General features: G+C 41.1%; 96 protein-coding genes, 1 tRNA gene and 1 pseudogene (1 of these 98 running past the window's edge). 52 read left to right on the top strand and 46 right to left on the bottom strand.

What is annotated here, in order from left to right; genetic code table 11:
• The 3 genes from MKI79_RS06170 to ftn form a co-directional block, all read left to right on the top strand.
• Window positions 1-77 (top strand): EF-Tu C-terminal domain-related protein (locus MKI79_RS06170; RefSeq protein ID WP_445585612.1); only part of this gene is annotated, 77 nt, incomplete at its 5' end.
• Between the two features lie 523 nt (window positions 78-600).
• Window positions 601-1,482 carry a metal-dependent hydrolase gene (locus MKI79_RS06175; protein WP_241571177.1) on the top strand — a complete coding sequence of 294 codons (882 nt, stop codon included), beginning with the start codon at window positions 601-603 and terminating at the stop codon, window positions 1,480-1,482.
• Between the two features lie 352 nt (window positions 1,483-1,834).
• Entirely contained in the window at window positions 1,835-2,299 is a 465-nt protein-coding gene (ftn, locus tag MKI79_RS06180) for a heteropolymeric bacterioferritin subunit Ftn (RefSeq protein WP_241571178.1), read from the top strand.
• A 73-nt stretch (window positions 2,300-2,372) separates the two neighbouring features.
• Here ftn and MKI79_RS06185 read toward each other — a convergent pair whose 3' ends face one another.
• The 4 genes from MKI79_RS06185 to MKI79_RS06200 all read right to left on the bottom strand — a co-directional run bounded on the left by MKI79_RS06185 (window position 2,373) and on the right by MKI79_RS06200 (window position 5,611).
• Window positions 2,373-2,939, bottom strand: a complete 567-nt coding sequence (locus tag MKI79_RS06185; protein WP_241571179.1) for a peroxiredoxin — start codon at window positions 2,937-2,939, stop codon at window positions 2,373-2,375.
• Window positions 2,940-3,059: 120 nt separating this feature from the next.
• Window positions 3,060-4,112 (bottom strand): recombinase RecA, encoded by a 1,053-nt coding sequence (gene recA, locus MKI79_RS06190; RefSeq protein WP_241571180.1) that lies wholly within the window; start codon window positions 4,110-4,112, stop codon window positions 3,060-3,062.
• Window positions 4,113-4,382: 270 nt separating this feature from the next.
• A complete protein-coding gene (locus MKI79_RS06195; RefSeq protein WP_241571181.1) occupies window positions 4,383-4,853 on the bottom strand; it encodes an RNA-binding S4 domain-containing protein in 471 nt (156 codons plus the stop codon).
• 47 nt (window positions 4,854-4,900) lie between these two features.
• Window positions 4,901-5,611, bottom strand: a complete 711-nt coding sequence (locus tag MKI79_RS06200) for an HAD-IA family hydrolase (protein ID WP_241571182.1) — start codon at window positions 5,609-5,611, stop codon at window positions 4,901-4,903.
• Between the two features lie 20 nt (window positions 5,612-5,631).
• Here MKI79_RS06200 and MKI79_RS06205 point away from each other — a divergent pair, with 20 nt between their 5' ends.
• Window positions 5,632-6,546: a 3'(2'),5'-bisphosphate nucleotidase CysQ family protein gene (locus tag MKI79_RS06205; RefSeq protein ID WP_241571276.1), complete on the top strand. Its 915-nt coding sequence runs from the start codon at window positions 5,632-5,634 to the stop codon at window positions 6,544-6,546.
• Between the two features lie 12 nt (window positions 6,547-6,558).
• On the opposite strand, the gene MKI79_RS06210 is transcribed toward MKI79_RS06205, so the two are convergent.
• Entirely contained in the window at window positions 6,559-7,422 is an 864-nt protein-coding gene (locus tag MKI79_RS06210; RefSeq protein ID WP_241571183.1) for a hypothetical protein, read from the bottom strand.
• Between the two features lie 426 nt (window positions 7,423-7,848).
• Between MKI79_RS06210 and MKI79_RS06215 the strand changes: the two genes are divergently transcribed.
• Together MKI79_RS06215 and MKI79_RS06220 are read left to right on the top strand one after the other, a co-directional pair.
• On the top strand, window positions 7,849-10,080 hold the full coding sequence (locus MKI79_RS06215; RefSeq protein WP_241571184.1) for an NADP-dependent isocitrate dehydrogenase: 2,232 nt from the start codon (window positions 7,849-7,851) through the stop codon (window positions 10,078-10,080).
• Between the two features lie 192 nt (window positions 10,081-10,272).
• Window positions 10,273-11,004, top strand: a complete 732-nt coding sequence (locus tag MKI79_RS06220) for a phosphoglycerate mutase family protein (RefSeq protein ID WP_241571278.1) — start codon at window positions 10,273-10,275, stop codon at window positions 11,002-11,004.
• A 30-nt stretch (window positions 11,005-11,034) separates the two neighbouring features.
• Here the strand turns inward: MKI79_RS06220 and MKI79_RS06225 are convergent, their stop codons facing one another.
• From MKI79_RS06225 to hflX, 16 genes are all read right to left on the bottom strand, one after another.
• Window positions 11,035-11,424 (bottom strand): tautomerase family protein, encoded by a 390-nt coding sequence (locus tag MKI79_RS06225; protein ID WP_241571185.1) that lies wholly within the window; start codon window positions 11,422-11,424, stop codon window positions 11,035-11,037.
• A 206-nt stretch (window positions 11,425-11,630) separates the two neighbouring features.
• A complete protein-coding gene (gene rpsT, locus MKI79_RS06230) occupies window positions 11,631-11,900 on the bottom strand; it encodes a 30S ribosomal protein S20 (protein ID WP_241571186.1) in 270 nt (89 codons plus the stop codon).
• A 135-nt stretch (window positions 11,901-12,035) separates the two neighbouring features.
• The gene (gene gloB, locus MKI79_RS06235) at window positions 12,036-12,767 is read right to left on the bottom strand and encodes a hydroxyacylglutathione hydrolase (RefSeq protein ID WP_241571187.1); all 732 of its coding nucleotides are present in this window, start codon (window positions 12,765-12,767) and stop codon (window positions 12,036-12,038) included.
• A 52-nt stretch (window positions 12,768-12,819) separates the two neighbouring features.
• Window positions 12,820-13,512 (bottom strand): putative quorum-sensing-regulated virulence factor, encoded by a 693-nt coding sequence (locus tag MKI79_RS06240; RefSeq protein WP_241571188.1) that lies wholly within the window; start codon window positions 13,510-13,512, stop codon window positions 12,820-12,822.
• A 42-nt stretch (window positions 13,513-13,554) separates the two neighbouring features.
• Entirely contained in the window at window positions 13,555-14,172 is a 618-nt protein-coding gene (locus tag MKI79_RS06245; protein ID WP_407651580.1) for a rhomboid family intramembrane serine protease, read from the bottom strand.
• Between the two features lie 281 nt (window positions 14,173-14,453).
• Window positions 14,454-15,668, bottom strand: a complete 1,215-nt coding sequence (locus tag MKI79_RS06250) for a glycerophosphodiester phosphodiesterase (RefSeq protein ID WP_241571189.1) — start codon at window positions 15,666-15,668, stop codon at window positions 14,454-14,456.
• Between the two features lie 206 nt (window positions 15,669-15,874).
• Window positions 15,875-17,605 (bottom strand): proline--tRNA ligase, encoded by a 1,731-nt coding sequence (locus MKI79_RS06255; RefSeq protein WP_241571190.1) that lies wholly within the window; start codon window positions 17,603-17,605, stop codon window positions 15,875-15,877.
• Window positions 17,606-17,748: 143 nt separating this feature from the next.
• A complete protein-coding gene (locus MKI79_RS06260) occupies window positions 17,749-20,919 on the bottom strand; it encodes an efflux RND transporter permease subunit (RefSeq protein WP_241571191.1) in 3,171 nt (1,056 codons plus the stop codon).
• An 88-nt stretch (window positions 20,920-21,007) separates the two neighbouring features.
• On the bottom strand, window positions 21,008-22,171 hold the full coding sequence (locus MKI79_RS06265; protein WP_241571192.1) for an efflux RND transporter periplasmic adaptor subunit: 1,164 nt from the start codon (window positions 22,169-22,171) through the stop codon (window positions 21,008-21,010).
• 45 nt (window positions 22,172-22,216) lie between these two features.
• Window positions 22,217-22,846 (bottom strand): hypothetical protein, encoded by a 630-nt coding sequence (locus MKI79_RS06270; RefSeq protein WP_241571193.1) that lies wholly within the window; start codon window positions 22,844-22,846, stop codon window positions 22,217-22,219.
• Between the two features lie 149 nt (window positions 22,847-22,995).
• Window positions 22,996-23,448 carry a DUF2147 domain-containing protein gene (locus MKI79_RS06275; RefSeq protein WP_241571194.1) on the bottom strand — a complete coding sequence of 151 codons (453 nt, stop codon included), beginning with the start codon at window positions 23,446-23,448 and terminating at the stop codon, window positions 22,996-22,998.
• A 108-nt stretch (window positions 23,449-23,556) separates the two neighbouring features.
• Window positions 23,557-24,009, bottom strand: coding sequence for a DUF2147 domain-containing protein (locus MKI79_RS06280; RefSeq protein WP_241571282.1), 453 nt, complete (start codon window positions 24,007-24,009; stop codon window positions 23,557-23,559).
• 97 nt (window positions 24,010-24,106) lie between these two features.
• Window positions 24,107-24,565, bottom strand: a complete 459-nt coding sequence (locus MKI79_RS06285; protein WP_241571195.1) for a DUF2147 domain-containing protein — start codon at window positions 24,563-24,565, stop codon at window positions 24,107-24,109.
• A gap of 327 nt (window positions 24,566-24,892) precedes the next feature.
• Complete coding sequence (locus MKI79_RS06290; protein ID WP_241571196.1) at window positions 24,893-25,561, bottom strand: LrgB family protein; 669 nt, start codon at window positions 25,559-25,561, stop codon at window positions 24,893-24,895.
• A 76-nt stretch (window positions 25,562-25,637) separates the two neighbouring features.
• Entirely contained in the window at window positions 25,638-26,003 is a 366-nt protein-coding gene (locus tag MKI79_RS06295) for a hypothetical protein (RefSeq protein WP_241571197.1), read from the bottom strand.
• A gap of 127 nt (window positions 26,004-26,130) precedes the next feature.
• Window positions 26,131-27,459: a ribosome rescue GTPase HflX gene (gene hflX, locus MKI79_RS06300; protein ID WP_241571198.1), complete on the bottom strand. Its 1,329-nt coding sequence runs from the start codon at window positions 27,457-27,459 to the stop codon at window positions 26,131-26,133.
• A 236-nt stretch (window positions 27,460-27,695) separates the two neighbouring features.
• Between hflX and MKI79_RS06305 the strand changes: the two genes are divergently transcribed.
• On the top strand, window positions 27,696-28,574 hold the full coding sequence (locus tag MKI79_RS06305; RefSeq protein WP_241571199.1) for a lysophospholipid acyltransferase family protein: 879 nt from the start codon (window positions 27,696-27,698) through the stop codon (window positions 28,572-28,574).
• Between the two features lie 60 nt (window positions 28,575-28,634).
• Here the strand turns inward: MKI79_RS06305 and MKI79_RS06310 are convergent, their stop codons facing one another.
• Complete coding sequence (locus MKI79_RS06310; protein ID WP_241571200.1) at window positions 28,635-30,215, bottom strand: phospholipase D family protein; 1,581 nt, start codon at window positions 30,213-30,215, stop codon at window positions 28,635-28,637.
• Window positions 30,216-30,578: 363 nt separating this feature from the next.
• Here MKI79_RS06310 and MKI79_RS06315 point away from each other — a divergent pair, with 363 nt between their 5' ends.
• From MKI79_RS06315 to infC, 9 genes are all read left to right on the top strand, one after another.
• On the top strand, window positions 30,579-31,589 hold the full coding sequence (locus tag MKI79_RS06315; protein WP_241571201.1) for a metallophosphoesterase: 1,011 nt from the start codon (window positions 30,579-30,581) through the stop codon (window positions 31,587-31,589).
• Window positions 31,590-32,242: 653 nt separating this feature from the next.
• Complete coding sequence (locus tag MKI79_RS06320; protein ID WP_241571285.1) at window positions 32,243-35,083, top strand: 2-oxoglutarate dehydrogenase E1 component; 2,841 nt, start codon at window positions 32,243-32,245, stop codon at window positions 35,081-35,083.
• Window positions 35,083-36,285 carry a 2-oxoglutarate dehydrogenase complex dihydrolipoyllysine-residue succinyltransferase gene (odhB, locus tag MKI79_RS06325; protein WP_241571202.1) on the top strand — a complete coding sequence of 401 codons (1,203 nt, stop codon included), beginning with the start codon at window positions 35,083-35,085 and terminating at the stop codon, window positions 36,283-36,285. Before MKI79_RS06320 ends, odhB begins: the two co-directional genes overlap by 1 nt.
• A 143-nt stretch (window positions 36,286-36,428) precedes the next feature.
• A complete protein-coding gene (lpdA, locus tag MKI79_RS06330; RefSeq protein WP_241571203.1) occupies window positions 36,429-37,865 on the top strand; it encodes a dihydrolipoyl dehydrogenase in 1,437 nt (478 codons plus the stop codon).
• Window positions 37,866-38,011: 146 nt separating this feature from the next.
• A complete protein-coding gene (gene sucC / locus MKI79_RS06335) occupies window positions 38,012-39,178 on the top strand; it encodes an ADP-forming succinate--CoA ligase subunit beta (RefSeq protein ID WP_241571204.1) in 1,167 nt (388 codons plus the stop codon).
• Between the two features lie 13 nt (window positions 39,179-39,191).
• Window positions 39,192-40,082, top strand: a complete 891-nt coding sequence (gene sucD / locus MKI79_RS06340) for a succinate--CoA ligase subunit alpha (protein ID WP_241571205.1) — start codon at window positions 39,192-39,194, stop codon at window positions 40,080-40,082.
• Window positions 40,083-40,312: 230 nt separating this feature from the next.
• On the top strand, window positions 40,313-42,646 hold the full coding sequence (locus MKI79_RS06345) for a TonB-dependent receptor (RefSeq protein ID WP_241571206.1): 2,334 nt from the start codon (window positions 40,313-40,315) through the stop codon (window positions 42,644-42,646).
• A gap of 268 nt (window positions 42,647-42,914) precedes the next feature.
• Window positions 42,915-44,837: a threonine--tRNA ligase gene (thrS, locus tag MKI79_RS06350; RefSeq protein WP_241571207.1), complete on the top strand. Its 1,923-nt coding sequence runs from the start codon at window positions 42,915-42,917 to the stop codon at window positions 44,835-44,837.
• A 6-nt stretch (window positions 44,838-44,843) separates the two neighbouring features.
• A complete protein-coding gene (infC, locus tag MKI79_RS06355; RefSeq protein WP_092620052.1) occupies window positions 44,844-45,395 on the top strand; it encodes a translation initiation factor IF-3 in 552 nt (183 codons plus the stop codon).
• Window positions 45,396-45,464: 69 nt separating this feature from the next.
• Here infC and MKI79_RS06360 read toward each other — a convergent pair whose 3' ends face one another.
• The 8 genes and pseudogenes from MKI79_RS06360 to MKI79_RS06395 form a co-directional block, all read right to left on the bottom strand.
• Complete coding sequence (locus MKI79_RS06360) at window positions 45,465-46,013, bottom strand: hypothetical protein (RefSeq protein ID WP_241571208.1); 549 nt, start codon at window positions 46,011-46,013, stop codon at window positions 45,465-45,467.
• A gap of 199 nt (window positions 46,014-46,212) precedes the next feature.
• Window positions 46,213-46,533, bottom strand: a pseudogene (locus tag MKI79_RS06365) (sulfate ABC transporter substrate-binding protein); the annotation flags it as partial.
• A 10-nt stretch (window positions 46,534-46,543) separates the two neighbouring features.
• Window positions 46,544-47,464: a CysB family HTH-type transcriptional regulator gene (locus MKI79_RS06370; protein WP_241571209.1), complete on the bottom strand. Its 921-nt coding sequence runs from the start codon at window positions 47,462-47,464 to the stop codon at window positions 46,544-46,546.
• Between the two features lie 178 nt (window positions 47,465-47,642).
• The gene (locus tag MKI79_RS06375; RefSeq protein WP_241571210.1) at window positions 47,643-48,707 is read right to left on the bottom strand and encodes a sulfate/molybdate ABC transporter ATP-binding protein; all 1,065 of its coding nucleotides are present in this window, start codon (window positions 48,705-48,707) and stop codon (window positions 47,643-47,645) included.
• Window positions 48,708-48,799: 92 nt separating this feature from the next.
• Entirely contained in the window at window positions 48,800-49,663 is an 864-nt protein-coding gene (gene cysW / locus MKI79_RS06380) for a sulfate ABC transporter permease subunit CysW (protein ID WP_241571211.1), read from the bottom strand.
• On the bottom strand, window positions 49,660-50,493 hold the full coding sequence (gene cysT, locus MKI79_RS06385; RefSeq protein ID WP_241571212.1) for a sulfate ABC transporter permease subunit CysT: 834 nt from the start codon (window positions 50,491-50,493) through the stop codon (window positions 49,660-49,662). Before cysT ends, cysW begins: the two co-directional genes overlap by 4 nt.
• A gap of 79 nt (window positions 50,494-50,572) precedes the next feature.
• The gene (locus tag MKI79_RS06390; protein WP_241571213.1) at window positions 50,573-51,217 is read right to left on the bottom strand and encodes an RBBP9/YdeN family alpha/beta hydrolase; all 645 of its coding nucleotides are present in this window, start codon (window positions 51,215-51,217) and stop codon (window positions 50,573-50,575) included.
• 46 nt (window positions 51,218-51,263) lie between these two features.
• Window positions 51,264-52,271: a sulfate ABC transporter substrate-binding protein gene (locus MKI79_RS06395; protein ID WP_241571214.1), complete on the bottom strand. Its 1,008-nt coding sequence runs from the start codon at window positions 52,269-52,271 to the stop codon at window positions 51,264-51,266.
• A gap of 195 nt (window positions 52,272-52,466) precedes the next feature.
• Between MKI79_RS06395 and pabC the strand changes: the two genes are divergently transcribed.
• The 5 genes from pabC to MKI79_RS06420 all read left to right on the top strand — a co-directional run bounded on the left by pabC (window position 52,467) and on the right by MKI79_RS06420 (window position 56,990).
• Window positions 52,467-53,327, top strand: coding sequence for an aminodeoxychorismate lyase (gene pabC / locus MKI79_RS06400; protein ID WP_241571215.1), 861 nt, complete (start codon window positions 52,467-52,469; stop codon window positions 53,325-53,327).
• An 87-nt stretch (window positions 53,328-53,414) separates the two neighbouring features.
• A complete protein-coding gene (gene mltG, locus MKI79_RS06405; protein WP_241571216.1) occupies window positions 53,415-54,497 on the top strand; it encodes an endolytic transglycosylase MltG in 1,083 nt (360 codons plus the stop codon).
• Between the two features lie 134 nt (window positions 54,498-54,631).
• Entirely contained in the window at window positions 54,632-55,249 is a 618-nt protein-coding gene (gene tmk / locus MKI79_RS06410) for a dTMP kinase (RefSeq protein ID WP_241571217.1), read from the top strand.
• Window positions 55,250-55,765: 516 nt separating this feature from the next.
• The gene (locus MKI79_RS06415) at window positions 55,766-56,260 is read left to right on the top strand and encodes a hypothetical protein (RefSeq protein ID WP_241571218.1); all 495 of its coding nucleotides are present in this window, start codon (window positions 55,766-55,768) and stop codon (window positions 56,258-56,260) included.
• A 256-nt stretch (window positions 56,261-56,516) separates the two neighbouring features.
• Window positions 56,517-56,990, top strand: coding sequence for a Dps family protein (locus MKI79_RS06420; protein ID WP_241571219.1), 474 nt, complete (start codon window positions 56,517-56,519; stop codon window positions 56,988-56,990).
• A gap of 463 nt (window positions 56,991-57,453) precedes the next feature.
• Here the strand turns inward: MKI79_RS06420 and MKI79_RS06425 are convergent, their stop codons facing one another.
• From MKI79_RS06425 to MKI79_RS06435, 3 genes are all read right to left on the bottom strand, one after another.
• Window positions 57,454-58,326, bottom strand: coding sequence for a hypothetical protein (locus tag MKI79_RS06425; protein ID WP_241571220.1), 873 nt, complete (start codon window positions 58,324-58,326; stop codon window positions 57,454-57,456).
• 66 nt (window positions 58,327-58,392) lie between these two features.
• A complete protein-coding gene (locus MKI79_RS06430) occupies window positions 58,393-58,881 on the bottom strand; it encodes a winged helix-turn-helix transcriptional regulator (protein ID WP_241571221.1) in 489 nt (162 codons plus the stop codon).
• Between the two features lie 126 nt (window positions 58,882-59,007).
• The gene (locus MKI79_RS06435) at window positions 59,008-60,156 is read right to left on the bottom strand and encodes an iron-containing alcohol dehydrogenase (RefSeq protein WP_241571222.1); all 1,149 of its coding nucleotides are present in this window, start codon (window positions 60,154-60,156) and stop codon (window positions 59,008-59,010) included.
• 98 nt (window positions 60,157-60,254) lie between these two features.
• Here MKI79_RS06435 and MKI79_RS06440 point away from each other — a divergent pair, with 98 nt between their 5' ends.
• The 5 genes from MKI79_RS06440 to MKI79_RS06460 all read left to right on the top strand — a co-directional run bounded on the left by MKI79_RS06440 (window position 60,255) and on the right by MKI79_RS06460 (window position 65,065).
• On the top strand, window positions 60,255-60,794 hold the full coding sequence (locus MKI79_RS06440) for a low molecular weight protein-tyrosine-phosphatase (RefSeq protein ID WP_241571223.1): 540 nt from the start codon (window positions 60,255-60,257) through the stop codon (window positions 60,792-60,794).
• A gap of 54 nt (window positions 60,795-60,848) precedes the next feature.
• Entirely contained in the window at window positions 60,849-61,919 is a 1,071-nt protein-coding gene (gene murB / locus MKI79_RS06445) for a UDP-N-acetylmuramate dehydrogenase (protein ID WP_407651581.1), read from the top strand.
• Window positions 61,920-61,962: 43 nt separating this feature from the next.
• Entirely contained in the window at window positions 61,963-63,114 is a 1,152-nt protein-coding gene (locus MKI79_RS06450) for a YdcF family protein (protein WP_241571224.1), read from the top strand.
• 2 nt (window positions 63,115-63,116) lie between these two features.
• Entirely contained in the window at window positions 63,117-64,160 is a 1,044-nt protein-coding gene (locus tag MKI79_RS06455) for an alpha/beta hydrolase (RefSeq protein WP_241571225.1), read from the top strand.
• An 80-nt stretch (window positions 64,161-64,240) separates the two neighbouring features.
• Complete coding sequence (locus MKI79_RS06460) at window positions 64,241-65,065, top strand: Rossmann-like and DUF2520 domain-containing protein (protein ID WP_241571226.1); 825 nt, start codon at window positions 64,241-64,243, stop codon at window positions 65,063-65,065.
• Between the two features lie 216 nt (window positions 65,066-65,281).
• Here MKI79_RS06460 and gcvH read toward each other — a convergent pair whose 3' ends face one another.
• From gcvH to MKI79_RS06475, 3 genes are all read right to left on the bottom strand, one after another.
• Window positions 65,282-65,656: a glycine cleavage system protein GcvH gene (gene gcvH, locus MKI79_RS06465; protein WP_241571227.1), complete on the bottom strand. Its 375-nt coding sequence runs from the start codon at window positions 65,654-65,656 to the stop codon at window positions 65,282-65,284.
• Between the two features lie 157 nt (window positions 65,657-65,813).
• The gene (locus MKI79_RS06470) at window positions 65,814-66,827 is read right to left on the bottom strand and encodes an AraC family transcriptional regulator (RefSeq protein ID WP_407651583.1); all 1,014 of its coding nucleotides are present in this window, start codon (window positions 66,825-66,827) and stop codon (window positions 65,814-65,816) included.
• A 230-nt stretch (window positions 66,828-67,057) separates the two neighbouring features.
• Window positions 67,058-68,938, bottom strand: a complete 1,881-nt coding sequence (locus tag MKI79_RS06475) for an ABC transporter ATP-binding protein (protein ID WP_241571228.1) — start codon at window positions 68,936-68,938, stop codon at window positions 67,058-67,060.
• A gap of 602 nt (window positions 68,939-69,540) precedes the next feature.
• Between MKI79_RS06475 and MKI79_RS06480 the strand changes: the two genes are divergently transcribed.
• The 11 genes from MKI79_RS06480 to MKI79_RS06530 all read left to right on the top strand — a co-directional run bounded on the left by MKI79_RS06480 (window position 69,541) and on the right by MKI79_RS06530 (window position 81,881).
• Window positions 69,541-71,571 carry an NADPH-dependent 2,4-dienoyl-CoA reductase gene (locus MKI79_RS06480; protein ID WP_241571229.1) on the top strand — a complete coding sequence of 677 codons (2,031 nt, stop codon included), beginning with the start codon at window positions 69,541-69,543 and terminating at the stop codon, window positions 71,569-71,571.
• Window positions 71,572-71,706: 135 nt separating this feature from the next.
• Window positions 71,707-71,796: transfer RNA gene (locus tag MKI79_RS06485), tRNA-Ser, on the top strand.
• A 193-nt stretch (window positions 71,797-71,989) separates the two neighbouring features.
• Window positions 71,990-72,322 (top strand): SH2 domain-containing protein, encoded by a 333-nt coding sequence (locus tag MKI79_RS06490; protein WP_241571230.1) that lies wholly within the window; start codon window positions 71,990-71,992, stop codon window positions 72,320-72,322.
• 376 nt (window positions 72,323-72,698) lie between these two features.
• Complete coding sequence (locus tag MKI79_RS06495) at window positions 72,699-73,703, top strand: DUF1852 domain-containing protein (RefSeq protein ID WP_241571231.1); 1,005 nt, start codon at window positions 72,699-72,701, stop codon at window positions 73,701-73,703.
• Window positions 73,704-73,773: 70 nt separating this feature from the next.
• Window positions 73,774-74,802 carry a methionine synthase gene (locus MKI79_RS06500; protein ID WP_241571232.1) on the top strand — a complete coding sequence of 343 codons (1,029 nt, stop codon included), beginning with the start codon at window positions 73,774-73,776 and terminating at the stop codon, window positions 74,800-74,802.
• Between the two features lie 61 nt (window positions 74,803-74,863).
• Window positions 74,864-75,382: a flavin reductase gene (locus tag MKI79_RS06505; RefSeq protein WP_241571233.1), complete on the top strand. Its 519-nt coding sequence runs from the start codon at window positions 74,864-74,866 to the stop codon at window positions 75,380-75,382.
• A gap of 170 nt (window positions 75,383-75,552) precedes the next feature.
• The gene (locus MKI79_RS06510; protein WP_241571234.1) at window positions 75,553-76,707 is read left to right on the top strand and encodes a helix-turn-helix transcriptional regulator; all 1,155 of its coding nucleotides are present in this window, start codon (window positions 75,553-75,555) and stop codon (window positions 76,705-76,707) included.
• Between the two features lie 99 nt (window positions 76,708-76,806).
• The gene (locus MKI79_RS06515) at window positions 76,807-77,244 is read left to right on the top strand and encodes a hypothetical protein (protein ID WP_241571235.1); all 438 of its coding nucleotides are present in this window, start codon (window positions 76,807-76,809) and stop codon (window positions 77,242-77,244) included.
• A gap of 23 nt (window positions 77,245-77,267) precedes the next feature.
• Complete coding sequence (locus MKI79_RS06520; protein WP_241571236.1) at window positions 77,268-78,236, top strand: hypothetical protein; 969 nt, start codon at window positions 77,268-77,270, stop codon at window positions 78,234-78,236.
• A 107-nt stretch (window positions 78,237-78,343) separates the two neighbouring features.
• The gene (locus MKI79_RS06525; protein ID WP_241571237.1) at window positions 78,344-78,781 is read left to right on the top strand and encodes a hypothetical protein; all 438 of its coding nucleotides are present in this window, start codon (window positions 78,344-78,346) and stop codon (window positions 78,779-78,781) included.
• A gap of 202 nt (window positions 78,782-78,983) precedes the next feature.
• Window positions 78,984-81,881 carry a M16 family metallopeptidase gene (locus tag MKI79_RS06530; RefSeq protein ID WP_241571238.1) on the top strand — a complete coding sequence of 966 codons (2,898 nt, stop codon included), beginning with the start codon at window positions 78,984-78,986 and terminating at the stop codon, window positions 81,879-81,881.
• A 123-nt stretch (window positions 81,882-82,004) separates the two neighbouring features.
• Here MKI79_RS06530 and MKI79_RS06535 read toward each other — a convergent pair whose 3' ends face one another.
• Window positions 82,005-83,816, bottom strand: coding sequence for a DUF262 domain-containing protein (locus tag MKI79_RS06535; protein WP_241571239.1), 1,812 nt, complete (start codon window positions 83,814-83,816; stop codon window positions 82,005-82,007).
• 171 nt (window positions 83,817-83,987) lie between these two features.
• Window positions 83,988-84,383 (bottom strand): DUF3144 domain-containing protein, encoded by a 396-nt coding sequence (locus MKI79_RS06540; RefSeq protein ID WP_241571240.1) that lies wholly within the window; start codon window positions 84,381-84,383, stop codon window positions 83,988-83,990.
• A 162-nt stretch (window positions 84,384-84,545) separates the two neighbouring features.
• On the opposite strand from MKI79_RS06540, the gene MKI79_RS06545 reads away from it, so the two are divergent.
• The 6 genes from MKI79_RS06545 to arsB all read left to right on the top strand — a co-directional run bounded on the left by MKI79_RS06545 (window position 84,546) and on the right by arsB (window position 89,944).
• Window positions 84,546-84,974, top strand: coding sequence for a hypothetical protein (locus MKI79_RS06545; protein ID WP_241571241.1), 429 nt, complete (start codon window positions 84,546-84,548; stop codon window positions 84,972-84,974).
• 71 nt (window positions 84,975-85,045) lie between these two features.
• Entirely contained in the window at window positions 85,046-86,929 is a 1,884-nt protein-coding gene (locus tag MKI79_RS06550; RefSeq protein WP_407651584.1) for a copper resistance system multicopper oxidase, read from the top strand.
• Window positions 86,916-87,728 (top strand): copper resistance protein B, encoded by an 813-nt coding sequence (locus MKI79_RS06555; RefSeq protein ID WP_241571242.1) that lies wholly within the window; start codon window positions 86,916-86,918, stop codon window positions 87,726-87,728. Before MKI79_RS06550 ends, MKI79_RS06555 begins: the two co-directional genes overlap by 14 nt.
• Window positions 87,729-88,005: 277 nt before the next feature.
• The gene (locus MKI79_RS06560) at window positions 88,006-88,329 is read left to right on the top strand and encodes an ArsR/SmtB family transcription factor (protein ID WP_241571243.1); all 324 of its coding nucleotides are present in this window, start codon (window positions 88,006-88,008) and stop codon (window positions 88,327-88,329) included.
• A gap of 61 nt (window positions 88,330-88,390) precedes the next feature.
• A complete protein-coding gene (locus MKI79_RS06565) occupies window positions 88,391-88,864 on the top strand; it encodes an arsenate reductase ArsC (RefSeq protein ID WP_241571244.1) in 474 nt (157 codons plus the stop codon).
• 30 nt (window positions 88,865-88,894) lie between these two features.
• Window positions 88,895-89,944 (top strand): ACR3 family arsenite efflux transporter, encoded by a 1,050-nt coding sequence (arsB, locus tag MKI79_RS06570; RefSeq protein ID WP_241571245.1) that lies wholly within the window; start codon window positions 88,895-88,897, stop codon window positions 89,942-89,944.
• A gap of 168 nt (window positions 89,945-90,112) precedes the next feature.
• On the opposite strand, the gene ahpC is transcribed toward arsB, so the two are convergent.
• Window positions 90,113-90,676 (bottom strand): alkyl hydroperoxide reductase subunit C, encoded by a 564-nt coding sequence (ahpC, locus tag MKI79_RS06575; protein WP_241571246.1) that lies wholly within the window; start codon window positions 90,674-90,676, stop codon window positions 90,113-90,115.
• Between the two features lie 429 nt (window positions 90,677-91,105).
• On the opposite strand from ahpC, the gene MKI79_RS06580 reads away from it, so the two are divergent.
• The 3 genes from MKI79_RS06580 (at window position 91,106) to MKI79_RS06590 (ending at window position 97,708) form a co-directional block, all read left to right on the top strand.
• Window positions 91,106-92,266: a sterol desaturase family protein gene (locus tag MKI79_RS06580; protein WP_241571247.1), complete on the top strand. Its 1,161-nt coding sequence runs from the start codon at window positions 91,106-91,108 to the stop codon at window positions 92,264-92,266.
• A gap of 144 nt (window positions 92,267-92,410) precedes the next feature.
• On the top strand, window positions 92,411-96,520 hold the full coding sequence (locus MKI79_RS06585; protein WP_241571290.1) for a DUF3418 domain-containing protein: 4,110 nt from the start codon (window positions 92,411-92,413) through the stop codon (window positions 96,518-96,520).
• 81 nt (window positions 96,521-96,601) lie between these two features.
• Window positions 96,602-97,708, top strand: a complete 1,107-nt coding sequence (locus MKI79_RS06590) for a beta-ketoacyl-ACP synthase III (protein WP_241571248.1) — start codon at window positions 96,602-96,604, stop codon at window positions 97,706-97,708.
• Window positions 97,709-97,808: 100 nt separating this feature from the next.
• On the opposite strand, the gene MKI79_RS06595 is transcribed toward MKI79_RS06590, so the two are convergent.
• The 7 genes from MKI79_RS06595 to MKI79_RS06625 form a co-directional block, all read right to left on the bottom strand.
• Window positions 97,809-99,857 (bottom strand): lipase family alpha/beta hydrolase, encoded by a 2,049-nt coding sequence (locus MKI79_RS06595; protein ID WP_241571249.1) that lies wholly within the window; start codon window positions 99,855-99,857, stop codon window positions 97,809-97,811.
• A 127-nt stretch (window positions 99,858-99,984) separates the two neighbouring features.
• Window positions 99,985-100,905, bottom strand: coding sequence for an ABUW_2363 family tetratricopeptide repeat lipoprotein (locus MKI79_RS06600; RefSeq protein WP_241571291.1), 921 nt, complete (start codon window positions 100,903-100,905; stop codon window positions 99,985-99,987).
• Between the two features lie 174 nt (window positions 100,906-101,079).
• Window positions 101,080-101,889 carry a serine O-acetyltransferase gene (gene cysE, locus MKI79_RS06605; protein ID WP_241571250.1) on the bottom strand — a complete coding sequence of 270 codons (810 nt, stop codon included), beginning with the start codon at window positions 101,887-101,889 and terminating at the stop codon, window positions 101,080-101,082.
• The gene (locus MKI79_RS06610) at window positions 101,882-102,790 is read right to left on the bottom strand and encodes an RNA methyltransferase (RefSeq protein ID WP_241571251.1); all 909 of its coding nucleotides are present in this window, start codon (window positions 102,788-102,790) and stop codon (window positions 101,882-101,884) included. Before MKI79_RS06610 ends, cysE begins: the two co-directional genes overlap by 8 nt.
• A gap of 56 nt (window positions 102,791-102,846) precedes the next feature.
• Window positions 102,847-106,446: a DNA polymerase III subunit alpha gene (dnaE, locus tag MKI79_RS06615; protein ID WP_241571292.1), complete on the bottom strand. Its 3,600-nt coding sequence runs from the start codon at window positions 106,444-106,446 to the stop codon at window positions 102,847-102,849.
• Between the two features lie 163 nt (window positions 106,447-106,609).
• Window positions 106,610-107,971, bottom strand: coding sequence for a peptidylprolyl isomerase (locus tag MKI79_RS06620; protein ID WP_241571293.1), 1,362 nt, complete (start codon window positions 107,969-107,971; stop codon window positions 106,610-106,612).
• Between the two features lie 53 nt (window positions 107,972-108,024).
• Entirely contained in the window at window positions 108,025-110,544 is a 2,520-nt protein-coding gene (locus MKI79_RS06625; RefSeq protein ID WP_241571294.1) for an LPS-assembly protein LptD, read from the bottom strand.
• A gap of 149 nt (window positions 110,545-110,693) precedes the next feature.
• On the opposite strand from MKI79_RS06625, the gene MKI79_RS06630 reads away from it, so the two are divergent.
• The 6 genes from MKI79_RS06630 to MKI79_RS06655 form a co-directional block, all read left to right on the top strand.
• Window positions 110,694-111,734, top strand: a complete 1,041-nt coding sequence (locus MKI79_RS06630; protein ID WP_241571252.1) for an aminoglycoside phosphotransferase family protein — start codon at window positions 110,694-110,696, stop codon at window positions 111,732-111,734.
• Window positions 111,731-112,444 carry an N-acetylmuramate alpha-1-phosphate uridylyltransferase MurU gene (gene murU, locus MKI79_RS06635; RefSeq protein ID WP_241571253.1) on the top strand — a complete coding sequence of 238 codons (714 nt, stop codon included), beginning with the start codon at window positions 111,731-111,733 and terminating at the stop codon, window positions 112,442-112,444. The genes MKI79_RS06630 and murU overlap by 4 nt, the downstream gene beginning before the upstream one ends.
• A gap of 157 nt (window positions 112,445-112,601) precedes the next feature.
• The gene (gene rsmG / locus MKI79_RS06640) at window positions 112,602-113,234 is read left to right on the top strand and encodes a 16S rRNA (guanine(527)-N(7))-methyltransferase RsmG (protein ID WP_241571254.1); all 633 of its coding nucleotides are present in this window, start codon (window positions 112,602-112,604) and stop codon (window positions 113,232-113,234) included.
• Between the two features lie 158 nt (window positions 113,235-113,392).
• On the top strand, window positions 113,393-114,199 hold the full coding sequence (locus MKI79_RS06645) for a ParA family protein (protein WP_241571255.1): 807 nt from the start codon (window positions 113,393-113,395) through the stop codon (window positions 114,197-114,199).
• Window positions 114,196-115,089, top strand: coding sequence for a ParB/RepB/Spo0J family partition protein (locus tag MKI79_RS06650; protein ID WP_241571256.1), 894 nt, complete (start codon window positions 114,196-114,198; stop codon window positions 115,087-115,089). Before MKI79_RS06645 ends, MKI79_RS06650 begins: the two co-directional genes overlap by 4 nt.
• A 42-nt stretch (window positions 115,090-115,131) precedes the next feature.
• Window positions 115,132-115,343, top strand: the beginning of a protein-coding gene (locus MKI79_RS06655) for a MotA/TolQ/ExbB proton channel family protein (protein ID WP_241571257.1). Its footprint extends 469 nt past the window's final position; only the first 212 of its 681 coding nucleotides appear in the window; its start codon is at window positions 115,132-115,134; its stop codon lies beyond the right edge, outside the window.

The raw sequence follows: 115,343 nt of genomic DNA on the forward strand, positions 1-115,343 counted from the left end.
ATCCAGGTCTACGTTTTGCGATCCGTGAAGGCGGTCGTACAGTAGGTGCTGGTGTTGTTGCGAAAGTAACTGCATAAATCACTGCTGTGATCTAAAAAAAGCGCCCAATGGGCGCTTTTTTATTACAAAAACATGTGTTTTGGATAAGGCGATTTCAATAACGAAGTGCAACACATTTGAAAGTAGCTGAGAAAGTTAGAATGTATTAAATTCATTCTGATTATTTTCAACTCGCAAGTGGTCGTACACCACTTGAAACTTTACTTGATGGAAAACGGATTTGTGCTGAGAAAAATTTAGCTCAAATTTGACCTGACAGGCACAATAAAAAATGGGTAACTGTCAGATCAGGTTTGAGCTAGTACATATAAAGCGAATTTTTTCTCGTTATCTAATTGATTTAATATACTATTTCATGTCATTTTGGCAATTTTGATATTTATATCAAATTGTCCCCATCTGATATTATTCTGTCCTCTACAACACTCCTCAATAATTATTGAATTTCCTAAAATAAATTGAACAATCGGAAATACTGACATCACGATTAAAACACTTAAAGCAGTGTAGATCACAACAAGATGTCATGGAGATACCAAAATGAATGCAAAAGTACAAATCTCTAATCGCCCAGGTGCGTCATTCCCAGTTCGTCGTATGAACTTCAACTTTGACGACGTACCAGAATATTGGATGAGTGAATCTGCGGGTTTGACTCATTTTATGACAGCTTTATCTGCATTATTTCCTGCGGGCGAGCAATTGTTTATCGACAGTGTGCGAGTAGTGCGCTATCACCCTGCAATCAAAGACAATAAAAAATTGCAAAAAGAAATCAGTGCATTTATCGGTCAAGAGGCAATGCACACCCATGAACATGTTGGCTTTAACGCATCAGCGCAAAAATTTGGTCATGATGTGGCAACACTTGAGAAAAATACTGATAGCGTGATTCAGTTTGGTCGTAAGCTTTTTGCCAAAGCGATGAAACCATTTGGTTATACGCAAGAGATGATTGACCTCACTGCAACGACTGCACTTGAGCATTTCACTGCAACGATTGCGTCGGAGCTATTGACCAATCCACATATTCAAGAACTCATGAAAGATGACACTATGCGCTATATGTGGATGTGGCATGCAGTCGAGGAAAATGAGCATAAAGCGGTGGCTTATGATGTGTATCAAGGTATCTTCGGTACAGGGATTAAGTCATATGGCTTACGCTCAGTTGCCTTAGTAATTGCGATGAGCATGATTTTAGTCACTCAAGCACAGTTTACTTTGCGCCTACTTAAAGCAGATAAGAAACTGAATCTCAAAGAATTAACCATGATCTATAAATTTGCCTATAGCCCATCAAAAGGCATCATCACAGGTTTAGCAGGTGAGATGTTGGCATACTTCCGCCCACGCTTCCACCCGAATGATTTGGATACAGTTGCTTTACTTGATAAATGGAAATCAAAGCTAGGTCTTTAATAGTCTGACGTTTGCTATAGCTATAAAAATAACGATTTTAAGCATTGACGGTTTTTCATCACGTCGTGCCTGCAAACACAGGCACGATTTTTTTTATTTAAATTTACAAAAAAAAATAAATTGGGCGATGCTGATTTTTCAGCTCAGCTAATAATTATTGAGAACAGTTTATAAAAATTATGACCAAAAATTCAACAACTTGAAGAATTGCTCTACGTTTAATAATTTCAAGATGAAGTGTAAATGCGTTTGTTTATCATTATTAATTATTTAAAATCAAATACTTATGATGATATTGGGCTTGATTTAAATTTATAATCATTCATAATGGAGAAAAGTTTGGAGGTGAGTTATGCAAGGTAATCCTGAAGTCATTGACTATTTAAATATGCTGATTGGCGGTGAGCTTGCTGCTCGTGATCAATATTTGATCCATTCTCGTATGTATGAAGATTGGGGCTTGAGCAAAATCTTTGAGCGTATCAATCACGAGATGGAAGAAGAAGCGATTCACGCTGATGCGATTATTCGCCGTGTATTGTTCCTCGAAGGCACGCCTAATATGGATCGTCATGACATCAATGTTGGTGATGATGTGGTGAGCTGTCTGAAAGCTGATCTTGCACTCGAATATGAAGTACGTGAGAAATTGGCCAAAGGCGTAAAGCTTTGCGAAGAAAAAGGCGATTTCGTGACACGTGATATGCTTCGTCAGCAGATGTCTGATACTGAAGAAGATCATACTTATTGGTTAGAGAAGCAATTGAGATTGATTGAGAAAATTGGTTTGCAGAATTATATTCAATCGCAAATGTGATTTTTCATTGTAGAAATCATTCGATTTAAAAAAGCCAGCGTGATGCTGGCTTTTTTTATGCGTAGTTTTAGATTTATTTTTTCTTCTGAAATTTTAAAATGTCATCTAAGACTTGCTTTGCATGAGTTTGCGAGTTGACACTGCTGTAGTGATAAACAATCGTCCCTTGAGGATCAATCAAGAAACTTTCACGGTTTGCTACTTTGGTAATGCCAAAGTTTCGGACGATGCCAAACTGCTCAGCAAGTTGATGTTTATGATCGGCTAAGATCGGGAAGGGCAGTCCGAGTTTTTCAGAAAAAGCCTGATGAGATTTCACATCATCAAGACTGACACCCATGACTACAGCATTGGCTTTTAAAAATTGAGGATAGAGGTATTTAAATTGTTTGGCTTCTTCGGTACAGCCTGCGGTATTGTCCTTTGGATAAAAGTACAGCACAGTCCATTTACCACGAGTGTCTTTGCTTTGATGCCATTTGCCATTTTGATCTTGGAGTTTATAAGTCGGTGCAACTTGACCAACCCATTGCTTTTGTTCGTTCTGTGATGAATTGATGAGTGACGTTTTTGCAAAAGTAGTCGCACTAGACAGAGTGCAACTGAGTACGATCAGCGGAATATATTTTGAGATGTTCATTTTATTCTACAAATAGGATCAGTCGTTCTATGATAACTGGGTTTAAGTATCTAATGTAAAAAATCCATGCACGATGACATGGATTTTTATTTCAAATATCTATTTGAAACAGAGAAAGGCTTATTGCTCTAAATCAAAAGCAGCATCTTCTTCAGTTTCAGCTTGTTGTGCAGGTACAGCAGGCACTTTTGCCAACATACGCTCACGAATAATGCCTTCGATTTGCTCAGCGATTTGTGGGTTTTCTTCAAGATAGCGGATGGTATTGTTTTTACCTTGTCCGATCTTATCGCCTTGATAAGAGTACCATGCACCTGCTTTTTGCACGATGTCTTGCGCCACAGCAAGGTCGATCACTTCGCCAAGCATATTGGTGCCTTTACCATATAAAATTTGGAAAATCGCTTCTTTAAACGGAGGCGCCATTTTATTCTTCACGACTTTGACTTTGGTTTCATTACCAATGATCTCATCGCCTTCTTTGACCTGACCAATACGACGAATATCCAAGCGCACAGATGCGTAGAATTTCAGCGCATTACCACCAGTTGTGGTTTCAGGGCTACCGAACATCACACCGATCTTCATACGGATTTGGTTAATGAAAATCACCATACAGTTTGAGCGTTTGGCATTACCTGTGATTTTACGTAGAGCTTGGCTCATCAAACGAGCTTGTAAGCCCATGTGTGAATCACCCATTTCACCTTCGATTTCGGCTTTTGGTGTCAATGCTGCAACGGAGTCGATAACGATCAAGTCGATCGCACCAGAGCGCACCAGCATATCAGCGATTTCAAGGGCTTGCTCGCCATTGTCAGGCTGTGAAACCAAGAGATTATCAATATCTACGCCAAGTTTTTTTGCATATTCAGGATCGAGTGCATGTTCTGCATCGACGAATGCGCAAGTGCCACCTTTCTTTTGACATTCTGCAATCGCTTGCAAAGTCATCGTGGTTTTACCTGAAGATTCAGGACCATAAATCTCAATAATACGACCTTTCGGCAGACCACCAATACCCAAAGCGATATCTAATGTGAGTGAGCCAGTCGATACCGCTTCGACCGCTTGTACCGTGTTATCACCCAAACGCATCACAGTATTTTTACCAAATTGCTTTTCAATCTGACTTAGTGCTGCGCCTAATGCTTTTGATTTATTCTCATCCATCTCATAACCTCAATATTGTGAACTGTAACTTTTTAACCAAAGTGGATGCCTTGTCTGCGTCGCAAGATCATTATTTTAATGTCAATTATTTAAAATTAATGACAGTTATCTAACGAATGATCGTTGGTTGGCAGTATCATGGCAGAATTTTAGTGATAAATCGAGTGTCGATTTCATACAAAACGTCGTATTTTGTCGCCTGTTTTTATCCTCGCTTGTCCTAAATATTTTTAGTAATTTTTCATCATTATTTCCATTAAAAATTAACCATTAATAAGCATCATCATTGTGCCAATCCGCAACCGAATCATGATTGTTTTTCTCTTTAAATTTATGGATTTGCCTGCGATCTTTCTTACTTGGACGATGTTCAGGACGAGCTAAATTGTGCAATTTGCGCTGTGAGCTCAGTAACTCACGGCGTGCTACGCTCATTTCCGTTTCATCGTAGAGCAACTGTGCTTGCGGTGCACCGCCACGTTGTGCAGACAGGGCTTTAATTTGCACGGTTTTCTTGTCGAAACCTTGCTGAATGGTCAGCTCCATGCCGATGCGGACTTCTTTGGAGACTTTGACCCGATCGCCATCGTGATGCACCTTGCCACCTTCTATGGCGGCTTTGGCAAGTGAGCGGGTTTTAAAGAATCGTGCAGCCCAAAGCCATTTGTCGATGCGCATGGATTCGGTCTGAATGGATGCGCTATTTTCACGACCGATTTCTTTACTGTTGCTTTTACTCATGTGTGCTTAGATTGAAATGCCTTGTGTTGAAATGATCGTTTAAACGATTATGTACCGTATATGTTGCTAGATTTGTCATCATCTAAATAATTCAGCAAATCTGTAAGCTGTTCAAGATGAATATAATTCGGATTTAATTCCGTTCTTGTGGTACTCGAATCAGGCTCGCAAATACTGAATAACTGTGCAATACCAAACTGTTTTGCGCTATCGAGCACTGCATAATTATCATCAATAAAGGTTACTTGCGACACATCAAAAGGATAACGTTGTTGCAACGTGCGCCAAAAGCGTTGATCGTCTTTGGCATAACCAATCGACTCACTGCTAATTACCTGTTTGAAATAAGGACGAATCGGCACATTTTCAAGTTTTAAATCGAGCGTAACTTGATCAGCATTACTGACAATCCAGCATTCTACATCGAGCTTTTGAAGTGCATTCAACAATTCAAAACAGCCAAGTCGTGGTGCAATGAGATGACGATACTCTTGTTGTACGGCAAAGGCATCGACACCGATATGCTGTCGCCAAAACGTGGATGAGTACCAATTCAGACTACCTTGATATTGCACATAATATTGATACAGCTGTGACTTTGCCTGCTCAAGTGTGGCTTGATGTTCAATTGCCCAACGCTTTGGCACTAATTGCATCCAAATATAGGTATCAAATGCCAAATCCAACAATGTGCCATCCATATCAAAAAAGATGATCGGTTTTGAGATTTGCGCTGAATGATTTGCTACAGTAGTCATGGATAAATCGAGAGGTGCGTATGTTTGCTAAAGTTGCATTAGAGCAGATGCCACAGAATTTGCAACAGTTGAGCCACATTTTACAGCAGGCAAGCGCCATCATTGTGGCGGAATATGAGCGTTATCAACGTGGTGGGCAATTCCAAATTGAACGTAAATCTGACAACTCACCTGTGACGCAAGCCGATCTGAAAGCACATCGTTTTATCAGTCAGGCTTTGGCGGAACTCACACCGAAACTGCCACTTTTATCCGAAGAAGGTGAGCATAACGAACGCCATCAATGGCAACGCTTTTGGATGCTTGATCCGCTAGATGGCACAAAAGAATTTATTGATCAAACAGGTGAGTTCACCATTAATCTGAGTTTGATTGAGAACGGTGGATCGGTGATTTCTGCCATCGCTGTACCGCTGATGTCTAAGCTCTATATAGTTGAAAAGTTTCAAAGTAAAGAACAACTTCCGTATCGCTATCAATGGAATGCACAAGGTCAGATTGAGTTATTTCAATTTCAACATGACTTAAACAAAAATGGCTTAAAGCAAAATGATTTAAAAAATGACAAATCAATACGTATTGCGATGAGCCGTCGTCCTGAACGTAGCTCTCGTTATCAGGAGTTTTTAGATTTTTTAACATCGCAAAATATCAGTTATCGCAAAGTGAATGCAGGCAGTGCCTATAAGTTTTGCATGATGATCGAAGGGGAGATTGATCTTTATCCACGTTTCCATCCGACCAGTGAATGGGATACTTCGGCAGGACAAGGTTTGTTGCAAAGTATTGGTGGAGAGGTGTTTGATCTTAGTCATCGACCATTTCGTTATAATCAGCGCACAAGTTTGTTGAATGGGCAGTTTATTGCTTTGCGTGATGTGAGGGATTGGACTGTAATTTCAGGTTTTGTAAATACTTTAATTAATAAACGATAAACCCTAGCAGTTCTATTCTTCATTTAAAGAAAGAATAATTCGGTATTTTGGTAAGTATTGAGAATTATTCTCTTTAGAGAGATCATTTTCTAAGTTTAATCTTGTTGTATTTAAAGGCTTCCAATTTTGTTCGAGATTTAAGTCTTCATATTGATATGTATGAATTTCGTGTTTTAAGCTGACTGAATGAACTTTCGTATTGTTGATCAAATTTACAGTTGAATCTGTATTTGCTTTTGAAAATCTACAACATCCGAGTACAAACCAAGGAACTGCAATATCAGGATGCAATTCTATAAAGTTTGGAATAGTCCATTTGGGATTTCCACTCTTATCAAATCTGTTAAATGCAAACTTGTTTAGTAGATAATATGCACTTACCAAGGAGCAACCGTATTGTTCTTTTGAAAACTTGATTCCACATAAATTTCCATTATGAGTAAATGTATCTAAATAATGATTGTAAAGCAGATATAAAGGAACTCCTCCAACATTTTTGGCGTATGTAATTAAGTCATTGATTTGATTTCCATGATCCATTGCTGGGTAATTGTCAGTTTTATAAATAATTTTAGCTTGTAGAGGGGCTATAACGTATCCTCCGCTAGTTTGAATTATTAGTTCAATATCATTTCCATTAAGAGGCTCATTAATTGCCTCAAACATTCTGATCGGCGTGTGTGGATTTTGGTCACAATATTTGTGGAATTCATAAAGAATATTTTGCGTAATTGTTGTTTCGAATATTTTTAAACCCTTTCTAGTTCTAGCGAATCCGATTCTTTCCCAAGTTTCATTTGCGATATTTTGAAGCAAATTACAAAGGCTCACTGAGTTGTGATTGAACCTAATAAGTTCTGAGTTATTTTCTATCATTTTACTTTTCTACTTTAGGCTATTAGATTTCAAAATTACGATCGACACTATTTAGATAGTGATTTTGGAAGTTACCATAAATTTTAAAGTTGCTTAACCTCCCAATCTCTTAGATCATCAGGTTAATTTAGCTGTATAAAAGTGGCAAGTGTTGAAGTCCTTTAAGTAACAAAATATTCATGACATATTTGTTGTACATCCAGTTGAAATATGATCTAGCCCATTGGTCTAATAGGCAACATCACTCAGATTTATATACACTATTCACCTAAAAAGCGCATATCGCATTGACTGCAATACACCGCTCAACGCATACTTTACACGCTTAAAAAAGTGCAAGAAATATTGATTCGAAATGTAGCCGAGCCACAAGCTTGATGCTACGTATTACAGACTTAATTACATACCAGTAAAAAGGAGCTATATATGTCCAGTGGAAAGTCAACAATCATTTATACATTAACTGATGAGGCACCGCTACTGGCGACATACTCGTTACTCCCAATCATCGAAACCTTTACCAAACCTGCGGGCGTAGATATCGTCAAGCGTGACATTTCTGTATCGGCACGTGTGCTTGCAGAGTTCGCAGACTATCTGAGCGATGATCAAAAAGTACCTAATAACCTTGCGGAACTTGGTCGTCTGACTCAAGACCCTGATACTAATATCATCAAATTGCCAAATATCAGTGCCTCAGTTGCACAGCTCATGTCATGTATCAAAGAGCTACAGTCTAAAGGCTATGCGATTCCAAACTTTCCAGAGAATCCAACGACGGAAGAAGAAAAGACCATTCGAGCGAAATACGGCAAATGTTTAGGTTCAGCGGTCAATCCAGTCCTCCGTGAAGGGAACTCAGACCGCCGTGCGCCTGCTGCGGTTAAGAATTATGCGAAAAAGCATCCACACTCAATGGGTGAGTGGAAGCAATGGTCACAAACTCATGTGTCGCATATGGATGAAGGTGACTTTTATCATGGTGAAAAGTCGATGACTTTAGACCGTGCTCGTAATGTCAAAATGGAATTGATCACTGCTAATGGTGAAAATATCGTCCTAAAACCAAAAGTAGCATTACAAGACGGTGAAGTGATTGACTCGATGTTTATGAGTAAAAAAGCACTTTGTGAATTTTACGAAGAAGAACTCGAAGATTGTCGTCAAGCAGGGATTTTGTTTTCTCTGCATGTGAAAGCAACCATGATGAAAGTGTCACACCCGATTGTCTTCGGTCACTGTGTCAAGATTTACTATAAAGAAGCCTTTGAAAAACACGGTAAGTTGTTCGATCAACTTGGTATCAACGTCAACAATGGTATGGCTGGGCTATACGAGAAGATTGAAACTTTACCAACTTCTTTACGTGAAGAAATTATTGAAGATCTCCATGCGTGTCAGGAGCATCGTCCTGCATTGGCAATGGTTGATTCTGCAAAAGGTATTACCAACTTCCACTCGCCAAATGATGTCATCGTCGATGCGTCAATGCCTGCGATGATTCGTGGTGGCGGTAAGATGTGGGGTGCCGATGGTAAGCAGTATGATTGTAAAGCTGTCATGCCTGAATCGACTTTTGCACGTATCTATCAAGAGATGATCAACTTCTGTAAGTGGAATGGTAACTTCGATCCACGCACAATGGGTACCGTGCCAAACGTCGGATTGATGGCTCAAAAAGCCGAAGAATATGGCTCTCACGACAAGACGTTTGAGATGCCGCAAGCAGGTGTGGCCAATATTACTGATCTAGAAACTGGTGAAGTATTACTTTCGCAGAATGTTGAGCAAGGTGATATTTGGCGTATGTGTCAGGTTAAAGATGCACCGATCCGTGATTGGGTAAAACTTGCGGTAAATCGTGCGCGCAACTCAGGCATGCCTGCGATTTTCTGGCTTGATCCATATCGTCCGCATGAAAATGAATTGATTAAGAAAGTCCAAAAGTATCTAAAAGAACACGATACGGAAGGGCTGGATATTCAGATCATGTCGCAAGTGCGTGCCATGCGTTATACGCTCGAGCGTGTGGCTCGTGGCGCAGATACGATTTCTGTAACGGGTAATATTTTGCGTGATTACCTCACTGATTTGTTCCCGATCATGGAACTCGGTACTTCTGCGAAGATGCTATCTATTGTGCCGTTAATGGCGGGTGGTGGCATGTACGAAACAGGTGCGGGCGGTTCTGCGCCGAAGCATGTACAACAGCTTGTTGAAGAAAACCATTTGCGTTGGGATTCTCTCGGTGAGTTCTTGGCTTTAGCGGTATCTTTGGAAGAGCTTGGTCTAAAAGAAGACAATGTCAAAGCAAAATTACTTGCCAAGACTTTAGACTATGCGACAGGGCAGTTATTGGATAATGACAAGTCGCCATCACGTCGTACAGGTGAGCTTGACAACCGTGGAAGTCATTATTATCTCGCAAAATATTGGGCGGAAGCGTTGGCAGTTCAAGATGAAGATGCTGAGCTCAAAGCGACATTTGCACCGCTTGCTAAGGCATTGGCTGACAATGAAGACAAAATCGTTGCTGAGCTTGCAGAAGTGCAGGGCAAACATGCAGATATCGGTGGTTATTATGCGATTGACCCTGAAAAGACCAAAGCTGTAATGCGTCCAAGTGCAACTTTAAATCAGTTGCTTGAAACGATTTAAAACACAAATTCATCTTAGGGTGATTTGTCATACAGCCAGTACATTCGTACTGGCTTTTTTGTAATAAAAGAGCAAGGGTCGAGTATGAAATTCAGCCTAGCCAAGGCTAATCATGCTATAGTCTGCAATCCATTTTTAGTTTTAACTCATCACGAGGGGCAAGTGGACGCACTTCACGCCTTACCAAAAAGCATGTTTAGCGCAGTCGAATTATTGCCTGATCATGATACACCTATTGTCCTTTTTACACGGCATTCGATTCGTGAGTTGGTTAATGGACAAGGTTTGGCGGGTTATGACCTACAACTCACTGATGAAGGTCGTGAGCTAGCAGAAGCGTGGGGTGAATATCTCAGCCAGCAAACACAGCGTCAGATTGTGAACTGTATCAGTAGCCCGATACAGCGTTGTATAGATACAGCAACGCTGATGATCGCAGGGGCAGATCGACACTTTTCAGACAATACGCATCAAATCGAAATATTTGAAGAATCTTTACTGGTCGAACCTGGTAGTTTTGTCGTAGATATTGATTTGGCTGTACCGCATTTCCGTAAAAAAGGAGCGGTGAGCTTTATTGATAGTTTTGTCAAAAATACATTGCCGGGCATGAAGCATCCGATTCGTGGTGTGTTGGATGTGTTAGAAGTGCTTTTTCATTCACATCTGATCCAATGTGAATCGAATCCTACGCAGAAGCATTGTGCATTAAGCTTAGCTGTTAGTCACGATACGATATTGGCGGCGTTTATAGCGGTGATTTCAGGGCATTTTCAAGTACAGAAAAAAGATTGGCCCGAGATGATGGAGGGTGTCTTTGTTTGGTTTGATAATACCTCAAGCTTTGAAGCGTCACAGCTGAATTGGGTGTGGCGAGGTGAGCGACATCAAGTTGCCATTCGTGATTTAAAAGCCAATATTTAAAAATAAAATAAGAGATAGATGGTGTGTCTTTTACACATCAACTTTATAATTTAAAGCTAATTCATCACCACACTGTCCACGAATTCCCCAATTCTCTTTTGGTGTTTCAATAATGGTAATTTCAATATCTTGCGTTGAGATACCACATTGATTTTGTATATTTTGAAAAAGTGTTTGAATCAGTAATTTTTTTGCAGATGTTGAGCGACCTTCAAACATCAAAATCTCGATGATGAGATAGTCGTTGCTACGATCATTTGGAAAAATAAAATCTGCTCGCTCAAGGGCAAAGAAACGCTGAAATTTCTTTTCTACAGGATATTGTAGTGCAGTAACAAGCGCTTGATGAATCGCATCGGAGAGTTTGGCTTTATGTGTTTGTATCGTGTTTGCCAAGCCGTAAATTTTGATTTGTGACATGGAATATTTTCCTAGAGTATTTAAGCTTATATTATTATTGATAAATTCTTAAAGTGAAATAAGTACGTTGTATTGCTGAGTGTAAACTCCCAAGTTAAGCTAAAGCACTTTAGGCTTTCAAAGTGCTAAATTTTAAAAAGGATAGCGCTAAAAAAAGCCCAAATGGGCTTTTTTTATTACATAACTTCGATTGAAGTTATAGATGCTTAGTTAGCAGCCAAAGCTTTAACTTGAGCATTCAAACGGCTCTTATGACGAGCTGCTTTGTTTTTATGGATGATGCCTTTATCAGCCATACGGTCGATCACTGGTACAGCTGCTTTATAAGCTTCAGCAGCAGCAGCGTGTTCACCAGCAGCAATCGCAGCGATTACACGTTTGATATAAGTACGAACCATAGAACGCAAGCTTGCGTTGTGTTTACGTGCTTTCAAATTTTGACGAGCACGTTTTTTAGCTTGAGCAGAGTTTGCCACTCGTGCACTCCTTGAATTAGTTAGTTTGGGGCGGGCCTGATGCGTGTGTATTGTGCATTTGACAATACTGCAATACCAGCCCGTAAACAAGTGGCATATTTTGAAGAAAGCTTAGGGTTAAGTCAAGCCTATTCGTTAAAATTGGTCTTTTAATTGGCGTATTTTTTTGAATTCTTCGACACTTTGACAGCGCAGGAATGGATTGGTTTCAAGCTCTAGTTCAATCGTCGAGGGTAGTGTGATTTTCCCCTCAGCACGCAAGGCTTTCACTTCGGCATAGCGCTGTTGTAGGGCGATATTTTCAGGTTCAATGGTAATGGCAAATTTGCCATTACTTTCGGTATATTCATGTGTGCAATAGACGAGCGTGCGTGGTGGCAGGGCAGCTAACCGATTTAAAGAATGATACATTTGTTCATAAGTGCCTTCAAATAATCGTCCACAACCCAGTGAAAATAAGGTGTCGCTACAAAACAGCGCATCTAACTCGTCAATAAAATAGGTGATTAATCCGAGCGTATGCCCTGCGGAGCTAAAGACATCTACTTTTAAATCTGAAAATGTAATGACGGCATCATCTTCAAGCCAATGATCTGCTTGTTCTATCGCTTCTTTTTCCGCCAAAGGTGCATATACAATCGCATTGGTTTTGGCTTTTAGCTCAGGTAGACCTGCGATGTGATCATTGTGTTTATGGGTTATCCAAATTTGTGCAAGTTCTAAATTATATTTTTCGCAATAATCTAAGACTAAATCAGCTTGGGTCGGGTCGATTGCAACAGCTTGATGGTGATGGGTGTCGATCAACATCCAAATATAGTTTTGTAGGGCATTGCCAACTTCTATGGCTTCGATTCGAAATTGCATCTTTGCGCTCCTTGACAATACTTATGCTGTTATTTTACCAGTTCAACGATTATTAAAAAATTTGTTCTAGAGCTTTACGTAGATACGGATCAATATCTTGCTGACGCAATAACCATTGCACATAGTCGAGCGGGACTTCTTTGAGTGCAGTACCTTTATATTTTCCAAAAGGCATAAACTGTGGTAAACGTGCGATTTGTGATTGTTGATAGAGCTGTTCCATGTCAGTGATTTTTAGCTCAGCCACGATACGTTTCAGTAGTTCAGTGGTGAGTAAGACATCGGTTTTGGCATTGTGGGCATTGCGTAATTGCTGACGTGTTGCTTCTAAATCATCAGAGATAAAATAACTCAAAGTGCTTAAAGAACGGCTTTCAAGCTCAGGCCAAAGGAAACGTGCCAAAGCTAAAGTACAGATCGGTTTGATATGCTTCACCGATTGTCCACAACGTGCTACCGCAGATACGTCATAGTCGATATTATGCCCGATCATATAGATGGTATCTTCAGGCAAACGGAACTCACGATAATTCGGTTTGCCTATCAAATCATTAGGCAAAATATGATGCACAGCCATTGATGCCAAATGCATCGACATGCCGTCATCGAGGCTGAAATATTCATCATAGATCTGATCTTCAAAGATCTGTACCCCTGACGCATCAAGTTGTACAGGGACATATGCGACCTCTATTGGTAAACCGTTCAGTGTATGTGTTTCAGTATCGAGGACGAGGCTTTGCATGAATTATTCCTTAACCAATCAGTATGTATTTAAGTTATAGATTTAGAAAAAACTTGGGTTCAATAGGTGTTGCACGAATAACCCAAGAATACGAGGTTCTAAAATCAGCGTACAAATAATTCCATAAGCTGCACCCCAAAGATGCGCACTATGATTGATGCCATTGTTACCACGTCGCTCAGCCCAAAAGCTATACGCAACATATAGAATCGCAAAAATAATCGCAGGCACAGGAATAAAAAATACGAAAATCAAATTCCACGGCTGAAATAAGATAAAGGCAAATAGAATTGCTGAAACCGCACCCGATGCACCCAAACTAAAATAATTGACATCATTTTTATGTTTGAAATAACTTGGCAAGTTCGACACGATCAAACCGCCGAGATAGAACAAAGCAAAGCCCATGTCAAAGGCATATTGACGATAAAATTGCTCAAGCACACGCCCAAAGAAAAACAGCGTGATCATGTTAAATAACAGATGAAAACCATCAGCATGCACAAAACCATAAGTAATTAAACGGTCAAACTGTCCTTTGCCTACCGCAGGTCCCCAAAAGATCAGACGATTCATGATGCGAGGCTGATTAAAAGCAAGCAAGGAAATGATCACAGTAATGATGATAATGGCGAGAGTGTGGTTAATCGCTAAGTCCATAATAGAATGTATTTAATTGAATATGATGCTCAATATAACAGATCGATTGATAGATTTTTAGCGAGGATTACTGAGTTTTGTATTTTAAGATTTGTATCGAATGATTTAACCAATGCAAAATGCCAAACAGGGTGCTTGGCATTTTATAGAAATTTTAAGCTGTTACAAAGCAAGTATAGTTGAAGAAGTTTATCTCTGATACGAGGCAAGCGAGCGAAGGTGTGCTTGTCGTAATGCGAGCGAGCTTAACGCTGTAGCAAGATTAAAGTTCTTGACCATAGTTATTGGTAATAAGCATTACGGGCTTTAATTGCAGTATCCGTAAAGTCAGTAAATAGACCATCTACACCAAGTTCAAAGAAATATTGATATTCTTTGACTGGATCATTTTGATAGTCACTGGCAAGGCGACGTGGTTCATTACGGAAGGTAAATGGCACGACTTTTAATCCTGCTTGATGTGCATCTGTAATGAGCGTTGTTGGCTCAGCTAACGTCCGATCACGTTCATCAACCAAACCATCGCCTGTGACGTCATCGGCTTTGCCATCGCCATTAGCATCTGTACCTTTGCTACCGACGATATATGCTTTCCAAGGTCCAATAATGTCTGCATAGGTTTTGATTTCTGCAAGTCCTGCAGACGTCAGCATATCGAGATAAGTGCGATTGTCACCATTCACTTCAAAGTCATAAGGTTGGTTGAGCGGTGGTACATTATCAATTGTCCCATCAAGTTTTAAGCCTGAAGCATCAATGAGCTGAACCAATTGAACCTCAGTTTTACTATTGAGATATTTTAGATTCGCCACTTCAAAAGATTGAATAATGACATTTGAGTCTGCGCTATTGAGCGAATATTTATCCAATAAACGAAGCAATTCATCTTCCATCTCAAGTCCTAAGTCTTGATGATAAGTCGAATGTTTGAGCTCTGGGATGATGCCAATTTTACGACCTGTTTCACTGCGCTGTGCAATGAGCAGTTGTAAAATTTCCTCAAATGTCGGCACGTCAAATTTCCCATTATGAGATTGATCACGTTCCGCCAATGGTTGTACGGCTTTTAAAGTTTTTAGCTCTGCAAGGGTAAAGTCAGAAACAAACCAACCTTCTTCTTCGATACCGTCTACGATCATGGTTTTCTTGCGATCTGCAAATTCAGGGTGATCTTTCACATTAGTGGTTGTAGTGATATTTGGTTCATGACGACTGACTAATATGCCATCTTTGGTCATCACTAAATCAGGCTCGATATAGTCTGCGCCAAGCTCGATGGCTTTCTCATAACCCTCCAAAGTATGATCGGGTAGATAACCACTGGCACCACGATGTGCAAAGATGATCGGATGATCTTCAGAAGTCACTTGTTCTTCGTCATCATCTTCACATGCTGTTAAAAAGAGCGGTGCACAAAGTAGTGCGCCGAGCACGATACCAAATCGGTTGCGACGAGATGCGTGAAATCGTTTTGAATGAGAAAGTTGTATCGTCATGTTTTGTTCCATTGTAAGCAGCGTTGTTATGATTGTGATTCACTGTGCCGATGGAATATGACAAGACCATGATTTTAGGAATAAAACTCTGTATTGAAAATGTGAATTAGAAATTCCATTGACTGGTCATGATCTATTTTTGTTTTGGCGTGTAATAAAAAACCGATCAATGATGATCGGCTTTCTAAAAATTTCGAATTGATTTTTTAGGCTTTAAGCAAGGTGAGTAACGCTTCTTTGCTTAAATCTTGCGATTCGCTATCACGGCGACCTTTATATTCAAAAGTGCCTGCATCTAAGCCTTTTTCACCAATCACGATACGATGTGGAATACCAGTCAATTCAAGATCGGAGAATTTCACACCTGGACGCTCATTACGATCATCCAGTAATACATCAAAGCCCAAAGCTTGAAGCTCCTGATAAAGTGATTCAGCCGCTTCCACAGTACGAGGTGATTTGTGCGCATTCATCGGGACTATGGCGATATCAAACGGCGCAAGTGCTTTTGGCCAGATAATCCCTTTTTCATCATGGTTTTGTTCAATCGCCGCTGCGACCACACGCGTCACACCGATACCATAGCAACCCATCGTGACTGTTTGCGGTTTGCCATCTTCACCAAGCACTTTACAGCCAAGAGCTTCGGAATATTTTTGACCGAGTTGGAAGATGTGTCCAACTTCGATACCACGACGGATTTGCAATATACCTTTACCATCTGGAGAAGGGTCGCCATCGACGACATTGCGCAAGTCTGCAACTTCGCTATAAGTTGCATCACGTTCCCAGTTTGCACCTTGTACGTGTTGATCGGCAATGTTTGCGCCTGTTACGAAGTCAGACAAAACAGATGCTGCACGATCAACAAGTACAGTAACGCCTTTTTCGACTAAACCTTGAGGACCTACTGAGCCAGCAGGTAAGCCAACTGACTTTAATTGCTCTTCAGTGGCGAAAGTCAGTGGACTGGCAATCAATGGATGATTTTCAGCTTTGATTTCATTGAGCTCATGATCGCCACGTAGGAATACAGCAACGAGCGGTGAATTACCGTGTTCATCGGCCTGCTCTTCAAGAACTGTGCCTTGAACAAGAACAGCTTTTAGTGTCTGCTTTGCATCAATATTGAGCAGTTCACAAAGTGCTTCAATGGTTTTGGTATTCGGTGTATCAATGACTTGTAAAACTTGAGTTGGCTCGGCACGTTCACCGACCAAGATCGCTTCAGCTTTTTCCACATTGGCAGCAAAGTCTGATTCAGTCGAAAACACCACATCATCTTCACCACTATTCGCCAAGACATGAAACTCGTGCGAACCTGAACCACCGATTGAACCTGTATCTGCTTGCACAGGGCGGAAGTCTAAACCTAAGCGAGTGAAAATATTGCTATAGGTTTGATACATCAAGTCGTAAGTCACTTGTAATGACGCTTGATCATTATGGAAAGAATACGCATCTTTCATGACGAATTCACGAGAGCGCATCACGCCAAAACGTGGGCGAATTTCATCACGGAATTTGGTTTGAATCTGATAAAAATTCAGTGGCAATTGTTTATAACTTTTTAGCTCATTACGAGCAAGATCAGTGATCACTTCTTCGTGTGTAGGACCAAGCACGAATGGATTTTTATGACGATCTTGGATACGTAGTAATTCAGGACCATATTGCACATAGCGACCTGACTCTTGCCATAGACTTGCAGGCTGTGTCACTGGCATAAAGACTTCGAGCGCACCCGAAGCATTCATTTCTTCACGAATGATCGCCTCAACCTTGTTCAGCACACGTACACCCATTGGCAACCACGTATATAGCCCAGACGCCAATTTACGAATCATTCCTGCACGCAACATGAGCTGATGTGAAATCACTTCCGCATCGTTTGGCGTTTCTCTGAGTGTGGCAAATAAAAAGCGACTCGCTCGCATAAAATGTCCTAATTAAAAATCTACTAATTCAAAACGTCTTCATTTACACTTTTCGCAATGCGATCGCACAGTGTATTACAACCAAATTGTCTGATTCAAGACATATGCCTAGTTGTTACCAAGCGTATACCCGAAGAAGCTCGCTATGATATGATTTTTCTAAACACTCGGGAACTAAAATTTTTCAAATCTTCCAAATAAGTGAAAAATACTGGCACTACAATCAAAGTCAAAAGTGCAGAGGTAATTAAACCGCCAATCACAGCATGAGCCATCGGCGCACTTTGTTCGCCACCTTCACCGAGCCCGAGTGCCAAAGGTACCATACCCATCACCATCGCACAGGTAGTCATTAGAATAGGGCGTAGACGAGTTTGACCTGCTTCTAAAATTGCCTCATGGCGTGACATACCATGATCCATGGCTTTCTTGATAAAGTCGATCAGCAAAATAGCGTTTTTCGTCACCAAGCCCATCAACATGATAATGCCGATGATCGAGAAAATATTTAAGGTACTATTAAATAAGAACAATGCCAAGAACACACCAATCAAGGACAATGGCAATGCCATCATGATCGCAGCAGGGTGGATAAAGCTATTAAACTGCGAACCAAGCACGATATAAATGAATACGATGGACAATGTAATTGCAGTCATCGCATAACCTGCTGACTCTGCCATATCCGCATTCGCCCCTTGAGTAGAAAAACTATAGCCCGCAGGAAGATCGAAGGTTTTCTGCAAATTCTCAATATCTCGACCAATATCCCCCGCAGGACGACCTGCGGTATTTGCTTCAACCAAGATTTCACGAGTTAGATCACGGCGGTTGATCTGCGAAGCCCCAAGCGTTTCATCCATCGTGGCGACCGCTGAAAATGGAATCAATGAGCTTGCGCTATTATTTGACAATGTTGAATTTTGGGTCGAATTGGCGAGTGTATTTTGAGTTGCGCCATTTTGTGAAGAGCTTGCATTCCCACTAAAATAAAGCTGTTGTAAATCACTTGGACGTGAACGATCTTGTTCAGATAGGCGAATATTCACATCATAGTTTTCACCATCTTCATCCTCCCAAGTGGTGACATTATCACCTGCGATGAGTGGACGAAGTGCCGTCGCAATTTGATTGACTGATAAACCCAAATCACTGGCGATTTGACGATTAATCTCAATCGACAGTGTAGGCTTCGGCTCACCCAGTGAACTTTCCAAATCGACCAGACCTTCAATTTTTGAAATTTCTGTCATAAAACGATCGGAGATTTTTTGTAGTTCTTTGAGATCAGGTCCTTTGATGGAGATCAGAATCGGCTTTTGACCACCCGATACGCTTTCATCGGCAGAAGACACAGAGGTGATTTTGATCCCTGCAACATGACTGATGCGATCACGAAAATCATTGGTCAGTTCAATCAGTGATTTATCACGTTCTTGGCGTGGCGTGAGGCTGACTTTGATGCTGGCGTGATTTTTGCCTTGATCATTGACTGCATTGACCACGCCGTAAGTATTTCTCACTTCGGGAAATTCTCGTAGAATTTTTTCCACTTGTAAGAGCTTGACATTGGTATATTGCAGTGAAGAATCGACAGGGGTTTCAAATTTGACCACCGCTTCGCCTTTGTCTGGAATTGGCACGAACTCTGTACCGATTAATCCTGCCAAAGCAAATGCACCAATTAAAGAACCGACAGCGATCATCATGGTGACAAAACGGAAACGTAACGCCCATTTCAACACTTTGGCGTAAACATCATTTAAACGATCAAGCTGATTCGATGTCCATTGGAAAAAACGAGTAATAACGCTCGGTTTTTTATTTTCTAGTTGGTCTTTCTTTTCTTCCCAATGTGCTGAAAGCATTGGATCAAGGGTAAAGCTGACAAACATCGAGATCAATACCGCAGCACTGACAGTCACGCCAAACTGATAGAAGAAACGTCCGATAATGCCACCCATAAACGCCACAGGTAAAAATACCGCTACAATCGTCAAAGTTGTAGCAAGTACCGCAAGTCCAATCTCTTGCGTACCTTCAATTGCCGCAGTGATATGATCTTTACCCATATCGGCATGGCGGACGATATTTTCTCGCACCACGATTGCATCATCAATCAATAGACCAATACTCAGCGAGAGGGCGAGTAGGGTCATCATATTGATACTAAAGCCCATCGCCCAAACCACGGTCAAGGTACCAAATAGCGCAATCGGTAAGGTTAAACCTGTGATAATGGTTGAGCGGAATGAGCCAAGAAAAAGTAGGACGATTAATACAGCAAGTACAGCACCTTCGACAATCGTCCGTGCCACATCTTTGATTGAGTTGCGAATACCTTTTGAGGTGTCGGTCACCACAGTCAGACTCATACCACTTGGTAGTTGCGTTTTGATGTTATCGAGGCGTTTGTAGAGATTATCAATCGTCGAAATGACATTGGCATCTGAGTTGCGCAGAATATCAACCGATAGCGCAGTTTCACCATTGAGATAGGCACTGCTTTCTTGCTCTGCTGTACGGTCTTCCACTTTGGCAACTTGCCCTAGACGAATCGGAACACCACCCAGATTACTGACGATGAGATTGTTAAAATCTTCAGGCTGACGGACTTTAGCTTGAATTTCAACAACCAGTTCTTTATTGCCTTGTTTCAGCGTTCCTGCGGGGATTTGTACATTTTCACTTTGTAGGCTTTGCATGACTTGGTTGATGCCAATGCCATAGCTTTGTAAGCGCAGTGGATCAACCTCGATACGAATCTGACGTTCAGTTTCACCTTGTAGATTGACACGTCCGACACCTGATACTGTACGCAGTTGCGGAATGAGCTGTTGATCGACGTAGCTACTCAACTCACGCATATTCATCTGTTTAGACTCAAACACCACCGACATCACCGCACCTGCTGATGGGTCGTAGCGATTGATAATCGGATCGTCGATCTCATCACGGAACTGACTCGATACAGGTGCAATCTTGTCACGAACTTCTTGTGCTGCCACAGAGGAATCAACATCGAGATTGAACTCTGCAACGACCGTCGAGATGCCTTCATTGGAGATGGAAATAACGCTTTTTAAACCCGAAATGGTATTGATCTGATCTTCTAGTTTTTCGGTAATTTCACTTTCGACAATCTCAGGCGATGCACCTGCATACGTGGTGTGCACAACCACAAAAGGAAAGTCCACATCGGGGAATTCTTCGACGTGCATACGCTGCCAAGAGGCAAGACCCAGTACCAAAAAGCACAACATCATCATGATGGTGAAAACAGGATATTTGATACTGATTCGAGTAAACCACATGTCGAGAGATTCCTTTCCTTAATGATTTTGTCGCTTAAATTGCCTTGTCGCTAAAATCGTTTTATCGCAAACCGCTTTTAACTTTGTTTTAGTTCGCTTGAGCTACGTTGTTTTGAATTTCGTCATTTTGAATGATGACGGCTTTATTTTGATCATCATGTTTAAAGTCAATCAAACTTACCATGTCATTATTTTGCAGACCACTGACGATAGCGAGTTGATCGGCACTTTGCTTTTGCATGACATCGACTTTAACTTTGAGTAGTTTATTATCACGAATTACCCAAACAAAAGGTGCGGTGTCGATATGTCGAATCGCATTTAGTGGAATGATTTGACCAGAAGCTTGTTGATTGCTACTGCGAATAATCGAACCTTCAACAAAAGCCCCAATGTGTAATGGTGCTTGCGCCGTTGGGCGTGCAAAGAATGTGATATTTCGGCTTGCTTGATCGGCGACTGGGGACACACGAGTCACTTTAGCTGGGTAGAGTGTGGTATCGCCTTGTAGGCGAAATTCAATATTTTGCCCGACAAAGAGTTTATAGGCTTCAGACACAGCTAGACTGGCTTTGAGTTCTAAGCTTGATGGATCAACGATTTCAAATAAGGTTTGTCCAACGGAAATGGTTTGCCCTTGTTCCACTTGACGGTTGGTAATCACACCATTGATCGGACTACGAATCACCGTATCTTGCGCTGCTTTTTTTGCAATATTGACATTGGCTTGCTCAGCCTTGATTTGTTCAGCTTGCGCAAGATATTCGACTTGGCTTTGCTCATATTCCAACTTGGAAATAAAACCTTGTTGCCACAGTCTGCGTTTGCGCTCTACCAATGATCTATTGAGCTCAGCTTGAGCTTTGGTCGCTGCGAGATTGGCATTTGCTTGTGCCAAGCGAGCGTTATTGTCTTGATTATTTAGCCGAACTAGAACCTGTCCTTTGGATATGAATTGTCCAATTTCTGCGGTAACCTGCATTGCAGTCGCACTGACTTGAGATTGCACACTGGTTTGTGAAACGGCTTGAATCGTCCCTGTAAATGGTGATTTGTCCACAAGTGATCCAGTTTGTATCTGTACAACGTCTTCTGCAATCAACTCAATCGCTTGCTGATTGTTTTGCTGAACATTTTGTGGATTGGCGTTCTGATCTGCAGTTTCGATTGCTTCTTTTTGGCAGGCTGTTAAACCGAGCAACGTGCAAAGAATGAGGGAAAAGCGAAGATGTTTTTGTTTTTGAATGTCCATATTTACATGAGGCAAGCTGTGTAGTGCTTGCCAATATAAAAAGGATTACATCACTTGTAAACGATAAATAACGTAATCGTAATACTCTTGTTGATCAGAGATGGTTTTTTTAAGATTTTCAATTGAATCTCGAGTGTTTTGGATATGAATTAGATTATTGCGAATATTGGTTTCTAGACTTGTGGGAATGTCTTTCTTTTTAAGAATATGTTCAGCCTTGACGGTTAAATATTTACTCCGATCGGTCTGTAATTGTTTCATCAGAATATACTGTTGACGCAACTGTTTATTCAATACTTTAAGCGCATCATTTCGTTTCCGACTAGCATATTCAACATCTCGGAAAGAGCGCTTGATTTGTAAGTCTTTACGATGACGTTCAAATTGAATTGCACGTTGCTTTTCTTCACGTAAATCTTTTTCAACATTATAGGCAGGCACTTTTTTGATCAAATACATATTTTGATCAAGCACTTCATAACCTCGGCGGATATGCGTTGGCGTAACAGTGCGGCTGACCGTGGCGACACCATTACTATAATATCGATAGTAGGCAGCTTTCGGCTGTGTGTTGTTGGCAAAGACAAAATGGCTCGAAAACGCAAAAATTATAGGCAAAACACTGCCAAAAATGCGTTTAAAATAAGTTTTGTGCTGTATTTTGTGAATATTCATCAGCAACTTCATTCTAAGTGTATAGACCCCTAATAATACTTTGATTGTGGATTGAACTAGGATATTAAGTCAAGAAAAACATGAAAATAAAGCAAAAAATCCCAGCATTTAACTGGGATTTCGAAGCTTAAAAAGCGAAAGGTAGTGAGTTATTTATCACGAATCCAAGTTTGGCTACGACCAAAGGCTTCAATACCTACAAAACCACGCATGCGAATTCTATTGCCATTATTGCTGACTTTAATTTTACCTTTGTATCTTTTTCCAGACAGAGGGTCTAAAGCACTACCTCCAGTATATTCAGACTTATCTTTGCTTTGTTTCATTCCCTCTAATATAGTCAGTCCAACTATAGGTGCATTAGTGTAGGGTGCAGGGCAATTTTGGCAATGCGTTTTCGGTGTATAGCCTGGTCGAGGTAAAATTTTAATAATTTTTCCTGAGTAGACTCCACTGTCGTCTTTTGTGATTTCGACTAAAGCTTTGCTAAAACCAGTTTTATCGTCGATGGTTCGCCACACACCTGTTATATCGTCATTTGCAAAAGCTTGAGTTGTGGACAATAACAGACATATGGAAAGTATATTCTTTAATTTATGCATAAAAATCCCTCTTTCACCACGTTATTTGAATATTTAGCAAAAACTTAGGTAAAGCAATTTGCTGAAAATACAGTAAAGTAATCCAGCCAATTGCTCATTTTAAACTAATTACTGATCACGAATCCATGTTTGGCTACGACCAAAGACTTCTACGCCGACATAGCCACGCATACGCAGGCGATTGCCGTTGCTACTGACTTTGATTTTGCTTTTGTAGACTTTGCCCGATAAAGGGTCAAGGATTGTGCCGCCTTCATACTCAGTGGCATTTTTTGCTTGTTTCATACCATCCAGCACTGTTAACCCAAGAATAGGCGCATTTTTATAAGGTGCAGGGCAGTCTTGACAATGCGTCTTCGGTGTATAGCCTGGGCGTGGCAAGATTTTGATAATTTTACCTGTATATACACCTTTGCCATCTTTTTTGATTTCAATCAGGGCTTTACTAAAGCCTGTTTTGTCATCAATAGAGCGCCATACGCCAGAGATATCATCCGCAGCAAATAGTGAAGATGTGCTGAATAGTAACCCTGTTAGAAGTGCGACTTTCATTGTTTTCATCATAAACATCCTTATATACTGTGGTATTCACTACCAAAACTGGGTGACCTTGTAATACTTCCTGAATCGATCAAGATCACCATTAGCTTATATTGATTTAGTCTTGACGTATCCAAGTTTGGCTACGACCAACTACCTCAACACCAACGTAACCTCTCATGTTCAATCGAGAGCCACTACTATTTAACTTCATTTTGGTTTTGTAAGATTTACCGGTCAGCGGATCTAAGATACGGCCACCAGTAAACTCACGTTCATTTTTACTAGATTGCTTCATACCTGAAAGTACAGTCATTCCAAGAATTGGTTGATTCTTTAAAGCACCTGAACACTTTTCACAAGTTGCCTTAGGGGTGTAACCAGGGCGTGGAATGACCTCAACGATTTTACCTGAGTAAGTCCCGTCACCAGATTTGGTGATTTCAACAATACCTTTACTAAAACCAGTTTTATCATCAATCGTACGCCAAGTCCCTTCGATATCTGTTGTTGCGAACACAGATGCAGATGCCATCAGTATTGAGCTAGATAATAAAAACAGCTTGATGCCTTTCATTCGGTAAATCCTATACAGTTGTTAACCTTATAATCTCATCTTAACGCTTTAAAATAGGTGAGTAAATATGATGAAAATGTCTAATAAGTATCCTTTTGAGAACTTTTAATTGACAAAAAATGTCACTTAGCACTTTTCTTGTTTTGAAAAATATTTTAATTAATTGAATTATAAGTAAAAAATAATTTTATTTTTGTCAGTAATATTTCTAATTTTCTAAATGCACAGTTGTTCATATTTGCTTCATGTTTAATTTTTTTTGTAATGTAGTCAATGTTAGATATACAAATCTGTGATTTGTACTGTTTTATCTACTATCAGTGTGATTTATTGCAATGTGTGAAATAAAATTGGTAACCATATCGAAGTAAGTACGGCATTGATTGCCATGCCAAAAGCAGCATAACGCCCTGCAACTGTACCACGCTGCCATGCTTGCACTGTACCGATCGCATGTGCGGCTAATCCCAAAGCCAAGCCTGAAGCACGCTCATCATTGATATGTCGTAAAATCCACGGTGAAAACGCTGCGCCGATCACCCCTGATAAGATCACAATAAGGCTGACCATAGCGAGAGGGGCATGAAGTAAGGTGGCAATATTTAATGCCACAGGTGTGGTTACGGCACGTGTGGCAAATGCCAAAATGGTAGGCTCAGCAAGGTGTAATAAATAAGCAAGTCCCATTGGTAGTGCAACAGCACTGATACTGGCAAAGGCGAGAATACCAATCATCGGTTTGAGTGGTAAATCGTCAAAACGCATTGCAGCAAGTGGTATCGCAAGTGCTACAGTGACATATCCGAGCAGATGATCAAAATACGGCTGTACGTTCGCCATGTAGTCTTCGTAATGCCAATTCACTAGCCACAACAAGATAATCACCCAAATCATTGCAGTTACGATCACAGGGATTTGCGGAAGATACCGAAACCCGATCTTGCCAAGAATAAAGGCAATCAAAGTTAAGACAAAACCTGCAAGTACCGTGAGCATGGAAGATCCTTAATGATTGTAAATTAAGTTAAAGCTGAGTTGAGCTAAAGCTAGGTTGATTTTAAGTTGGGTTGAGTTAAAGCCAGCGTTTAGAGATTTTGGCATAGAGCCATAGCGGTATCAGCGTACTGACCACCATCACCAATAAGAATGCAGGAATCTCAGCGCCCATCGCCACAAGCATGATCACAGCACCCGCTGAGATCGGTAAAAATGCAAACGCACTTTCTTTCATAATCAGAGCATTAGCATCAATCATTCGGTGTGGAATCGGTTTAAAACGACGCCAAATGACAAGTATGAACAATAACAAAGCCAAGCCAATCAAATTACCAAGCTCAGGATGTCCAAATAAAGTCATCAAAGCAACCGCACCTTCACGTGCGATCACGATGAGTAGGACGGTAAAAAATAAGGCGATCCAGTCGATTTTACTTTTCATGGCAGACCTAAATATCTCAATATATTGCCTTGTCAGGTGAGTGAATGTGCCGAATTTAATCAGACCTTAAAATATAAACAATGACCTGAATATCTAAAATTGAGCTTTTTATGGATAAAGTACAGGTTTAATTCCGTTCAAAGGCTTCAAGCGGACGTTTAAACTGCACTGCTTGTTCGCCTAAGATTTGATCCATATCATGATGGTTTTGACCGATGAGTTGAATTAGACGTTCGCCTGACATGTGTACGGTCAGATGTAAAATGCCTTGATCGTCATAACTCTCAGATAGAATCACTTCTAAATGATGCAATTGGCTACGAAGTTTGCCATGTTTTGCATCAAGACGAAGTTCAAATGTTTTCAGTTGACCAAGCAATGATTCCTGAACAGCTTGCATCAATAAATCCACACCTTCACCAGTATGTGCTGACACATAAACACGCTCAGGCTGATGAGGCTTGTTATAGATGATCTTCGCTTCATCTTTAGATTGGTCAATCTTGTTATACACCCGAAGTATCGTGACATCAGTGCCGATTTCACTCAGCACATTTTCTACGGCGTCGATTTGTTCCATCATATCAGGACTGTTAGCATCGATCACATGTAGAAGTAAACTGGCTTCTAAAGTTTCTTCTAGTGTTGCTCGGAACGAGTCCACCAGTGAATGAGGGAGGTCTTTAACAAAACCGACTGTATCAGCAAGTACCACCGTGCCTAAGCCTTCCCACTGTACACGGCGTAAAGTCGGGTCAAGTGTGGCAAACAGTTGATCGGCAGCGTACACATCACTTTCAGCCAAACGATTAAATAAGGTAGATTTGCCTGCATTGGTATAACCAACTAAAGATACCGTTGGAATTTCGGCTTTTTGTCTTGCGGCACGGCCTTGTAGACGAGTTTGGCGAACTTTTTCCAGTTTGTCTTTGAGTTGTGTCATGCGAATACGCAATAATCGGCGGTCAGTTTCGAGCTGTGATTCACCCGGGCCACGTAGACCAATACCGCCTTTTTGACGTTCCAAATGCGTCCAACCTCGAACCAGTCGAGTAGACAAATGTTCAAGCTGAGCCAATTCGACTTGCAGTTTCCCTTCATGCGTTCGAGCACGTAGGGCGAAAATATCCAAAATCAAACCTGTACGGTCGATGACTCGACATTTAAAGATTCTTTCTAAGTTACGCTCTTGTGCAGGGGAAAGTGGATGATCAAAAATAGCGAGATCAATTTCTTCTTGTTGAATAAACTCGGCAATTTCTTCGGCTTTCCCCGAACCTATAAATAGCTTAGGATCAGGTCGATTGCGTGAAGTGGTCATGTGCTCAATAATTTCTGCACCTGCCGACTCGGCAAGCAGGCGAAATTCCTCAGCATCTAAGTCCTCTAAAATCTGTACTCGGGTGCTGATTAAAATTGCTCGTTCACCACCTTGATGCCGTTCAAAATATTCCACGCAGTTGTTATCTCTATATAAGGTCAAAGAAGTCTATTGTAAGAAAAAAACAGAGGTTTGACTATTTGACTTATGGTGAAGTGGCTTGAATACTTGCATTTTAAGAAATGAAAATTTATCAGTGAAAAATTAAAAGATGGAATAATGTAAAGTATTTGGCACATTTTACCACTTTGATGCTTAGCAAAAATAGATTATGGTTACAGTGAAAAATAGTTTTTAGGAACACGGCATCAATGTCGCAACAACCGCTTGCTCAATCGGATCAAAAATCTGATCAGTCAAATCAACAGCAGAACAATCAAAATCAACACAATAATAGTGTGGGGAAAACGCAATTACCACAGCGCAATTTATTGCTACGCATTGCGCTCTACATCATAAAATTTTTCCATTTGCTACTCGTGATTTTTAAAGGGTTTTATCTCGTTTTTTCAAAAAAACTCTATAAAAATCCAAATGATCCAAGTAACACACGCTACGTACAGTATTTCTGCCGTGAGTTAAGTTCGGTATTTAATGTCAAAGTGCAAGTGCATGGCGAGATTGCACGTCATCCTGCGCTTTGGGTGAGTAATCATATCTCATGGCTAGATGTGGCAGTGCTTGGCTCAGGAGCGAGAGTTTTCTTTTTGGCAAAAGCAGAAGTGGCGTCATGGCCGATCATTGGTAAGCTTGCACGTTGGGGCGGGACGTTGTTTATCCGTCGTGGTTCGGGTGATTCTGCATTGATTAAAGATCAAATCACCGAATTTTTAAAACAAGACTCACCTGTTTTGTTTTTCCCTGAAGCGACCACGACTGATGGTACACGAGTAAAAAAGGTGCATGGCAAACTTTTGGAATCGGCAATCGAAGCGCAAAAGCCAGTACAAATTTGTTTAATTGCCTATGTCAATCATCAGGGTCAGCTCGACAATATTATTCCATTTATTGGTAATCAAGGTTTTGTTCAAAATCTGACACAAGTATTGCAAATGCCAGTCGTTACAGCACATTTGGTTGCCTTGCCTGCGATTGATAGTCGAGAGCATACGGTACAGAGCTTGACGGCGTTGGTGCAAAAAGAGATGCAAGAAGGGCTAGAGAAATTGCATCAAGAAGTCTTAGCTTAAAGACAAGATATTTAAAATAGCGTGGCTAATTCTGTTATTGCGCTGAGGTTATTGTCGCCATTACATTTGTCCTTCGATTGGTAAGAGTGAAATGAGCTTGAGCCCTAATTTTTCCCACCAAGACATTTGCGGTTCTTTTTTATAAGTAATGCGTTGATCATTCTCGGTTTTCTTTTGCCATTCGAGTTTGCCTTGATCATTCAAGCTTACTTTGTAGGCATAATCCATAATGTTTTGATCAAGCCCTTGATGGATCGCCGTGGCGAGTTCAGGGCTTTCCAATATCACGCCAATTTCAGTATTTAAATGTGCAGAACGTGGATCGAAGTTGAACGAACCGATAAACACTTGTTGGTTATCGAGTGCCATAAATTTCGCATGTAAGCTACTGCGATCAATCGCATCTTTATCCACATTTTTATCGGCAAACAATTCTCTACGTTCCGCTCGTGAGATGGTATACGGCATCGACGGCAAAAATTCATATAAAGAAACACCTTGCGCCAAAAGTGGCTCACGATACTTAGAATAGAAAGCATGAACAAAAGGTACGTCATTGGCTTTATAAGAGTTAGTTAAAACTCGAATTTTTACGCCTTGTTGGGAAAAATTTTGAATCAACTGCTGTGCTTGTTGATCGGGAATGAAATAGGCAGACACCAAATCGACATGACTTTTTGGTGCTTTCAGATAGCTAGTCATTTGGAAGTTAAGATGTTCTTGCTTTGGCGCATCTTTTTTGATTTTATCGGCAGAGTCTTTGATGACTTCTGCTTTGACCCATTGCAAAGGTAAGTTGGTGTTAAACCAATCATCAAAGGACAGCGATGAGCTCAGAATACCGAGATAATCTTCTACCGTACTTTCAAACCAATTTTGTTCGAGTTGCTTGCGTAGACTGTCCATGCTGAGCCGATCGGCACGATTGCGATTGAGGTCTGCGATTGGATAAGCGTAGTCATGATTCCAATATTCATCGAAGGAGCTCATGATATCATCAGTGGCTTGCCCAACTAATAATACGTCCATATCGGAAAACTGATAATTTTCCCCTGCATTGTAGTATTGGTTGCTCATGTTGCGACCGCCGATAAGAGCCACTTCTTGGTCAACAATAAAGGTCTTATTGTGCATGCGTCGTGTGATGCGATCGAAGTCGAGCACCATATCTAAAGGACGAAAATTGCGAAAGCGAAATGGATTAAACACACGGACTTGAATGTTTGGATGTTGTGTCAATGTACGTAGGGCAGCTTCTAAATTTTTACTATTATTGTCATCGACCAAAAGGCGAACTTTTACACCGCGATCAGCAGCACGCAAGATCGCTTCCATAGCGAGTGCGCCAACTTTGTCATTGTCCCAAATATAATATTGTAAGTCTAAGGTTTGATCTGCACGTTCAATCAGTTGTAGTCGTGTTGCCAGTGCTTTGGTTGGCTCAAAAAGGACATGATAGCCCGTAAGGTTTGGATGACTTTGTTTAAGCGGTTCGAAAAGGTGTGCAAGTTGCGTATTATCTGTTTGGTATTGTGTCGAATAGGTCGGTAAAACAGGCTCACGCTGTGGCAAGGTGGAACATGCTTGCAAAACGCCGAGTGATAAGGTCAATAGGCTAATGCGAAAAGCGTTGGAGCGCATATCGGGACGAATCCTTATCTCAAAGTATGATCATCATTGATCAAGAAAAAATATAAAACGAAAACTTAGGTGCAGTATAGCGGAAAGGTGATTAAAACCGAATGATTTTTGATGAGCCGTCGGTGTAGTGCGACGAAAGATATTGTTGTATAAGTACAGTGGACTTGAAGATTGTCTTAGAAACTGTCATATAATTAATATATAGATGTCACATGATTCTATTTTTGATTGACTTTAAATTGGTTGGTTTTGAGTGAAAACCATTTTACAGAATCTTCTATATGACTATAACAACAATTCGCATTGTGAAAATAGTCATGGCAAGGGGCGAGTAGGACTTCTGTACGTTTAAATAATTAAAGCATGAATGACGATATGAATATTACACATTTGATCTATTGGTGCATTGCGATCATGCTGGGTTGGGCAATCTGGCAAGCATGGACGAGTGCACGGCGCACTGAAACGACGCATCACTTCAAAGCGTTTCTGTTGTTATTTGTGTTTTATCTCTGCTATTTGATTTTTCCGTGGATTGTGTTGACCCTTTGGCAGTGGTATCAGTCGGATATTAATCATATTCAAGCGATTTCTAGTTTAATCATTGCTTCGATTTTGATCTACGCTCGGTTTATCGAACCGCACCATGTCGTAGTGAAGCATACCGATCTTACGATTGATGCAAATTTTCCCTTAAAAAATTCACTGACAGTTGCGCTGATTGCAGACTTACATATTGGTCTGTATTCGGGTAAAGAGCGACAGCTCGAAAAGATCGTAAATAAAATCAATGAAGAACAGCCTGATGTTGTGGTGGTGTCAGGAGATTGGACCTATGAACCTGAAGATAAGTTGACGGATGAATTACGTATCTTGCGTCAGATTGATTGTCCGATCTATTCGGTGAATGGCAATCATGATGAGCAATATCCAGGTCCGCCGATACAAGAGCTATTGGCAAAAGCATTATTTCACAACAATGTATTAGATATTGAGAATCAAATCGTTGAATTTGATGAAGTGCGAATGCTTGGCGTTGGCGATCTATGGTCGGGTAAGGTAGATATGCAACAACTGCCAAATCTACCGCAAGATAAGCCGTGGATTATTTTGGCACACAACCCTGATACGGTGGAGATGGTGCCACAGCTACCGAGTAAACCGTTGATGCTGTCAGGGCATACGCATGGTGGGCAGATTGAGTTGCCATGGATTACCAGTTATGTGATGCGAAAAGTATCCATGCTTGGACATAAGAAAGGCTATTATCAACACGATACTGCCAATGTTTTTGTCACTGTGGGTACAGGCATGGTTGGAGCGCCGTTTCGATTTCGAGTACCACCGACGATTGATATCCTCCATTTACACTAATATTTCATTCATAGACAAAATGGTTTGATTCATTGGGAAAATATTGATGTTTTTTTAACAAATATTGTTGAAAAATCAAACGATAATCCCTAAATAAGAATCAGTGTATTTAATATATTTATGAATGGTATGTTTGGAATAAATCAATCCACCACTTGATCTCATGTTAGCATTTACGCACTTAAAATCATTCGATTGGAAAATTGTTAAAATTCAATTGGACTGATCATGATTTTTTGCATAGATCGCTATTATTCGATGGTCGAATGGATAACATTTCACCATGAGTTAAAATTGATAGGAATTTATGTTTTAGATTCATCGTGAACGATCTTCGTGGTAGTAGTGATTTATTTAAGATAGGGTCTTATGAATAAGGGTAAAACCGTTTTATCTTTATTCATAAGTCTTGCAGAAATGCTCTAGCAATAGAGTAATTGGAATCGTTCGTTGCTGTATGTGATGTGTTTTACGTCATAAAAAGCATACAAAGCGTAACGCTATTTCGTAGTCAGCTTGTCTGACAGTGTGTAAAACTCTTAATGGAATGAATCGATTAAGAGAATGTGAATACGTGTTTACCAAATACATATTCATCAAAGTGATCTAAGCGATTACCACAATTGATTATGCAATAGGAAATGGGTCCACTCATGCAAGATGTTGCTGACGCCATGCGTCTAGACACAGAACTTTCCGCTGATAGTGCAGCGTATATAGAAGAACTTTATGAAAATTATTTGACGTCGCCTGACCTCGTTGGTGAGGATTGGCGTCAATATTTCGATCGATTTCCTAAAGGTGATCAACCACATAGCAACGTCCGCGAGCAGTTTTTACTCCTTGCCCGTAACTCTGGACGTGCACAGCCTATGGCGCATAGCGAGGTCAGTACCGAGCATGAGCGTCGTCAGATTGCAGTATTGCAACTCATCGCAGGCTATCGCAACCGTGGTCACCAAAAAGCCAAACTTGATCCTTTAGGCATCGCACCTCGTGAGGTTGTGCCTGATTTGGATTTGAGTACACATGGCTTATCAAAATCAGATTTAGACACCGTATTCAACACAGGCAACTTGGCAATCGGCAAAGCTGAAGTGACTTTGGGTGAAATGATTGCGGATATGGAGTCGATTTACTGCGAGTCTATTGGTGCAGAATATATGCACATCGTAGATACCGCAGAGAAGCGTTGGATTCAACAACGTCTTGAAGGTGCACGTGGCAAATTCGATTTCAATACCGATCAGAAGAAACATTTCTTAGAGCGTTTGACCGCAGCCGAAGGTTTGGAAAAATTCCTCGGCAATAAATATGTCGGTGCAAAACGCTTTGGTGTAGAGGGCGGTGAGTCTTTTATTCCAATGGTCAATGAGCTCATTCAACGTGCGGGTGCGGTTGGCTGTAAAGAAGTCGTGATCGGCATGCCTCACCGTGGTCGCTTGAACTTACTTGTCAATATCATGGGTAAAAACCCTGCGGATTTGTTTAGCGAATTCGAAGGCAAGATGGCAAATACGTCGGGTTCAGGCGATGTGAAATACCATCAAGGCTTCTCATCGAATGTGATGACTCCAGGCGGTGAAGTGCATTTGGCATTGGCGTTTAACCCATCACACTTAGAGATCGTTGGACCTGTGGTTGAGGGTTCGGTACGTGCTCGCCAAGTACGCCGTAAAGATATTGGTGGTGATGATGTATTGCCATTGATCGTACACGGTGATGCAGCGTTCGCAGGTCAGGGTGTGAACATGGAAACCTTCCAAATGTCACAGACTCGTGGCTATACGGTTGGTGGTACAGTCCATATCATCGTCAATAACCAAGTTGGTTTTACCACATCTGATCCACGTGACTCACGTTCTACAGAATATTGTACCGATGTTGCGAAGATGATCCAGGCACCGATCTTCCATGTGAATGGCGATGATCCTGAAGCTGTAATCTTTATCACGCAGCTTGCACATGACTTCCGCCATACTTTCCGTAAAGATGTCGTGATTGACTTGTATTGCTATCGTCGTCGTGGTCATAACGAAGCAGACGAGCCTGCAGCAACGCAACCTATGATGTACCAAAAAATTGCCAAGCAACCGACAACACGTACTTTGTATGCCGATAAATTGATTAATGAAGGCATCATGGATCGTGCGGAAGCAGATGCAATGATTGAAAATTATCGTGCGGATCTTGAAGCAGGCAATCACGTTGCCAATGCTTTGGTACGTGAGCCAAATACACAAATGTTTGTGGATTGGAAGCCTTATCTTGGTCATGAATATACCGATGTTTGGGATACTACGATTAGCATCGACCGTTTGAAAAAACTTGGTACAGTGATGAACACTTTACCAGACGGCTTCAAACTACAACGTCAAGTACAAAAAGTCATTGATGACCGTATGCAAATGCAAACGGGTGAAATGCCTCTAAACTGGGGTGCGGCGGAAACCTTAGCCTATGCGTCATTACTTGATGATGGCTATTTGGTGCGTATCACAGGTGAAGACGTAGGTCGTGGTACATTCTCACATCGTCATGCAAAACTTCACAATCAAGCAGACGGCTCTGTCTATATCCCACTGTGTCATATCAAAGAAAATCAACCACGTGTTGCAGTCTATGACTCATTGCTTTCAGAAGAAGCGGTGCTTGCTTTTGAGTATGGTTATGCAACGACTTTGCCAAAAAGTTTAATTATTTGGGAAGCGCAGTTCGGTGACTTTGTCAACTGTGCGCAAGTGGTGATTGACCAGTTTATCGCTTCGGGTGAAACCAAATGGGAGCGTGTTTGTGGCTTGACCATGCTGTTGCCACATGGCTACGAAGGTCAAGGTCCTGAGCATTCTTCTGCACGTCTTGAGCGTTTCTTACAGCTTTGTGCGGAAGACAATATGCAAGTGATTACACCGACTACGCCTGCGCAGATTTTCCATGCTTTACGTCGTCAGGCGATTCGTCCGATTCGTAAACCAATGATCGTGATGTCTCCGAAATCATTACTTCGTCATAAACTCGCTACTTCGACTTTGGATGAGCTTGCAACAGGCACATTCCAAACCGTGATTGACGAGATTGATGAGATCAATAATGCTGACGTAACTCGTCTAGTGATCTGTGGTGGTAAAGTCTATTACGACATTCTCGAAAAGCGTCGTGAGCTTGGTTTAAACCATATTGCCATCGTGCGTATCGAACAGCTTTACCCATATCCAAAAGATACAATCAACGAGCTACTTGCAAGCTATCCAAACATCAAAGATTTGGTGTGGGCGCAAGAAGAGCCGAAAAACCAAGGTGCTTGGTTATTCGTTGCACCTCGTTTGTACGAAGAAATTTTACCTACGGGTAGACCAATTAAAATTCACTATGCAGGACGTGAAGCATCTGCTGCTCCTGCGTGTGGCTCACCTTACTTGCATGCAAAACAACAGTCTGGGCTTGTACTCGACGCATTAGCTGTCCAAGCTGAAGAAACAGGAGATAATCAATAATGGCAACTGAAATTAAAGCACCAGTATTCCCAGAATCGGTCGCAGACGGCACGATTGCCACATGGCACAAGCAAGCAGGTGAATCTGTAGCACGTGATGAAGTGATCTGTGATATCGAAACGGATAAAGTTGTACTTGAAGTGGTTGCTCCTGCGGACGGTGTAATTAGCAAAATCATCAAAAATGAAGGCGACACAGTGCTTTCAGCAGAAATCATTGCAGAGTTTGAAGCGGGTACGGCAGGTGCTACGGCTTCAACAGCTGAAAAAGTTGAAGAATCTGTAGAAAAAACTGAAGCAGGCGCTGCACCAGTTGTAGAAAAAGCTTCAACGGCTGCACAAGTGCAGGATCAGTCGCCAGCAGTACGCAAAGCATTGACTGAACAAGGTGTTGATGCCAAAGATGTACAAGGTACAGGTCGTGGCGGTCGCATCACCAAAGAAGATGTGGCAAACCATCAAACTAAGCCAGCTGTTACTCCACTGAGTCAATCTGTCGGTGAACGCGTTGAAAAACGTGTGCCGATGACTCGTCTGCGTAAACGTGTTGCAGAGCGTCTACTTGATGCAACGCAATCGACTGCAATGTTGACCACGTTTAACGAAGTGAACATGAAGCCAATCATGGAGTTGCGTAAGCAATTTAAAGATCGCTTTGAAAAACGCCACGGTGCTCGTCTTGGCTTTATGTCATTCTTTATTAAAGCAGCGACTGAAGCATTGAAACGCTATCCTGCGGTGAATGCTTCAATTGATGGTGATGATATTGTCTATCACGGTTTCTACGATGTGGGTGTCGCAGTATCTTCTGATCGTGGTCTAGTTGTTCCTGTACTTCGTAATACCGATCAAATGAGCTATGCAGAAATCGAAGGTGGTATTGGTGACTATGCGGCGAAAGCACGTGAAGGAAAATTGAGCCTAGAAGAAATGACTGGCGGTACGTTCACCATTACTAATGGCGGTACATTCGGTTCATTGCTATCTACGCCGATCTTGAATCCGCCTCAAACAGCGATTCTTGGTATGCACAAAATCCAAGATCGTCCAATGGCAGTGAATGGACAAGTTGAAATTTTGCCGATGATGTATTTGGCATTGTCTTATGACCATCGTCTGATTGATGGTAAAGAAGCTGTAGGATTCCTTGTAACGATTAAAGAGCTATTAGAAGAGCCTGCTTCTCTATTACTCGATTTGTAATAGCGGAAACATCTTTAATTTCATCTTTTGTTAGTACACATATAGTTTTGCGCTGAAATTGGTTTTATTTGTAGTAAGCCTCTACCGCAAAAGTAATGACAAATCTAAGACAAAAGCAAGGACAAAATCTAGGAGAACAATCAATGTCCCAACAATTTGATCTTGTTGTGATCGGTGGTGGACCAGGTGGTTATGAAGCAGCGATTCGTGCTGCTCAGCTTGGTTTTAAAGTCGCTTGTATCGAAAAGCGCAAACTCAATGGTAAACCATCTCTCGGCGGTACATGCTTGAACGTCGGCTGTATCCCGTCTAAAGCATTATTAGACTCATCGCATCGCTATGAAGCGACTGTGCATGAGCTTGATGAACATGGTATTACGACGGGTGAAGTCAGCTTTGATTTAGAAAAAATCTTAGCACGTAAAGACAAAGTCGTAGAACAACTGACTGGCGGTGTAGCACAGCTTCTCAAAGGCAATGGCATCGAGTGGTTACAAGGTTCAGGTAGATTGCTTGCGGGCAAAAAAGTTGAATTCACCCCATTTGAAGGTGAAGTTCAAACTTTAGAGCCAAAATATGTGATCTTGGCGACAGGCTCTGTCCCTGTAAACATCCAAGTTGCACCAATTGATGAAGATTTAATTGTCGATTCTACAGGTGCATTGAGTTTCCCTGAAGTGCCAAAACGCCTTGGTGTCATTGGCGCAGGTGTGATCGGTCTTGAGCTTGGTTCCGTATGGCGTCGTTTGGGTTCAGAAGTTGTCGTGTTTGAAGCATTAGACAGTTTCTTGCCAATGGCGGACAAAGCACTTGCGAAGGAATATCAAAAAATCTTGAAGAAACAAGGTTTGGATATTCGTCTAAATGCCAAAGTCGCTGGAACAGAAGTCAATGGTCGTGAAGTGACCTTGAAATACAGCGAAGCCGGCGTAGAAAAATCACAAGCTTTTGACAAAGTGATCGTTTGTGTAGGGCGTAAGCCATATACAGAAAGCCTGTTGAGTGAAGATTCAGGTATTAAAGTCACAGATCGTGGTTTCGTCGAAGTCAATGATCAATGCTTAACTTCTGTTGAAGGCGTTTATGCGATTGGTGACTTGGTACGTGGCCCAATGCTTGCGCACAAAGCGATGGAAGAAGGTGTGATGGCGGTTGAACGTATTCACGGTCATGCTGCACAGATCAACTATGACACTATTATCAGTGTGATCTATACACATCCTGAGGTAGCTTGGGTTGGTTTAACCGAAGAGCAAGCGGCTGAAAAAGGACATACTGTCAAAACTGGTCAATTCCCATTTGCGGTGAATGGCCGTGCGTTAGCAGCAGGTGAGTCAGCAGGTTTTGTCAAATTCGTTGCTGATGAAAAAACTGATCGCTTGCTCGGTATGCATGTGATTGGTCCTGCTGCATCAGACATCGTTCATCAAGGCATGATCGCACTTGAGTTTGTATCAAGTGTGGAAGACTTGCAGTTGATGACTTTTGGTCATCCAACCTATTCAGAAGTTGTTCATGAAGCAGCGTTATCCGTTGATGGTCGTGCGATCCACGCTATTCAACGTAAACGTAAGAAATAAGCATTAAGCGATGAGGAAGGTCGTCATTGTGCAGTTGTTCGTGGTCTGTGGTTTGGCTATTGCAATGTGCAGTGATTCTCAAAAACCAGTGTCCGCCGAAAAGTTATAAGTCATTTCGGCACGTTAAACACGATTAAGGTAAAACAATGAATCTACATGAGTATCAAGCAAAAGCGTTGTTAAAAAAATACGGCTTCCCTGTACAAGAGGGTGCTTTAGCGACAACGCCAGAAGAAGCAGCGAAAGCATTTGACGAACTTGGTGGAAAATTTGCAGTCATCAAAGCCCAAGTCCACGCAGGTGGCCGTGGTAAAGCGGGTGGCGTTAAAGTTGTTAAATCAAGAGAAGAAGCTGCTCAAGTTGCGAAAGATTTGATCGGTACTCGTTTGGTGACGTATCAAACTGATGCATCAGGTCAACCAGTCAACAGCGTATTGGTTTGCCAAGACGTATATCCAGTAGAGCGTGAGCTGTATTTGGGTGCGGTCGTTGACCGTTCTAGCCGTCGCATCACGTTCATGGCGTCTACCGAAGGTGGCGTGGAAATTGAGAAAGTGGCTGAAGAAACCCCTGAAAAAATTCTCAAAGTTGAAGTTGATCCATTAGTTGGCTTACAACCATTCCAAGCACGGGAAGTAGCATTTGCTTTGGGTCTAAAAGACAAGCAAATCAGTCAATTTGTAAAATTGATGACAGGTGCATACCAAGCATTTGTTGAAAATGATTTTGCACTCTTTGAAATCAACCCATTGTCTGTACGTGAAAATGGCGACATCTTGGCGGTTGATGCAAAAATTGGTATCGATTCAAACGCTTTGTATCGTTTGCCAGAAGTTGCAGCATCACGTGACAAATCTCAAGAGAATGAGCGTGAGCTAAAAGCGTCTGAATTCGAACTAAACTATGTTGCACTTGAAGGTAACATTGGATGTATGGTCAACGGTGCTGGTCTTGCAATGGCAACCATGGACATCATCAAGCTGTATGGCGGTCAACCTGCAAACTTCCTTGACGTAGGTGGCGGCGCGACTAAAGAACGTGTGATTGAAGCGTTCAAATTGATCTTGGCAGATACCTCTGTACAAGGTGTATTGATCAATATCTTCGGTGGTATTGTACGTTGTGACATGATTGCTGAAGCGATTATTGCAGCGGTTCAAGAAGTCAATGTAACTGTACCTGTAGTTGTTCGGTTAGAAGGGAACAATGCAGAACTTGGTGCAAAAATTCTTGACGAATCTGGTCTAAAACTAACTTCTGCAAATGGCTTGGCTGATGCTGCAGAAAAAATCGTTGCTGCAGTAAAAGGCTAAGGGAGTATCAATCATGAGCGTATTAATTAATAAAGACACCAAAGTATTGGTACAAGGTTTTACGGGTAAAAACGGTACTTTCCACTCTGCACAAGCACTTGAGTACGGTACAAAAGTCGTTGGTGGTGTGACTCCGGGTAAAGGTGGTACTACGCACTTAGACTTACCAGTATTTAACACCATGAAAGACGCAGTAAAAGAAACTGGTGCTGATGCATCTGTGATCTATGTGCCTGCACCGTTCGTATTGGATTCGATCGTTGAAGCGGTTGATTCAGGTGTGGAATTGATCGTAGTGATCACTGAAGGCGTACCGACCATCGATATGCTTAAAGCGAAGCGTTACCTTGAAACCAATGGTAATGGTACACGTCTAGTTGGTCCAAACTGCCCAGGCGTGATTACTCCAGGTGAATGTAAAATTGGTATTATGCCAGGTCACATCCATCAACCAGGTCGTATCGGGATCATTTCACGTTCTGGTACATTGACTTATGAAGCGGTTGCACAAACTACTAAACTTGGTCTAGGTCAATCGACTTGTATCGGTATCGGGGGTGACCCAATTCCAGGTATGAACCAAATCGATGCATTGACATTGTTCCAAAACGATCCTGATACAGATGCAATTATCATGATCGGTGAGATCGGTGGTTCTGCTGAAGAAGAAGCAGCTGAATTCATCCAATCGAATGTGAGTAAGCCAGTTGTAGGTTACATCGCTGGTGTGACTGCGCCGAAAGGTAAGCGTATGGGTCACGCAGGTGCGATCATATCTGGTGGTAAAGGTACTGCAGAAGAGAAATTTGCTGCATTTGAAAAAGCTGGCATGGCATATACACGTAGCCCTGCTGAGCTTGGTTCAACCATGCTAGAAGTTTTGAAATCTAAAGGAATGGCATAAGCCTTAATTTCTTTTAGCTAATTTCTAAGAATATCAAAGCATCTCTTCGGAGGTGCTTTTTTATGGGATTAAAGTAGCATGAAAATATGATCAAAATGAATGCATATAATTAAACGAAAATAATTATCAACACTATTCGTATTTGTATGTTTTGTTGTGTAAGATATGAATGCTTTTCAAAAGCACTTTCGTCTATATGCATAAGTCAAATAATACTTTTGGGGATCAATATGACTGTTCGTACACGTTCAACTTCTCTCAGATTTTCAACATCTCTCACATTTTCAACTTCAATCACGGTGTTAAGCCTTGCTATTAGCACACAACTCTATGCACAAACAGATTCATCGACTGGTACTCAAGTAGGTTCTGTGGATACAGCGGCAGAACAAAAAGTAAGCAAATACGACAGTGGTGCAGTCAAACAGCTTGTACCAATCGTCGTGACTGTAACACGTTCAGCGCAAAGTATTGCCGAGATTGCAGGGACGGTGTACAGCATTGATGAAGCTGATATTCAAAAGCAGGCCAATGCAGGGCGTTCGACAGCTGATATTGTTGCTTATTTGGTGCCGTCTTTGACACCAAGCTCAGGTACGACCAGCAACTATGGGATGACCATGCGAGGTCGTGCAGTGCAATATATGATTGATGGTGTGCCTCAGACTGGCTCTCGTGATAGCTCACGTCAGTTAAACAGTATCAGCCCAAATTCGATTGAACGTATCGAAGTGGTCTCAGGTGCAAGTAGTATCTACGGTGCGGGTGCAACAGGCGGGATCATCAATATCATTACCAAAAAAGGCAATGGTGATGCACTGAGTTTTGAATCAAAAGTGGGTGTGACGTCGGGCGATAATATTCGTAGTGATGCAATGGCGTATGAAGCATTCCAATCGGTTGGCTTTAATCAAGGCGATGTTAGTGGTTACTTAGGTGCAAGCTATAATAAGCGTGGCGAGTTTCAAGACAGTAATGGTGATCGCATCGGTCCTGAAGTGGCACAGACTGACCGTCAAGACACAGAAACCGTCGATGTGAATGGTCGTCTAAGTTGGCAGTTTACTGACAATCAAAAGCTAAGCTTTGGTGCGCAATATTACAATGATGAACAAGATACAGAGTATGGTCCTGATTATGGTACTGGATTAACTGTTCTATTTGGTGCGGAGCCAACTTTAGATGCTGTAAAAGGTTTAGATCTCGATACGCAACCAAGAACCAAACGCACTAATTTTAATGCACAATATGAGCATCAAGACCTATTCGGTCAGATATTAAATGCGGAAGCGTATTATCGTTCAGAAACAGGGCGGTTTTATCCAAGTGCAAATTATTTAGCACATCCTGCAATTCTAACTGGTGGCACATATATCGTAACACAATCTGAAACGGATATTGATGTATGGGGGGCTCGACTCGCTTTACAAAAAGCCTTTGATCTTGGTGGTCGTAGTTTAAATCTCACTTATGGCGTGGACTATGATTTTGAGCAGGGTTCTCAGACTGCACAGCAATATAACCTCGGAACCTTTATGGCGAGTAATGGCTTGACACTCGATCCACAAAATGAATATATCTTTGGTCCTGATGTCGATACATCGAAATTTGGTCAATTCTTACAAACTCAATTCGATGTTACGGATCGCCTAAATCTCCAAGCTGGCATTCGTCATGAGCGCATTGAGAGTGAGGTTCAGGACTCGATTCCTTATAGTGAAGCGATGGTTGCCGACGCTATTCCAACTTATACACCAATTGGTTTAGATGGTGGTACGATCAAACATCAAGCAACATTGTTCAATCTTGGTGCGGTGTATGCACTAACAGATACACAGCAGATTTTTGCTAATTTTTCACAAGGCGCAAATTTACCTGATGTACAACGCATGATGCGTGATGTGCCTGCAGGATTTGTGGTCAGTAATGAAAACATCGATCTGATTAAAGTCAATAACTATGAATTGGGCTGGCGTATTCAGGCAGATTCAGGCTTGAGTGCAGGTCTAACGGCTTTCTACAATGACTCCAATAAAACCATTCAATTTGGTCCTCCAACCTATGCGGTCAATGTAATCGACACTGATGAGCGTGTTTACGGTGCAGAAGCAAACCTGAAATATGCTATTTCTGATATATGGAATATTGGCGGAACGCTTGCTTATACCCGTGGGCAATTTAAGAATGATCAAAATGACTGGCAAGAGTTGAGTGCGATTCGAGTCTCACCGCTGAAAGGGACTGCATATTCTGAATGGCAATTCGATGATGGTTATGGACTTCGAGTACAAGCCTTAGTGGTTGGTGGCACGGACAAAGCGCAACAAGATGCGATCGAAGCAGGCGATGCAAGACTGCCTGCAGCCATCAAAGGATTTGCAGTGATGGATGTGATCGGTAATGCCATGGTTGGTCCAGGCACGCTCGGATTTGGCGTGTATAATGTCTGGAATCGTGATTATAAGTCGGTCTATAGCCAAGCGGTTTCAACGATTTATGGACCTATCTCAAGCTTGCCTGCGCAAGGTCGTACGTACGGTTTGAGCTATTCTGTGAAATATTAATTTAAGTTATTGCTCAATGCTTTGAAATTAGGCATCTTTGGAGATGCCTTTTTCATCCGCCATTACTTGCCAAAGAAGATGATAAAAATCTGCACAAAGGTTTATTAAATCAAAAGATCGGTGTAAAATTTGTTGCTAAATTTTTATGCACCGTTTTATCTGTTTTAGGTTCTTTTTTAGTCTTTCAATTAAGCTTTCTAAAAACCTTGATCATAATCTCGCGGTGATATGCTCTTTGGTAGAGGGCATCACTCCTTAAGGATTTTATATGCCAATTATTACCTTGCCGAATGGCGACCAAAAATCTTTCGATCACGCTGTTTCAGTGATGGAAGTTGCACAAAGTATCGGCCCTGGACTTGCAAAAAATACTGTCGCAGGACGAGTCAACGATCGTCTGGTTGATGCCAGTGATTTGATTAGCGACGATGCGACTTTACAAATCATCACGCCAAAAGATGAAGAAGGCGTCGAAATCATTCGCCACTCGTGTGCACATTTGGTCGGTCATGCGGTCAAGCAATTGTTTCCTGAAGCGAAAATGGTCATCGGACCTGTGATCGAAGAAGGCTTTTATTACGATATTTGGATGCCTCGTCCATTCACACTAGATGATATGGCAAAAGTCGAAGAACGCATGAAACAGCTCATCGACCAAGATTATGATGTCATCAAAAAAATGACACCACGTGCTGACGTGATCAAACTATTTACCGAGCGTGGCGAAGATTATAAATTGCGCCTCGTTGAAGATATGCCTGATGAGCAAGCGATGGGCTTGTACTATCATCAAGAATATGTCGATATGTGTCGTGGTCCTCACGTGCCAAATACCAAATTCTTAAAGTCATTTAAATTGACCAAGATTTCGGGTGCGTACTGGCGTGGCGATGCCAAGAATGAACAACTGCAACGTATTTACGGTACAGCATGGGCGGATAAGAAACAGCTTGCCGCTTATGTAAAACGCATTGAAGAAGCAGAAAAGCGTGACCATCGTAAGATTGGTAAAGCCCTAGACCTATTCCATATGCAAGAAGAAGCACCGGGTATGGTGTTTTGGCATCCGAATGGTTGGACGATTTATCAAGTGCTTGAGCAATATATGCGTAAAGTCCAACAAGATAATGGCTATCTTGAGATTAAAACACCACAAATCGTTGATTTTAGTCTTTGGGAAAAATCAGGTCACGCTGCTAACTACGCTGAGAATATGTTTACCACACATTCAGAAAGTCGTAACTATGCAGTGAAACCGATGAACTGCCCATGTCACGTGCAAGTCTTTAATCAAGGCTTGAAGTCGTACCGTGATTTGCCGATTCGTCTCGCTGAGTTTGGTTCGTGTCACCGTAATGAGCCGTCTGGTTCGTTACACGGGATCATGCGTGTGCGCGGCTTTACTCAAGATGATGCGCATATCTTCTGTACCAAAGAGCAAATTGGTCAAGAAGTTGCAGACTTTATCAAGCTGACTTTGGATGTGTATAAAGATTTTGGTTTTGACGAAGTGCAAATGAAACTTTCGACACGCCCAGAAAAACGTGTTGGTGATGATGCGCTTTGGGATATCGCCGAGAAGTCTTTGGCAGATGCGCTTGATGCAGCAGGGCTTGAGTGGCAGTTGCAACCGGGTGAAGGTGCATTCTATGGACCAAAAATTGAATTTTCATTGAAAGACTGTCTTGGTCGTGTCTGGCAATGCGGTACCATTCAGTGTGACTTCAACTTGCCAGTACGCTTAGATGCAGAATTTGTCACAGAAGAGAACGATCGTGACCATCCAGTGATGTTGCACCGTGCGATTCTTGGTAGTTTTGAACGATTTATTGGTATACTAATTGAAAACTACGCAGGCTTTATGCCACCGTGGTTATCACCGATTCAAGCCTGTGTGCTCAACATTACCGATGCGCAAGCTGAGGCTTGCCAATCTGTGGTTGCGAAACTAAAGTCGAAAGGGATTCGTGCAGAGTCTGACTTGAGAAATGAGAAAATCGGCTTTAAAATTCGTGAGAAAACTTTGGAACGTGTACCATATCTACTTGTGCTCGGTGACCGAGAAGTGGAAGAGGGGACAGTCAATGTCCGTACACGTACAGGAAAAAATTTGGGTACGATGTCTATTGATGCGTTCATTGACCTCGTAAATTCAGCCGTTGCCGAACGTGGCCGGTATATTGTGGAGTAAATAGCAATCAAACAGCCTGACCGTAATAAACAGCAAAGTGCAAAATCGAACCGTCCTGCGATTAACGACGAGATCCGTGCGAAAGAAGTACGCCTCGTTGCCGCTGACGGTGAGCAAAAAGGCATCGTAACACTTGCAGAGGCAATCAAAGCCGCTGAAGATGCTGATCTAGATTTGGTAGAGATCGTGGCAAATGCTGAGCCACCAGTCTGCAAAATCATGGATTACAACAAGCACTTGTTTGATCTAAAACAAAAGCAAAAAGACGCCAAAAAGAAACAACATCAAGTACAGGTGAAAGAAATCAAAATTCGCCCAGGTACTGATGTGGGTGACTATAATGTGAAACTGCGTGCGATCACCAAGTTCCTTGAAGAAGGTAATAAAGTGAAGATCACATTGCGTTTCCGTGGTCGTGAAATGGCGCACCAAGATCTTGGTTTGGCACAATTACAAAAGATCGAAGCCGATGTGGCAGAGATTGGTGTGATTGAGCAAGCACCGAAGATGGAAGGTCGTCAGATGGGTATGCTCATCGGACCAAAGAAAAAGAAATAATCCGTTCTTTTTCCATAAAAAACGCAGTTTATAGACTGCGTTTTTTATTGCTGAGGATAAGGTGGGAAATCAGAAAAAGGGACTCATTTTGTCAATTAAATCTTGAGAATACATATTTTGTGGATTTTTTAATCTCCCACAAACCCCTTTAGCACGCCCAGTATTTTCATCGTACGATAAATCAACAGGTACTAATGGAAATACACAAGCCATCGCTTCAGTTTCAATGTCGGTAAAACCTGAGAAAGCATGCAAACTAAGTTCTAGATTTGGTGATAAGAACCCTGTTCGAATACCATCTTTACATTGACCCGAATAATTAGTTGGTAGGTCTTTAAAGCAATAGGCAAAAGAAATTGGGTTAGAACATTTGTTTTTCACCCAACCTGCGCCATATTGAAAACATCCTTCCGCATCATTAGGTGTTGATTTTTCGATTATATCCTGTGTCTGAATGAACTTCGTACGATCTAAGTCATACCCGTGATTGTCCGAAGCTAACATAGCGGAGCCAGTATGTTTGTTATTTAGAAGCCATGTATCAATAGGTGAGGGTTTAGCATATGTTTGAGTGCAAATAATAGAAATGAATACAGCTGTTTGAATCAGTATTTTCATCTGATCCTCCGAAGAGAAAAGTGGTTAAAAGTTTACACACGCAATAATTATACATTTAAATATTAATATATATATTAACCACATTGTAATTATCTATGAATTTAAAATTATGTAGCTTGTTGTTAATTATTGTTTTTATTTAAAAGCCAAGTTAAACATTAACTTGGCTTTCATTTAACTGTGAAGTTAGATGCTAAAATCACTTCCTATCATTATAAAGCTGATCGAAGATCGCACCATTTACAAAGTGGGTTTGCTGAGCCTTTGCCCATCCACGAAATACTGTATTGATGTCGAAAGTCTGTATTTTAGGGAATTTTGAGGCGTATTTCTTGGTTGTTTTGGCATCTCGTGGACGGAAGTTATATTTCGCTGCGAGCTCCTGACCAAGTGGTGAGTACGGATAATTGATGTAACCTGTCGCAAGCTGACGATTACCATTTTTATCGACGATCTGATCAACGATCGCAACTGAAGGTTCTGCTAAGATCGAGATCGACGGATAGACAATGTCATATTTACCTTAGCACTTACTCAGGATAAGCCGCTTTCTTTAAGGCTTTGATATCGGTATTTGGCGAGCACAGCGAAATAAAATCATAACCATAGCCACGAAGCAAATGTCCTTTACGCACAGCAATCCACGTGGTATTGGTGCCAAATAGCGAGGTTTTGATCTGTTTTAAACGATGATCACGCTCTGCATCGAATGCTACACCATTGACAATACCGACGCCCATGCCAAGCTCGACATAGGTTTTGATGACGTCTGCATCGAGCGCTGACATCACGATTTCCACGTCAAGACTGGCTTCTTGAAAGGCTTGGTCGATCTTCGAGCGCCCTGTAAAACCTCCATGATAGGTGATCAGGGGATATTCAGCGAGATCGTATAGACTCAATTCTTCAATTTGGGTTAAAGGATGATCTTTCGGCGTCAAGATGCAATGTTGCCATTGATAGTAGGGCACACTTGCTAGGGCATCTTCGGTGGTGAGTGATTCCGTGGCAATGCCAATATCCGCCTCGCCGAGCAGCAGCATTTCAGCAATCTCTACGGGACTGCCTTGTTGTAGGATCAGATGGACTTTCGGGAACAATTTTTTAAATTGACTGACGATCGGCGGTAGCACATAACGCGCTTGGGTATGCGTGGTGGCAATGGTTAACGTGCCTTCATTAACCAGATTGAAGTCATCGGCAAGGCGTTTGATATTATCCGCATCGACCAACATGCGCTCAACGATACCGAGTAGCGACTGCCCAGGCTCCGTCAGACCTAGTAGTCGCTTACCTTTACGCACGAAAAGCTGTACACCAAGCTCATCTTCCAAATCTTTGATGTGCTTACTCACCCCAGACTGTGAGGTGTAGAGGGCATTGGATGCCTCGGTCAGATTGTAGTTCTGACGTACCGTTTCTCGGATAATTCTTAATTGTTGGAAATTCACTAAACTTCTCCGTGAATACTGCAAAGTCGCCATTTGACTGATCAAAGCCGAGCATAAAAGAAATGATGAAATATCATTTATAAATATTTAATCATTTCAGTAAATTAAGCCTGTTTATCAAGCTCAGTATAGCAACTTTATGACTACTAATCTTCAAGCAATTTATCAAACCGAAGTCTTAAGCTGATTTTGCCACATCAAAAATATGTAAATTTGACGCTGCAATCCACACCGATTGTTGCGCTCGCAGTTGTAATTGATCCGCTTGTTCAGGACTCAAACGAATTTCAATCAAGCGTCCATCATTGTCACGAAACTCCGCCAAAATCTCACCTGCAATCCATAACTCACGTTGGAAATGTGCCTGAATGGTATTGTGCTGTGGCGTGGTATGAATGTGCAATTCATTTGGTCGAGCAAAGGCAATCACTTGACCTTCAGCACGTGCTTGATGATCAGGGAGAATTAAATTCGATTGACCAAGCTGTAAGGTATTTTGCTTTACATTACCGTCAAAACGATTTGCCTGACCCAAGAAATCAAATACAAACGGACTCGCAGGATAGTCATACACTTCACGTGGCGTACCGATTTGTTCGACTTGTCCTTTATTCATCACCACGATTTGATCGGCGACTTCCAGTGCTTCCTCTTGGTCGTGGGTGACGAAGATCGAAGTAATGTGCAATTCATCATGTAGATTGCGCAACCAACGGCGTAGTTCTTTACGCACTTTGGCATCCAGTGCGCCAAAAGGTTCATCGAGCAACAATACACGTGGCTCAACCGCCAAAGCACGAGCAAGCGCAATACGTTGACGCTGACCACCCGAGAGCTGTGCAGGATAACGATCTGCCAAAAAGCCTAGCTGTACGAGGTCGAGCAATCGAGTGACTTTTTTCTTGATCTCCGCTTCGCTTGGACGTGTTTTACGAGGGCGAACACGTAAGCCAAAAGCGACATTATCAAAAACCGTCATGTGACGAAATAATGCGTAATGCTGAAAGACAAAACCCACTTGACGGTGACGAACATGCACATCAGTCGCATCTTGACCTTCAAGAAGTACATGACCTGAATCTGCCGATTCCAAACCAGCGATGATGCGCAGTAGTGAGGTTTTACTACAGCCCGATGGACCAAGTAGGGCAACCAATTCACCTTCAGGGAAATCAAGGCTAATGTCTTTAAGTGCGTGGAAATTTCCAAAATGTTTGTCGATATTTTTTACTTGAATGCTCATGTCGAATTCCTAAAATCTGTGCTGATAAATTACTGATCAATTTGGCAAAAAAATGTGGCTGAATAAATGTGCATGGCGAAATGCTGTTGGGCTTATTGTCGTTCTTGACGAAGCTCAACCCAAGTTTTGATAATCAAAGTCACGATCGCAAGTAGGGCTAACAATGTCGCTACGGCAAATGCGGCACTGTAGCTATATTCGTTGTAGAGAATCTCGACATGCAGTGGCAGGGTATTGGTTTCACCACGAATATGCCCAGACACCACCGATACCGCACCAAATTCTCCCATCGCACGGGCATTACACAGAATCACGCCGTAGAGCAGACCCCATTTGATATTGGGTAAGGTCACTTTCCAAAACGTCTGCCAACCTGACGCACCGAGTACGATCGCTGCTTCTTCTTCCTCTGTACCTTGCGCTTCCATCAGTGGAATCAGCTCACGAGCAACAAAAGGCACGGTGATAAATACAGTGGCAAGGATAATCGCAGGTACGGCATAGAGAATCGCCACATCACGATCTTGTAACCATTCGCCCCACCAACCTTGTGTGCCGAACAGTAGAACGAGCATCAGACCTGCAATCACAGGCGATACCGAAAACGGCAAATCAATCAGCGTGGTAAGAATGGACTTGCCTTTAAATCGAAACTTGGTCACCGCCCAAGCCGCAGCCACTCCAAAGATCACATTCAACGGAACAGCCACAGCAGCAGTGAGTAAAGTGAGTTTCACTGCAGATAAAGTATCAGGCTCAACCAATGCCGCAAAAAACACCGCACTACCTTGACGGAAGGCTTCAACAAAGACCAAAACCAAAGGAAACATTAAGCAACTAACAAAGAATAAAAGGGCGATCCCGATCAACACATAACGAACAGCGCTTGGCTCACGTGTAGCATCTTGCGACTGTAAGCGCAGTGCTAATGCTGTCGAAGAATGATTGGCGTTCATGATACGGTTCTCCCTGTACGGCGACTTGCCCAACCTTGTAACAGGTTAATAATCAATAAGAAAATAAATGAAATCACCAACATCACCACAGCAATCGTGGTTGCACCTGCATAGTCATATTCTTCTAAGCGAGAAATAATCAGTAGCGGTGCAATTTCTGTTTGATATGGCTGATTCCCCGCAATGAAAATCACCGAGCCATATTCACCCACACCACGTGCAAAGGCGAGGGCAAAACCAGTCAGTAATGCAGGCAGTAAAATCGGGAAAATGACTTTGGTAATCGTCTGCCAACGATTGGCACCTAAGGCACTGGCTGCTTCTTCAAACTCAGTTTCCAAATCGGCAAGGACAGGTTGTACCGTGCGCACCACAAAAGGAATTCCAATAAATACTAGAGCCAAGGTAATCCCGATCGGCGTATAGGCGATCTCAATCCCAATTCGATCAAAGTACTGACCAATCCAACCGTTCTGTGCATAGAGTGCGGTCAAGGCAATCCCTGCAACCGCTGTTGGCAAGGCAAACGGCAAATCAATCATGGCATCGACTAGACGCTTACCAAAGAATTGATAACGCACCAAACACCACGCCAAAATCAAACCAAAGACGAGGTTTAACGCTGCAGCAAATAAGGCTGTGGAAAAGCTCAGTTGTAAGGATTTCAGTACACGTTCTGAGCCTAAAATCTCCCAAAATCCATCCCATCCAATCCCTAGAGAATGGATAAACACCGCAGATAAGGGCAAAATCACGATTAAGGTCAAATACGTTAAGGTAATCCCAAGAGTTAAACCAAAACCTGCGATCACACGGGACTGTCGTGCCATAAGAGGTACCTTTAAAACAAAAAAACACTCAAAATCAAAAATCAAAAAAACAAGAATAAAACCATCAAAAGAATGCGAATTAACCAGCCAAACTAAAACGTCTTTGCAACACAGTGTTCTTTTGGAATAAAAACGGTTGTTGTTGCATCACTTGCAAATAATCAAGCAACTGCCACCATGCACCATAACCTGATTCAACATTGATATGTCCTGCAAGCCCTTGATTGATATACGGCACATCCCACGCTTTGGCATAGGTGATGGCATCTTCAAAAGCAAGCCACGGATCGTTTTCGCTTAAGATCAATAAAGTCGGTAAATCGAGCGTGTATTTGAAAAAGTCTGTCGCATAAGAGTCATTCGTAGATGAATCATTGCTGTTCACACGTTCTGCAAAACCTGTTTTCGAAAACCGTGCAGGATTGGCAGGTGCAACGAGAATCACTTGTTCAACCCATTGCTTTAGCTGTGGATATTGATTCAAGGCTGCAATGGTAGTTAAACAACCAAAGCTGTGTGCCACCAGCTGGATCGGACGTTGAAACTGGCTAACATGTTGATAAAAGCGTTGTACCCAATGATTCAATACAGGCTTGTGCCAATCCTCTTGCACAACTCGAGAGGAGTCGCCCAACTTATAGGCGAGCCATGACTGCCAATGATTGGCATCACTATCACCTACACCTGGAACGATGATGCTATGTAAATGTTGTATCTTACTCATCTGCGCCACCTCTTTGTTGATTTTCATTTCAAACTTTAAATCTGCATTATTTGCTGTTGTTGGCTTTAACGATTTGATCGAAAATACCGCCATTATCAAAGTGCTGTTTTTGGGTTTTTTTCCAACCGCCAAATTCTTTGTCTACAGTGACCAATTTCAAAGGTTTAAAGACATTGCTGTACTTTTTCAGCACCGCTTGATTACGTGGACGATAGTAATTTTTCGCTGCAATCTCTTGTCCTGCAGGGGAATACAAATAGTTCAGATAGGCTTTGGCTAAGTGCTCATTGCCATTTTTCTTGGCATTCTTTTCAACGACTGCAACAGGTGGTTCAGCCAAGATGGACAGACTTGGGGTTACGATCTCAAACTTACCCGGTTGCTCACGAATCGCGAGATGTGCTTCATTTTCCCAAGCGAGGAGCACATCGCCGATGCCACGTTCTGCAAAGGTTGTGGTCGAACCACGCGCACCCGAGTCAAGCACTTTGGTGTTTTTATAAATCTGACGAACAAACTCTTGCGCTTTGGCATCGTTACCACCTTTTTGATGCTTCGCCCAAGCCCATGATGCGAGATAGTTCCAACGTGCACCGCCCGAGGTTTTTGGATTTGGTGTAATGATTTCGACGCCATCTTTCACCAAATCGCCCCAATCTTGCAGACCTTTTGGATTGCCTTTACGCACTAAGAACACGATGGTTGAAGTATACGGCGTGGCGTTATTTGGCAGTTTGGATTGCCAGTTGGCAGGGAGTAATTTTGCCTTTTCAGCGATGACATCAATATCCGCTGCCAATGCCAAAGTCACCACATCGGCATTTAAGCCATCAATCACTGCACGAGCTTGCTTACCTGAACCGCCATGTGATTGTTTAAAATTAACGTCTTGCTTGGTACGATCTTTCCACCAGTCGCCAAAAGATTTGTTAAACTCGGTATACAGCTCACGCGTCGGGTCATAAGACGCATTCAGAAAATCTTTGGCAAAAGTCGCACTACTTAAACCTAAAAGTGCGATGGCAATACCTGTTTTGACTGTTGTAAATTTCATGATGTATTCTCCAAAATATGTAAATTGAATGTGTGCAAAAGTATTCGCTGTTTTTGATAAGGCAAGCATATGAAGTTTCTTTAAGCATAAAAAACAATTAAAAATGCAATTAATATGAAAAAAAGTGATTTATAAGTTGTTTTAAAAATAGGAATAGTTTGAAATGATGCGCATATCACCAAAGAATGAATGACAATGCTGATTCAAAAAAACGCCAAAATGATCTCTGATCATGAGCATCAACATCTTATTTCTATTGAAGATCGTGGATTCTTATATGGCGATGGATGCTTTAGTACAGCACACTATGGTCGAGGTGAAATTCAACTTTGGCAACGTCATCTTGCACGTTTTGAAAAGGCGATTCCTGCACTTTGCTTAAATTGTGATATGGATCGAATCAATACTGATAAAGAAAATTTCTTAAATCAAATATCAGCGCAATATGGCGAAAATGCACACGGCACAATCAAAATTCTCATCAGTCGTGGGCAGGGACAGCGTGGCTATTTACCGCCTGATCAAGATGCCGATTTGTATTTTTACTTTTATCCTCAAACTGCATTTACCACCGAAATTCCAACCTTAGAAAAAGTTGGATTGATGGATCAAGCCTTATCTACGCCAATGCAACAACTTCGTGGCATTAAAAGTCTGAATCGACTAGAACAAGTGATTTTGAAACATCATGCCGATCAACAGGATTGGCAAGAAGCTTTATGCTTTGATCAACATGATGATTTAGTTGAAGGTATTTCCAGTAATTGCTTTGTTTATATTAATGGGCAATGGCATACGCCAGATTTGGCGTTGGCAGGCATTGATGGTGTGATGCGTCAAGAGATTTTATCTCGTATGCAACACTTTCAAATTGCGCACCAAATCCGTAAAATTAAGCGTTCGGAATTGGCATCAGTTCAGGCGATTTTTTTCTGTAATAGTTTGCATTCAATGCAGATCGTTCAAACTTTGATTGATGACAATGGTGAGCAACAGTTAAATCGAGCTGTTTGTGAAAGCCTATTTCAGCAGTTGCAATTATCCGATTTGAGTTAAGGTGTTCACGCTTTCATTACAGCACTCTGCTTGAATATGAGCGATAAAGAAGTTTAAATCTTCACATTCTTTTATTAAGTATTTTTTATGGCAAAGCAAACGCAACGAAAGTCTGCAACTTCGAAAAAATCGGCAAAACAGAAACCTAAGTTTTTTAATCGAAAATTTCCAAAACTCATCGCTACGGTTTTTGTAATTGGATTGCTATGCTGTGCTTATGTTTTATCACAGAGTCTTTGGAAAGATTATCATACGGATAAAAAAGTACAGATGCTGTCGATCGAAAAAGGGCAGACCTATTCTAAGTTTATTGACCAATTAGATGATAACGATCAAGTTAAATTTCCAATCGTACTGAAACTTTATCAACGCTTCGTCATTAACGATACGATGAAAGCTGGTGTCTATGAAGTGCATCAAGGTGATTCGATTGCCTCTGTTTTAAGCATGGTAAGCAACGCTGAAAATGCACAAATGAGCCGTATTTTGGTGATCGAAGGGACGACATTTAAGCAACTGAAACAACAACTACAGAACAATCAATATGTTAAAAATACCGTGCTTGCTCAGTCAGATGTGGAGATTTTAAAAGCCATTGGTGCAACCGAATCCCACCCAGAAGGCTTATTTGCGCCTGATACCTATTTTTATGCCAAAGGTGAAACGGACATCACGATTTTGAAAGATTTGTATCAACGTCAGCAGAAAATTTTGGCAGAAGAATGGGAAAAACGTAACGCAGATTTACCTTATAACAACGCTTATGAAGCGTTAATCATGGCATCGATCGTAGAGAAAGAAACGTCGATTGATGCAGAGCTTGAGCAAGTGTCAGGCGTATTCGTACGTCGTTTAAATATCGGCATGCGCCTGCAAACTGATCCCACCGTGATCTATGGCATGGGCGATCGCTACAAGGGCAACATTCGTCGCAGTGATTTAACTACGCCAACGCCATATAATACCTATACCATCAATGGCCTACCGCCGACACCGATAGCCTTGCCGAGTCAAAAGTCGATTCATGCAGTCTTGCATCCTGATGATGGCAAAGCGATCTATTTTGTGGCGACAGGTGATGGTGGGCATAAGTTTAGCAATACTTTGGATGAGCATAATCAAGCAGTGAAAGACTATCTAGCGCAACTGCGAAAAAATCGTAATCAATGATAATAGTCGTCGCATTTTATTCTGCTACTGCGTTAACCTCATTCAAAGTACGGTATGTACATCTTCATTCGGTTGCCTTGTATCAGGAATAAACTGCTTTGACTATAAAAGCATAAACTTAAAAAGGAATAACCATGTTTATTAGTTTTGAGGGCACAGAAGGCGTTGGTAAAAGCACACTGATTGCCAGTTTAAACAAGGCGTTAAGTGCTGAGCATGATGTTGTATTAACACGTGAACCGGGTGGTACACCACTTGCAGAGCAGATTCGTGAATTGCTGTTAGCGCCACAGCAAGATGCGACTCAGCAAGAACAGATGAGTCATGCGACAGAATTACTCCTCATCTATGCAGCACGTGCGCAACATCTAGATCAAGTAATTTTACCTGCATTGTCTGAAAATAAAATCGTGCTATGTGATCGTTTTGTCGATGCCAGTGTTGCCTATCAACATGGCGGACGTGGAATGGATAAAGCGCAAATTGATCTCTTAACCAATACCTTTGTCGCAAAAATGCCTGATTTGACCTTTTGGCTTGATTTGCCTGTAGAACAGGGTATGCAACGTGCGAAGAATCGTGGTGCACTCGATCGTTTTGAACAAGAAAAGATGGCGTTTTTTCAACGGATTCAAGAGAGCTATCGTCAATTGGCTGAACAAAATCCACAACGCATTATTCGCCTTGATGCTTCACAGTGTGCAGAACAACTTTTTGCGCAAGCTTTGACAATCATACAAGAAAAAATGTAAGGCTTTACCGAAAACCAAAAAACCAATAGGCAAAAATAAAGCTAGTGATCATCGGCTAAGATCACTAGCTTTGCTCTGGAGGAAATAAATCACTTTGTTCTTCTATTCTGTTGTGAAAAGAGTATAGCAAGCTTATTTATTCATCAAAATTGCAAAATACGACAATACTAAAATAAATATTTAGATTTAATTATCAATTAATTCTGTACAATTGCTTGCATAAATTTCATCTACTTACTAATTCTTAAAAAATAGTATTTTTTATTGAAACAATTGTTCAAATTTTGACATTGTGTCATTTTTATACAATTGTATTCCTTGCAGTGGATTGGCAAAAAATGACAGAAGTAATGTCGTGTATTGTCAATAATTTATTTCTAATGTCAAAAGCATTTTACGTTGCAATCTTGCGTTGTTGTTTGGCGCTGTAGTCTTGAGTTGCTGTCTTGAGTTTTTAGGTAGTCAATATTCTTCAGACACACTACAATAGGCGACTTTGATTATTTGAGTCATTTTATGTTTGTTATTTTCTTGACAGATCGTCGTGAAACGGTTGAATTTAAAGATTATCCGGGTGGTGATTCGATCAAATTTATGATGAATTTTAAGAAAATTTTCCCAAGTACAATGGATTTGCTTCTACCAATTTTGCCTGAAAGTGATGAGCAAGTTGAGGATATTACGTGGGAAAGTACACATAAAGATTATCAGATGTTTCAGCGGTTGATACAGGAATGGGCAACAGTTGAGTTTCGATTGACGGCGCTTACGAAGCTAAAAGATCGTGATTTTGCCAATCAGTTGGTAAAAAAAGCACAGCAAGCACGTAAAAACTTTCAACAACAGCAAAACCGACTGAATCAATTATATGATGACTTCGTATTCTTACTTGCGATGCATAGTTATCTAGATACAGAGTTGGTTGAAATTGGTGCGAATTTTTATTTGCCAACACTTCGCAATGACTGGAAAAATGATGTACCAAAAGCAGTTTTGATGCTGTCATTTTGAGCAATATGTGCTTCTACGCTACATTTACTGACATAGTTAATTCTTTTAAAAGATATATTAACAATTTGAAAATAAACCGCTGTCAATTGACACACACCTTACATTTGGGTTTGTTAGTATAGTTTGTATAAGTTGATGATCTGTTGAGTGCTTTTTAGTTTTGCAACTTTAGATTTGCAAAAGAAACGCTGAGTTTGCACTGAATATATCAAAAATTTTTAAATTAAATTTTTTTGATTAGAGGAAGAGAAATCACATGGCAAACACCAATCAAATCGGTCTTGAAAAAAAAGACATGACAGAAATTATTAAAAAATTAAATAACCTTTTATCTAGCTATCATATTTTTTATATTAACGTGCGTGGCTATCACTGGAATGTGAAAGGCGAGCACTTTTTCTCTCTACATGAAAAATTTGAAGAGCTTTATACAGATTTACAGCTTCAAATTGATGAAATTGCAGAACGTATTTTGACGCTTGGCGGTGTGCCACTGCATGCGTATTCAGATTTCTCTGAAAATGCATCGATTAAAGAAGATAAAAATGTTCACGATGGAAAAGCATGTGTGAAAGGCTTAGTGTCTGGTCTGCAAGCTTTGATCGAAGAGCAACGTACGGTTGCCGAAGCAGCCGAAGGTGTGGACGATCAAGGTTCAGCGGATCTAGTGACTGAATATGTGCAAGAGCAAGAAAAATTAGTTTGGATGTACACTGCATTCTTGGGCTAATTTTCAAAAATTTAAATCACTTAGATTTTAGATATTCTAGTTAGATATTTTACATATCTTGGAAAGCATCACATCAGTGGTGCTTTTTATTTTCATGTTTTGAAATATCGAACAAATATAGAAATAAAAAAACCAATCAACTCAGCTTCAAAAGTTGATTGGTTTCAATTTCGTTTTAGTTCTGTCTGCGCTCTCATCCTTTGGATTGTTGTCAATCCTTCGGTTTATTCAATTGTTATTTTTATGCGTTGATGTGTTTACTCATGATCTTAGATCAAAATTATTGTTATCAAGTTGTGAAACCTATATTAGGGAGCCAACTTGACATTTTGATGACAATAACGCTGTTTTACAAAACTTAACAACGGCTTTGCTTCCCCTTTTTAGGCGACAAGAAAAGTACAGTCGCTGAGTTTAGAGATGTAGCCACTCTTGTAGGTATACCAGTTGTGCGCTGTTTTTCTTATTCGTCATACCCAATGTATTGTTCTTTGCTGATATGTTTAATCATATTTCTAGAAAAGTCGTTATACACATTTATCGGTTTAGCGATATTCTTGGAAATATTTACTAATTTATTTATGTCGAAATTTGCTATTATTAAAATATGTCGCTTAACTCTATTTCTTTCAGTATCATTTTTAATCATAAAGTTTAGTCTTACCCAAAGAATCTCATATTTTACAAATAAATTATATAAATACATAAATGGTAAAAAGGTTATCGTCAGGATAACTGGTAATAAGAAAATTTTTAAACTTTCAATTGTAAAAACATCATGATACTTTTCGATTGTTTTAAAAAGGGAGAATAAAAATATAAATATTAAAAAGTACATAAGTAGATTTTTAAACAAATTTTCTACTTGCTTATGTTTTGGGTCTAAAGATGCAAAAGCTTGCAGTGTAGTAGATAAAACAATTGTTGGTACTAAAATAATTTCTTTTATCAAGCTGAATGTAAAGAAATTAATGATAAACTCAATTGCTATAGTCCATTTTATGGCATCTAAAAATACATTCTTAAAATATTTCGTATCATCAACTTTATTAATATTCATTAATGATACAAAGCCAAAACTTAAACTCCAAATAATCGTGTCTTTTAGAAGTGATATATTCCAAAATCCAAGTTTATAAAGAAGAAAAATATAAAATGAAGTGTGTAAATAAAAAGCGAATAATGAAGCTGAAATTTTCCAAGCAAATAGAGCTTTGAAAACCTCTCCCAAAGATTGCCTTATATTTTTGCTGAATAGACAGGTAATAAAAGTAATAATAAGCCAAATCGAAATTGCAATTTCTCTTGTGGAAAAACTATCTAAAAAATCATGCATTTAGTAGAGTCATTACTTTGAAGACGTTTTTGTAGGGTAATCGGACAAGGCAACACATAACGATTATTAGGCATCCGTTTTTTCCGTGAGTTGCTTTTCAGCACTTTGGGAAACCCTTCCTTGTTTGATGAAAATTTTGCGCGTACCAATCTTTGCGCCAGTTTGTTGATCAATCACCACAGGCTCGATCGCTGTACCTTGTTTTTCATCATAAAACTGAGCCATGAGATCAGGGTTTTGATGTGGTACATGTTTACTTCCCCAATCCGCAATCACAAATAGAATCGGTAAAAAATCTCGTCCTGCTTGGGTGAGTAAATATTCTTCACGAGGTGGATTGTCTGAGTAGCGACATTTAGTCAACAAACCATCTTCCACCAAATCATTGAGGCGTTTGGTGAGCATCGTCGGGGCAATGTTCAAACGCTTACGAAATTGATCAAAACGTGTAAACCCTGCATGCGCATCACGCAGGATCAGGATACTCCACGTGTCGCCAAAGACAGATAGACTGCGTGCAACGGGGCAGGTGTCATTCACGATTTTTTTGCTCATAGTATGATATTCGCCTTTTCTACCTTGATTGTTTACTACTTAAAAGATAGTAACATGGTTTAATGTCAAGCTCTACGCATGTCTTTTCGAGAAAGATTTTGAACACCATATATTTTAAGCAGTCGTTTAAAACACAGCGTGATAAATCGCTAAAGCATCGGTTTCGCTAAGTTCACGTGGATTATTTTGCAACAATCGGGTTTGCAACATCGCATCGTGCGCAAGTGTATCTAATAAATCTTCGGCAATATCCAGTTCAGAGAGTTTTAATTTCAAACCACTTTGTGCACAGATATTTTGCATGTGATTAATAAATTGTTGGCAAAGTTCAGATGTTGAGCCTTTGGCATTTGGATTGATTGCTTGCATAAGTTCTGCATACAGTGTTTCTGTCACTGGCGCATTAAACTTCAAAACCTCACACAAAACTAGGGCATTACTATGCCCATGAGAAAGGTGACAATGCCCACCTAGCGGATAAGCAAGCGCATGTACAGCAGCGACAGGTGCATTGGCAAAAGCTTGACCTGCAAGCATCGCACCAAACAGCATTTGCTGGCGCGCTTCTAAATCTTGTGGAAATTTCAGTGCCACTGGCAAGGCTTGATTGAGCAATTTTAGCGCCTGAATGGCGAGTAGATCGGAATAGGGATTTTTCTTATGTTTTGAGGTGTAAGATTCGATGGCATGTACCATCGCATCAATACCTGTTGCTGCCGTAATGTGCGTAGGGAGGTTTACAGTTAAGCTTGCATCGAGGATGGCAGTATCTGCATAGAGAATTGGTGACACCACACCAGATTTTGTTGTTTCGCCAGTGGTGACAATTGCGATCGGAGTTACTTCAGAGCCAGTACCTGCAGTGGTTGGAATCTGAATTAAGGGTAGACGAGGTGCTTGGACTTGATTGACACCATACATGCTTTGTAATGACTGTGATTGTTTTGGATGGGCAAGTACAGCAATGAGCTTGGCGACATCCATCGCACTACCACCACCTAATCCGATAACACCATCGACTTTGGATTGTTTGGCAAATTCAACAGCAGACAACACCACATGCTCAGGCGGATCGGCTTGCACATCAGTATAGAGCTGATAATTGGTTTGAATCTGGTCAGTCACTTGCTTGGCAATGCCTTGCGCAACTAGACCATGATCGGTCACGACCATGATATTGCGCATATTGAGCCTGCGACATTCTTCATTCATTTGAGATAAACTATCAATCCCAACGATCAAATTTGAAACTGTTTGAAAAACAAATCCTGACATGCTTTATCCTAAATCTTATGTATACTCCATGGTTTCGGTAATGTAGCATGTGAAATCTTTACACTCTAGTTGAACATCAGGCTAAAACTTGGATTCTCATGTCGAACACAGCAGATCAAAACTTTAATAAACGACAAGACCAACCATCGCAAATAACACAGCCATTCAAAGTGCTGTGCGTGTGTTTAGGCAATATTTGTCGCTCACCCACCGCAGAGGTGATACTGCAACAACAGGCTTTGCGTGCAGGATTAAATATACAAGTTGATTCGGCAGGCACCAGCAATTATCATCCAAACAAGGCACCTGATTCACGCAGTCAACGTCATGCACTTGCACATGGTTATGATTTAAGTCGTTTGCGGGCAAGACAATTACAATTGGCTGATTTTCAAGATTTTGATCTCATTTTGGCAATGGATCATGAGAATTATGCTGATATTTTGAAATTGAAAGCGCAATTAGATCAAGTCAATTCAAAAGTTGCGATGATGAGTGAACATGATGCAAGCTATCCAAAGCAATCTTTACCCGATCCATACTACGGTGGTGAAGATGGATTTGAGCGAGTGATTGCACAGTGTGAGTCGAGCAGTCGGGCATGGGTGCAATATTGGCAATCGCAAAATATCGGCTAATATACGATTTGTATTGCAGACATCAAACTTCATAGAACATCATTTGGAAAATTCGTGACAGCTACTCACAACAACATCAATCTAAACATACAGCACAATGTTGATTTAAGCCCACACAATACACTGGCGTTACAGTCGCAAAGTAGTCATTACTTTGCAATGACTGATATTGATCAAATCGAAGCGATTGTTGAATTTGCCGAAACAGAAAAATTATCCATCTTTGTGTTGTCTGGAGGTAGTAATATTGTGCTGCCTGCACAGATGCAGACCTTAACTGTGCATGTGCAAAACATGGGGAAAGAAATTGTTGAAGATAATGAAAATACAGTGCTACTCAAAGTCCAGGCAGGTGAAAATTGGCACGAATTTGTAAAGTGGTGTTGTGAAAATGGCTATCATGGACTCGAAAATTTAGCATTGATTCCAGGTTGTGTTGGCGCATCGCCGATTCAAAATATTGGCGCCTATGGCGTTGAAGTCGGCGAGTTTATAGAACAAATTTTTGCCTATGACTTAGTGCAAAAATGCCATGTCATTTTCCACGCAGATGAGTGCCAATTTGCTTATCGAGATAGTCTGTTTAAACGCAATGCAGGGCGATATATCGTTTATGCGGTCAGTTTTCGACTATTAAAAAAAGCAGAACTGAAACTAAATTATGCTGATGTGGGGCAGCGAGTTGGTGATGCGCCAACACCAAAAAAATTATTTGATGCGATTGTAGCGATTCGCCAAGCGAAACTCCCTGATCCAAAAGAATTTCCAAATACAGGCAGTTTTTTTAAAAATCCAGTTTTGGATGCAACACAGTTTGCCGAGTTTATTAAGAAGCACCCGAATGCCCCACATTATAAATTAGCAGATCAAGTTGATACATCGATCAAAGTCGCAGCGGGTTGGCTCATTGAGCAAGCAGGTTGGAAGGGGAAACGGCTTGGTTCGGTGGGTATGTTTGAGCGTCAGGCATTGGTTCTAGTGAATTATGCAATCGCCGATCAACAGGATGTAAAGAACACTTATCAACACATTCAACACGATATCTATCAAAGATTTGCTATTCGTCTTGAGCCTGAACCCGTATTATTGGGTGAAGATGGTACAATCCAAGCACATAATCAATGATCGATTTGCATGAAACCTTTTGAAGCACGATAAATAGGAATCTATGGTAAAACTAGCGAAGCTAAAAAGTATGATGTATTGGGTGATTGGTTTGTCGGTCATCCTCATTTTGCTTATTGCTTTTGTTTATAGCCCATATTATGCCAAAAGTGGCTTGTGGCTGTTGGATCGCTTTGTTAGTCAAGAAGTTGATCCAGTGGCAGCTGAAAGCCAAAAGAACGGACAGCTCAGTGCTGAAAATGAGCTTGAGCCTGGTTCGAAAGAATGGGTCGCACGACAAGCTTATCTTGCCGAAGTGAATCAAAGCTTAGATCAGAATGATGCGTCCAAGTTTTTGCAAATACAGCAACGCTACAACTTATTGTTGAAAATGATTGCAGAGCAAAAACAAGATGAACTGGACTACCAACTTCAAGTTTTTTCTGACAATGAGTTGAAAGCCAATATAGAGCAAGATCAGAATCAGGCTTCCGTTTCGAATAATATTGAAAATAGCGTAGATGACGATAGCGAAGTAGAAATAGATATTGAAGCTTTGTTTGAAGATGTCATTAGTGATGAAAATCAACCATTGTTTGAGCAGTATCGTCAATTTTTAACGGATACTTCTGCCAAAATTCAACTTGAAAACACTTCGTCTGAAGCCACACAAGTTCGAGCACCATTTATTTTTCAACGTCCTGCACATCAACCGCATGCTATCGTGATTCTCGGTGGTGGCTTGACTAGTGGCAAGAAGAAAGGTGAAATTGTCGTTAATGCGTATACCAAAAAGCGATTAGAACAAGCTGTGGAAGTCTATCAAAGCCACAATTTGCCGATTGTTCTCAGTGGTGTGGAAGCACCTTATATGCAGAAGTGGCTCGAACAACATCAGATTCATGCGCAATTCCTAGAAAACCGTAGTATGAATACCTGTGAAAATACCCGATTCAGCTCATTATTATTACAAAAGCAAGGTGGTGCGCCGACCGTGTTTTTAGTGACCGATGCTTATCATATGGCGAGAGCAAAGCGATTATTTGCGATCAATGGCATTGCGACAATTCCTGTGATTGCGCCATTACCAAATACGTTGACTGAGTGGCAACCAAGCAAACAAAATCTAATGCACAGTCGCCGTGCAACCTATGAAATCCTTGCCACCATGCGTGATGTATGGTTTGGTGAAAGTAACTGCCGAGAGATTCCTTAATTATGGCGAATATTCCATTTATGAATCCTGCGTTACTCAGCGCAACTGATTTACCAATTCCCGATCCAATCGAAACGCCAAAAGCACTGAATCATTTGGATTTATCAGAGCCAACTTTGCTCAACCCAATGCTTGAAGGCTATCAACGGCTTTATGCACTTGATCAACTGAATAGCTATCATTGGCAAGGTGTGGTTGAAGTTGATCAATATCGTATTCATGTGCAAGTTTATGAACCAAAATTTGCTGAAGATGAACAAGCTGAAGTAAAAGGCTCTGTCTGGTTGGTACATGGTTATCTTGAACACAGCGGGATTTATCAGCCAATTATTAAAGAAATTTTGGAGCAAGGTTTTAGCGTATTGGCTTTTGATTTACCTGGTCATGGACTGAGTAATGGGACTGTGGCGGGTATAGAAGATTTTGATGATTATCAAAAAGTGCTACACGGTATTGCCGAAGTCGTTGAAGGCGCAAAATCCCTACCTAAGCCGTGGCATGGCATTGGACAAAGTACAGGTGGCGCGATTTGGATGCATCATTTATTGGAATACGCCGAAAATCGACAACAACCTTTAGTGGATCGTGTATTGTTATTATCCCCATTGATCCGCCCTGCAAAAAGTTCTTGGTGGCACAACTCGGTTGGGTTGGGTATCGTTCGACGGATTCGACGCCAAGTGCCTCGTAAGTTTAAACGCAATAATCATAACCCTGAATTTCTGCGTTTTGTTCGATTACAAGACCCATTGCAACCTCGTGCAATGAGCATGGATTGGATATTGGCATTGTCAAAATGGATGCCTTTGATGGAAGCCCGACCACCGTGCCGTATACCAGTGTGGCTTGCGCAAGGTGCGCTCGATCAAACTGTAGATTGGCGTTATAACCATGAATTTATTCGTCGAAAATTTCGTTTGCAAACTTCATTGATCTTGGAGGAAGGTTCACATCAATTGATCAATGAGCGTGAAGATATTCGTGCTGCGCTAACAGGTTTAATCCCTGCATTTTTACATGCCAAATATAAGCGGCAATACTATTAAGAATTGATTATTAAGAACTGATTAAAAAATGCCTTATTAAACCAAGTGGTTAAAATTTGCTGACAAGATTTGAGAAAAGAATGACGGATCAAGAGCAACTCACAATTTCTATTATTGGAACAGGTCGTGTTGCAACCCATCTTGCACACCATTTGTATCAGCAAAATCAAGAAATTCAAAATGTCTTTAATCGGAGTTTGCAAAAAGCACAGGCTTTTGCAAATCAAATCAATGCGAAAGGTATTGATGATTTAGCGCAAATTTGCGATTCAGATATTGTCTTGATTTGCGTCAGTGATTCAGCAATTACAGAAATTGCTCAACAACTTTCCCAAAACCAATATCAAGGCTTAGTTGCACATACATCGGGAAGTACAGCACTTCAAGTTTTAACTGACTTTGGATTGAATTCAGGCGTGTTTTATCCATTGCAAACATTTAGTTTTGATCAAAAAATAGATTGGCAAAACACACCGATTTTTATTGAAGCAAAATCAGTTGATTCTTTGGGAAAATTAAAAGTATTGGCTGAAATCTTTAGCCCGAAAGTATATCAATACGATTCAGCGCAACGTTTGTCGTTGCATTTAGCCGCAGTATTTGCATGTAACTTCAGTAATTATTGCTATGACATTGCTCAGCAAATTTTAGATGAAAAAAAGGTCGATGTAGATTTGCTGTTACCACTTATTGATGCTACTGCAGAAAAGTTAAAGTATGGCAGGGCAATTGATAACCAAACAGGACCAGCTGTACGCAAGGATCAGCATATACTGAAGATGCATCAAAGCATGTTAGAAAGTAATACGGGATGGCAAAAACTGTATCAGCTAATGAGTGATGGAATTTCTTTTAGAGCTCGTACGAATACAAAATGCCACGAACAAGCAGGAAAGCCTTTTTAGTCTATTAAATTCACAAATGCACTGTCATATCACGGGCTAGTAACTCAAAGAAAACAAAAGCTTACTAAGCCAGTAATTGCCATAAAAAATCATTAATTTTGTCCATTAAGCGTAAGTTTATATTTTAGAAATTAAAATTAAAAAAAACACGTTGTTATTCGACAACGTGTTTTTTATTACTCGTGAAACGATCAGACTCGTCTAGGAGCTACGAATTTACAATCCCGCCTCATAATCTGCACTACTTAGCAAAGCTTCAACATCCGCAATATTGTCTGCTTTGATCTTATAAATCCAACCTTTGCCATATGGGTCTTCATTGACGATTTCAGGATCATCTTCGAGGGCAGTATTGACTTCGATCACTTCACCTGACACAGGTGCATGAATATCCGATGCAGTCTTGACCGATTCAACGATGCCTGCTTGCTCGCCTGCAGTGACAGTATCGCCAACTTCAGGCGCTTCTACATAGACCAAATCACCCAAAGCATCTTGCGCATGATCGCTGATACCTGTAATGACAATGTCACCCTCTATACGAACCCATTCATGTGTGCTTGCATAACGTAAATCTTCTGGGTGATTCATAGTGTTCCCTTCAATTTTAATCAAAAAAATAAATCAAATAAAAGTTTGGTTGTCGCTTAGAGCAGAGTTATACCGTGTTTGGCAAAAAAAGCAAATCATAAAGCTTAATGGTGATCACAATTTAAATGAAAAATTCATACAGCTACAGATCAACCAATTATAAATACGGATCTTTACGCCAGTTACTGGGGCTACGACCACTCCAGCGCTTAAATGCACGGCTAAAATTCGCAACATCCGAATATCCAAGCTCATCAGAAATCTGTTCTAAACTATAGTCCGTACGTGACAACAGCGCCGTGGCACGGCGATAGCGTACTTCATCAACGATGGTTGAGAATGATGTCCCTTCGGTGGCAAGTTGGCGCTTTAATGTCCGATCAGACATAAACAATTTTTCTGCGACCGCTTCGATACCGAGGTGTTGTTCATGCTCAGTCAAAATGTCACGCACTTTCATGGAAAGACGACGGCGTTCACCCAGAGCAGAAAGCTCTGTTTCGCAGTGGTTAATCGCCACTTGGCTAGAGATTGGGTCGGCGTGCACCATATTTAAGCCCAAATAGTTTTTATCAAAGCTTGCCAAGAGATGTGGTTGATTAAAACGAAAGGTTGAATTGATTAAATTTTTATAACGCTCAAAGCCTTCTGGTTGCTCAAAATCAAAATCAATCTCACCACGCAACTCTTGACCTGTCAAAGCTTGTCCCATGGTCAAAATGCCAATGGTCAGTGCCATGATAATTTCGTTACGAAGTGGTTGTAGTTCGATATTACACTTCAGCTCAATAGTGGCTTTGTCTGTAAAAGTAGAAAAATACAGCTGTAAAAAGGGCATACGTAGCTGAATAAAGCGAGAGGCAAGGACTAAGGCTTCGGTGGCATTTTCAGCGGTCATGATGGCATAGCCAATAAAGCCATGAATGGAAATACGCATCTGCGTACCGAGATGAAAGCCAAGACTTGGCTCTCCAGTCAAGGCATGAGCGCGTTTGATTAGTTCATTGGCGACTTCAACAGGCATACGTGTATCGGGATGTGCCAGTTGTTCGCTAGTTAGTCCGAAAGGCTCAAAAAATACCGTATCGTTGTAGCCCCAACGTGAAACCACATCGAGTAATAACAAGCCATATACACCTGGAATACCTTGATCTTGGTGCATTGTCGTCATGCCAATATCCTTATCACACAGTCATTTCGCCATCTTGACGAAATGATTTTTTAATCGCTTAGCAGCAGATGCTAAATTTTAATTCGTTTGGCATCATGCCATGAAGCGATATTACCAATCTTAAAAATTGTCTAACAACAAGATTCGCATTTCAATAGCTGAAATGCCGACATCAATGGGTGAAAAATGTCATTCAGCTATTCAACCAGCTATGTAACTTAGCTTAGCAATTAAATCGAGGCGTTAGTCTTTTTATCGACGGTTATCTGGCCATCTTCTTGATGCGCATCCATATTAATAAAACCACCACTCTGACGTGCCCAAAGCTGTGCGTACAGCCCATTTTGATGAATCAGTTCATCATGAGAACCTTGCTCGATGATGCGCCCTTGATCCAGTACGATCAGGCGATCCATTTTGGCAATCGTCGACAGTCGATGTGCAATCGCAATCACGGTTTTACCTTCCATTAAGTGCTCCAAGCTTTCTTGAATCGCCGCTTCAACTTCTGAATCTAGTGCACTGGTTGCTTCATCCAAAATCAAAATTGGTGCATCTTTTAAGAATACACGGGCAATGGCAATACGCTGACGTTGACCCCCTGAGAGTTTCACACCACGTTCACCGACATAGGCATCTAAACCTTTGCGACCTTTCATATCGACCAACTGCGGGATAAAGTCACTGGCTTGTGCTTTGGCAAGCGCTTCTTGCACTTCGGCATCAGTGGCTTCGGGACGACCATATTTGATGTTTTCAAGTACAGTACGATGCAGTAAGGATGTGTCTTGAGTGACTAAAGCAATATTTTTACGTAAGCTGTCCTGCGTCACGTCTTGGATGTTTTGTCCATCAATTAAAACTTTCCCATCATTCACACGGTAAAAATGCAATAACAATTGAATCAGTGTTGATTTACCTGCGCCTGAACGTCCAACGATACCAATTTTTTCACCTGCTTTAATATCAAGGTTGAAATGGTCTAAGACATTGTGATCGGTATAGGCAAAATTCACATCTTTAAATTGAATGCGACCATGATCAACTGCTAAAGTTTTGGCATCAGCCTTGTCTTGAATCGCAATCGGTTTGCCCATGGTGTGCATACCGTCTTGGATTGTGCCGACATTTTCAAAAAGTTGTGTGACGTTCCACATCAAAAATTCAGACAAGCTATCGAGTTTCAGTACCATCGCTGTTGACGCTGCAATCACGCCAAGCGCAGCTTCACCATTCATCCAAAGATACAGCGATGTGCCAATCACACTGATATATAGAAATGCACTGAGTACGTTGATGGAAATCTGATATTTCACACCCAAGCGCATTTGCTTATACACAGTGACCATAAAGTCCTGCATTGAGCGTTTGGCGTAGATGCTCTCACGACCTGCATGAGCAAAGAGCTTTACCGTTTGAATATTGGTATAGGCATCGGTGATACGACCTGTCATTTCGGCACGTGCATTGGCTTGTTCGGCAGACACTTTCCCCAAACGTGGAATAAAATAACTGGCAATCAGTACAAATAAAGCGAGCCAAATGAGCAGAGGTAAAACCAATAATGGCGAGATCGAACCCAGTACGATATTGATACTGATAAAGTAAATCAGGACGTAGGCAAGCATATCGCCCAAGATTATCCAAAACTCACGTACCGCAAGTGCAGTCTGCATGACTTTTGCCGACAGTCGTCCTGCAAAATCATTATGGAAAAAGTCTAAGCTTTGACCCAAAAGCAAATTGTGAAAACGCCAACGCATACGCATTGGAAAATTACTAAATAAAACTTGGTGTTTGATGATCGACTGAAAACTGGCGAAAAAGACATTGGCAAATAAAACCGCAACCAATAGCATTAAATTTTGCTGATGATCTGCAAGAAATGATTCAGGTGAACTTTGGCTGATCCAATCGACCAATTTACCGATATAGGTAAAAAAGACCACTTCAAAAGCAGCGGTTGCAGCTGTACACAAAATAAGTAGTAATAAATAAGGTCGAACGCCTTTCGTCGCCTGCCAGACAAAAGCAAAAAATGTCTTAGGTAATGGTGTATTGAGATTTTCCGTCGGGTAGGGATTAACCAGTCTTTCAAACCAAGCAAACATAAAATACCTAAATCATTTTTTGAGATCACTACCTTAATGTGGCTTTTCAATCAAAATTCAAATCTATTATCCAGTTTTAGAAGGATAAAGTTTGAAAAAGCCTTGATGCAATTAAGTCGTGGGTAGCGTAACAGGAGAGCATATATTCGAGCGATTCTAAATCTTGGATGTATTTGGAATGCGCTAAATTTTGAGTTTGTAAAATTCTTGCTTATTTTAGCGCAAAATCATCGTAGATTGCTGTTTTTATCACATAAATTCTGATGTTATCGGCATATTTCAACTGCAAAACTAAGCGTGCTTGCCAAGTTGACACCGTACGTCGTCGCTAATGCCATTCACTTGACCACGCAAAATACTTAAATTATTATATAATCTATGCAACAAAGTGCATAAATGTAAATTTGCTGATTTTTATCCGTTTGAATTGCTTTATGTTCAACGTATTTAAATTGATCAATTTAGATTACACTGCTTTTTTCAATCTTGATGATGAAAACGGCAGGTAACTAAATCAGCTAAGCAAAAAGCAAAGCAGGACAGCTGAGTAGACAGCCCGAATACGACAACACCAACACGACAGCCAAAGTAGGAATTCACCCATGACTAGCTATCAACACGTTTTACAGCCTTTGGATTTGGGCTTTACCACGATTCGTAACCGTACTGTGATGGGTTCAATGCACAGCGGTTTGGAAGATCGTTTTTATAATTATCCAAAGCTAGCAGCATATTTTGCAGAACGTGCTAAAGGTGGTGTAGGGCTGATTATCACAGGTGGTATCTCGCCAAACCGTCAAGGTTGGTTGCTGCCTGCGGGTGGTACGATGAACACATGGGGTGATGTGATCAATCATCGTATCGTAACGCATGCAGTGCATAAGCATGGCGCAAAGATTTTGATGCAAATTCTGCACTCAGGGCGTTATGGTTATCAGCCGTTTGTGGTGTCATCCAGTCCGATTAAATCGCCAATTTCACCATTTAAGCCACGTGGACTCAGCGATAGGCAAATTCTTAGTACCATTGATGATTATGCCCGTTGTGCCAATCTTGCTAAGAAATCTGGCTATGATGGCGTAGAAATCATGGGCTCAGAAGGTTATTTGATTAACCAGTTCCTTAGCCGTCATGTCAATCAACGTGATGATCGTTGGGGCGGTGACATCGAAGGGCGTATGCGTTTTGCGGTGGAGTTAGTTAAAGCAATCCGTGCCAAAGTCGGTGAGAAGTTTATTATCTGCTTCCGTCTGTCGATGATTGATTTGGTTCAAGATGGTAACACGATGGAAGAAGTGATCATCGTTGCCAAAGCGCTTGAACAAGCAGGTGTGACTTTGCTGAATACTGGTATCGGGTGGCATGAAGCACGTATTCCAACGATTGTCACCTCAGTACCTCGTGCAGCTTTTGTTAATGTTACGGCGGAAGTAAAACAACACGTATCCATCCCTGTGATTGCATCGAATCGTATCAATATGCCTGAAACTGCTGAGCAAATCTTGGCAGATGGGCAAGCGGATATGATTCAAATGGCTCGACCATTCTTAGCTGATCCGTATTGGGTGAACAAAACCGCAGAAAATCGTGTTAATGAGATCAATACTTGTATCGCCTGTAACCAAGCCTGCTTAGACCATACTTTCCAAAATAAACGTGCATCTTGTCTAGTCAATCCACAAGCGTGTCACGAAACAGAATTGGTCTATATCAAAACTAAGAAACCAAAACGTGTTGCTGTGGTCGGTGGTGGTGTCGCAGGCATGTCTGCGGCAACTGTTGCTGCACAGCGTGGACATCAAGTGACTTTGTTTGAAGCGAATAGTGATATTGGTGGTCAATTTAACTTGGCAAAAGTCGTTCCGGGTAAAGAAGAATTCCACGAAACCATTCGTTATTTCAAAGTGCAATTGGAAAAAACAGGTGTCGATGTCCGACTGAATACCCAAATCAATCGTGAACAACTTGAACGTGAAGGTTTTGAAGAAGTGATCGTGGCAACTGGTGTTGTACCACGTCAGCTGAAAATCGACGGTGCTGATTCACCAAAAGTATTGTCTTATGCCGAAGTCCTAAAAGGCGCAAAAGTCGGTAATCGTGTTGCAGTGATTGGTGCAGGTGGGATTGGCTTTGATGTCAGTGAATATTTGCTTAAACCACCGCATCAACCACAACCGCAACCACTCGATGAGTGGCGTAAAGAGTGGGGCGTTGATCCACATGCAAACTATGATTCGGAAGGTGGTTTGGTTCGTGCTGAGGTTGAAACGCCAATCCGTGAGATTTTCTTGCTACAACGTAAAACTACACCGCTAGGGATTGGTTTAGGCAAAACATCAGGTTGGGTACACCGTGCACAACTGAAAAAGCATAATGTAAAAATGATGCGTGGCGTACAATATAAAGCTGTGACTGATGAAGGGCTGTGGATTGAAGCGAATGGCGTCGAGCAATTACTTCGTGTCGATACGATTGTGGTTTGTGCAGGGCAAGAGTCTGTCAAGGCGCTCTATCCTCAAGAGGGTGAAAAGCATCTTGCTAAGTATCACATCATTGGCGGTGCAAAACTTGCGGCCGAGCTCGACGCAAAGCGTGCGATTCGTGACGGCGCTGAAGTGGCTGCAAAGATTTAAAAGCAATTGAAAGAAGAAGTTTTAAAAACATTAGACGGTATATTGTTTACGGATTATGCAGTCAATGGTTTAAACGTAGAAAAGTCTAGAAATTCACTTGTATAAAGCATCAATGCTTTGTATCCTTGCGCACATGGAAGCGTGGCAGAGCGGTTTAATGCACCGGTCTTGAAAACCGACGAGGGTGTGAGTCCTCCGTGAGTTCGAATCTCACCGCTTCCGCCAAATTTGAAAAGCCTTTGTATATATTGCAAAGGCTTTTTTTATTGCTTAAATTATCAAATGAAGTGCAAAAGAGATTTGATAAAATCAGGTCGTCGATCGTTTGGCATTCCATTCTGAAAAGAGATGGAGCGAGATAATGACCATTTTTATGATAATAGGTGTAGGGTAGTCGGAATGAGTGGAGGGCTCTATTGTGTCGCTAAACAGTGAACATCAAAACTTATGGGAGCTTAATAATATTATTTCTAAATATTATGATTCTTTAAATCGAGTTTATGCTGTATTTGAACGTAGGTACACAAAAGATGAAAATGATGGGTATCCAGGGTATTTTGTCAGATGGTTACTAGATAGAAAACATGTATTTGAATATAGGATAACTGAAGATAGAGAAATGTTACTTTCAGTTATTTCTATGGGTATAGGTCCAGCATATTTCAGCGTATTTGAGTTTTGGGGTTACCACAATGCAGAGAGATTTAGATTAGGTGTTGGGGAAGAGGAAATTATACATAACTATAGATGAATATTTGGATTCTCATTGAGTGTGTTCAAGAATCTATGTTTGCTTGTGATATATGCTCAGTGCTTGATTATTTTGATGCCGACTTCCACCGTTTCGAAATAATCTTTCTCAGATGAAGTCTTAGAAAATATATTTTTTATAGAGGCTTTTTTATTGCCTAAAACTTTATTGTTCTCCCTACTATACAACCCTCTACATCATCATTTAAGTGAAATCTAGTCGTTCCTAAATTTTTGGCAATTTGACTTGTAACTTTCATAACATGAATTTATTTCATCTTTTTGTGAAATTAAGTCGGTTTCATTCATGTTGGCTTTTCGGTATAAATAGCGTCATAGATTAATACGCTTTTTATCTCTCAAGGGGCTACATCATCATGACTCATAAACCTAGCCAAGAATTTACCTTTTCGATCAAACGCATCCGCTTTGATGAGGACTATCGTCCTTCGGACAATACACGGATCACCACGAACTTTGCCAATCTCGCACGAGGTGAAAGTCGCCAAGAAAACTTGCGTAACACCATTCAGATGATGAATAACCGTTTCAATGCTTTAGCGCATTGTGACAATCCGGACGCAGATCGCTACGCTATCGAGCTAGATATTATCTCTGTGGATATTGATGTAGAAGGCAAAGGTGACACTTTCCCAACCATTGAAATCTTGCAAACCACGATTATTGATCGTCAGAAAAATCAACGTATCGAAGGTATCGTGGGGAATAATTTTTCATCTTATGTACGTGATTATGATTTTAGCGTGTTGTTGCCTGCGCACAATCAAAATCAAGCGCAGTTTAGTCTGCCTGAAAACTATGGTGAGCTTCATGGCAAAATTTTTAAATCTTTTGTGCATTCAGATGTATATGCAGCGAACTTTAGTAAATCGCCAGTGATTTGCTTGAGTGTTTCAAATACCAAAACTTATCATCGTACCGCTAATGTGCATCCTGTATTAGGTGTGGAATATCAGCAGGATGAATATTCTTTGACCGATGAATATTTTGCAAAAATGGGTTTAAAGGTGCGCTACTTTATGCCGAGAGATAGTGTGTCACCGCTTGCTTTTTATCACAGTGGCGATCTGCTGAGTGATTATAGTGAATTGGAGTTGATCGGTACGATTAGCACGATGGAAACCTTCCAAAAGATCTATCGTCCTGAAATCTACAATGCCAATTCTGTGGCAGGACTTTGCTTTAAGCCAAGTTTGAAGCATCAAGATTATTCGTTGACACGTATTGTCTATGATCGTGAAGAGCGTGGTCGCTTGGCGATTGAACAAGGTAAATGGACGGAAGCGCATTTTATTAAACCGTATCAAGACATCCTTGAACGATGGGCGACGAACTACAAGGTCGATCAGGTTGCGGTCTAATTGATCTGAAACTAAATATTGAAATAGCACTTTGCAATACAACACAGAACATAGAGATAGAAGATTAAATATGAGCATTTTATTACCAACTTCAACCGCAGGCAGTTTGCCGAAACCATCTTGGTTGGCAGAACCTGAAAAACTTTGGTCACCGTGGAAGCCACAAGGCGATGAGTTAATCGAAGCAAAGCAAGATGCGCTAAGTTTGTCTTTACATGAGCAAGTCCAAGCAGGCATTGATATTGTCAGTGATGGTGAGCAAACCCGTCAGCACTTTGTCACCACCTTTATTGAGCACCTCGATGGTGTAGATTTTGAAAAGCGTGAAACGGTGCGTATTCGCAATCGCTATGACGCCAGTGTGCCGACCGTGGTCAGTGCGGTATCACGTCCAAAATCGGTCTTTGTTGAAGATGCAAAATACTTACGTCAGCAAACGTCGCAACCGATCAAATGGGCGCTTCCTGGTCCAATGACTATGATTGATACGCTATATGATGCGCACTACAAAAGCCGTGAAAAACTGGCATGGGAATTTGCCAAAATTCTCAATGAAGAAGCCAAAGAACTCGAAGCAGCAGGGGTGGATATTATCCAGTTCGATGAGCCTGCATTTAATGTGTTTTTTGATGAAGTGAATGATTGGGGTGTGGCTACACTTGAGCGAGCCATCGAAGGATTGAAGTGTGAAACCGCAGTGCATATTTGCTACGGCTACGGCATCAAAGCAAATACAGATTGGAAAAAAACATTGGGTAATGAATGGCGTCAATATGAAGAAGCCTTTCCAAAGTTACAACAATCGAAAATCGACATCGTATCTTTGGAATGTCAAAACTCACGTGTGCCAATGGATTTGATCGAATTGATCCGTGGGAAAAAAGTCATGGTCGGTGCGATCGACGTAGCAACCAACATCATTGAAACGTCAGAACAAGTCGCTGATACCTTACGCAAAGCATTGCAATTCGTTGATGCGGATAAACTCTATCCATCAACCAACTGTGGTATGGCGCCACTTCCACGTGCCGTGGCAAGAGGCAAGCTGAATGCACTCAGTGCAGGTGCGGAAATTATTCGCAAAGAGCTTTTGGGTTAATTATCTTAGCCCTCTTTTCAAAGGGGGCTTGAGTCGTAAATTGTGTACGTGAGGAATCGTGATGGTTAAAGCAACAGACTTTCGAGATGCTATGTCTTTATTGAGCAGTGCTGTCAGTGTGGTGACAACGGCAGGTGTGGCTGATCGTCATGGCTTTACCGCATCGGCGGTGTGTAGTGTCACTGATACGCCACCGACCTTATTGGTCTGTATGAATCAATCAGCTCGTTCGCATACCCATTTTGCAGAAAATAAAATCCTGACGGTAAATGTACTTGGCGCACAGCATCAGCATATTTCCAATATCTTTGCTTCGAAGATGAGTTCAGAAGAACGCTTTACACATGGCGAATGGACGACTTTGGAAACTGGCGCACCTGTGTTAAACGATGCGTTGGTCAGTTTTGATTGTGAGATCGAGCAAGTGCAAGCTGTAGGGACGCATGATATTTTTATCTGTCGAATTGTGGCGATACAGCACAATGCCGATGATGAAAGTAAGAGTGATAAAAGTTTGGTTTACTTTAACCGTAGCTATCATCATGTTGGCAAAGTGGTGGAGCAGGTGGAGATTGCATAAATAGAAGTTGCCTAAATAGAAATAGCGTAAATTGAAAGAATTGCTTCGTTTATCTTCACTGTAATACGCATAAAATACCCTTTAAGTATTTAAAATATCTATAAGAATTCGATTGTCAGAATATTTTTTCAACTTTAATACACAAAGATATAATTTTAACAAGATGCGCCATGATGACACTGGATCATTACTATGATCAATTGCATGATCTGATCTATCAAATCCCGAGCTCAAAGCATGGATGGGAAACCTTTGCGAAGCAGTTATTGCAAGTGCTGAACGCATCGTATGTGCATATTCAAGCGATTGATTTTCGGTATCAGGTGGTTTCATTTAGTAATGGGGTAGGACCACTACCGCTTGAAAACTATGCAAATGCTGAACTTGCATATTTGCGTTTACCGATCGAATCTGACCCACGTTGGGGGAAGTTTTTAGAAACCGATCGACAAGGCTGGTATCAATGTCATTCGCATGTCAGTGAAGAGTTTGTTCAACAATCTGAACTCTATCAAAAGATTCTACTGCCGATTCACTGCCGTTATGTTGCAACGCATACGCTGTTTCATACCGAAGATGTCTGCGTATTTTGGAGTGTTTCAACCTCTGAACAACGGCTTCCTTTACAAGACCATGAACTGAAATTTTTAGATCAATTGACACCTCATTTGCAAAATGTGATTGCAAAACAAGGTCAGCATTTTGAATTTTCAGCAGATCATATCGTTGGTTGCGGTCTGATTGATAGACTGGTACAGCCGATCATTCTTTTGAATCTTGCAGGTCAAGTTGTGCATTGCAATTATGCAGCTCGGCAATTTTTACAAATGTATGAATATCTAAAAATGGAGAACCAAAAATTAGTTTTTAATTCACCTCAGCAGCAGCAATTTTTACAGTATTTGTATGATATCGAAAACGCATTTCGTTATGACCAATCTAGAGTTGATGAATTACAAGAACAGCATGTGTATTTTGAATTTAATACCCACCAAAAAATCTCCATAATGATCTCTGTATTGGCAAGTGATAAAGAAAAATCATTCTTTGGGATACGTCCTCTAGTGATGCTGAAGTTTTATCCATCTAATGCAAAACTCGATATTCAACTGTCTGAGCATGAGTTAAATTTATTTTATCAGCTGAGTAAGCGGGAAGTTGAAGTCTGCCAGCTATTTGTAAATGGTTTGAGGTTTCAGGACATTGCGCAGTCAACAAATACTACCTTAAGTACAGTGAGAACGTATTTTAAAAAGATTTTTATTAAGACGAATTGCACATCACAAGTAGAGTTGATGAAGCTTTTGATCGGGATGTCGTTGTAGTCCAAATATTTTATAAAAAAGTATAAATGTCCCTATTTAAGGACTATGCCGATAGTGGTGATTTTTTTATGATTTAGTGTGCTAGCAGAGGACTATATTATGAAAATTTCGAAATTAATTTTAGCATGTTTAGTAGGTGGTATGGCTGGGAATATTTTTGCTGAATCTACAAAAATATCTTGCACTGTGAAGTCAGTTCTTCTAGGTAAAAATACTTATGAGATTGAGTTTGATGACAATGATAGGCAAAGTATTTTAGTTAATGGAGATGATGTTAAGTATAGTGCTGTTGGAAATTATAGCTCGTGGGGTGAAGATCGAGCAAAATTACTAGATTTTGATAATACTCATATTGTTTTTATGCTAAATAAATATACCGTTGGTAGCCATCATGATATGGTTTCACATGAATATTATTTTACTATTGATCGAGAAGATGGTTCAATGAAGTTTGATTATGAAAAACCATTTCAAGGTGTTAATGAAACTTCATATGGTAAATGTGTCAAAGCGGAAGATGTTGTGAGAAAGTTTTAAATTAATATTCTTGATGGTGTGAGATGAAAGGTACAATATTTATTGGTTTGAGTGCTTTATTATTTTCAAGTCTAGCATTCTCTCAAGATGACTATTCTAAATTTAGATGCAATTTAAAAAAGTTTGGAGAGAATAACTCCATTTCTGAAGTACATATTGTCGAAATCCCTAAAAATACAGAGTCAAGATTTAATATTATATATGATGGTCGTTCTGAATTGGCGCAGAGTTATGATTATGGTAACGGTATTCGTTGGGGGTATGGGGCTGAGTTGAACCACCTTACTTCCGAATATTTATTTGGAGGAGGTAGTGAAGATATATTAGATGAGTTAAGAGAATTAAGAGAGGCTAGTGAAGATGGCGGTATTGTATGGAATTTTGATTTTAAAGAACTAAAACTTCAGGAAAGCTTCGATGATGGTGATGAGAGAGGTATGGGAGCACAAATATTAAAAGAAGGCTCATGCGAAAAAGTAGGATTTAAACCTACTAAAATTTATACAGACTTAGTTGATCGTGTTGAGTATTACACCCAGAACTATGCTCGTGATTATCATAAAAAAATATTTACAGACAAAAATCCTTTACATTCTTCTTATAGACTCATTGCAACAGAAAAAATTAGCGGGGATGATGGTACGGAACAACAGGCGAATATGCTTGTGGATTTTGCTCCAGCTAATTATTGGAACAAAGATGATTCACGTCCATATTATAAAATTACATTTATGGCGAAATTATTTAACTCAAAGGTTGGCGATAGCAGTTTAAAACCAATAAATGATGATAGTCAGTATATAACTGCATTTGTTAAGTGTAATGTGAATCCACATACCATTAGATTTACTGAATTGTATAATAACGGTGATTATGATGATAGAGGTTATAATCGTAGCCAAGTAAGATTTAATTTTGATGAACAACTTTTGATCAACTATGCTTGTGCTTTTGTGGATGCTGTAAATAAAGCTGATTGGCCTAACCCCTAAAGATTAAAGCTTGTAAGCTTTCATGATCAAAATCATTACTTTTTGATTTATATAGTGTCATTGAGGTAGGTATAGTGCTCAAAATATTTATAGGTATGATATTGTGGGTGTGGACTTTTTCACTCCACGCCAAAACCCCAACATATCAAGATTATCCTGCATTCACCCATACAGGCAAAAACCAACCTTTAAAGCTCAACAATAAAAGCAAAAAATACCGCACTTTATTCAAAGAAATCTCACAACAACAGCCAAACTTTGCAGGGCAATATGTCATGCATATCTTTGGCTGTGGTGGTGGGTGTAGCTCCGCGCTTGCCTACAATGCAAAAACAGGGCAAAGCTTTATACTTGGTCAAACTTTTGGCGATTGTTATCACAAAGCAAAAGGCTACACAGCGAATGATATCGTCTTTGATCTCAATAGTCGGCTCGTCGTCGCAACAGGAACACGTGATGGCAATCAAGCACACTGTGAAACGGTATACTATGTGGTAGATCAAGATCATTTCAAAGAAATTGCCAGCAAAAAGCGCTATCAATGAACGTATTCAAAATATCAATAGCACTTCATTTGAGAAACTAAGAGAAAAGATTGATTGCAAAAATTAAATGCAAAGATTAATTGCAAAAAAGCTACTGAAAACACTTTAAAAAATTGAATAATAAAGGGAATATCAAATGTCTAACGTCACAAGTGTTATACGATGGCATTCTGCGTAAGTAATTAAAAATTTTGGATGATCTATGACTTTATCTGCTCAACCTGTTTTAACTCAAAACCTATCTACAAGCACTGCAAAACAAAATAATCAACACAATGCAGTGCAAAACCAAAAAAACAAGAAGCAGAAATTCTCATCGAGAAAGTTAGTATTGGCGTGCGCATTGATATTTATTCAACCTGTTTTGATCGGACAACAGCTTTACGCAAAACCGATTTTAGTCAAATCAGAACAAGAGATCAGCGAATACAAACTCGATAACGGTTTGCGGATCGTGCTTGCGCCAAATCAAAAAGAAAATACAGTCTATATGAACACCATTTACTTCACAGGTTCATTGAATGATCCACAGGGTAAAGGTGGTTTGGCACATTTGCTAGAGCATCTGGCATTTAAAGGCACGCAGAATATTCCAGGGGAGGAATATCAAAGACAGCTCGATCAATATACCCTGAGTAATAACGCCAGTACCGAATATTACTCAACTCGCTATACTAACTATATTCGCCCTGAGCAAAATGCCGTAGATAAAGTGCTAGAGCTTGAAGCTGAGCGTATGGATAAGCTCGTCCTCAAAGAACAATATGTCCCTGCGGAAATCGCAATCGTACGTCGTGAGCGTGAAATTCGGCTTGATCAACCATTCTCTGTGTTGCTTGATCAAATGTGGAAATCTGCTTATGGCAATCAGTCTTTAGGGCGTCTACCGATTGGGGATTTGGAAGAATTAAAATCTATCAAAATGCCCGAACTAGAGAAGTTTTATCAGGATTATTATGCGCCAAACAATGCGGTGCTATTGATCACAGGGAAGTTTGATCGCGACAAAGTCTTAGCCAGTATTGATCAGCATTTTTCACCATTAAAGTCCAAGCAGATTGCACCATCGGCAACTGTACCCACCTTAGATTCAACTCAAATCACCACACGTCATTATGCTGTGAAAAAGGGTAGTGATTTGGCGCAGTTTCACATTTATCTTAATGGTGCAAATGAAAAGATTCAGCCTGCTTTAGCATTAGTGCCGTATTTATATACTATGCAACCGAGCGGACAGCTTTATCAAAATATGGTGAAAACTGGTGTCAGCACCGACGTTTTTGCGACCTCATGGCTTGAGCCTGATTTTAATTTGGTCTTTCTCGGGGCGGTGTATGCACCGAGTCAAGATGCTCAAAAAGTCGATAGCACCCTGACAGCTGAGGCGGAAAAGCCTAAACAATTTACCCAAGCAGAGTTGCAACGGGTAAAAAATATGCTGAAAAATGAACAGCGTCAAATGATGGCAAGTGCAACAGAGTTAGGCGAAGCATTAACGAGTTATATCGTGAGTGAGCGTGGTGATTGGCAACGTCTATTCGTTGATGAGGACACCTTGCAAGCATTGACACTTGAGCAAGTGAATCAAACGCTGACACAGTTTTTAATTCCGAAGCACCGAGTGACTGCATCCATCTTACCGACGCCAGAAGATCAAAAGAAAGCTCAGCAACTGGCGGAAAAGAAACAAGAAAAAGTGGAAGCACTTGCACCAGTAAGTGAGGCAGAAACAGCGCTACTCGACCCAAGTGTCTATCAAGCGCAGATCGCCAACTATGTCAAAGCCTCAGCACAGAAGCTCGGCGCAAGTGAGAAGAAAATCCAACGAGGCGAATTGCGCAATGGCATGGAGTATGCGCTCTATCCAACCACGACCAAAGATGATCGCATCTATGCCAGTATTGACGTGGATTTTGGTGATGCACAATCCTTGATGAATCAAGGTACGGTGATTGATCTGACAGCATATTTACTTCTGCGTGGCTCGAAAGAGTACAGCTTGCAACAGATCATGGATAAGAGCATTGAGCTTGATGGGCAAGCGTCTGTCAAAGCACAGCGCAATAGCTTTGAAATCACCATCTCAGCGAATAAAGAAAATTTTGCTGAGTATTTCGATTTTGTCGTGGATTTACTGAAAAAGCCTGCATTTAGTCAGACTGAGTTTGATCTGATCAAAGCGCAATCTTTGCAGTCTTTAGATCGTCCATATACCGAACCTGAAGTTGTGGCAGGCCTGACTTTAGATCGTTTGACCGAGCAATATCCTGTGGGAGATTTGCGTTATCACTTCGAGCCAAAAGTTGCTGAGCAACAGCTTAAACAAGTGACCAATGCACAAGTTCAGCAGTTTTATCAGCAATATTTCGCCATGAATCATGCCCGCATCTCGGTGACGGGCGAGTTTGATGCCAAGAAAATGCAAGACGATATCAAAGATGCTTTCCAAAATTGGTCGACTAAACAACATTTTGAAGCGGTTGCGCCTGACTATCAACAGCTCACTGCAAAGCAAGTCCACGCCTTGTCCGAACAACGTGAATTTGGCTTTTATCAAAGTGCTTTGACGCTACCCGTCGGTGTGTATCATCAAGATGCGCCTGCCTTGATCGTCTTTGCGCATATCTTAGGTGACTCGCAACTGTCTTCTCGTTTGGCAAAAGAGCTTCGAGAGAAAAATGGTTTGGTGTACGGATTTGGCAGTCCATTGCAATTACACAGTAAAAAGGACAATGGCGAATTGCTCATCAGTGCCAACTATACTGCAGGGCGTTCTGCACAGGTCAGTCAAGCGGTGCATAAAGTACTCAAAGAGCTATTGGATAAAGGCATAACCGAGCAAGAGCTTGCATCTGCAAAAGCTGACATCATGAAGCAACGAGCGACGATCTTGGAAGATGATCGCATTATTCATCGTATGCTGAACGGTCAGCTTGAGAATGATCAAAGTATGATAGATCGTGCCAAGCGTGATCAGGAAATCATTAAGCTAACGGTCAAAGATGTGAATACAGCGATCAAAAAATATATCAAACTGGATCAGTTCGTCGAGGTGATGGCAGATCAATATGGTCAGCCAGTGGCGCAAGATAAAAAATAATCTTGGCGAAATGATGAAACGCATTGGATGCAGTGCGTTTCAGCTTACCGATGAGGGTATTGATGATCCTGAAAAGGATTTAAACATTGGGCTTTATAAAGAGGGTGTTGATGTTACCAGCTGTTATTCTTGCTCTATCGTCACAGGTTCTTTAATTTCCATAGTGTCCATTTCGTCAAATGTCACACCGTTTAATTTTATTTTTAAGTCAGTCAATATGTTGTTTACTCTACTTTCTATGAATTGGTCAATTGCATTGTCAGGTAATGTTCCACTTCTTGCCCAATCTAAAATTTCGCTTGAAAGTAAGTGTGAGGGCATAACTGCAATAAATTCTGGTTTGTCATAGTCCTTTATATACTCAAGCGGATTTCTATTCGTAATATCGAGGTTTGTAATCTGTGTCAAATAAGCAATGTTCATTAAGCTGTCACTTGTTACTTTATTCTTATGCTGATTGTTTAGCACATACTCCGAATTAGTTGGGAAAATGTGATGCAAGTTTGGTTTATCTGTTGAGAAGAAGAAGTTTTGAACTAGTACTTCTCTGTCGCAATGTTCCCAATCTTTTGGTTGAGCACTTGAATATAAAGCCAAAACCGCTCTACTCATTCTACCTTTTGAGCTGTAAGTTGCTGTGCGAAGTTTTTGCTTGTCAATTAAGAACCTGTCAAACACAACTGGCTCGTTAGCTTTTTCTTTAATCAGGAACTCAATGTGTTGACCTAATTGAGTTGTGTTACTTAACAAGTCGTCATTATGAAAGCTGTTAAACCAGAAATACTGTTTGAGTAATCCATAGTCAGGCGAACTGTTTTTATAAAAGTATGCTGTAATTGTGAAATAGAAGTAGCGGAAAGGAATTAAGTAAGGCGTTTTTATGTGCAAGTGATTTTCAAAAAAGTCGAATGTTTTAAGCATTGCTTTTTTTGTTTCTTCCCAAACCGCCAAAATGTGTTCAGTCTTTAACTCATTGAGGTAACGGTCTGTAATGTTTCTTACTCCGCTATTCGGAACATTATGATTGATAATTACTGCTAAAATTTGCAGATAGTCAAGGTCGCTGATTTTTAAAAACTCGCTGTTGTTGTGATTTCTAAAGTCATCAATCAAATCACGAAGATAAAAACCATTGTCGGCTGGTGTCGTTGCTGTTTGTTGTGTTGCAGGTTTGAATGTCTTAGCAACCACAATATCAAAAATGTTAAGTGGTTTACCTGCTTGATTTATCCTTTCAAAAATTTGGCAAACTTCTGAAACTTGAATACCTTTAACTTCTATAAATGAAATTCGATAGTTGTCAAGAACGCCCTTGATTTTGGAAAGTTCAGCTAAAAATGGGTGGTTAAAATCCTTGTTAACCGTATCGCTGTTAAATACACTGGTTTGAACGGTTGAGAAGTTATTTTTGATGTCAATCAATTTCACAATCAAACCTTCATCAAATCTTTTTTTCTTACCAATATTAGGTCTAATTTCACCGTTGCGGTCGTCAATTTCTGTCCAAAACAAAAATCGGTTACGGTAGCTTTCATCATCTGTATCACTACCAATAGGAACGGTTAGGTCAACATAAAGCAATGGGTTAAATCCTTGTCGTCCTTCAATAGTTCCGCCATATAACGATGTCAGAAGCGATGTCGTTCTTTGCTGCCCGTCAAGAATGTATTGATATTCTGTCCGACTGAAATTTGTGTTTGTTATTTGGTGTCCACCGATTTGTCTGTGGTTTTGAAGTTTCAAATCCGTTTTCCAGATTAGAATACTACCCAAAGGATAAAATTTGTAAATGCTGTCCCAAAGTTTTTTTACGTTTTCTTGTTCCCAAACAACGTCACGCTGAAATGTCGGAATTTGATAATTCTGTGCTATCAACTCGTCAAGGTAAGTTGTTAGCCCTTTGTTTGTTGGAAATATCCTGTCTGTATAATTCATATTTTCTCTTGTTCGTTTTTTAGCAGAGTCGTCTTTTATAATGGCTGGTAATGGTTGGTTTACGAACCTATATTTATCATATTCGTAAAGCCATGCTCAGATTGTACTTAAATAAATATTGAAGAGCTATATTTTATCCTTTTTTCCATCCACTAAATGAGTTGGATTCTATCAACCCTCATCTTTATTCTGATGAAACTCTTCCATATTGCGATAGCGTAGATAGTTTTCAAACTGCTCACAATACTCATCATAGTTGTCTTCGAGCATCGCCTGAAACTGCTGCACCAAATACGCCATGATCTGATCTTTGGCATCACGCATCTCATCACCATCTTTAAAGCCATTGGCACTGACCCACGTATTAAAGCGAGCCGCAGAGAACAACATCGCTGCGCCAACTTGACCACGTACCTCAGTCGGATTGGTTTTTTGACCTTTGGGCGGACGGCAAAATTCATTGGCAAGTTTGATAAACTGATCTGCACGATCAAAAAATACAGCGTTTTGCGCCTCTTCTTCAGTCACATCGGTGGCATCAATACGTGTATTAGTACGATCAGTCACTTGCATTCTCACAACTTCAAAAATTAACGTGGCTATCTTAACCAATTTTGCGGGCGATGGCGACAGTTGTCTATGTGAGTTCATTGTGTTGCTTAGATTGTCTTTTGTCAGAATATCGACTAAGCTAATCGACCTATCGAACGATTGATTGATTCACAGCCCATGAACAAATTGAAGCACAATATCGCTGTTGCGGTGCTGATGGTATTTGCCATTGCGCTGTCTTCGCTTGTGCATGCCTATAATGGTTCTGTAAGTGGTTCAATAGGTAGTGGTTCGGTAAGTCGTGATGCAATACAAATTACGACTGATCTTGAGAATGTTGTCGATCATTCAATGCATCACGCCATAGATCAATCAAACGGTGATAATCAATCTGTATCGAATCATCACGCCGATATGATGCAATCACAAGATTGCCACGATTGTCCGCCTTTGCATTGTCAGCTGATGACTTCGGCGTTACTCCCAACAGGGCAGTTCCTTCCTGAACATGTCTTTATTTCCAATGATTTAGCTCAGAATAGCCTGTATCAAGCACAAGACTTATCGGGCTATTGGCAGAGAATCCTACGTCCTCCGATTGTCTAATCATTTTTAAATGTTCTCGTGGAATCGACTTTCCACATCACAACTTTTTTCAAAAATGATTAGGAACAATCATGTCTATATCTATTCAAAATTACAGCAAATATCTGCTGTGTAGCGTGTTGCTTGCCAGCTCGTCGTGGAGCATCGCCGCAGTCCGTGAATATCATCTTAATATTGATGACAATACCGTAAATGTCACAGGTAAACCTTTAAAACGTATCACCGTCAATGGTCAATTTCCTGCGCCTCTGCTTGAGTTTGAAGAGGGCGATGAGGCGGTGATTCATGTGCACAATCAGCTTAAAGATCAAGATACCTCGATTCATTGGCATGGCTTACTTTTGCCAGGAATTATGGACGGCGTACCAGGTTTTAACCAGTTTCATGGTATCAAGCCGAAAGGGCATTTTGAGTATCGTTTTAAGATTCGTCAGAACGGTACTTATTGGTATCACGCCCATAGTCGTGGACAAGAGCAAGATGGTTTGTACGGTGCATTTGTGGTCTATCCAAAAGGTAAAATGCCAGTAGCGCAGCATGAACAAGCCGATCGTGACTATGTGGTGATGCTCTCCGATTTTCATGAATCGACCAGTAGCGAGATCATGAAGAATTTGAAAAAATCCGCAGAATATTATCAAAATCAACGTGAAACATTGCCTGATCTATGGCAACAGATCAAAGATAACGGTGTGAGTGCGACATGGCAAGATCGCAAAATGTGGAATCAAATGCGCATGCTGAAAACTGATCTGTCCGATGTGACGGGTTATACCTTCTTGGTGAATGGTAAAACGCCTAAGCAAGATTGGACAGGTGAGTTCCTTCCGAATGAAAAAGTGCGTTTGCGCTTTATCAATGCCTCGGCAATGTCGTTCTATGATGTGCGCATTCCCAACCTGAAAATGACTGTGGTCAGTGCCGATGGTCAGCCTGTACAGCCTGTGGCAGTCGATGAGTTTCGTATTGGCACAGCAGAAACTTATGATGTGATTGTCGAGCCAAAACAGGCACATTATCAGATCCAAGCGGAGTCGATTGATCGTACAGGGTTTGCTTTGGCGAGTTTGACGCAACAAGGCACAACAGCGCCTAAAGTGATCATTCCTGAATCTCGACCTCGTGCCTTACTGACCATGTCAGATATGGGACATGGCTCGCATCAAGCGGATTCGGCAAGTCGTTCAAAGATGAACCATTCAGAGATGGATCATGCGCAAATGAATCATGAAACGATGAGCCATCAAAATATGCAACAGATGAACCATTCAGAAATGGATCACAGCATGCCGATGAATCAGGCGATGGATCATTCAACAATGAACCATGAAAGCATGAACCACGCCCAAATGAATCATGAGCAGATGCACGTTGAAGAAACGCAACAGACCGACCAAAATGCCAAAGGTTGGGCCGATGCTTCAACGCCAGTAGGGCATAAGGCGTTGCAATATCAAGACTTGAAAGCCTTAACACCACAGCCAGACACTCGACCACCTGAACGTGAAATCGAAATCAAACTCGGTGGCATCATGGAGCGTTATATCTGGACGATTAACGGTAAGAAGTTTACGGATGCTGAACCGTTGACGGTGAATTATGGTGAACGTATTCGTTTAAAATTCGTCAATGAAAGCATGATGGCACATCCGATGCATTTGCACGGCATGTTTATGCAGCTCGAAAATGGTTTGTCGCCAAAAGATTTACCTAATAAACACACAGTGATCGTTCCGCCCAATAAAACCGTATCCTTGCTACTGACTGCTGATGAACTCGGTGAATGGGCGATCCATTGTCATCTGCTTTATCACATGAGCGCAGGCATGATGAATAAATTGATCGTGGCGCAAGTTGATGAAAATCAGCCGACTAAGCAATCGAAAACCACAACACCACAAACACATAATAATGCTCAAGACAAAACAAAAGGAGAAGACCATGCACATCACTAAACCTTTTCCGCAACAGTTTCAAATGGACTTAAATCGTTCAACATTTTTTCAAGTGAGTTTGCTGTGCTTTGCCAGTGCTATAAGTTCGCTCAGCTATGCAAATACTGATGATCGTAACGCGGATCACAGCAACATAAATCAGCATCTGAAAGAACATGGTGGGCAGATTTATCAAGTGAGTAATCTGGAAACGGCATGGATGCTTGATGAGGATGGGCAGGGCGCTTTAAGCACTGAGTTGAATAGCATGATTGGCACCGATGAAAATCGATTGTTTTTTCTTGCTCATGTCAATAAAGCCGAAAGTAGCGATGCCCATTATGATGTGGCTGCATTATATAGTCGAAAAATCAGTGATTTTTGGGATGCGCAAGCAGGTCTGCGCTATCGTGAAGACAAAAATCTAAATGATAGCGATACAGTCGATGCAATGTTCGGGCTGTATGGGCTTGCGCCGTATTTCTTTGAAACGCAAAGCTACGTCTATTTTGGTGAAGATCAGTATGCTGCACTAGGACTAGAATTTGAGCGTGAATTCCTCTGGACGCAAAAGCTGATTAGCCAACCTTATTTGGAGATGAATGTTGTGCTCAGCGACGATTCAAAATATGCATCGAAATCAGGACTTTCCGAGCTAGGTATTGGTGTGCAAACACGCTATGAAATCAGCAAGCGCATTAAGCCATTTATCGATGTTGGTTATGCTTATGAAAAAGGGCAGAAGCAAACTAATTGGCAAGCCGAAACAGAGTCAGAAAAAGGTTGGCAGTATGGTGTAGGCTTGGCGTTGATGTTCTAATTCCTAACTCCAATTTACCAGTCTAAAATTACTCTTTCAGTTTCCCTTCTTTGTAAAAGAGGGTTCGGGAGGATTATAGAATCTTAATAAATCATCATGATGCTCTAGCTGTGTCATGATGATTTTTTATTTCCATTAACGAGAACATTTTCAAAGTAAAGATTTTCAAACTTAAAAGTTTCATCAAACTGTCATTGTATTTTGTGCTGAAAACTATAATATATGGATATGCGTATATTTGAATTTTCAAGAATTTTAATCTAATAGGCTGAATGACATGCAACTGACTGATTTTTTTAAATGTTTATCTGATCAAACACGCTTAGATATTTTAAAGCTTGTGATGGATAAGCAAGAAGTGTGCGTCTGTGAATTGACTGCACAGTTAAATTTAAGCCAACCGAAGATTTCACGGCATTTGGCCTTATTGCGTAATTTATCCATTTTGCATGATGAGCGTCGAGGACAGTGGGTCTATTACAGCCTGAATCTTGATTTACCTGAGTGGGCTTTTGCTGTATTAAATCGAATTTTTGTGTCAGATGATCTTTATCAGAATTTAGTCACACAGCCTACATCAATCACTACGCATTGTGATTAATGCTACATTTATATTCGCTTTTTTTACTATTCATTTTTAATCACCGTTGTAGGAACACATCATGAAATTTTTGTTTTTATGTACTGGCAATAGCTGTCGTAGCATTTTATCTGAAGTTTTGTTTAATCAACGTGCGCCGCAGGGTTGGGTTGCCTATAGTGCAGGCAGTAAACCGACTGGACAAGTGCATCCACTCACAATAAAGACCTTAGAAAACTTAGGTTTATCTACGGACGGATTATCGAGTAAAACCATTGCTGATTGTGAGCAATATCAGCCTGACGTGGTGATTACTGTCTGTGACCAAGCTGCTCAAGAATCTTGTCCATTGTATCTCGGTGGTGCGATCAAGGCACATTGGGGATTGTCTGATCCATCGCATTTAGACTTAGCCGAAGATCAAAAATTACAAGCCTTTATGGGTACTGTTGAACATATTAATCGTCGCTTGGATGCACTATTTTCTTTAGATTTGGATAATTTGACACGCACAGAATTGACCAAGCAAATCAATCAGATTTCCAATATTGAATAAAGCGCATTCAACGGATTAACGGATAGAAAAATGGCACAAGCAAAATTATCTTTTTTAGATCGTAATTTAACCTTATGGATTTTTATTGCCATGGGCTTAGGCGTGGCGATTGGCGTGTTTGTTCCGCAGGCATCGGATGCGCTACATCAGATGAGCATTGGCACGGTGAATATTCCAATTGCGATTGGTTTGATTTTGATGATGTATCCACCACTTGCCAAAGTCGATTACGCTGCCTTGCCCAAAGTCTTTGTGGATAAGCGAACACTCGCTTTGTCCTTGATTCAAAATTGGTTGATTGCACCGTGTCTGATGTTCGCTTTAGCCATTATCTTTTTGCAAAATTATCCTGAATATATGACGGGTTTGATCTTGATTGGATTGGCACGTTGTATTGCCATGGTCTTGGTGTGGAATGGTTTGGCATGCGGTGACAATCAATACGTTGCGGCATTGGTAGCATTTAACAGTATTTTCCAAATCGTGTTTTTTAGTACCTATGCGTGGCTGTTCTTGACCTTTTTACCGCCGTATTTTGGTGTGGCATCGCAAGTGATTGATGTGAGTTTTTGGACCATTACTCAAGCGGTGTTGGTTTATTTAGGTATTCCATTTTTACTTGGTTTTTTAACACGATTGATTTTGGTCAAGAAAATGGGCATAGCATGGTATCAAAATAAATTTCTACCTAAAATCAGCCCGCTCAGTCTATTGGCATTGTTATTCACCATTGTAGCGATGTTTAGCTTAAAAGGTGCCGATGTCGTCAGCTTGCCAATGGATGTGATTCGTATTGCGATTCCATTGACGATTTACTTTGTGGCGATGTTTTTTATCAGCTTTTTTATGAGTAAATGGATGGGCAATGATTATCCAAGAACGGTGGCAATCTCCTTTACCGCAGCAGGCAATAACTTTGAGTTGGCGCTTGCGGTAGCGATTGCAACATTTGGTTTGGCATCACCTGTAGCATTTACCACGGTGATAGGTCCTTTGGTCGAAGTGCCTGTATTGATTGCCTTAGTAAGTGTATCACTGTGGTTAAGAAAGAAATATTTCAAAGTAGCATCAGTTACTTGATTTGAATATTCTATTGATTGATATAAATAAAAAGGACAGCACATGCTGTCCTTTTTATGATCTTGCGATTTATCTCATCCGTTGATGTGAAATCATGGCTTGCGCTATACGCACGATTTCAACAGCAGAGATGGGATAAATGCACTCAGCTTTTCAGCTTTGTTTCGCTTAGATTTTACCAACAAGGTCGATTGAAGGCGCAAGTGTAGAGTCACCTTCTTTCCATTTTGCAGGGCAAACTTCGCCTGGGTGTGCAGCAACATATTGTGCAGCTTTGACTTTGCGAAGTAATTCAGATGCATCACGACCGATACCACCCGCATTGATTTCAACGATTTGGATTTTACCTTCTGGGTCGATTACGAAAGTACCACGATCTGCAAGACCATCAGCTTCGATAAGCACATCAAAGTTTTTAGACAAAGTCCAAGTTGGATCGCCGATCAATGGGTATTGGATTTTTTTGATTGCTTCTGAAGTGTCGTGCCATGCTTTATGCGTGAAATGCGTGTCAGTCGATACGCCATAGATTTCTACGCCTAATTTTTGGAATTCTGCATAGTTGTCAGCCAAGTCTTCAAGCTCAGTTGGACATACGAATGTAAAGTCAGCTGGGTAGAAGAATACAACAGACCATTTGCCTTTTAGATTTGCTTCAGTCACTTCTACGAATTGACCATTGTGGTATGCAGTTGATTTAAAAGGTTTAACTTCAGTATTAATCAAGCTCATTATATATCTCCATGTGTATGACCCTATTTCAGATCATGAAAAGAAAAAGAGTAAATGTTTTAACTCGGCAAGTAGAGTAAGTGATTTTTCGCCATTGGTGAAACAGTTTTTTTGTATACCCTTGATCGGAAAATCAAATAATAAGGGATTTTACAAAGACTTAAAGCGATTTGGTAGTTCATCAGACCCTAAATATCAAATAGCAAAAGTATGAAACCAATATGACACACAGCCAAAAGTGAACATTACAAAACAGGCATGGAACGATATGAGGGTAGAGCGCATGAATTCAATGCAAACCCTCTTTAGAAATATTTAAGTGCTTGTAGAGTAATCGTGCTTTGTTTAGAATAATTTTCAGCAGATTACAATCAATCTATATCAAATCTATTTATAAACTTCGCCAAGCCATGACAATAGCTAATAATTATGACAGATCAACTCCGAGAAAAATTTGAAAATCTAGAACTCAACGCAGGTCTAGGTAAAATCAGCGCATTTATTTCCATGTCTTTAGCATTGCTATGTGTATTTGGTGCATTGTGCTTTTTGTTTCCAACCGTAATGACCATGCCAGAGCTTCGTCCTATATATGCAAAGCATTATCAGGTCTTTTATTTTAGCTTGATGGCAGGCATTTTTATCAGTGCGGGATTCGGTGCATTTAGTGCAATCGTCCGTCAGAATCGTTATGGATTCTACGGGCTGTGTATTGCTTTATTGGCAGCGGTATTGGGCTGTGGATTGATCAAAGCACCGATTTTACCAAATGTGCCGTTCTATGCAGGGATAGATTATTTTGTACTGACTTTGGTCATTTTGGCATTTATTTTTATCCCGCTCGAAGGCTTCTTTGCAAAAAATCCTGATCAAAAGATTCTACGTGTGGGCTGGGTGACAGACATGAAATATTTCATGGTCAGTCATATTGGGATTCAGCTATTTACTTTTTTAACGGTGATGCCGATTCAATACTGGATTACTCATATTCCGAATAATCCGATCGTGCCGTATGTACAGGCACAGCCGATTTGGTTGCAGTTTATTGAGCTTTTGATCGTCGTCGATTTTGTGGTGTATTGGCTACATCGTGCGATGCACGAGGTGAATTTCTTGTGGCGCTTCCATGCCATTCACCATTCGACAGAACACATGGATTGGCTCGCATCTTCACGTTTGCATGTTGTGGAAGTGTTGATGACTCGCTTTCTTGCGACATTGCCGATTTTTCTCATGGGCTTTCATACGTCGGCGGTATTTGCTTATCTGATTTTTATTTCGATTCATGCGATTTTTATCCATTCTAATGTGCGATTTCGCTTTCCATATTTGCGTTGGATCATTGCGACACCTGAGTTTCATCATTGGCATCACTCTTCTGAAAAGCCTGCGATCGATAAAAATTATGCCGCATTTATTCCTGTTTACGACCTGATTTTTAAAAGTGTGTATATGCCAAATCATTTGGCGAGTGTGTACGGCACAGTGGGTTATAAAATTCCGAATAGTTTTGTGAAACAGTTTACGTGGCCGTTCAAACGCTATACGAAACGCTTAAAAGCATTTTTCCAAAAGCAGGAAAAGGAGTAAAATAATTGCTTTGATCTTGAAGTTGTTATGATTCTTTTGAATCTCTAGGAAAAATTGTTGTCAAATCCGCAAGCTATAGAAAATCAAACTGCGCAAAGTACTGCGACGCAAAAATCATTTCAAAATACTGAAAACTTGCAAGTGATGGCAAAGGATCGCCATCGTTTGTCACGTCTAAAAAAAGATTTACACAAAGCCCAAAAACTAAAAGCGACAGATCCAAAAGCTACAGATCAAATCAACACAGCAGAAGAAAAGTACCAACAGTTTTTGCAAAGCTCACATGAAAAAGTCCTTGAACGTCAAAATCGTTTACCTGAGATCTCCTTAAATCAAGATCTGCCTGTCAGCCAATATGCAGACAAATTGATAGAAGCGATTCAAAAGCATCAAGTGATCATCGTCGCAGGAGAAACAGGCTCAGGCAAAACCACACAGCTGCCACAGATTGCTATGTTGGCAGGACGTGGATTGACTGGATTGATTGGACATACTCAGCCACGTCGTCTTGCAGCTCGAAGCGTGTCACAGCGGATCGCAGAAGAGCTGAAAGAACCACTCGGCAAAAGTATCAGTTTTAAAGTTCGTTTTAACGAACAGGGTAATCAAGATTCTTTCGTGCGTCTGATGACCGACGGGATTTTGCTTGCAGAGCTTGCGCATGATCGCTATCTGACCAAGTACGATACGATTATTATTGATGAAGCGCATGAGCGTTCGCTCAATATTGATTTTATTTTGGGTTATGTGAAAAACATTTTACCGAAACGTCCAGATTTAAAAATCATCGTAACGTCGGCAACGCTCGATGTGAATCGCTTTAGCCAATATTTCCATGATGCGCCGATCTTCGAAGTGGAAGGACAGAGTTTCCCAGTGGAAGTTCGTTACCGACCGATTTCTGAGATGAAGATTGGCGGTAGTGATGATGATGAATTTGACGATTTTGAAGAAAACCTGCCTCGTGCAGTGGTGCAAGCGGTAGAGGAGTGCTTTGCCGATGCCGAAGCCAAAGGACATCCTGAATATGCCGATATTCTGATCTTCTCCAGTACCGAGCAGGAGATTCGAGAGCTTCAAGAAACCTTAGAAAAATATGGTCCACGACATACCGAAGTGTTGCCATTGTACGCACGTTTAGCATTGTCCGAACAGCAGAAAATCTTTAGCCCAAGTGGTAAAGGACGACGCATTATTATCGCCACCAACGTCGCAGAAACAGCTCTGACGGTGCCAAATATTCGCTACGTCATTGATAGTGGTTTTGCTCGGATTTCACGTTATAGCTATCGCTCACGGGTGCAACGCTTACCGATCGAGGCGATTTCCCAAGCGGCGGCCAATCAGCGTAAAGGTCGCTGTGGTCGTATCGCAGCAGGTGTCTGTATTCGTCTGTATAGCGAGGAAGATTTTCAATCTCGTCCTGAGTTTACTGAGCCTGAAATTAAACGCACCAATCTTGCTTCAGTGATTTTGCAGATGCAAAGTCTCGGTCTGGGCAATTTGGAACAATTTGATTTTATTGAGCCACCTGATCATCGCTTAGTCAATGATGGACGGAAATTGTTGATCGAATTAGGTGCGTTGAATCCTCCTCGATCTACATTGGAAGAAGAGGGAAATTTTTCAAATCCCCCTCAATCCCCCTTTAGCAAAGGGGGAAGTTCCCCTCTTTCAAAAAGAGGGGCTAGGGGAGATTCACACAAAGGTGGAGAACTCACAAAAGTCGGTCAAACTATGGCAAAAATGCCGATTGATCCACGCCTAGCACGGATGTTGGTAGGCGGTGCGCATTTCGGTGTCTTAGCGGAAACATTGGTGATTGTTAGTGCCTTAGCTGTACAAGATCCTCGGGAACGTCCTGCCGACAAACAAACCCAAGCCGATCAAAAACATGCGCTGTTTAAAGAAGCTGATTCTGATTTTCTGTTTTATCTCAAGCTGTGGAATACACTGGATAATCTCAAAAAAGAGCATCAACTCAGTGAAAATAAGCGCCGTCAGTTTGCGCGTCAGCATTTTCTGAGTTGGTTACGCCTGCGTGAGTGGCGGCAGACTTATCAGCAGTTGCGTGAGATGACAGAACAGCTTGGCATGTCGATAAATGACATGTCGAAAGGCAGTTCTAAGACAGGTGCGGAAAAAAATTCTGAAAAAAGTACCGAGCAAAGCATTGGTCAAACTGCAAACTATGAAAATCTGCATCGTGCGCTTTTAATAGGTTTATTGTCATTTATTGCGCAAAAGACCGATGAGCGCAATGTCTATCAAGCAGTGCGTCAGCAAAAAGCACGGATTTTCCCTGCCAGTAGTTTGCACAAGGCGCAAGTGCCGTGGGTGATGGCATTTGAAATGGTGGAAACCTCGCAAGTCTTTATCCGAACCCTTGCCAAGATTGAGCCAGAATGGATTTTGCTTGCGGCACGAGATTTGTTGAAATATCACTATTTTGAGCCACATTGGTCAAAGAAAAATGGTGTGGTCAATGCCTATGCGCAGATTTCATTATTCGGTCTAATTATTCAAGCCAAGCAATTGGTCAATTTTGAAAAAATCGATGTCGAAGCCTCGCATGAGATTTTCTTGCGAGATGCCTTGGTCGCCAATCAGCTCGGACAAAATCCACCGTTTCTAGTGCATAACGTACAGAAATTACAAGAAGTTGAACGAGTGGAAGATAAGCTACGTCGTCGAGATTTAATCGTCGATGAAGAAGCCCTGTATCAGTTTTATGCTGAGCGTATTCCCAAAGACGTTGCTTCACGGCGTAGCTTCGATGAGTGGCGTGCTTCGGTTGAGCCCAAACAGCCCAAAATTTTATTTTTTGATGAAAATGCGCTGTGGCAAAGTGATCGACCAACGACAAACCAATTTCCAGACTTTATTCATAATGGACAATTGCGCTTTGCGGTGAATTATCGTTTTGATCCAAGCCATGATGAAGATGGTGCAGTGGTGACGATTCCTGTGCAAGCCTTGTCGCAGATTGATCAAGCTCGTTGGTCGTGGGGTATTGCAGGATGGCGATTGGAGTTGATCGAAGCCTTACTAAAAAATCTACCCAAAGATAAACGTCGTCAACTGGTGCCAATTCCAGATACAGCGAGAAAAATTCATCAGAATTTGAGCGAACAGGATTTTCAAAAGCATATTTTTGATATGCTTGCATTTAAATTGCGTGCTGAGCAAATTCTAGCAACTGATTTTAGTTTGGAATCATTGCCCAATTATCTTTTACCACTGATTAAAGTCATTGATGAGCGCAAAAAAATCATTGCACAAGGGCGTGATTTGGAGGAATTACAAGCACGTTGTCAGGTGCAAATCCAACGTCCAGTGATCGAATCCAAAGGCGCATTTACCGAGTTTCCGCAAGATTTTGTGTTTGAATCAGCAACGAAAGTGTCTGGTGTTGTGGTACAGCGTTATCAAGCACTTGCACCGAAAGTCGCATTCCAAACTATGGATTTAAATGATAAAACAGTCGGTGTAGTGATTCAGCATTTCCATGATGTTGATCTAGCGATGCAAGTACATCGTGAAGGCTTAATTCATTTGATCCATTTGCAACTCGGTGACTTAGAGCGTCAGTTGAAGAAGCAGATCAGCAAGTCATTTGCTTTAACATTTGCACCACTGGGCAATAAGCAAAAGCTGGAACAAATTTTGATCTATGCCACTTTGCAACGCTGTTTGGATGAACATGGTGTGGCGTTGGGTCGTGAACAGTCCAAAATGGTAAATCATGTTGATGCAACAGATGCACAAAGTTTTGATGCGTTGCTTAAATTTTGCAAGCAGCAATTTTTAAGTATTGGACAGACTGTATTGCAAGTTCTTTCTGAGATTTATATGACGTGGCAGTCGATCAGGCACATGCTTTTAACTATTGATTTAAATGTATTTGCTCGTAGTATTGATGATATTGAAGATCAATTGGATTTGATGCAGTTAGATGGGTTTGTATATCAGCAATCGAGTACGACTTGGCTTGAATATCCACGATATTTATCTGCTGTGCAATTGCGTTTGGAGCGATTAGCGAATAATCTTAATAAAGATCAAGATGCCATCAATATCATTGATCCATGGATGGATAAGCTTTTCAACACACCTCGCAAGCATACGCAAGGCTTTTACCCATTGGTTGAGGAACTGCGTATTTCACTGTTTGCACAGCCGATGAAAACCAAATTCGCCATATCTCCAAAGCGTTTGCAAAAGGCTTGGGATGAGTTGGGTATTAAGTCTTAAATTGAATTATTTACCGAATTTAAGATTGAGAAATAAGTCGTTCATGAATTAAATTGTGAACACAGTTATAAGGAGTTTTACATGAGCATTCGTATCACTGGAACAGGGTTGTACACCCCCCCTGAATCCATTAGCAACGAAGAATTGGTTGCGAGCTTAAATGCTTATGTGGAGCATTACAATGCAAAAAATGCCGATGCGATTGCACGTGGAGAGCTTGAAGAGCTGCGCAGTTCAACTCCAGAGTTCATTGAAAAAGCTTCAGGGATTAAATCTCGTCATGTGGTAGAAAAGTCAGGTGTTCTAGACATTAATCGACTACGTCCAAAGTTACGTGAGCGGAGTAATGATGAAATCTCAATCCAAGCAGAGATTGGTGTCAAAGCTGCAAAAATGGCGATGGAAGCAGCAGGTGTCACGGCTGCTGATGTCGATGCAGTGATTTTATCCTGTTCAAATATGCAGCGTGCTTATCCTGCAGTAGCGATCGAAATCCAAGATGCGCTCGGTATCGAAGGCTATGCGTATGATATGAATGTGGCGTGTTCGGCTGCGACATTTGGCATCAAGCAGGCGCATGATGCGATCAAATGCGGTGCAAAATGTGTCTTGGTGGTGAATGCAGAAATCACTTCTGCACATAATGATTTTGGCGCGCGTGATGGTCACTTTATCTTTGGTGATGTGGCAACTGCAACGATCGTTGAGCAGACAGATACGAAGGCAGGTTTTGAGATACTTGACTGTCAGCTCGTGACTAAGTTTTCGAATAATATCCGTAATAATTTCGGCTTCCTGAACTCCAGTGAAGAGGCGACCAAAGGTCTGTTATTTAAGCAAGATGGGCGCAAAGTCTTTAAAGAAGTTTCTCCATTAGTTGCATCGACCATTACTGCACAACTTGGTCAGTTAAACATTGATGTCAATGCACCAAAGCGTTTTTGGCTACATCAAGCCAATGCCAATATGAATGCTTTGATTCTAAAGCTACTTTTGGGTAAAGACATTGAGAAAGAACGTGCGCCAATCGTACTTGATGAATATGCCAATACCTCTTCGGCAGGTGTGATCATCGCGATGCACAAGACTGGGCATGAGGTCGAAGTCGGTGAATATGGCGTACTGTGTTCATTTGGTGCAGGCTATTCGCTTGGGTCAATCGTGGTGAAAAAGGTTGCTGCAAGATAGATCATTTTTTTAAAAGATTTATCAAAAAAGCTGTAAAAAAGCAGATCACGGTGATCTGCTTTTTTATGCTTAAAGTTCAGTGTGATTCAACTCAATCAGTTTATGGCTTATAAAGTCCAAGCTCTTGCAAATGTAAACGCAAAATACGACGTACTTCGAGCACCGCTTCAGGCTTCAAGTGAATTGAGTGTCCGCCTTTGATGATCTTTTCAGACACCGCACCATCAATATGTGCGCTGTGATAAGGAACAATGCCATCAGTGATGACATCCTTGTCGGTTGAGTCTGTGTAGTTACCCATAATAAGGTGATATTTCACACCTGAATTAATTTTGGTTTCACCTGTGATTTTTGAAAATGCAGATTTTTTACTTAGATCACTTGGACCATTTTGTAGAAAATCTTTAGAAATACGTTCCAGCATCTGTTGTGCTTCTTCATCGCCTAGTCCTGCTTTTGCAGCAGTCAGTGTGGCTTTTAAGAAGTTCTGCGGTAGGCGAATGATTTTACGTGCAGCAAGAGTAAACCAGCGATCTGCAAAGTCGGTCCCTCGAAATGGGGAGGCAAGAAAAATCGCACGATCAATCGGTGGCGTGAGTGCATTCATTCTAAATCGTGGCTGTGCAGCGGCGAGATTTTTAATCTTGTTGTAATTTCTAAAGTCATTTTGTTTTAAATGCTCCATGACTTTCGTGCTGTAGTCTGCATCACTGACCAACAAACGCCCGATCACACCACCCATACTATGACCAAGTAATACAGCATTGGTTGCAGTGTGTGTTGGGTGGTGTTGATTCACACCGTCGAAAGCTTGTTTGAGCAAAGCGTAGATTTGGTAACGACTTTCCATGATCGGCATATTGGTCGAATAGAACACTTGCCACACTTGATAATGCTCACGTAAAACATTATCGCCCATGATGTCATTAGTCAGAGCAATCCATGTTTCAGGGCTACTTGCCAAACCGTGAATCATCACAATGACTTTTTTCTTTGGATTGTACGGTTCAAGCATGAACAGGTGAGGCATAATCAGGTCTTGCTCACGGTCAATTAAAGACAAATAACCTGCGACACCAAGATTATTATTGGCAAGCCATAGTCCATAAGGTGCGGAAAAGTTGGCTGCCAATGGATAGATCTGATCATTGACTTTAATATCTTTATATTTATTTGGATCAACGGTATTCACGATCAAATCTTTGCTGTTCAAAATCGCTTTTACTGAACCACGATCTTTCGGAGCAACGACGATCGTCGCAGGGATAATTTGAGCTTCGTGTATATTTGGATGGTCGTAAATGTTTTTAAGATTCAGAAAAGGATCAATGTGGAACTCTTGTAATGGTTTTTTCTCGGATTTTTTCAGTTGTACCGCAAACTCTGAACCAAAGCCATCACGACGGCTGATCGAGCGTAATCCTGAAAATCCGATGTTATAGGTTGAAACAAGCTGATCCACGTCTTTGATCGCTAGACTAGGATATTGATCAAGATTGACGTGATAAACGCTTTCACCAATATCCATCTTGCCTGTGCTGTAAGATTGCTTTTGGATATCTTGTTGATTGAATTTGTTAACAAGATTGGCAATCGCTTGATTATAAAAATCTCGAACCTGTACTTGACGGTTGTCAAAAAGTCGCTGTGTCGCAGGGCGTTTGGTGGCAAACAGGTAGGCATAGCTATAACGAATGGCGTTATTTAAAGATTCTAATTGTTTTGTTGTACACTCAATATACTGCTGACCAAGTTGTTGATATTTTTCTTTTTGTTTTTCATCTAAATTGTTTTGTCCCTCTTTGGCATGTGTTTTTGCAAAATCACAACTCGAAGACTCATTGAGTCGAATCGCATGTGCAAGAAAGATTTCACTGCCTGCCGAAAGATATTGTTCATCAACGATTTGAGGAATCTGTGCTAAATCCTGCATACATTGATTGGGATCGTTAATACATTTTTTGGTTTCTTGTCCCGACATCGACAGCACATTCAAGCTAGCTTCACTGAGCTCGTCACGTGTCAGAATGCTGTCACGTTCATTACTGAGTGTTGTGCCGACTTTTTGTTCTTTAACACTCACCACCTGACAACCTGTCAAACCGAGCATACTAATACTTAGCACAACAAGGAGAGATTGTTGAAACATGAAATACCCCATCAAAACTTATTCAATTTTAAGAGCAGATTATTACACTTTTATTCCATGAGATGAATATAAAAAAGCCAGTTCGTAAACTGGCTTTGTAAGTATGATTTTGATCTTCAAAACAGACTTAACTGCCACGTTGCCACACGTTATAGCGACCACCTGATTCAATCTCTGTCACAAGACGGTCAACGATCGCAGATTCAGTAGGGTATTTCACTTTGTAATTCTTCAAAGTGGTCACGGCATTTTTCTTTTGTTCCATACTCAAGTAGTTGTTTGCCATCGAAAGATGCGCTTCTTGAATATCGGCTTCCATTGCAGTCTTCAAATAAGGAGTTGCTTCTTTGAATGCACCACCTTCAGATAAACCAAAACCTAACCAAAAACTGGTTTCAGGATCATTTGGCTTCATCTTCAGCAAACGAGTCGCGTAGCTAAGTGCTTTAGGTCCATAAGTTTCACCCATATCAAGGTTTCGCGCCATATGGCTGGCTTTTGCAGCGCGAAGCAAGATGTCATATGAGGCATTCGGCTGAACTGCATAACGATCAAGAGTATGAATGATGGATTTTAATTTATCCGTCATCCCACTTTTCTCACGTTTGACATCAAAGCGTGTAGGGTAATGACGTGCCTTGCCCTCTAAAATCGTTAAAAAGTCATCAATATCAGTGACATCTAATTCGTTATCTTGAGCAAGCGCTGCAAATTTCAAGGCTTTGTCATTGCTATTGGCGACAGGAATAATAAAACGATTTTTATCTAAAATGATTTCTGCTGAGTTTGGATTATTAGGATCAGCTTTTACACGAAGTTTGGTGAGTGGTGCATTGATTGATTTTTGTAGATTAACTTCGAACTCTGGCGGCGCAGTATAGTCTGCAGGATTCAGAGCATAATAAGGCGCAGAAACTTGCGGTTCGGTGTAAACGATTGGTTCAGGCTCAACGAATTTTTTTTGCTCAACTGGCGCAGGTGGCGTCACTGTACATGCACTGACAAAAAGACTTAAAACAGTGAAACTAAAAATTGGTTTTATTTGCATCATTTCTTCTCATCAAAGAATTTTAAAAGATCGAGTCTAAGGAATATTTTTTTTTGCTTCAATCATAGTTGCGTAAATCAAGTAAGTGATTGTGTAAAAAACAGTCATATGATTTGGCGTCAATCTAATGATTCATTTGCTGTGAAATTTATTACATGTAAATCCGTATAATGTTTAGGTTTCATGTTTAACGCTAAGATCATACTCACGCTGTACTTCTTCAAGCACTTGTATGTCTTGTTTAGATAATGGCGTAAGGCGAGGGCGTTTAAATTCAGGATCAAGCTTACTCAGTTGTTCGCACATTTTTTTCAAATGCGCTTCGTTCTTTTGTAAGCGTTCTGACAAGATACGTAGACTTTCCAGTACCGTATCAGGCTCACTGTGTGATGCGGCATAAGGTTGAAAATCAGTACATGTGCTATCTTGTGAAACATTTTCGATGATTGGTTCTTCTTGCTTTCTGGTCACTTGTTTTTGAATAAATCGTGCAGGGTTGCCAACAGCGGTGGTATTTGCAGGAACGGCTTTGGTCACGACGGCATTCGAGCCAACTTTGGCATTTTTCCCAACAGTAAAAGGTCCAAGAATTTTCGCACCTGCACCAACAATCACACCATCTTCAAGGGTTGGGTGGCGTTTGCCTTTATCCCATGTGGTACCGCCCAGCGTCACACCATGATACAGCGTGACATCATCGCCGATCTCTGCTGTTTCGCCGATCACAACACCCATACCATGATCGATAAAAAAGCCTTGTCCAATCTTTGCTGCAGGGTGAATCTCAATGCCTGTGGCAAAGCGTGAAAATGCAGAAATCGCTCGTGCGGTACCTTTTAATTCTTTTTGCCAGAGTCCATGCGCCAAACGGTGCATAACAATAGCGTGAAAACCAGGATAAGTGGTGAGGACTTCGAGAACATTACGTGCTGCAGGATCACGATCAAACACCGCTTTGATATCTTGTTTAAGCTGTTTAAACATCTGTTTGATCTCCTTGAGTGTTCTGCTTTTCATCGTTTGGAGTTGTGGCAGTTTTGCTATCTTGTGGTTGCCATGTGCCTTTGCGTAAGGCTTGGACACGACTAAACACACCACGGAGCAAATGATATTCCATACGATCCAATTGTATCCGACCAAATAATCGCCGTAAACGCAGTGGTAATAAGCGTGGATTCTCAGGGTCTAAAAACTCAATATCGGCTAAGGTTTGCTCGAAATGCGGATAGAACTGTTGCATCTGATCTTGAGTCACTAAGGGCTCATCCCATTGCATCGACTGACCTTGTACCAATTGCATGGCTTCGACTTTTTCTGCGGTTACGACAGCATCATTTTTTTCGAGTGCATGATTTTGACTTTCTGCTTCGGAATGTTGCAGACACGCCATTCTCAGCTCATAGCACACCACTTGAATGGCTTGTGCCACATTGAGTACAGCGTATTCTGGATTGACTGGAATGGTCAGGTGATAATTGGCAAGCGCAAGCTCCTCATTGGTCAAGCCACGATCTTCACGTCCAAACAGAATGGCCACCTGTTGATTTTTTTCTGTTGCATTGGCGATTTCAAGACTGGCAGGGCGAACGTCTAAAATCGGCCAAGGAATTGTACGACTGCGAGCACTGGTGCCAAATACCACATGACAATCCGCCAAGGCATCTTCAATCCGCTCAACCACTCGAATATGTTCGATCAAATCACTAGCACCTGCGGACAGCGCATCAATATCAGGGTGCGGATAATGTTTTGGCGCAACCAAAACCAAATGCTTTAAGCCCATGGTTTTCATGGCACGTAAGGCTGCACCGATATTTGCAGGGAGTGTGGTATTGACCATCACGATACGGATATGATCAAGTAAATCAGTCGCTTGAGTAGACATATTTCCTTCAAATTTCAGAATATTTGATAAATGTGGCTTGTGCGTATGTTAATGCCTTAGGAATAGCGCATATCTTCGCTATACTCAAACGAGTCATCACTACGCAACATACCATCGAGTTCGCTATCATCAATTTGGCGATTTTGCTGTGATGGCGGTGGTGGTTCATCGATCACTTTATATTTCGGTTTCACCACTTGCGCAGCTTTTGATTTGACCTGATATTCCACCCGAATATGTTCTTTGCCCAAATGATCACGTAATTTCAACATCAGATCATCGGTTGGTGTGACTTGCCAAGCCTCACCAAGTTGCAATTCATAAGTTGCAAAGTGATTTTCAAATAGTAATTTGATCGGAATGTGTACCGCATTCGTAACTTGGCAAAATGGCGCAATCGCAGTGAGTAAATCATTGGCAAAATCAGCGCTTAACTCATTTTCATGGAAACGTAAATGAATGGCTTGGGCTCGTTTTTCACGGATTTGATTGAGGTTAAATGCTTTGCTGAGTCTTCCAAGCGGGCGATCAAAACCTTCTCGTTCATAGATTTCGCCTTCAATGACCACCACAGTTTCATTTTGGAAAAATTCTTTGTAGCGTTCAAAGCGTTCACGATTTGTAGATATTTCAAAGCGAGCCGTGCCATCGTCCAAAGTGATCATGGTACGATTCGGGAAATGTGCCACATCAATAATTAATCCTGCAATTACGGTGGTTTGTCCACGTCGTGTGGTACTGAGATTATTGAGTGTATTTGGAATAAAGCGTTTTAATTCATCTTTATACACATCAATCGGGTGACCTGTCAGATACAAGCCGAGCGTGTCTTTTTCACCTTTCAGGCGGACTTCATCACTCCACGGTTTGATTGGTTTCATTGGTTTGCGCTGGACTTGCTCGACTTCACCAAACAAATCCATCATGCCTGATTCACGGTTGTTGCGAGCTTGTTCCGCTGCTTGCACTGCTTCGGGTAAATTTTCCATCAAAATCGCACGCTCTTCACCCAAACAATCGAGCGCACCTGCACGAATTAAGGCTTCTAATGTACGTTTATTAATTTTCTTGAGATCAATACGATGACAAAAATCGAATAAGTCTTGATATTCACCTTGCGCGACTCGGGAATCAATCACCGACTGCATCGCCTGCTCACCAACGCCTTTAATCGCACCCAATCCATAGACAATAGTTTTTGGGTCACTGGCTTTAAAGCGGTAGTCCGACATGTTGATTGACGGTGGTAAAACCGTCAAATCATTGCTTCGACAGTCATCAATTAAAAACACCACATTATCAGTATTTTGCATTTCCGATGACATCACCGCCGCCATAAATTCGGCAGGATAATGAGCTTTCAGCCATGCAGTATGATAGGCGACGAGGGCATAGGCTGCAGCGTGCGATTTGTTAAAACCATAGCCTGCGAACTTTTCCATATAATCGAAAATTTCATTGGCTTTGACCTCATCAATGTCTTTGGTGGCTGCACCTTTGAGGAAGATTTGCCGTTGCTTGACCATTTCCTCAGGCTTCTTTTTCCCCATAGCACGACGCAGCAAGTCCGCACCGCCGAGGGTATAGCCTGCACAGACTTGTGCCGCTTGCATCACCTGTTCTTGATAAACCATGATGCCGTAAGTCGGTTTCAAAATATCTTCGAGCAGTGGATGGAGATATTCAAAACTGCCACCGTGCATACGATGAATAAAGTCGGGAATTAGATCCATCGGACCAGGACGATACAGCGATACGAAAGCGATAATTTCTTCAAACTGACTTGGACGTGCTTCTTTGAGCATGCGTTTCATACCGACGGATTCAAACTGGAATACCGCTGTGGTATTGCCATCAGCGAACACCTCATAGGCGGCTTTATCATCTAAAGCGATCTGTTCGAGGATAATCCGTTCGGACTCAGGCAAGCGTGCATTGATATGCGTCATTGCATCTTCAATGACCGTGAGATTTCGCAGTCCCAAAAAGTCGAACTTGACCAAGCCGACCGCTTCGACGTCATCTTTATCAAACTGGCTGACTCGTCCTGTGCCATCCGCTTCACAGCTAATCGCTGAAAAGTCGGTAATTTTCCCAGGGGAGATCAGTACGCCACCTGCGTGTTTGCCTGTGTTACGAGTAATGCCTTCGAGCTTAAGCGCCATGTCCCAAATTTCCGAGGCATCATCATATTCAGGATTGGCAGGATTGGTGACCATGTCTTTAAGCTCTGGTTCCATCTCCAAAGCAGTTTTTAGATCGACACCGAGTGGCTTCGTCGGCACAAGTTTGGAAATACGATCGGCTAAACCATATGATTTACCCAAAACTCGGGCTACATCTCGAATCGCACCTTTTGCTGCCATCGTACCGAATGTGGCAATCTGCGATACTGCATCTCGTCCATAATGACGTGACACATAATCAATCACTCGGTCACGTCCTGCAATACAGAAGTCAATATCGAAATCGGGCATCGACACTCGTTCAGGATTCAGGAATCGCTCGAAAAGCAGTTCATAACGTAGCGGATCAAGATCGGTGATTTTTAAACTATAGGCAACCAACGAGCCTGCACCCGAACCACGACCCGGTCCGACAGGCACGCCATTATTTTTCGCCCAGCCAATAAAGTCCATGACGATGAGGAAGTAGCCAGGGAAACCCATTTTGAGAATAATATCAATCTCATAGGTCAGGCGATCGTGATATTTTTTATCAATCTCAACCCATGATTCATCACGCTCATTTTCAGGATAAAGTAAGGCAAGTCGCTCGACTAAGCCTTGCTCTGAGACATGACGGAAAAATGAGTCAATGGTGTGTTCAGGTGGTATCGGATAATCAGGCAGATAGTTTTTACCCAACGTCAGATTCACCGTACAGCGCTGTGCAATCAGATAACTATTCGTCAGCGCATTCGGTAAATCGGCAAACAATGTTTGCATTTCAGCATTGGATTTGAAATATTGCTGATCGGTATAATTTTGCGGACGGCGATCATCACCGAGTACATAGCCTTCGGCGATACAAACCCGAGCTTCGTGCGCTTCAAAATCACTTTGCTTGATAAAGCGTAAATCATTGTGCGCAACCACACCGATTTGATATTTTTGTGCGAGTTGTAAGGCTTGTTGGATAAACAATTCTTCATTCGGTAAACCGACTCGGCTAATCGCCAAATACACCCGATTAGCAAAGGCATTTTTCCATGCGTCAATCAGTGGCTCGGCTTTATCAGGATTGGATGAGCAAAGTGCTTGACCGACATCGCTATGGATTCCCAAGAGGGCAATCAGTCCATCAGATTGCTGACAAATCCATTCAGACTGAACCGTAGGAATGTCGAGTTTCAGTCCATGGGTAAAACCTTTGGATACTAATTCGGTGAGATTGAGCCAGCCCGCTTGGTTCATTGCAAGCAGTTGCACCCGTTGATGCTCTTCACCAAGACGTAGATCACTACCGAAAATAGGCTTAATGCCATGCTTTAGACAGGCATTATAAAACTTCACCGCTGCGTGCATATTCGACAGGTCAGTCAGTGCTAAAGCAGGCATCTTGTCTTCGGCGGCAGCTTTGACCAAATCAGGGATTCTGATAATCGAATCCGTAATCGAATATTCGCTGTGAATGCCTAAATGGACAAATTGCATCATTGAAACCGTCTAACCTAATTATGAAAATTGGAAAATCAATACGAACATCAAATCTTAGCACGAGTGTTTAGCTTTGACTGATCTGATTTGAAGAAAATAAAAAACCAAATACGAGATTTGGTTTTTTATCAGAAAATGAATCGGTTTTTACACCAATCTATTAGTTTTCGGTGCTTGAATCTGTACTTGGCTCAGTCGTCGGTGGCGTTGAGCTCGCTTGCGCATCGGCATCTTTTAAGCTTGGATCTTTGATATCCACATAAGCTTCTGCACGGACTTCACGTAACCAACCATCAAGCTCTGCATCAAACTGACGCTCACTCAAAAGTTGTTTTGCCATACGGCGTTGATATTCTTCAGTCATATCTTTCTGACGTTGATCTTCAACGGTCAAGATGTGCCAACCGTATTGTGTTTGAAATGGTTTGCTGACTTGACCAACGGAGGTAGAAGTCATCATTTTTTCAAACTCAGGCACCATCACACCAGGAGAAACCCAGTCCAAACTACCGCCATTACGTGCTGATCCAGTATCACTAGAATAGGTCGCTGCCATTTCTTGAAAATCAGCGCCTTGTTGTAGACGGCTATAGATTTGATCAATTTGCTGTTTTGCATCAGCAGGGCTAACGACTTCTGAAGGTTGAATCAAAATATGACGTGTAAAATATTGAGGAACTAAAGCTTTTTTTCCATCAGCTGTTCGTTCAAGTAGTTTTAAAATATGAATACCATCTTTGGCATTGATTAATTCTGTCGTTTTACCCACTTCAAGACCACTGATTCGAGCGGCAAGATCGGCAGGAATATCAGATAAAGCACGTGTGCCCATGTCTGCGCCTTGCACCACGACTTGATCATTGCTGTTCTGCTCAGCAATCTCTTTGATATTGTCACTCGTTGCCAATGCATTGCGTACAGCATTTGCAGTTTCAGTGACCACATTTGCTTCGGTCGCTTCCGACTTTGGAGCAACACGTAAGTGAAGTACATGAACTTTGCTACCAAGTGCTGCTTGACCTTGTGGGGAATTTAGGAAGTTATCAATATCTCGCTCAGATACTTTGATACGTGACATGACTTGTTGTTGACGTAGGCGATTGACACTTAAATCTTCTGACACCTGCTTGCGAAGTAGCTCATAGTTACCTGCACGTTGGCTGTCAAGACCACGTTGGAATTCTTCTAGGCTATCAGCACCTTGTTGCTTTGCTATCGACAACACAGCTTGATTGAGTTCAGTTTCGCTCGGTTTCACACCTAGACGACGCACTTGTTCAATTTGAGCTTGACGTAAGATGAGTTGTTCTAATACTTGTTTACGCAGAATAGATGCAGAGGGAACTTGTTGTCCCTGGCTTTGCATTTGCTCTTGAATAACGGCACTCGCTTGATCTAGATCACTTTGCAAAATTGCGCTTTCACCAACGACTGCAACCACTTGATCAATATTCGCTGCATAAATTGACGCTGATGCAGATAACGCAACCACTAGCGCAGTAGTGCGGGCAATTTTCATCATGTTTTGACGTAATTTAGATGTAAGTACAGGTGTGAGTACAGTAGGGTTATTCATTAACGTTGAGTCCAAGTTTGGTTAACATGATCAAATCCAATGACACGATCTTCTAATAATGAGGCTAATTTGCCTGATAATCCGCCTAAACCTTTGAGACTAAATTCTGCCATGATGGCTTTCTTCGCTGAGGTGTTTTCATCAGTCGGGTCGTCGAGATCATTATAGTATCGACGTGCATAGACTGAAACACCCCAACAGCAAGATTCATAATTTAAACCGAGTAGAATTTCACGTGTCAAGTCATTATCAATGTCGTATTGTACGTGACCCATGAGGCGCCAATTGTTGTGAATCGGTTGCACAAATGAGCCAACCACTTGTTGATAAGCTTGCTGACGCAGTTCGGCAAGGTCGTTACGATAGACATAACCAAGATGGTAAAGTTGTCCAACATCATCGGCATAATTCAACGATAGATTGCTAAACGTATTCTCACCGTCCGCATCAAACGCTGTATTCGATGTCACATGAATATTATTGCTGAGTTGACTAGAAAATGTCATTACAGGACCAGAGTAATCATCTGTTGCGATCGGATCATTCTCCGCATCAAGACGGACTTTTCGATCAGCAAAATAAAAGCTCTGTCCGATACTTGCACGTAAGCGCTCTAAGCCAATGGTGTCGTATAAGCGATAGGTTAAACCAAGCGATGCAAAATGATTATCCTCTAAGCGATCATGTCCATAAAAACGATATGGACTAAATAAACGATCGTAACTGACAGAGGCTTGGGTACTGTCAAAGTTTGGATAACCGTCTTGCGCCTGATAAGGTGAATAAGCATAAAATAGGCGAGGGCTTAAGCTTTGCAAAAACTTGCCTTGCTTCTCAAAAACTAAACCTGTGTCTAAAGTAAACTGTGGTACAGCAACTGACTTTTCAACCGATTCATTTTCATCAAAACCGAGATCAACTTTGCTGTCCCGATCAAAGAAAGTGTTGATGCTACGCACTGAAATTTCAGGAATGACAAAGGCGCTTGGTGTTCTAAAGTTGTAACGGCTATACAGCTGATTATAAATCCGTGTACCGCTACTTTCTAATGCTGAGCCGTCGTCGATAGACTTTTTAAAGTATGCCGTATCATTATAAAAACCATATTCTAAGCCATCATATTTTCCACCTGCATAGTGAAAAATAAACTGTGGCAAGCGTGCATAAGGACGATCTACGTCGTCGATGGATTCATCTAAAGTTTGAAAGTCTTGAACTTTAAGCTGAGCGGTGATGCCTGGAATACCATTGGCATAGTTCAATACCCAAGTACGCTCTTGATGGACTAAATCTTCACTATCTGGAGAGTTTCCTAAGTCTGTGAAATAGTCTTCATCAGATACGTAGTTATAATCAATGGCACTATTCCATTGATCATTTATTTTCCAAAAATGCTCCCAGTGCAAATCTTTACGATCTTGATCATCATAGCCCCGATCTTGAGGCAGATAACCACCCCAAATTTTACCAAAACCATAATCTTCGGTGAGGTAGTTGAATTCACCTTCCGCCATGATGCCACGACCATTCAGATATCGTGGAGTCACCGTCATATCATAGTTTGGCGCAAGGTTCAGATAATACGGTACGCCGAGCTGTAAACCACCATCATTGGTATAACCAAAGCTAGGTACTAAGAAACCTGTGGTGCGTCGATCATCAATTGGAAAATTAAAATACGGCACAGGAAGAACTGGGGTGTTTTTGATATAAAGTCGAGCATCTTTAGTCACACCACGTCCAGTCGTCTGATTCAGTTCGATCGATTTGGCTTGGATGTGCCATGCAGGGCTTGTACTTGGTGTGCAGGTCGAATAGCTTGCATGATCAAGTATCACCACATCAGGTGCAGTACGACGAATCTCTGAGGCATAGCCATGCGCTTGCTGTGCTTCACTAATAAAATAGCTATCCTTCAGATCGCCTTGTTGCGTTTTCAGGTTGTAAACGATTTCATCGCTTTGTGAAAATATGCCACCTTGAGCGAGTTGGACTTTGCCTTGTGCTTTGGCGTAGGTTTGGGTTTCATCAAGTTCTAAGCGTTCTGCACGAATGCTTCGCCCTTGTTGGTCGATCTGTACATCACCTTCGAGTACGGACGTACCATTTGGGTTGTAATAAGCACTTTCAGCACTAATCGTTGCAGTGGCTTGGGTTGGATCGCTCGGTGCTTGCTCATCGGTGCCAATCGGTGTCACCCACATTCCCGAACAGAGTTGATCTTTGTATGTATCTTTTGGGTTTGATTCGGCGATTTCTGATGGCGTTAAATAATACTGCCGATAAAAGTCTTGCGCTTCTTGACTATTGGCAGGGGTTAGACCACCACTTTTACTTGGAGTTTTATCTAAATGTATCTCTTTGCTGACGACTTTTGAGTCTGCTGTTGTGGCTTGTGATGATTCTACGTTGTCAACATTTGCGTTGCTGTTTTCCGCATAAGCGATTTGAAAAGCACCAAGACTCATCAGTCCAATGACGGCTTTGAATAAGGTGTTTTTTTTAAATTGATGGGTCATCATATAGGTTCAAAGTCAGTTATCAGAATTTGGGAATAAATCAAAGTGCAAAGAAATATTTTCATTGCATGATAGAGAAAAAAAGCGGAAACGACTACACTTAGTTCGCTAAATAATGCACGCTTTTTGCAATTAGGGATTCGCTTTACATGCAACGAGAACAGTTAATTGATGCTTGGTTAAACCAAGTTTTGCCACAACAAGATTTCAAAATCAACTACTTAGCTGGGGATGCAAGTTTTCGGCGTTATGCAAGGATTGCGCTTTCATCACAGCGGTATATGCTGATGGATGCACCACCAGAAAAAGAAGATTGTGCACCATTTGTACAAATCGCAAGCTATTTATCAAGTTACGGTGCACGTGTGCCACAGATCGTTGCACAAGATTTAACACAAGGGTTTTTATTACTTGAAGATTTTGGCGATCAGCTTCTATCCACCGAGTTAAATCAAAGCACGGTTGATCAATATTACTTACAAGCTTTTGCGCAAATTATCCAACTGCAAAGTATTGCTGTCGATGCGCAGATTTTCCCACAATATAGTGCGGAAAAATTGACTGATGAAATGCGCTTGTTTGATCACTGGATGTTGCCTGCTTTGGATATTACATTGAGCGAAGCGCAACAAAGCATGTTGAACAACAGCTATGCGTGGATTTTGGACAATCTGAAAAATCAACCACAAGTCATCGTGCATCGTGACTATCACAGCCGTAATCTGATGGTTTTAGAGAGTGAGTCTGTACTGGGTGTCATCGACTTCCAAGATGCGGTGGTTGGTCCTGATACTTACGATTTGATCTCGATCGTACGTGATGCTTATGTGCAATGGTTGCCTGAGCAAGTGGCAAAATGGATTGATCAATTCTATGGACTGTTACCTGAGTCTGCAAAGGTCGGGCGTAGCCTGGAACAGTTTCGGATTGATGCAGAAGTCATGTCGATTCAACGTCATTTGAAAATTTTAGGCATCTTTGTGCGTTTATTCGTGCGTGATGGCAAGTCGGGCTATCTGAAAGATTTACCACGTGTGATGTGGTACTTGCGTCAAGAGTTGAATAATTGCCCTGAATTGGCTGAATTGCAATCATTTGTCGAAAATGACGTGATGCCTAAATTTGAACAAAAATATGGGACTTATCAAGAATTGACCATTGAAATGTTAAAAGAAGAGGTAAGCCAATGAAAGCGATGATCTTAGCGGCAGGCTTGGGGAATCGTATGCGACCGCTGACTTTATATAAGCCAAAGCCATTGTTAGAAGTAGGCGGTAAGCCACTGATCGTTTGGCATATCGAAGCAATGGCTAAAATTGGCGTGACAGAAATCATCATCAATGCGGCATGGCTAAAAGATCAATTGGTCAATACCTTGTGTGATGGCTCGCAGTTTGGTGTGAAAATTCTTTGGTCCTTAGAAGATGAAGGCTTAGAAACTGCAGGCGGTTTGATCAAAGCTTTATTCCATTTTGAAGATCAACCTTTTCTCGTGGTGAATGGTGATGTGTGGACACGCTATGATTTTTCAGCATTAAAAAATGTTGAGCTTGGCGATCGCTTGGCGCATTTGGTCTTGGTGGATAACCCACCGCAACATCCAAATGGTGATTTTACTTTAAGTGATGATTTATCGAATGGCACTGCAAATCATGGTGTGATTAGCACATTTGAGCAAGAGAAAGCGGGTGAGGCATTAACTTTTTCAGGGATCAGCATTTTATCTCCAAAGCTGTTTGCAGATTTACCACAAGGCAAACGCCCACTTGCACCATTGCTCAAAGATGCGATGCAACAAGGTTTAGTCAGTGGTGAAAAAATGTCTACAGCATGGGTCGATGTAGGGACACCAGAGCGTTTGATGCAGTTGGATGAGCAGATTCGAAAACGACAGATCTAATTCTCTACAATTAAACGTGTCAAAACGTGTGATTTCAGTGAAACTAGTTTGCGTTTTACAAGATGTTCCACGCATAATAGGTGCGTTTCGAATTATGCTTTAAGCACTAAGTAGAAGTCATTTATTTAAGATGATAAATATATTCTTTTGAGGATTTATGCACCCGTACTATCAAGCTTTGACCGATGGTGTGTCTGCACTGAATTTGGACTTATCCGAACAGGTGCTGAACAACTTGCTGAAATATCAAGATGCCTTAGTGCTTTGGAATAAAGCTTACAACCTCACTGCAATCCGTGAACCAAAGGAAATGTTGATTAAGCATCTACTGGATAGTTTGAGTATTTTGAATCATTTTCCAAAAGGGCGAATGCTCGATGTAGGTACAGGTGGTGGCATGCCAGGCATGATTGTGGCATTGTGTCAGCCTGAGCGTGAGTGCGTATTGCTTGATTCAAATGGTAAAAAGATTCGTTTTTTGAAGCAATTTATTGCAGATATGAAGCTCACCAATGTCAAAGCGGTGCAGACTCGGGTAGAAGATCAGCAGAGTATCAACGATCTTGGTCATTTCGATGTCATTACTAGTCGTGCTTTTGCCTCACTGCTTGATTTTGTTGATGCAGCAAAGCCTTATATGCATGAGCAGTCAGTCATTGCTGCGATGAAAGGTGTTGTGCCACATGATGAGCTATCAAGCTTATCGAATTGGTCACAGCAGATCATTGCACTCAAAGTACCGAAACTTGATGAACAACGGCACTTAATTGTTTTAAGTCAATCATCGTGACTTTGTATTGCAAAACAAGTGATGTATAACCCATAGGATTAAAAAAGACTTTGTTAGAATGGATCGCCATTATCGTGGTGGATGATGCTCCTGATTGAAGTATTGAAATAAGTATTAAGTGAATTGACGAAGATAGCTTTAATGGCGAAAAAGATTTTATGGTTAAAATAATTGCAATTGCAAATCAAAAAGGTGGTGTCGCAAAAACCACCACCGCAGTCAATCTTGCTGCATCTTTAGCAGTGCTAAAAAAGCGTGTTTTGCTAGTGGATTTAGATGCACAAGGCAACGCCACGATGGGCTCTGGCGTACATAAAAATGAATTGAACTATAGCATTGCCGATGTGATGTTGGGTGATGCGCCGATCGAAGCTGCCATCAACAAAGTCGAGTCGAACTATAAAGTGCTTGGCTCAAATCGAGAGCTTGCAGGTGCAGAGCTGGTGATCGCTGAGCAAGAACAGCGTGAATTTATTCTCCGTGATGCCTTAAAGCAGATCGAAAACAATTTTGATTTTATCCTGATTGATTGTGCGCCAAGTCTGAATTTGATTACGGTGAATGCCTTTTGTGCAGCGGATAGCGTATTGATCCCAATGCAGTGTGAATATTATGCCTTAGAGGGTTTAGCCGATTTGTGTCAAACCATTGAACGCATTAATCAAACATTAAATCCTAACTTAGAAATTCTAGGCGTCTTACGCACCATGTATGATGGACGGAGTGCTTTGACCAAAGACGTATCCGAAGAATTGGAACAATATTTTGGCGATAAATTATTCCAGACCGTGATTCCACGTAATGTACGCTTGGCAGAAGCGCCTGCACATGGTGTACCTGTAATGTATTTTGAGAAAAGCTCAAAAGGTGCAGTGTCGTATCTCACCTTCGCAGCGGAACTCGTCAAAAAAATGAAAAAGGCTGCACAGAAACAAGCTGAACAAAAGCAAGGAGCAAAATCATGACTGTAAAAAAACGTGGCTTAGCCAAAGGTCGTGGTTTAGATGCACTACTTGGTTCAGTGAAAAAAGAGAAACAACATCTTTCTGTGAATACCGCAGACCTTGAAGATGGTCAACTCGAACAAATCTCTGTAGATATATTGCAGCGTGGTCAATACCAACCACGTCAACATATTGCCGATGAAGCCTTAAAAGAGCTGAGCGATTCGATCAAGCAACACGGTGTGATGCAACCGATCGTGATTCGTAGAGTCAGTAGTGAAGGCGAAGAAGCACAATATGAAATTATCGCTGGTGAGCGTCGTTGGCGTGCTGCCAAACTTGCAGGTTTAACACATGTCCCTGCGATCGTGCGTGACATGTCGGATCAAGTGGCGATTGCTTTGGCGTTGATTGAAAATATTCAACGTCAAGATTTGAATCCAATGGAGCAAGCTTTAGCATTAAAACGCTTCCATGAAGAGTTTGGACTAAGTCATCAAGAGATTGCAGAAACAGTCGGTAAAGCTCGTGCTTCTGTAAGTAATTTATTGCGCTTACTCAGTTTAGAAGAAAGCGTCAAAGTCTTATTGGATGAGCAAAAAATTGATATGGGCCATGCACGTGCATTATTACCGTTGAAGAAGACTGAACAAGCTAAGATTGCACAGCAAGTCGCGGCAAAAGACTTGTCTGTACGTCAAACAGAGCAGCTCGTGCGTGAGTTGCAAAAGCCTGTATCATCGAGTGAGAAAGCGAAGCCTTCATCGGATATCAATCAGTTGATTGAAAAGTTGACTGAAAAGCTCGGTGCGGAAGTCCAGATTGATTATAATGCCAAAGGAAAGGGCAAAATCGTCATCAAGTATCATTCACTCGATGAGTTGGATGGTATTTTGAAGGTGTTTGAATAATCAAAATAAGTCGTCGTTATTTGTTGAAGTACAGAGGGGTCTATGTGGGAATTTATTAAAGCTGGTGGGTGGTTGATGGTCCCACTGATCTTGTGTTCAATCATTTCATTAGCGATTTGTATTGAACGCTTTTTGCGACTAAAAAAATCACAAGTGATTCCAAAAAATTTGGCGAATGAAGTTTTAGCTCGTGCGCAAAGCGGGACATTGAACTTGCAAGATCAAAAGTCATTATTTGCATCTTCATTAGGAAA

The organism is Acinetobacter sedimenti, assembly GCF_022601685.1.
GTDB classification, from domain to species: Bacteria; Pseudomonadota; Gammaproteobacteria; order Pseudomonadales; family Moraxellaceae; genus Acinetobacter; species Acinetobacter sedimenti.

Bases quoted from the DNA above. Each gene is read 5' to 3' on its own strand.
- MKI79_RS06175 (WP_241571177.1), top strand. From the start codon at position 601: ATGAATGCAAAAGTACAAATCTCTAATCGCCCAGGTGCGTCATTCCCA.
- ftn (WP_241571178.1), top strand. From the start codon at position 1,835: ATGCAAGGTAATCCTGAAGTCATTGACTATTTAAATATGCTGATTGGC.
- MKI79_RS06185 (WP_241571179.1), bottom strand. From the start codon at position 2,939: ATGAACATCTCAAAATATATTCCGCTGATCGTACTCAGTTGCACTCTG.
- recA (WP_241571180.1), bottom strand. From the start codon at position 4,112: ATGGATGAGAATAAATCAAAAGCATTAGGCGCAGCACTAAGTCAGATT.
- MKI79_RS06195 (WP_241571181.1), bottom strand. From the start codon at position 4,853: ATGAGTAAAAGCAACAGTAAAGAAATCGGTCGTGAAAATAGCGCATCC.
- MKI79_RS06200 (WP_241571182.1), bottom strand. From the start codon at position 5,611: ATGACTACTGTAGCAAATCATTCAGCGCAAATCTCAAAACCGATCATC.
- MKI79_RS06205 (WP_241571276.1), top strand. From the start codon at position 5,632: ATGTTTGCTAAAGTTGCATTAGAGCAGATGCCACAGAATTTGCAACAG.
- MKI79_RS06210 (WP_241571183.1), bottom strand. From the start codon at position 7,422: ATGATAGAAAATAACTCAGAACTTATTAGGTTCAATCACAACTCAGTG.
- MKI79_RS06215 (WP_241571184.1), top strand. From the start codon at position 7,849: ATGTCCAGTGGAAAGTCAACAATCATTTATACATTAACTGATGAGGCA.
- MKI79_RS06220 (WP_241571278.1), top strand. From the start codon at position 10,273: ATGTTTAGCGCAGTCGAATTATTGCCTGATCATGATACACCTATTGTC.
- MKI79_RS06225 (WP_241571185.1), bottom strand. From the start codon at position 11,424: ATGTCACAAATCAAAATTTACGGCTTGGCAAACACGATACAAACACAT.
- gloB (WP_241571187.1), bottom strand. From the start codon at position 12,767: ATGCAATTTCGAATCGAAGCCATAGAAGTTGGCAATGCCCTACAAAAC.
- MKI79_RS06240 (WP_241571188.1), bottom strand. From the start codon at position 13,512: ATGCAAAGCCTCGTCCTCGATACTGAAACACATACACTGAACGGTTTA.
- MKI79_RS06245 (WP_407651580.1), bottom strand. From the start codon at position 14,172: ATGGACTTAGCGATTAACCACACTCTCGCCATTATCATCATTACTGTG.
- MKI79_RS06250 (WP_241571189.1), bottom strand. From the start codon at position 15,668: ATGACGATACAACTTTCTCATTCAAAACGATTTCACGCATCTCGTCGC.
- MKI79_RS06255 (WP_241571190.1), bottom strand. From the start codon at position 17,605: ATGCGAGCGAGTCGCTTTTTATTTGCCACACTCAGAGAAACGCCAAAC.
- MKI79_RS06260 (WP_241571191.1), bottom strand. From the start codon at position 20,919: ATGTGGTTTACTCGAATCAGTATCAAATATCCTGTTTTCACCATCATG.
- MKI79_RS06265 (WP_241571192.1), bottom strand. From the start codon at position 22,171: ATGGACATTCAAAAACAAAAACATCTTCGCTTTTCCCTCATTCTTTGC.
- MKI79_RS06270 (WP_241571193.1), bottom strand. From the start codon at position 22,846: ATGAATATTCACAAAATACAGCACAAAACTTATTTTAAACGCATTTTT.
- MKI79_RS06275 (WP_241571194.1), bottom strand. From the start codon at position 23,448: ATGCATAAATTAAAGAATATACTTTCCATATGTCTGTTATTGTCCACA.
- MKI79_RS06280 (WP_241571282.1), bottom strand. From the start codon at position 24,009: ATGAAAACAATGAAAGTCGCACTTCTAACAGGGTTACTATTCAGCACA.
- MKI79_RS06285 (WP_241571195.1), bottom strand. From the start codon at position 24,565: ATGAAAGGCATCAAGCTGTTTTTATTATCTAGCTCAATACTGATGGCA.
- MKI79_RS06290 (WP_241571196.1), bottom strand. From the start codon at position 25,561: ATGCTCACGGTACTTGCAGGTTTTGTCTTAACTTTGATTGCCTTTATT.
- MKI79_RS06295 (WP_241571197.1), bottom strand. From the start codon at position 26,003: ATGAAAAGTAAAATCGACTGGATCGCCTTATTTTTTACCGTCCTACTC.
- MKI79_RS06305 (WP_241571199.1), top strand. From the start codon at position 27,696: ATGTCGCAACAACCGCTTGCTCAATCGGATCAAAAATCTGATCAGTCA.
- MKI79_RS06310 (WP_241571200.1), bottom strand. From the start codon at position 30,215: ATGCGCTCCAACGCTTTTCGCATTAGCCTATTGACCTTATCACTCGGC.
- MKI79_RS06315 (WP_241571201.1), top strand. From the start codon at position 30,579: ATGAATGACGATATGAATATTACACATTTGATCTATTGGTGCATTGCG.
- MKI79_RS06320 (WP_241571285.1), top strand. From the start codon at position 32,243: ATGCAAGATGTTGCTGACGCCATGCGTCTAGACACAGAACTTTCCGCT.
- odhB (WP_241571202.1), top strand. From the start codon at position 35,083: ATGGCAACTGAAATTAAAGCACCAGTATTCCCAGAATCGGTCGCAGAC.
- lpdA (WP_241571203.1), top strand. From the start codon at position 36,429: ATGTCCCAACAATTTGATCTTGTTGTGATCGGTGGTGGACCAGGTGGT.
- sucC (WP_241571204.1), top strand. From the start codon at position 38,012: ATGAATCTACATGAGTATCAAGCAAAAGCGTTGTTAAAAAAATACGGC.
- sucD (WP_241571205.1), top strand. From the start codon at position 39,192: ATGAGCGTATTAATTAATAAAGACACCAAAGTATTGGTACAAGGTTTT.
- MKI79_RS06345 (WP_241571206.1), top strand. From the start codon at position 40,313: ATGACTGTTCGTACACGTTCAACTTCTCTCAGATTTTCAACATCTCTC.
- thrS (WP_241571207.1), top strand. From the start codon at position 42,915: ATGCCAATTATTACCTTGCCGAATGGCGACCAAAAATCTTTCGATCAC.
- MKI79_RS06360 (WP_241571208.1), bottom strand. From the start codon at position 46,013: ATGAAAATACTGATTCAAACAGCTGTATTCATTTCTATTATTTGCACT.
- MKI79_RS06375 (WP_241571210.1), bottom strand. From the start codon at position 48,707: ATGAGCATTCAAGTAAAAAATATCGACAAACATTTTGGAAATTTCCAC.
- cysW (WP_241571211.1), bottom strand. From the start codon at position 49,663: ATGAACGCCAATCATTCTTCGACAGCATTAGCACTGCGCTTACAGTCG.
- cysT (WP_241571212.1), bottom strand. From the start codon at position 50,493: ATGGCACGACAGTCCCGTGTGATCGCAGGTTTTGGTTTAACTCTTGGG.
- MKI79_RS06390 (WP_241571213.1), bottom strand. From the start codon at position 51,217: ATGAGTAAGATACAACATTTACATAGCATCATCGTTCCAGGTGTAGGT.
- MKI79_RS06395 (WP_241571214.1), bottom strand. From the start codon at position 52,271: ATGAAATTTACAACAGTCAAAACAGGTATTGCCATCGCACTTTTAGGT.
- pabC (WP_241571215.1), top strand. From the start codon at position 52,467: ATGCTGATTCAAAAAAACGCCAAAATGATCTCTGATCATGAGCATCAA.
- mltG (WP_241571216.1), top strand. From the start codon at position 53,415: ATGGCAAAGCAAACGCAACGAAAGTCTGCAACTTCGAAAAAATCGGCA.
- tmk (WP_241571217.1), top strand. From the start codon at position 54,632: ATGTTTATTAGTTTTGAGGGCACAGAAGGCGTTGGTAAAAGCACACTG.
- MKI79_RS06415 (WP_241571218.1), top strand. From the start codon at position 55,766: ATGTTTGTTATTTTCTTGACAGATCGTCGTGAAACGGTTGAATTTAAA.
- MKI79_RS06420 (WP_241571219.1), top strand. From the start codon at position 56,517: ATGGCAAACACCAATCAAATCGGTCTTGAAAAAAAAGACATGACAGAA.
- MKI79_RS06425 (WP_241571220.1), bottom strand. From the start codon at position 58,326: ATGCATGATTTTTTAGATAGTTTTTCCACAAGAGAAATTGCAATTTCG.
- MKI79_RS06430 (WP_241571221.1), bottom strand. From the start codon at position 58,881: ATGAGCAAAAAAATCGTGAATGACACCTGCCCCGTTGCACGCAGTCTA.
- MKI79_RS06435 (WP_241571222.1), bottom strand. From the start codon at position 60,156: ATGTCAGGATTTGTTTTTCAAACAGTTTCAAATTTGATCGTTGGGATT.
- MKI79_RS06440 (WP_241571223.1), top strand. From the start codon at position 60,255: ATGTCGAACACAGCAGATCAAAACTTTAATAAACGACAAGACCAACCA.
- MKI79_RS06450 (WP_241571224.1), top strand. From the start codon at position 61,963: ATGGTAAAACTAGCGAAGCTAAAAAGTATGATGTATTGGGTGATTGGT.
- MKI79_RS06455 (WP_241571225.1), top strand. From the start codon at position 63,117: ATGGCGAATATTCCATTTATGAATCCTGCGTTACTCAGCGCAACTGAT.
- MKI79_RS06460 (WP_241571226.1), top strand. From the start codon at position 64,241: ATGACGGATCAAGAGCAACTCACAATTTCTATTATTGGAACAGGTCGT.
- gcvH (WP_241571227.1), bottom strand. From the start codon at position 65,656: ATGAATCACCCAGAAGATTTACGTTATGCAAGCACACATGAATGGGTT.
- MKI79_RS06470 (WP_407651583.1), bottom strand. From the start codon at position 66,827: ATGACGACAATGCACCAAGATCAAGGTATTCCAGGTGTATATGGCTTG.
- MKI79_RS06475 (WP_241571228.1), bottom strand. From the start codon at position 68,938: ATGTTTGCTTGGTTTGAAAGACTGGTTAATCCCTACCCGACGGAAAAT.
- MKI79_RS06480 (WP_241571229.1), top strand. From the start codon at position 69,541: ATGACTAGCTATCAACACGTTTTACAGCCTTTGGATTTGGGCTTTACC.
- MKI79_RS06495 (WP_241571231.1), top strand. From the start codon at position 72,699: ATGACTCATAAACCTAGCCAAGAATTTACCTTTTCGATCAAACGCATC.
- MKI79_RS06500 (WP_241571232.1), top strand. From the start codon at position 73,774: ATGAGCATTTTATTACCAACTTCAACCGCAGGCAGTTTGCCGAAACCA.
- MKI79_RS06505 (WP_241571233.1), top strand. From the start codon at position 74,864: ATGGTTAAAGCAACAGACTTTCGAGATGCTATGTCTTTATTGAGCAGT.
- MKI79_RS06510 (WP_241571234.1), top strand. From the start codon at position 75,553: ATGATGACACTGGATCATTACTATGATCAATTGCATGATCTGATCTAT.
- MKI79_RS06515 (WP_241571235.1), top strand. From the start codon at position 76,807: ATGAAAATTTCGAAATTAATTTTAGCATGTTTAGTAGGTGGTATGGCT.
- MKI79_RS06520 (WP_241571236.1), top strand. From the start codon at position 77,268: ATGAAAGGTACAATATTTATTGGTTTGAGTGCTTTATTATTTTCAAGT.
- MKI79_RS06530 (WP_241571238.1), top strand. From the start codon at position 78,984: ATGACTTTATCTGCTCAACCTGTTTTAACTCAAAACCTATCTACAAGC.
- MKI79_RS06535 (WP_241571239.1), bottom strand. From the start codon at position 83,816: ATGAATTATACAGACAGGATATTTCCAACAAACAAAGGGCTAACAACT.
- MKI79_RS06545 (WP_241571241.1), top strand. From the start codon at position 84,546: ATGAACAAATTGAAGCACAATATCGCTGTTGCGGTGCTGATGGTATTT.
- MKI79_RS06550 (WP_407651584.1), top strand. From the start codon at position 85,046: ATGTCTATATCTATTCAAAATTACAGCAAATATCTGCTGTGTAGCGTG.
- MKI79_RS06555 (WP_241571242.1), top strand. From the start codon at position 86,916: ATGCACATCACTAAACCTTTTCCGCAACAGTTTCAAATGGACTTAAAT.
- MKI79_RS06560 (WP_241571243.1), top strand. From the start codon at position 88,006: ATGCAACTGACTGATTTTTTTAAATGTTTATCTGATCAAACACGCTTA.
- MKI79_RS06565 (WP_241571244.1), top strand. From the start codon at position 88,391: ATGAAATTTTTGTTTTTATGTACTGGCAATAGCTGTCGTAGCATTTTA.
- arsB (WP_241571245.1), top strand. From the start codon at position 88,895: ATGGCACAAGCAAAATTATCTTTTTTAGATCGTAATTTAACCTTATGG.
- ahpC (WP_241571246.1), bottom strand. From the start codon at position 90,676: ATGAGCTTGATTAATACTGAAGTTAAACCTTTTAAATCAACTGCATAC.
- MKI79_RS06580 (WP_241571247.1), top strand. From the start codon at position 91,106: ATGACAGATCAACTCCGAGAAAAATTTGAAAATCTAGAACTCAACGCA.
- MKI79_RS06585 (WP_241571290.1), top strand. From the start codon at position 92,411: ATGGCAAAGGATCGCCATCGTTTGTCACGTCTAAAAAAAGATTTACAC.
- MKI79_RS06590 (WP_241571248.1), top strand. From the start codon at position 96,602: ATGAGCATTCGTATCACTGGAACAGGGTTGTACACCCCCCCTGAATCC.
- MKI79_RS06595 (WP_241571249.1), bottom strand. From the start codon at position 99,857: ATGTTTCAACAATCTCTCCTTGTTGTGCTAAGTATTAGTATGCTCGGT.
- MKI79_RS06600 (WP_241571291.1), bottom strand. From the start codon at position 100,905: ATGCAAATAAAACCAATTTTTAGTTTCACTGTTTTAAGTCTTTTTGTC.
- cysE (WP_241571250.1), bottom strand. From the start codon at position 101,889: ATGTTTAAACAGCTTAAACAAGATATCAAAGCGGTGTTTGATCGTGAT.
- MKI79_RS06610 (WP_241571251.1), bottom strand. From the start codon at position 102,790: ATGTCTACTCAAGCGACTGATTTACTTGATCATATCCGTATCGTGATG.
- dnaE (WP_241571292.1), bottom strand. From the start codon at position 106,446: ATGCAATTTGTCCATTTAGGCATTCACAGCGAATATTCGATTACGGAT.
- MKI79_RS06620 (WP_241571293.1), bottom strand. From the start codon at position 107,971: ATGATGAAAATTGCCCGCACTACTGCGCTAGTGGTTGCGTTATCTGCA.
- MKI79_RS06625 (WP_241571294.1), bottom strand. From the start codon at position 110,544: ATGACCCATCAATTTAAAAAAAACACCTTATTCAAAGCCGTCATTGGA.
- MKI79_RS06630 (WP_241571252.1), top strand. From the start codon at position 110,694: ATGCAACGAGAACAGTTAATTGATGCTTGGTTAAACCAAGTTTTGCCA.
- murU (WP_241571253.1), top strand. From the start codon at position 111,731: ATGAAAGCGATGATCTTAGCGGCAGGCTTGGGGAATCGTATGCGACCG.
- rsmG (WP_241571254.1), top strand. From the start codon at position 112,602: ATGCACCCGTACTATCAAGCTTTGACCGATGGTGTGTCTGCACTGAAT.
- MKI79_RS06645 (WP_241571255.1), top strand. From the start codon at position 113,393: ATGGTTAAAATAATTGCAATTGCAAATCAAAAAGGTGGTGTCGCAAAA.
- MKI79_RS06650 (WP_241571256.1), top strand. From the start codon at position 114,196: ATGACTGTAAAAAAACGTGGCTTAGCCAAAGGTCGTGGTTTAGATGCA.